Source organism: Hydrogenophaga sp. T2 (assembly GCF_049843535.1).
GTDB lineage: Bacteria > Pseudomonadota > Gammaproteobacteria > Burkholderiales > Burkholderiaceae_C > Hydrogenophaga > Hydrogenophaga crocea.
In genome coordinates this window covers 558758-657122 of record NZ_JBBHZJ010000003.1, presented here as the reverse complement: position 1 = coordinate 657122, position 98365 = coordinate 558758, and the positions used below count along the sequence as shown (strand labels likewise).

General features: G+C 65.9%; 104 protein-coding genes, 1 tRNA gene and 1 pseudogene (1 of these 106 only partly in view). 62 read left to right on the top strand and 44 right to left on the bottom strand.

Features of this window, described 5'->3' with window-relative positions; genetic code table 11:
• A partial coding sequence (locus WDZ95_RS10115; protein ID WP_425778050.1) for an RHS repeat domain-containing protein occupies positions 1 to 3254 on the top strand: 3254 nt, incomplete at its 5' end.
• Between the two features lie 13 nt (positions 3255 to 3267).
• Complete coding sequence (locus tag WDZ95_RS10110) at positions 3268 to 4008, top strand: hypothetical protein (protein ID WP_425778048.1); 741 nt, start codon at positions 3268 to 3270, stop codon at positions 4006 to 4008.
• A gap of 13 nt (positions 4009 to 4021) precedes the next feature.
• On the opposite strand, the gene WDZ95_RS10105 is transcribed toward WDZ95_RS10110, so the two are convergent.
• The 3 genes from WDZ95_RS10105 to purE are packed head-to-tail and all read right to left on the bottom strand — an operon-like array spanning position 4022 to position 6766.
• On the bottom strand, positions 4022 to 5020 hold the full coding sequence (locus tag WDZ95_RS10105; protein WP_425778046.1) for an L-threonylcarbamoyladenylate synthase: 999 nt from the start codon (positions 5018 to 5020) through the stop codon (positions 4022 to 4024).
• A 10-nt stretch (positions 5021 to 5030) separates the two neighbouring features.
• Positions 5031 to 6272, bottom strand: a complete 1242-nt coding sequence (locus WDZ95_RS10100; protein ID WP_425778044.1) for a 5-(carboxyamino)imidazole ribonucleotide synthase — start codon at positions 6270 to 6272, stop codon at positions 5031 to 5033.
• Positions 6269 to 6766 carry a 5-(carboxyamino)imidazole ribonucleotide mutase gene (gene purE, locus WDZ95_RS10095; RefSeq protein ID WP_425778042.1) on the bottom strand — a complete coding sequence of 166 codons (498 nt, stop codon included), beginning with the start codon at positions 6764 to 6766 and terminating at the stop codon, positions 6269 to 6271. Before purE ends, WDZ95_RS10100 begins: the two co-directional genes overlap by 4 nt.
• A gap of 87 nt (positions 6767 to 6853) precedes the next feature.
• Between purE and trxA the strand changes: the two genes are divergently transcribed.
• Positions 6854 to 7762, top strand: a complete 909-nt coding sequence (gene trxA / locus WDZ95_RS10090) for a thioredoxin (RefSeq protein ID WP_425778040.1) — start codon at positions 6854 to 6856, stop codon at positions 7760 to 7762.
• A 9-nt stretch (positions 7763 to 7771) separates the two neighbouring features.
• On the opposite strand, the gene WDZ95_RS10085 is transcribed toward trxA, so the two are convergent.
• From WDZ95_RS10085 to WDZ95_RS10075, 3 genes are all read right to left on the bottom strand, one after another.
• Positions 7772 to 8680: a phosphoribosylaminoimidazolesuccinocarboxamide synthase gene (locus WDZ95_RS10085; RefSeq protein WP_425778038.1), complete on the bottom strand. Its 909-nt coding sequence runs from the start codon at positions 8678 to 8680 to the stop codon at positions 7772 to 7774.
• A 127-nt stretch (positions 8681 to 8807) separates the two neighbouring features.
• The gene (locus tag WDZ95_RS10080; RefSeq protein ID WP_425778036.1) at positions 8808 to 9806 is read right to left on the bottom strand and encodes a tripartite tricarboxylate transporter substrate binding protein; all 999 of its coding nucleotides are present in this window, start codon (positions 9804 to 9806) and stop codon (positions 8808 to 8810) included.
• 46 nt (positions 9807 to 9852) lie between these two features.
• Complete coding sequence (locus WDZ95_RS10075) at positions 9853 to 11541, bottom strand: long-chain fatty acid--CoA ligase (RefSeq protein WP_425778034.1); 1689 nt, start codon at positions 11539 to 11541, stop codon at positions 9853 to 9855.
• Positions 11542 to 11734: 193 nt separating this feature from the next.
• Between WDZ95_RS10075 and WDZ95_RS10070 the strand changes: the two genes are divergently transcribed.
• Positions 11735 to 12562: an IclR family transcriptional regulator gene (locus WDZ95_RS10070; RefSeq protein ID WP_425778032.1), complete on the top strand. Its 828-nt coding sequence runs from the start codon at positions 11735 to 11737 to the stop codon at positions 12560 to 12562.
• A gap of 13 nt (positions 12563 to 12575) precedes the next feature.
• Here the strand turns inward: WDZ95_RS10070 and fba are convergent, their stop codons facing one another.
• Positions 12576 to 13640: a class II fructose-bisphosphate aldolase gene (gene fba, locus WDZ95_RS10065; protein ID WP_425778030.1), complete on the bottom strand. Its 1065-nt coding sequence runs from the start codon at positions 13638 to 13640 to the stop codon at positions 12576 to 12578.
• Between the two features lie 69 nt (positions 13641 to 13709).
• Positions 13710 to 14591, bottom strand: a complete 882-nt coding sequence (locus WDZ95_RS10060) for an alpha/beta hydrolase (protein WP_425778028.1) — start codon at positions 14589 to 14591, stop codon at positions 13710 to 13712.
• A 121-nt stretch (positions 14592 to 14712) separates the two neighbouring features.
• On the opposite strand from WDZ95_RS10060, the gene WDZ95_RS10055 reads away from it, so the two are divergent.
• Positions 14713 to 15480, top strand: a complete 768-nt coding sequence (locus tag WDZ95_RS10055; RefSeq protein ID WP_425778026.1) for a DUF481 domain-containing protein — start codon at positions 14713 to 14715, stop codon at positions 15478 to 15480.
• A gap of 6 nt (positions 15481 to 15486) precedes the next feature.
• Here the strand turns inward: WDZ95_RS10055 and pyk are convergent, their stop codons facing one another.
• Positions 15487 to 16914 (bottom strand): pyruvate kinase, encoded by a 1428-nt coding sequence (gene pyk, locus WDZ95_RS10050; RefSeq protein WP_166228157.1) that lies wholly within the window; start codon positions 16912 to 16914, stop codon positions 15487 to 15489.
• A 204-nt stretch (positions 16915 to 17118) separates the two neighbouring features.
• Here pyk and WDZ95_RS10045 point away from each other — a divergent pair, with 204 nt between their 5' ends.
• Entirely contained in the window at positions 17119 to 17325 is a 207-nt protein-coding gene (locus WDZ95_RS10045) for a hypothetical protein (RefSeq protein ID WP_425778024.1), read from the top strand.
• Here the strand turns inward: WDZ95_RS10045 and WDZ95_RS10040 are convergent, their stop codons facing one another.
• The 5 genes from WDZ95_RS10040 to WDZ95_RS10020 form a co-directional block, all read right to left on the bottom strand.
• Positions 17326 to 18675 carry a CHASE3 domain-containing protein gene (locus WDZ95_RS10040; RefSeq protein WP_425778022.1) on the bottom strand — a complete coding sequence of 450 codons (1350 nt, stop codon included), beginning with the start codon at positions 18673 to 18675 and terminating at the stop codon, positions 17326 to 17328.
• Between the two features lie 47 nt (positions 18676 to 18722).
• Positions 18723 to 19127 carry a response regulator transcription factor gene (locus WDZ95_RS10035; protein ID WP_425778020.1) on the bottom strand — a complete coding sequence of 135 codons (405 nt, stop codon included), beginning with the start codon at positions 19125 to 19127 and terminating at the stop codon, positions 18723 to 18725.
• Positions 19128 to 19287: 160 nt separating this feature from the next.
• Positions 19288 to 19599: a BON domain-containing protein gene (locus tag WDZ95_RS10030; RefSeq protein ID WP_166228151.1), complete on the bottom strand. Its 312-nt coding sequence runs from the start codon at positions 19597 to 19599 to the stop codon at positions 19288 to 19290.
• A 12-nt stretch (positions 19600 to 19611) separates the two neighbouring features.
• A complete protein-coding gene (locus tag WDZ95_RS10025; protein WP_166228149.1) occupies positions 19612 to 20052 on the bottom strand; it encodes a BON domain-containing protein in 441 nt (146 codons plus the stop codon).
• An 84-nt stretch (positions 20053 to 20136) separates the two neighbouring features.
• A complete protein-coding gene (locus WDZ95_RS10020) occupies positions 20137 to 20376 on the bottom strand; it encodes a CsbD family protein (RefSeq protein WP_166228147.1) in 240 nt (79 codons plus the stop codon).
• Positions 20377 to 20639: 263 nt separating this feature from the next.
• Here WDZ95_RS10020 and WDZ95_RS10015 point away from each other — a divergent pair, with 263 nt between their 5' ends.
• Positions 20640 to 21272 carry a response regulator gene (locus tag WDZ95_RS10015; RefSeq protein ID WP_166228145.1) on the top strand — a complete coding sequence of 211 codons (633 nt, stop codon included), beginning with the start codon at positions 20640 to 20642 and terminating at the stop codon, positions 21270 to 21272.
• A 14-nt stretch (positions 21273 to 21286) separates the two neighbouring features.
• Here the strand turns inward: WDZ95_RS10015 and WDZ95_RS10010 are convergent, their stop codons facing one another.
• Positions 21287 to 22732: a phospholipase D-like domain-containing protein gene (locus tag WDZ95_RS10010; RefSeq protein ID WP_425778017.1), complete on the bottom strand. Its 1446-nt coding sequence runs from the start codon at positions 22730 to 22732 to the stop codon at positions 21287 to 21289.
• Positions 22733 to 22957: 225 nt separating this feature from the next.
• Between WDZ95_RS10010 and WDZ95_RS10005 the strand changes: the two genes are divergently transcribed.
• Positions 22958 to 23119, top strand: coding sequence for a DUF1328 domain-containing protein (locus WDZ95_RS10005; RefSeq protein ID WP_166228141.1), 162 nt, complete (start codon positions 22958 to 22960; stop codon positions 23117 to 23119).
• Positions 23120 to 23145: 26 nt separating this feature from the next.
• Here WDZ95_RS10005 and WDZ95_RS10000 read toward each other — a convergent pair whose 3' ends face one another.
• Genes WDZ95_RS10000 through queA form a run of 3 tightly spaced genes read right to left on the bottom strand, consistent with a single transcriptional unit; the run spans position 23146 to position 26602 of the window.
• A complete protein-coding gene (locus WDZ95_RS10000) occupies positions 23146 to 24330 on the bottom strand; it encodes an MFS transporter (protein WP_425778015.1) in 1185 nt (394 codons plus the stop codon).
• A 54-nt stretch (positions 24331 to 24384) separates the two neighbouring features.
• A complete protein-coding gene (tgt, locus tag WDZ95_RS09995) occupies positions 24385 to 25557 on the bottom strand; it encodes a tRNA guanosine(34) transglycosylase Tgt (protein WP_425778012.1) in 1173 nt (390 codons plus the stop codon).
• Positions 25544 to 26602 (bottom strand): tRNA preQ1(34) S-adenosylmethionine ribosyltransferase-isomerase QueA, encoded by a 1059-nt coding sequence (queA, locus tag WDZ95_RS09990; protein ID WP_425778011.1) that lies wholly within the window; start codon positions 26600 to 26602, stop codon positions 25544 to 25546. The genes tgt and queA overlap by 14 nt, the downstream gene beginning before the upstream one ends.
• A gap of 66 nt (positions 26603 to 26668) precedes the next feature.
• Between queA and recG the strand changes: the two genes are divergently transcribed.
• From recG to ubiA, 3 genes are read left to right on the top strand one after another with little or no spacing between them, the layout of a single operon-like run.
• Complete coding sequence (gene recG / locus WDZ95_RS09985) at positions 26669 to 28765, top strand: ATP-dependent DNA helicase RecG (protein WP_287469691.1); 2097 nt, start codon at positions 26669 to 26671, stop codon at positions 28763 to 28765.
• A gap of 59 nt (positions 28766 to 28824) precedes the next feature.
• The gene (locus tag WDZ95_RS09980; RefSeq protein WP_166228129.1) at positions 28825 to 29784 is read left to right on the top strand and encodes a hydrogen peroxide-inducible genes activator; all 960 of its coding nucleotides are present in this window, start codon (positions 28825 to 28827) and stop codon (positions 29782 to 29784) included.
• The gene (gene ubiA / locus WDZ95_RS09975; RefSeq protein ID WP_425778008.1) at positions 29781 to 30659 is read left to right on the top strand and encodes a 4-hydroxybenzoate octaprenyltransferase; all 879 of its coding nucleotides are present in this window, start codon (positions 29781 to 29783) and stop codon (positions 30657 to 30659) included. Before WDZ95_RS09980 ends, ubiA begins: the two co-directional genes overlap by 4 nt.
• Here the strand turns inward: ubiA and proC are convergent, their stop codons facing one another.
• Positions 30660 to 31478 carry a pyrroline-5-carboxylate reductase gene (gene proC, locus WDZ95_RS09970; RefSeq protein WP_425778006.1) on the bottom strand — a complete coding sequence of 273 codons (819 nt, stop codon included), beginning with the start codon at positions 31476 to 31478 and terminating at the stop codon, positions 30660 to 30662.
• A 141-nt stretch (positions 31479 to 31619) separates the two neighbouring features.
• On the opposite strand from proC, the gene WDZ95_RS09965 reads away from it, so the two are divergent.
• The 20 genes from WDZ95_RS09965 (at position 31620) to WDZ95_RS09870 (ending at position 42446) form a co-directional block, all read left to right on the top strand.
• Positions 31620 to 33170: an FAD-dependent oxidoreductase gene (locus WDZ95_RS09965; protein WP_425778004.1), complete on the top strand. Its 1551-nt coding sequence runs from the start codon at positions 31620 to 31622 to the stop codon at positions 33168 to 33170.
• Positions 33171 to 33366: 196 nt separating this feature from the next.
• Positions 33367 to 33735, top strand: a complete 369-nt coding sequence (rplN, locus tag WDZ95_RS09960) for a 50S ribosomal protein L14 (protein ID WP_009514936.1) — start codon at positions 33367 to 33369, stop codon at positions 33733 to 33735.
• 10 nt (positions 33736 to 33745) lie between these two features.
• Entirely contained in the window at positions 33746 to 34066 is a 321-nt protein-coding gene (gene rplX, locus WDZ95_RS09955) for a 50S ribosomal protein L24 (RefSeq protein ID WP_166228121.1), read from the top strand.
• The gene (gene rplE / locus WDZ95_RS09950) at positions 34063 to 34608 is read left to right on the top strand and encodes a 50S ribosomal protein L5 (RefSeq protein WP_420810290.1); all 546 of its coding nucleotides are present in this window, start codon (positions 34063 to 34065) and stop codon (positions 34606 to 34608) included. Before rplX ends, rplE begins: the two co-directional genes overlap by 4 nt.
• A gap of 8 nt (positions 34609 to 34616) precedes the next feature.
• On the top strand, positions 34617 to 34922 hold the full coding sequence (rpsN, locus tag WDZ95_RS09945; protein ID WP_166228116.1) for a 30S ribosomal protein S14: 306 nt from the start codon (positions 34617 to 34619) through the stop codon (positions 34920 to 34922).
• Positions 34923 to 34940: 18 nt separating this feature from the next.
• Positions 34941 to 35336 (top strand): 30S ribosomal protein S8, encoded by a 396-nt coding sequence (gene rpsH / locus WDZ95_RS09940; RefSeq protein ID WP_166228114.1) that lies wholly within the window; start codon positions 34941 to 34943, stop codon positions 35334 to 35336.
• Positions 35337 to 35359: 23 nt separating this feature from the next.
• On the top strand, positions 35360 to 35893 hold the full coding sequence (gene rplF, locus WDZ95_RS09935) for a 50S ribosomal protein L6 (RefSeq protein WP_166228112.1): 534 nt from the start codon (positions 35360 to 35362) through the stop codon (positions 35891 to 35893).
• An 11-nt stretch (positions 35894 to 35904) separates the two neighbouring features.
• On the top strand, positions 35905 to 36273 hold the full coding sequence (rplR, locus tag WDZ95_RS09930) for a 50S ribosomal protein L18 (protein ID WP_166228110.1): 369 nt from the start codon (positions 35905 to 35907) through the stop codon (positions 36271 to 36273).
• 18 nt (positions 36274 to 36291) lie between these two features.
• On the top strand, positions 36292 to 36810 hold the full coding sequence (gene rpsE / locus WDZ95_RS09925; RefSeq protein ID WP_070399521.1) for a 30S ribosomal protein S5: 519 nt from the start codon (positions 36292 to 36294) through the stop codon (positions 36808 to 36810).
• A gap of 11 nt (positions 36811 to 36821) precedes the next feature.
• The gene (rpmD, locus tag WDZ95_RS09920; RefSeq protein WP_166228108.1) at positions 36822 to 37004 is read left to right on the top strand and encodes a 50S ribosomal protein L30; all 183 of its coding nucleotides are present in this window, start codon (positions 36822 to 36824) and stop codon (positions 37002 to 37004) included.
• Between the two features lie 15 nt (positions 37005 to 37019).
• Positions 37020 to 37460, top strand: coding sequence for a 50S ribosomal protein L15 (gene rplO, locus WDZ95_RS09915; RefSeq protein ID WP_166228107.1), 441 nt, complete (start codon positions 37020 to 37022; stop codon positions 37458 to 37460).
• Positions 37461 to 37483: 23 nt separating this feature from the next.
• Positions 37484 to 38803, top strand: a complete 1320-nt coding sequence (secY, locus tag WDZ95_RS09910; RefSeq protein ID WP_166228105.1) for a preprotein translocase subunit SecY — start codon at positions 37484 to 37486, stop codon at positions 38801 to 38803.
• A 3-nt stretch (positions 38804 to 38806) separates the two neighbouring features.
• Entirely contained in the window at positions 38807 to 39025 is a 219-nt protein-coding gene (infA, locus tag WDZ95_RS09905) for a translation initiation factor IF-1 (RefSeq protein WP_009514918.1), read from the top strand.
• Positions 39026 to 39067: 42 nt separating this feature from the next.
• Positions 39068 to 39181 (top strand): 50S ribosomal protein L36, encoded by a 114-nt coding sequence (gene rpmJ / locus WDZ95_RS09900; RefSeq protein WP_166228103.1) that lies wholly within the window; start codon positions 39068 to 39070, stop codon positions 39179 to 39181.
• Between the two features lie 21 nt (positions 39182 to 39202).
• Positions 39203 to 39568, top strand: coding sequence for a 30S ribosomal protein S13 (rpsM, locus tag WDZ95_RS09895; protein ID WP_166228101.1), 366 nt, complete (start codon positions 39203 to 39205; stop codon positions 39566 to 39568).
• An 18-nt stretch (positions 39569 to 39586) separates the two neighbouring features.
• The gene (gene rpsK / locus WDZ95_RS09890) at positions 39587 to 39994 is read left to right on the top strand and encodes a 30S ribosomal protein S11 (RefSeq protein WP_166228099.1); all 408 of its coding nucleotides are present in this window, start codon (positions 39587 to 39589) and stop codon (positions 39992 to 39994) included.
• A 161-nt stretch (positions 39995 to 40155) separates the two neighbouring features.
• Complete coding sequence (gene rpsD, locus WDZ95_RS09885; protein WP_166228097.1) at positions 40156 to 40779, top strand: 30S ribosomal protein S4; 624 nt, start codon at positions 40156 to 40158, stop codon at positions 40777 to 40779.
• Between the two features lie 103 nt (positions 40780 to 40882).
• Positions 40883 to 41866 carry a DNA-directed RNA polymerase subunit alpha gene (locus WDZ95_RS09880; protein ID WP_166228095.1) on the top strand — a complete coding sequence of 328 codons (984 nt, stop codon included), beginning with the start codon at positions 40883 to 40885 and terminating at the stop codon, positions 41864 to 41866.
• Positions 41867 to 41956: 90 nt separating this feature from the next.
• On the top strand, positions 41957 to 42352 hold the full coding sequence (gene rplQ, locus WDZ95_RS09875) for a 50S ribosomal protein L17 (protein WP_166228092.1): 396 nt from the start codon (positions 41957 to 41959) through the stop codon (positions 42350 to 42352).
• A 17-nt stretch (positions 42353 to 42369) separates the two neighbouring features.
• Positions 42370 to 42446: transfer RNA gene (locus WDZ95_RS09870), tRNA-Met, on the top strand.
• Between the two features lie 341 nt (positions 42447 to 42787).
• Here the strand turns inward: WDZ95_RS09870 and WDZ95_RS09865 are convergent.
• Positions 42788 to 43006, bottom strand: coding sequence for a SlyX family protein (locus WDZ95_RS09865; RefSeq protein ID WP_166228090.1), 219 nt, complete (start codon positions 43004 to 43006; stop codon positions 42788 to 42790).
• Between the two features lie 171 nt (positions 43007 to 43177).
• Positions 43178 to 43573 carry a hypothetical protein gene (locus WDZ95_RS09860; protein ID WP_425777997.1) on the bottom strand — a complete coding sequence of 132 codons (396 nt, stop codon included), beginning with the start codon at positions 43571 to 43573 and terminating at the stop codon, positions 43178 to 43180.
• Positions 43574 to 44305: 732 nt separating this feature from the next.
• On the opposite strand from WDZ95_RS09860, the gene WDZ95_RS09855 reads away from it, so the two are divergent.
• On the top strand, positions 44306 to 46540 hold the full coding sequence (locus WDZ95_RS09855; protein ID WP_166228080.1) for a hypothetical protein: 2235 nt from the start codon (positions 44306 to 44308) through the stop codon (positions 46538 to 46540).
• Between the two features lie 9 nt (positions 46541 to 46549).
• Positions 46550 to 46906, top strand: a complete 357-nt coding sequence (locus tag WDZ95_RS09850) for a hypothetical protein (protein WP_166228078.1) — start codon at positions 46550 to 46552, stop codon at positions 46904 to 46906.
• 326 nt (positions 46907 to 47232) lie between these two features.
• Here WDZ95_RS09850 and WDZ95_RS09845 read toward each other — a convergent pair whose 3' ends face one another.
• From WDZ95_RS09845 to WDZ95_RS09835, 3 genes are read right to left on the bottom strand one after another with little or no spacing between them, the layout of a single operon-like run.
• Entirely contained in the window at positions 47233 to 48003 is a 771-nt protein-coding gene (locus WDZ95_RS09845) for an ImmA/IrrE family metallo-endopeptidase (protein ID WP_240936396.1), read from the bottom strand.
• On the bottom strand, positions 47996 to 48400 hold the full coding sequence (locus WDZ95_RS09840; RefSeq protein WP_166228076.1) for a hypothetical protein: 405 nt from the start codon (positions 48398 to 48400) through the stop codon (positions 47996 to 47998). The genes WDZ95_RS09845 and WDZ95_RS09840 overlap by 8 nt, the downstream gene beginning before the upstream one ends.
• On the bottom strand, positions 48397 to 49014 hold the full coding sequence (locus WDZ95_RS09835) for a hypothetical protein (protein WP_166228074.1): 618 nt from the start codon (positions 49012 to 49014) through the stop codon (positions 48397 to 48399). The genes WDZ95_RS09840 and WDZ95_RS09835 overlap by 4 nt, the downstream gene beginning before the upstream one ends.
• A gap of 164 nt (positions 49015 to 49178) precedes the next feature.
• Here WDZ95_RS09835 and WDZ95_RS09830 point away from each other — a divergent pair, with 164 nt between their 5' ends.
• From WDZ95_RS09830 to WDZ95_RS09775, 12 genes are all read left to right on the top strand, one after another.
• Positions 49179 to 49403, top strand: a complete 225-nt coding sequence (locus tag WDZ95_RS09830) for a DUF2188 domain-containing protein (protein ID WP_166228072.1) — start codon at positions 49179 to 49181, stop codon at positions 49401 to 49403.
• A gap of 122 nt (positions 49404 to 49525) precedes the next feature.
• On the top strand, positions 49526 to 51079 hold the full coding sequence (locus WDZ95_RS09825) for a transcriptional regulator (protein ID WP_166228070.1): 1554 nt from the start codon (positions 49526 to 49528) through the stop codon (positions 51077 to 51079).
• Positions 51079 to 52788, top strand: coding sequence for a ThiF family adenylyltransferase (locus WDZ95_RS09820; RefSeq protein WP_166228068.1), 1710 nt, complete (start codon positions 51079 to 51081; stop codon positions 52786 to 52788). Before WDZ95_RS09825 ends, WDZ95_RS09820 begins: the two co-directional genes overlap by 1 nt.
• On the top strand, positions 52785 to 53339 hold the full coding sequence (locus WDZ95_RS09815; protein WP_166228066.1) for a Mov34/MPN/PAD-1 family protein: 555 nt from the start codon (positions 52785 to 52787) through the stop codon (positions 53337 to 53339). Before WDZ95_RS09820 ends, WDZ95_RS09815 begins: the two co-directional genes overlap by 4 nt.
• A gap of 25 nt (positions 53340 to 53364) precedes the next feature.
• A complete protein-coding gene (locus tag WDZ95_RS09810; RefSeq protein WP_166228065.1) occupies positions 53365 to 53520 on the top strand; it encodes an E2 domain-associated cysteine-rich protein in 156 nt (51 codons plus the stop codon).
• 20 nt (positions 53521 to 53540) lie between these two features.
• Entirely contained in the window at positions 53541 to 54443 is a 903-nt protein-coding gene (locus WDZ95_RS09805; protein ID WP_240936395.1) for a TIR domain-containing protein, read from the top strand.
• A 303-nt stretch (positions 54444 to 54746) separates the two neighbouring features.
• Entirely contained in the window at positions 54747 to 55184 is a 438-nt protein-coding gene (locus WDZ95_RS09800; protein WP_166228063.1) for an HU family DNA-binding protein, read from the top strand.
• A gap of 206 nt (positions 55185 to 55390) precedes the next feature.
• Positions 55391 to 55834, top strand: coding sequence for a helix-turn-helix domain-containing protein (locus WDZ95_RS09795; RefSeq protein ID WP_166228061.1), 444 nt, complete (start codon positions 55391 to 55393; stop codon positions 55832 to 55834).
• Positions 55835 to 55908: 74 nt separating this feature from the next.
• Positions 55909 to 56166, top strand: a complete 258-nt coding sequence (locus WDZ95_RS09790; protein WP_166228059.1) for an SWIB/MDM2 domain-containing protein — start codon at positions 55909 to 55911, stop codon at positions 56164 to 56166.
• A gap of 543 nt (positions 56167 to 56709) precedes the next feature.
• Complete coding sequence (locus tag WDZ95_RS09785) at positions 56710 to 58173, top strand: GNAT family N-acetyltransferase (RefSeq protein ID WP_166228057.1); 1464 nt, start codon at positions 56710 to 56712, stop codon at positions 58171 to 58173.
• Complete coding sequence (locus tag WDZ95_RS09780) at positions 58142 to 58600, top strand: ASCH domain-containing protein (RefSeq protein ID WP_166228055.1); 459 nt, start codon at positions 58142 to 58144, stop codon at positions 58598 to 58600. Before WDZ95_RS09785 ends, WDZ95_RS09780 begins: the two co-directional genes overlap by 32 nt.
• Positions 58597 to 59130, top strand: a complete 534-nt coding sequence (locus WDZ95_RS09775; protein WP_166228053.1) for an ATP-binding protein — start codon at positions 58597 to 58599, stop codon at positions 59128 to 59130. Before WDZ95_RS09780 ends, WDZ95_RS09775 begins: the two co-directional genes overlap by 4 nt.
• A gap of 356 nt (positions 59131 to 59486) precedes the next feature.
• On the opposite strand, the gene WDZ95_RS09770 is transcribed toward WDZ95_RS09775, so the two are convergent.
• Positions 59487 to 59738 carry a helix-turn-helix domain-containing protein gene (locus WDZ95_RS09770; RefSeq protein WP_166228051.1) on the bottom strand — a complete coding sequence of 84 codons (252 nt, stop codon included), beginning with the start codon at positions 59736 to 59738 and terminating at the stop codon, positions 59487 to 59489.
• Between the two features lie 129 nt (positions 59739 to 59867).
• Here WDZ95_RS09770 and WDZ95_RS09765 point away from each other — a divergent pair, with 129 nt between their 5' ends.
• From WDZ95_RS09765 to WDZ95_RS09740, 6 genes are all read left to right on the top strand, one after another.
• Positions 59868 to 60116 (top strand): hypothetical protein, encoded by a 249-nt coding sequence (locus WDZ95_RS09765; protein ID WP_166228049.1) that lies wholly within the window; start codon positions 59868 to 59870, stop codon positions 60114 to 60116.
• On the top strand, positions 60109 to 61686 hold the full coding sequence (locus WDZ95_RS09760; RefSeq protein WP_166228047.1) for a site-specific integrase: 1578 nt from the start codon (positions 60109 to 60111) through the stop codon (positions 61684 to 61686). The genes WDZ95_RS09765 and WDZ95_RS09760 overlap by 8 nt, the downstream gene beginning before the upstream one ends.
• Before the next feature lie 162 nt (positions 61687 to 61848).
• A complete protein-coding gene (locus tag WDZ95_RS09755) occupies positions 61849 to 63987 on the top strand; it encodes a hypothetical protein (protein ID WP_166228045.1) in 2139 nt (712 codons plus the stop codon).
• 8 nt (positions 63988 to 63995) lie between these two features.
• Positions 63996 to 65744, top strand: coding sequence for an AAA family ATPase (locus tag WDZ95_RS09750; RefSeq protein WP_166228043.1), 1749 nt, complete (start codon positions 63996 to 63998; stop codon positions 65742 to 65744).
• 186 nt (positions 65745 to 65930) lie between these two features.
• Positions 65931 to 66914, top strand: coding sequence for a tripartite tricarboxylate transporter substrate binding protein (locus WDZ95_RS09745; protein ID WP_166228041.1), 984 nt, complete (start codon positions 65931 to 65933; stop codon positions 66912 to 66914).
• Positions 66915 to 66989: 75 nt separating this feature from the next.
• Positions 66990 to 67916: an EamA family transporter gene (locus tag WDZ95_RS09740; RefSeq protein ID WP_166228039.1), complete on the top strand. Its 927-nt coding sequence runs from the start codon at positions 66990 to 66992 to the stop codon at positions 67914 to 67916.
• 24 nt (positions 67917 to 67940) lie between these two features.
• On the opposite strand, the gene WDZ95_RS09735 is transcribed toward WDZ95_RS09740, so the two are convergent.
• The 4 genes from WDZ95_RS09735 to WDZ95_RS09720 are packed head-to-tail and all read right to left on the bottom strand — an operon-like array spanning position 67941 to position 72468.
• Positions 67941 to 68873: an electron transfer flavoprotein subunit alpha/FixB family protein gene (locus WDZ95_RS09735; protein ID WP_166228037.1), complete on the bottom strand. Its 933-nt coding sequence runs from the start codon at positions 68871 to 68873 to the stop codon at positions 67941 to 67943.
• Positions 68874 to 68886: 13 nt separating this feature from the next.
• Positions 68887 to 69636: an electron transfer flavoprotein subunit beta/FixA family protein gene (locus tag WDZ95_RS09730; protein WP_166228035.1), complete on the bottom strand. Its 750-nt coding sequence runs from the start codon at positions 69634 to 69636 to the stop codon at positions 68887 to 68889.
• A 17-nt stretch (positions 69637 to 69653) separates the two neighbouring features.
• The gene (locus WDZ95_RS09725) at positions 69654 to 70451 is read right to left on the bottom strand and encodes an enoyl-CoA hydratase-related protein (protein ID WP_166228033.1); all 798 of its coding nucleotides are present in this window, start codon (positions 70449 to 70451) and stop codon (positions 69654 to 69656) included.
• Positions 70441 to 72468, bottom strand: a complete 2028-nt coding sequence (locus WDZ95_RS09720; RefSeq protein ID WP_166228031.1) for a CaiB/BaiF CoA-transferase family protein — start codon at positions 72466 to 72468, stop codon at positions 70441 to 70443. Before WDZ95_RS09720 ends, WDZ95_RS09725 begins: the two co-directional genes overlap by 11 nt.
• A gap of 133 nt (positions 72469 to 72601) precedes the next feature.
• On the opposite strand from WDZ95_RS09720, the gene WDZ95_RS09715 reads away from it, so the two are divergent.
• The 4 genes from WDZ95_RS09715 to WDZ95_RS09700 are packed head-to-tail and all read left to right on the top strand — an operon-like array spanning position 72602 to position 77075.
• Positions 72602 to 73405, top strand: coding sequence for an alpha/beta fold hydrolase (locus WDZ95_RS09715; protein WP_166228029.1), 804 nt, complete (start codon positions 72602 to 72604; stop codon positions 73403 to 73405).
• Positions 73406 to 73415: 10 nt separating this feature from the next.
• Positions 73416 to 74198: an enoyl-CoA hydratase/isomerase family protein gene (locus WDZ95_RS09710; protein WP_166228027.1), complete on the top strand. Its 783-nt coding sequence runs from the start codon at positions 73416 to 73418 to the stop codon at positions 74196 to 74198.
• 2 nt (positions 74199 to 74200) lie between these two features.
• The gene (locus WDZ95_RS09705; RefSeq protein WP_166228025.1) at positions 74201 to 76282 is read left to right on the top strand and encodes an acetate--CoA ligase family protein; all 2082 of its coding nucleotides are present in this window, start codon (positions 74201 to 74203) and stop codon (positions 76280 to 76282) included.
• Between the two features lie 49 nt (positions 76283 to 76331).
• Complete coding sequence (locus WDZ95_RS09700; RefSeq protein WP_166228023.1) at positions 76332 to 77075, top strand: IclR family transcriptional regulator; 744 nt, start codon at positions 76332 to 76334, stop codon at positions 77073 to 77075.
• Between the two features lie 6 nt (positions 77076 to 77081).
• Here the strand turns inward: WDZ95_RS09700 and WDZ95_RS09695 are convergent, their stop codons facing one another.
• Genes WDZ95_RS09695 through WDZ95_RS09680 form a run of 4 tightly spaced genes read right to left on the bottom strand, consistent with a single transcriptional unit; the run spans position 77082 to position 81550 of the window.
• On the bottom strand, positions 77082 to 78428 hold the full coding sequence (locus WDZ95_RS09695; RefSeq protein ID WP_166228021.1) for an MmgE/PrpD family protein: 1347 nt from the start codon (positions 78426 to 78428) through the stop codon (positions 77082 to 77084).
• 9 nt (positions 78429 to 78437) lie between these two features.
• Positions 78438 to 79583 carry an acyl-CoA dehydrogenase family protein gene (locus tag WDZ95_RS09690; RefSeq protein WP_166228020.1) on the bottom strand — a complete coding sequence of 382 codons (1146 nt, stop codon included), beginning with the start codon at positions 79581 to 79583 and terminating at the stop codon, positions 78438 to 78440.
• Positions 79584 to 79588: 5 nt separating this feature from the next.
• Positions 79589 to 80371 (bottom strand): SDR family NAD(P)-dependent oxidoreductase, encoded by a 783-nt coding sequence (locus WDZ95_RS09685; RefSeq protein WP_166228018.1) that lies wholly within the window; start codon positions 80369 to 80371, stop codon positions 79589 to 79591.
• A 21-nt stretch (positions 80372 to 80392) separates the two neighbouring features.
• On the bottom strand, positions 80393 to 81550 hold the full coding sequence (locus WDZ95_RS09680; RefSeq protein ID WP_166228016.1) for an acyl-CoA dehydrogenase family protein: 1158 nt from the start codon (positions 81548 to 81550) through the stop codon (positions 80393 to 80395).
• Positions 81551 to 81648: 98 nt separating this feature from the next.
• On the opposite strand from WDZ95_RS09680, the gene WDZ95_RS09675 reads away from it, so the two are divergent.
• Positions 81649 to 82134, top strand: a complete 486-nt coding sequence (locus WDZ95_RS09675) for an AAA family ATPase (protein ID WP_166228014.1) — start codon at positions 81649 to 81651, stop codon at positions 82132 to 82134.
• 357 nt (positions 82135 to 82491) lie between these two features.
• Here the strand turns inward: WDZ95_RS09675 and WDZ95_RS09670 are convergent, their stop codons facing one another.
• Positions 82492 to 83394, bottom strand: a complete 903-nt coding sequence (locus WDZ95_RS09670; RefSeq protein ID WP_166228012.1) for a LysR family transcriptional regulator — start codon at positions 83392 to 83394, stop codon at positions 82492 to 82494.
• 123 nt (positions 83395 to 83517) lie between these two features.
• Here WDZ95_RS09670 and WDZ95_RS09665 point away from each other — a divergent pair, with 123 nt between their 5' ends.
• The 5 genes and pseudogenes from WDZ95_RS09665 to WDZ95_RS09645 all read left to right on the top strand — a co-directional run.
• Positions 83518 to 84723, top strand: a complete 1206-nt coding sequence (locus WDZ95_RS09665; RefSeq protein ID WP_166228010.1) for a CaiB/BaiF CoA transferase family protein — start codon at positions 83518 to 83520, stop codon at positions 84721 to 84723.
• A complete protein-coding gene (locus WDZ95_RS09660) occupies positions 84720 to 85763 on the top strand; it encodes a hydroxymethylglutaryl-CoA lyase (protein ID WP_166228008.1) in 1044 nt (347 codons plus the stop codon). The genes WDZ95_RS09665 and WDZ95_RS09660 overlap by 4 nt, the downstream gene beginning before the upstream one ends.
• 92 nt (positions 85764 to 85855) lie before the next feature.
• Positions 85856 to 86926 carry an alpha/beta hydrolase gene (locus tag WDZ95_RS09655; protein ID WP_240936394.1) on the top strand — a complete coding sequence of 357 codons (1071 nt, stop codon included), beginning with the start codon at positions 85856 to 85858 and terminating at the stop codon, positions 86924 to 86926.
• Between the two features lie 30 nt (positions 86927 to 86956).
• Positions 86957 to 87940 carry a Bug family tripartite tricarboxylate transporter substrate binding protein gene (locus WDZ95_RS09650; protein ID WP_166228004.1) on the top strand — a complete coding sequence of 328 codons (984 nt, stop codon included), beginning with the start codon at positions 86957 to 86959 and terminating at the stop codon, positions 87938 to 87940.
• A gap of 294 nt (positions 87941 to 88234) precedes the next feature.
• Positions 88235 to 88423 (top strand): annotated as a pseudogene (locus tag WDZ95_RS09645) (electron transfer flavoprotein subunit alpha/FixB family protein); the annotation flags it as partial.
• Positions 88424 to 88451: 28 nt separating this feature from the next.
• Here the strand turns inward: WDZ95_RS09645 and WDZ95_RS09640 are convergent.
• The 4 genes from WDZ95_RS09640 to WDZ95_RS09625 are packed head-to-tail and all read right to left on the bottom strand — an operon-like array spanning position 88452 to position 92542.
• Positions 88452 to 89423, bottom strand: a complete 972-nt coding sequence (locus WDZ95_RS09640) for a PDR/VanB family oxidoreductase (RefSeq protein WP_166228002.1) — start codon at positions 89421 to 89423, stop codon at positions 88452 to 88454.
• 32 nt (positions 89424 to 89455) lie between these two features.
• The gene (locus tag WDZ95_RS09635; RefSeq protein ID WP_166228000.1) at positions 89456 to 90235 is read right to left on the bottom strand and encodes an SDR family NAD(P)-dependent oxidoreductase; all 780 of its coding nucleotides are present in this window, start codon (positions 90233 to 90235) and stop codon (positions 89456 to 89458) included.
• 8 nt (positions 90236 to 90243) lie between these two features.
• Positions 90244 to 91224 carry a Bug family tripartite tricarboxylate transporter substrate binding protein gene (locus WDZ95_RS09630; protein ID WP_166227998.1) on the bottom strand — a complete coding sequence of 327 codons (981 nt, stop codon included), beginning with the start codon at positions 91222 to 91224 and terminating at the stop codon, positions 90244 to 90246.
• A 43-nt stretch (positions 91225 to 91267) separates the two neighbouring features.
• Positions 91268 to 92542 carry an aromatic ring-hydroxylating dioxygenase subunit alpha gene (locus tag WDZ95_RS09625; protein ID WP_166227996.1) on the bottom strand — a complete coding sequence of 425 codons (1275 nt, stop codon included), beginning with the start codon at positions 92540 to 92542 and terminating at the stop codon, positions 91268 to 91270.
• A 140-nt stretch (positions 92543 to 92682) separates the two neighbouring features.
• Here WDZ95_RS09625 and WDZ95_RS09620 point away from each other — a divergent pair, with 140 nt between their 5' ends.
• Positions 92683 to 93462 carry an IclR family transcriptional regulator gene (locus tag WDZ95_RS09620; protein ID WP_166227994.1) on the top strand — a complete coding sequence of 260 codons (780 nt, stop codon included), beginning with the start codon at positions 92683 to 92685 and terminating at the stop codon, positions 93460 to 93462.
• A 37-nt stretch (positions 93463 to 93499) separates the two neighbouring features.
• Here the strand turns inward: WDZ95_RS09620 and WDZ95_RS09615 are convergent, their stop codons facing one another.
• The 6 genes from WDZ95_RS09615 to WDZ95_RS09590 form a co-directional block, all read right to left on the bottom strand.
• Positions 93500 to 94210, bottom strand: coding sequence for an ABC transporter ATP-binding protein (locus tag WDZ95_RS09615; protein WP_420810289.1), 711 nt, complete (start codon positions 94208 to 94210; stop codon positions 93500 to 93502).
• Positions 94210 to 94971: an ABC transporter ATP-binding protein gene (locus WDZ95_RS09610; protein ID WP_166227992.1), complete on the bottom strand. Its 762-nt coding sequence runs from the start codon at positions 94969 to 94971 to the stop codon at positions 94210 to 94212. The genes WDZ95_RS09615 and WDZ95_RS09610 overlap by 1 nt, the downstream gene beginning before the upstream one ends.
• A complete protein-coding gene (locus tag WDZ95_RS09605) occupies positions 94968 to 95951 on the bottom strand; it encodes a branched-chain amino acid ABC transporter permease (protein WP_166227990.1) in 984 nt (327 codons plus the stop codon). The genes WDZ95_RS09610 and WDZ95_RS09605 overlap by 4 nt, the downstream gene beginning before the upstream one ends.
• Positions 95948 to 96811, bottom strand: a complete 864-nt coding sequence (locus WDZ95_RS09600) for a branched-chain amino acid ABC transporter permease (RefSeq protein WP_166227988.1) — start codon at positions 96809 to 96811, stop codon at positions 95948 to 95950. The genes WDZ95_RS09605 and WDZ95_RS09600 overlap by 4 nt, the downstream gene beginning before the upstream one ends.
• A gap of 68 nt (positions 96812 to 96879) precedes the next feature.
• Positions 96880 to 98067 carry an ABC transporter substrate-binding protein gene (locus WDZ95_RS09595; protein ID WP_166227986.1) on the bottom strand — a complete coding sequence of 396 codons (1188 nt, stop codon included), beginning with the start codon at positions 98065 to 98067 and terminating at the stop codon, positions 96880 to 96882.
• A 34-nt stretch (positions 98068 to 98101) separates the two neighbouring features.
• A protein-coding gene (locus WDZ95_RS09590) for an aromatic ring-hydroxylating oxygenase subunit alpha (protein ID WP_166227985.1) crosses the window boundary here: on the bottom strand, positions 98102 to 98365 show its end. It continues 771 nt past the right edge of the window; the window shows 264 of its 1035 coding nt (coding positions 772–1035); the start codon falls outside the window, past its right edge; it ends in the stop codon at positions 98102 to 98104.

The window sequence follows — 98365 nt, the reverse complement described above, 5'->3', positions numbered from 1 at the left end:
GCGCGCCACTGCCGCCCGTCCAGGCGCCTGCGGCGCGGCCCGAGCCCCTTGCGGCCGATGACCGCCCGAACCCCGAGCGCGACGAACTCGGCCGCCCCGTGGCCTGGCGCAGCGCCGATGGCGCGCTCTTGCTGCAGGCCGCCTGGGGGCCCCCGGGCAGCGCCGCCGAACAGCAGGCCCTGGTGATCGGTCATGCCCACGCCCAGGCCCGCCGCCTGATCGACGACTTCGGCCGCGTGGTGGCCATTCGCAACCCCGGCCAGGGCTGGCGGTTCGCGCAGCACGACGCGGCCGGGCGCGTCGTGCACACCACCGACCCGCGCGGCGCGCGCCAGCGCCTGGCCTGGGACCTGGCGGGCCGGCTGGTCCGCATCGAACGCTTCGCGCCGGGCGCCACCGGGCCCGAGCAGGTGGTGGAGCGCCGCCACGTGCAGGGGCGGCTCACCGAAGAAAGCGTGAGCGACGCCGACGGCACGCGCCGGCTTCGCTACACGCACGCGGCGAGCGGCGCGCTGGCGAGCGAGACGCTGCGCATCGAGCCGGCGGGTGCGCTCCAGGCGGTCCTGGCCCAGCCGCTGGTGTTCACGCTCGCGCACCGGCGAGACGCGGCCGGCCGCGCGCTGGGCCGCGTGCTCACCGACACCACGGGCCAGGCACTGGCGCTGACCCAGGCCCTCGACGCGAGTGGTCGGGCGGTGCGCCTTGCGGTCCAGGGCCTGCTGCCCGGCGGGCTCGGCGGCGAGCGCGAGATCCTGGCCCGCATCGAATGGCAGGCGCCCGACGGCATGCCCTGGCGGCGCGCCCTCGCGCTCCACCACGGGGACGGCACGGTGGACCGCTACGACCCTGTGGTGCCGGGTGTGCCACGCGGGCCCGGCACGACGGCCGGCGAGGCGCTTGCCCATGCGCCTGCGCCAGCGGACCCGTCACCGCCCCTGCCGCCCCCCGGCCTGCACCACGACGCCGCCGGTCTGCCCGCGACCGTGCTGAGCGAACAGGGCCTGCAGCGGCTGCGCTGGAACGCGGCCGGGCAACTGGCGCACAGCGCACGCGACGACGGCGGCCACAGCCGCTACCTGTACGACCCGCGCGGCCGCCGCGTGCTCAAGCTGGTGACCGACGCCCGCGGCCACACGCACGCCACCGTGAGCGTCTACGACGGCAGCCGCCTCGCGGCCGAGGCCGATGCGCGCGGCCGCATGACCCACGCCTACGTGCACCTGGGCCAACGGCCGGTGGCGCAGATCGTGATGGGCCCCGAGAGCGGCTGGCAGGCCTTGCAGGCCCTGGTGTTCGGGCCGCGCGTGCGGCACCTGCACACCGATGGCGTGGGCCGCGTGCTGCGCGCCACCGAGGCCGGGCAGACCGTGTGGCGCGACGAAGCGCCTTCGGGCCTGCACCAGCCGCTGCGCGACGTGGGCCAGGTGCACGACGACGACAGCGGCCTGGAGCAGCACGGCGCGCGCTTTTTCGAGGCGCGCGAGGGGCGCTTCATCAGCCCCGACCCGTCGGGCATCGCCGATGCCCTCCACGGCGTGCGGCCGCCGCAACTGCTCGATCTGTACGCCTACGCGGGCGGCCAGCCCGAGGCCTATTTCGACCCCGATGGCGCGGCCCGCCTCACCTACTACCTGATCGACACCGAGCCCGAGGCCGTGGCCGCGAGCACCGTGGCCGGGCGCTGGGCGTTCTGGCTGCGCGACCTGCCGGGCGCGAACGCGCAGACGCAGGTGCTGTACGACCGCGGCGGCGGCTTCCTGGCGTCGGCGTCGAACCCGCTCGCGGGATCGGACACGGCCTTCGTGAGCGACACCTACGCGCGCTGGACACCGTCAGCACCGGGCAACGTGGACCCGGCCCTGGCCTTCGTTGCGTACTACGTCAACGACCTGATCTCGCCCGACAGCTTCACGCTCGACATCGAGGACGCCGCCGCGCTGCAACTGCTCGACGAACTGCAGACGCAGGGGGATGTGGTGCACAAGTACCTGGGTGGCGCCTGCCCGGGCAGCGACCGGCTGGTGCTGCCGCCCGTGCAACTGCGCGGCCTCGCCTTGTCGCCCGGCGGCGTTGCCGGCCAGAACGATGCCCCCGGCGGCCAGCGCGTGGACCAGGGCCAGGACAGCCTGAGCTGCCAGCAGGGCATGACGCCCGAGCGCGCCTTCCAGCGCCTCAAGCGCGCGGTGGAGCTCAAGGAATCGGGCGGCGCGGACTGCTCACAGACCGGCTGCCCCGCGGGCACGCAGAACCCCGCAGGCACACCCGCGAGCTACGGGCCGACGCAGTTCGTGGTGTCTACGTTCGTGGATCGCTTGCTGACGTTTTCGGGCACCCGGCCACCGAGCAAGAGCGCCAACCTGGCTTCGCGTGTCTTGTTCGACAGCCAGGCAAACATGACCGACGAAGAGCGGCGGCTATTGGGGTTTGTGGATGCGCAGGGGAGGGACAGTGGGCTGAGACAGCGGCTGGAGCGGGCGCGCATGCACAGCGTGTATGTGATGGGTGGACGCCTTGAATCCCGAGTCATCGTGGGTTGGAAGGATCGGTTGACACCCAGTACGCCCATCGAACCTGCGGATGACCACCAAGTGCAGCAGTTCGCCATTGAGACAGGCTTCGGGCACGTCCCGGGCAGCACGACCAGTGAGGCGTATGTGACCTACGTGAGGATGGTGAAGTGGGCACAGATGCATGCCTTGATGCAGGATTACTTGGCGAAGGGACATGGCAGCGCCGAAACTGCCTACTCCGTGCTTCACGAAGCAGCCATCCTGCAACTTCAAAAAGGTGTGCTCCCGACCGACGAACAGAGGTTCGAAATGCTTCTGAGCGATCTGGGCATGACCCGTCGCGGTTTCCGCCCGTATATGCGGCAAAAGATATGGAACGAAGGCTGGCAAGGCTTTGCCACTGCCGCTGTGTTCACCGATCTGGCCCTCAAGGCTGCAATGGTGGGAAACACCGACGCGATGTTCAAGAGCCGCCAGAAGTTTGACCTGATTTCGGACCGTGAGATTCGCTGGAAGTACGCGCAGTACCGCAGCCAGTTCCCCAACGAGTCGGAGCAGGACATCGCTACGCGTTTAGGCTACTTTCACAACGCTGGTTCTGACGTGAGCGATCTGTCAATCGCACGAGGCTTCGCGTATTCCCAGGGATTGATAGCGATCTGGAAAGACTTCGACAAGGTGCACTGCGTACGCCTGCATGTACCGCGCATGGCACTGGATCCAACCAAGAGAGCCTTCAAGTAGCAGGAGAGTGGAAATGAGTCGAACGCAGGCCTTAGCTTTCGTATGCGCATTGGCAGTATTCGGTGGTTATGCAGCCAAGGCATCCAGTGAATCTTCCAACAGTCCATCCACTCCTACGGTGGATTGGACGATCGACATGCCGGCGTGCAAGCGAGACATGCTCGGGTGGCAAACTTTCTCGCCTTGGAATCGGCTAAGACAGAAGGGAGATGCAGAGTCGACAATCACAAGACTGACCGCACAGTGGCGAAAAGACGATGCGGTGGATGTGACATGGGTCGATATTGATGGCGACGGATGGTGCGATGTCATCACGTCGGCTCATATGGAGATGTTCAAAAATCCCCATCGCATGCCTGTCTTGCTCAAGTTTCCACGTGGCATCTACCTCAGGACCGAACATGGTTTTGAGCCATTTAAAGTTGGCATGGATACCAGTGAATACGACGGCAGCTCCTTCACGATCTACTGGGACAACGTGTCAAAGAGCGCCGTCATCTACAAGCGCATCTGGCAAGGCAACCTGGTCGGTGGTGGGGGCGGCGACGGGGGCGATGAATTTCATGTGCGCCACATGCTGCGTGCCATGTTCGCGGCGCAGAAAGCGAACAGGGATCGAGAGGCATTCGACTACTTCACCGAGGTGGACCCGTTCTTCTACACCCACCAGATGCCCCATGAAGTGGCCAAGCGCATCTGGAATGAAGAGGCCGAGCGCGCCGGTGTCGACGAAGCGTTTCCCTACCTGAACTGAACAGCCTGGCCGCTCAAGCCGCCGCCCGCCCCAAGCGGTCCCGCACCCCATCCCATTCCGGCCCATCCGGCGGCGTTTCCACCCAGATCAATCGCACGCCCGTGGCGTCGAGTTCGCGCAGCACCGCGAACAGTTCTTGCGCCGCGGCCACCGCGTTGTCGGGCATGCGGCGTTGGGGCGTGCCGCGGGCGGCGTCGATCGCGCTGCGGGCGTAGAGCGCGATGTGCTTCGTGTCCTGGCCCAGCACCTGGAAGGCCGCACGCAGTTGCTTCGCGTCCATCAGCCGCACCTTGGCGCGCGGCGCGTAGTGCGATTCCAGCGTGCCCGAGGCGCGCGGCGCGGCGCCGTCGCGCGCGCGCAGCGGCTCGCCGGCGGCGGCTTCGAGTTGCGCCGCCGTGAGCACGCCGGGGCGCAGCAGCACCGGGTGGCCACGCGTGCAGTCGATGATGGTCGACTCGATGCCCACGGGGCAGGCGCCGCCGTCGAGGATCAGCAGCTCGCTCTCGCCGAGGTCGGCGAATTCTTCGGCCACGTGCGCAGCCGTGGTGGGGCTCACGCGGCCGAAGCGGTTGGCGCTGGGCGCGGCCAGGCCGCGCACGCCGTGGGCCGCCGCGGCGCGCAGCACGGCCTGCGCCACCGGGTGCGCAGGGCAGCGCAGGCCCACCGAATCCTGGCCGCCCGCGGCCACGGCGGCCACATCGGCGCGGCGCGGCAGGATCAGCGTGAGCGGGCCAGGCCAGAAGGCCGCGATCAGGCGTTCGGCGAAGGCGGGCACCTCGCGCGCGAAGGCGTCGATCGCGGTGCGCGGGGCGTCGGGGCCCACGTGCACGATCAGCGGGTGGTCGGCTGGCCGGCCTTTGGCCGCGAAGATGCCGCGCACCGCGCTGGCGTTCTCGGCATCGGCCGCGAGGCCGTAGACGGTTTCGGTGGGCAGGCCCACCAGCCCGCCTTGCGCCAGCCGCTGCGCCGCCTGCTCGATGGCGGCCGGGTCCTGGCCAAGCAGCAGGGGCATGGCGCGGCCCTCAGGCGTCCAGGGCGGGCAGGCCCAGCAGCGCGAGCGCGCGCGCCGCCGTGTCGCGCACTGCCGCCACGCTCGGGCCCGTGATGTTCAGGTGGCCCATCTTGCGGCCCACGCGCGCGCTGCGCTTGCCGTACAGGTGCAGGTGGGTCCCCGGCAAGGCCAGCAGTTCGTCCCAGGGCGGGCTCACCGCCTCGGTGCTGGCCTGGGCGCGCACGCCGTTCGGCGCGAACCACAGGTCGCCGAGCAGGTTCACCATGATCGCGGGGCTGTGCTGCACCGGTGTGCGCAGCGGCAGGCCCGCGAGCGCGCGCACCTGGGCCTCGAACTGCGACACGTCGCAGGCGTTCTGCGTGTAGTGGCCGCTGTTGTGCGGACGCGGCGCCATCTCGTTGACCACGAGGTCGAGGCCGCCCCGGCCGTCGTCGACGATGAAGTACTCGACGCAGAGCACGCCCACGTAGCCGATTTGCTGCGCGATGGCCTGCGTGGCGGCTTGCGCGCGTTGCGCAAGGGCCGGGTCGATCGCGCCTTCGTGCACCTCGGTGATGGCGAGGATGCCGTCGCGGTGCGTGTTCTTCTGCACCGGGAAGACCACGCACTGGCCGTCGGCGCCGCGCGCCACGATCACCGAGCACTCGGCGCGCAGCGGCATGAGCCGTTCGAGCACGCAGGCCACGCGGCCCAGGCGGTCCCAGGCGGCGGCGAGTTCGGCGCGGTCTTTCACGCGCACCTGGCCCTTGCCGTCGTAGCCCATGCGCGCGGTCTTGAGCACGCCGGGCAGCAGCGCGGCCGGCACGGCCGCGAGCTGTTCGGGCGTTTCGATGGCGGCATGCGGCGCGGGGCGCACCCCGCCGTGGGCGGCGCTGCGCTCGAAGTGGGTCTTCTCCTGCAGCCGGTCTTGTGCGATGGCGACGCAGGCCGCGGCCGGCGCCACCGGGCGCTGCTGCGCGAGCGTGGCCAGCGCGGGCGCGGGCACGTTCTCGAATTCGGTGGTGATGGCGTGGCTCAGGCGCGCGAGCTCGGCCAGGCCGGCCGGGTCGTCGTACGCGGCCTTCACGTGGTGGTGGCTCACCAGGCCCGCGGGGCTGTCGGCATCGGGGTCGAGCACGGCGGTGAAGTAGCCCATGGCCTGCGCGGCCTGCACGAACATGCGGCCGAGCTGGCCGCCGCCCATGACACCCAGCGTGATGGGACGGCCGTCGGCGCCGAGCGCGCCCGGGAGCAGGGGGGTGGGGGCGCTCATGACGCGGGCGGCGGGACGACCATGGCGCGCGCCACTTCGGTCTGCTCGGCGCGGAAGGCCTCGAGCTTTGCGCGCAGTGCCGGGTCGTGGTTGGCGAGCAGGGCCACCGCGAACAGCGCGGCGTTGGCCGCGCCCGCGGGGCCGATGGCGAAGGTGGCCACGGGCACGCCCTTGGGCATCTGCACGATGCTGTGCAGCGAATCCACGCCCTGCAGGTGGCGGCTGGCCACGGGCACGCCGAGTACGGGCACCACGGTCTTGGCGGCCAGCATGCCCGGCAGGTGGGCGGCGCCGCCCGCGCCCGCGATGATGGCCTGCAGGCCGCGGCCCGCAGCCGTTTCGGCGTAGGCGAACATGTCGTCGGGCATGCGGTGTGCCGACACCACGCGCGCCTCGTGCGCCACGCCGAACTGGGAAAGGATCTGCACGGCGTGCTGCATGGTGTCCCAGTCGCTGCTGGAACCCATGACCACGCCCACGGGGATGGGGTTCATGGCATTCGGCTTTCGGCCCGCGGGGCCTCCGGTAAAGTCGCGATTTTACGTTTCACCCCCGCGGCCCCCGGCCCGCGCGCGCCCGCCATGATCGACGTCACCATCGCCAACTTCGAAGCCGAGGTCATCGAAGCCTCCATGCAGACCCCTGTGCTGGTGGATTTCTGGGCCCCCTGGTGCGGGCCCTGCAAGGTCATCGGCCCCATCCTCGAGAAGCTCGAGGCCGAGTACGCGGGCCGCTTCAAGCTGGTCAAGATCGACTCCGACCAGGAGCAGCAGCTGGCCCAGGCCTTCGGCATCCGCAGCATTCCCACCTGCGTGCTGCTCAAGAACGGCCAGCCGGTCGACGGCTTCATGGGCGCGCTGCCCGAGGGCCAGATCAAGGCCTTCCTCGACAAGCACGTGCCCAGCGCGGGCGAGGTCGAGGCCGAGGCGGACGAGGCGGCCGCGCACGAGGCCCTGGCCGATGGCGACATGGAGGGCGCGATCGAGCGGCTGCGCCAGGCGGTGCAGGCCGCGCCCGACAACGACGACGCGCGCTTCGACCTCGTGAAGCTGCTGCTCGAACTCGGCGAGGATGACGAGGCCAAGGTGGCCTTCGCGCCCGTGATCGCCAAGGCCGGCGCGGTGCGCCGGCTCGACTCGCTCAAGCGCTGGATGGACGCGCGCGACGCTCAGGCGAACGTGGCCGATCCCGAGTCGCGCATGGCCGAGCTCGACGCCGCGATCGCGGCCAACAAGCGCAACTTCGACGCGCGCTTTGCGCGCGCGCAACTGCTCATGGCCTACAACCAGTGGACCGCCGCGATGGACGAGCTGCTGGAGATCCTGATGCGCGACAAGGCCTGGAGCGAGGACCTCGCGCGCAAGACCTACATCGCGATCCTCGACGTGATCGAGCCGCCCAAGCCCAAGGTGGCCGAAGGCCAGGTGCCGCCCGAAGACCCGGTGGTGGCGACCTACCGCCGCCGGCTCTCGTCGGTGGTGCTCAGCTGAGGGGCCCCATCACCCGATCAGGCGCGTGAGCGCCTCGCGGTACTTCTCGGCGGTTTTTTCGATCACCTCGCGCGGCAGGCGCGGCGCGGGCGGGGTCTTGTCCCAGGGCTTGCCGCTCACCTTGGCCTGTTCGAGCCAGTCGCGCAGGAACTGCTTGTCGTAGCTCGGCGGGTTGCTGCCCACCACGTACTGCTCGGCGGGCCAGTAGCGCGAGCTGTCGGGCGTGAGCACCTCGTCCATCAGCACCACGCGGCCCGCGGCATCGAGGCCGAACTCGAACTTGGTGTCGGCGATGATGATGCCCTTCTCGAGCGCGATCGCGGCCGCGGCCTTGTAGAGCGCGATCGCGGTGTCGCGCACCTGGGCCGCGATGTCCGCGCCCACCATTTCCACGGTGCGCTCGTAGGTGATGTTCTCGTCGTGCTCGCCCACCGCGGCCTTGGCGGCCGGCGTGTAGATGGGCTCGGGCAGCTTGGAGGCGTTCTGGAGGCCTTCGGGCAGCTTCACGCCGCAGACCGAGCGGCTGTCCTGGTACTCCTTCCAGCCGCTGCCCGCGAGGTAGCCGCGCACCACGGCCTCGACCGGGATGGGCTTGAGCCGCTGCACGAGCATGGAGCGGCCGCGCACCTGCGCGCGCTCCTCGGGCGTGACCACGCTCTCGGGGTCTTCGCCCGTGAGGTGGATGGGGCAGATGCCCAGGCCCTTGGGGCCCAGGCGGTCGAACCAGTACAGCGACAGCCGCGTGAGCAACTCGCCCTTGCCCGGGATGGGCTCGCCCATGATCACGTCGAAGGCGCTGATGCGGTCGCTGGCCACCATGAGGATGCGGTCGTCGCCCACGGCGTAGTTGTCGCGCACCTTGCCGCGCGCGAGCAGCGGCAGCGACGTGAGATTGGACGTGTGCAGGGCAGAGGTCATGGCACGGCAGGGGTGATCGAAGGGCAAGAAAAAGGCCCGTTGAACGCTCAACGGGCCTTGCGCAGTTCGGCGGGATTATCGCAAGTTGCCGCGCGGGCCGGTCAAGGCCCGGTCCGCGGCCCCGCGCTCACTTGGCCGCCAGCCCCAGCCGCTCGATCAGGGCCTTGTCCTTGGCGAAGGTTTCGCCGGCCCACTTGCGGTAGTCGTCGCCGTTGCGGTACCACACGGCCTGGTTGAGCTGGCCCAGCACTTCCATGTGCTTGGGGTCGTCCATGGCTTTCTTGAAGGCGTCGTGCAGGGTCTTCACCACGGCCGGGTCCATGCCCTTGGGGCCGGCCAGGCCGTAGGGCGAGGTGGACACCACGCCGTAGCCGAGCTCCTGCGCCGTGGGCACCTCGGGCCAGCGCTGGGTGCGCTGCTCGCCGAAGGTCACGAGCAGGCGCATCTGACCGCCGTCGACGTATTTGTCCCAGCCGCTGGCGTCGCTCTGGGCCATGATGTGCCCGCCCAGCAGCGCGGCCTGCAGGTCGGCGTTGCCCTTGAACGGGATGTGCGTGAGCTGCACCTTGGCGTTGCCGGCCAGTTCTTCCATCAGCAGGTGCGGGCTGCTGCCGGTGCCGGTCGAGCCGTAGTTGATCTGGCCCGGCTGCTTGCGCGCGGCCTCGATGTAGTCCTTGAAGGTCTTGTAGGGCGAGTCGGCCTTCACCGTGAGGCCGAAGGTGTAGCCCGAGACGCCGATGATGTAGGTGAAGTCGTTGAGCGGGTCCCAGGCGGTCTTCTGCATGTGCGGCATGCGCAGCATGCCGAGCGGGAACTGGGCGATGGTGTAGCCGTCGGGCCTGGCGGTCTGCGCCATGGTGGCCGGGCCCAGCGTGCCGCCCGCGCCGGGGCGGTTCTCGATCACGATGGACTGGCCCAGGTGCTTGCTCGCGATCTCGGCCAGCGTGCGCAGGTGGCGGTCGGTGGAGCCGCCCGCGGGCCAGGGCACGATGAGCGTGATGGGCCGGCTCGGGTAGCTCTGGGCCTGCGCGCCGATCCAGGGCGCGGCGGTGCCGGCCGCGAGGCCGGCGAGCAGCAGGCGCCGGCGGCCGATGGTGGGGGCGGTGGACGGGTCGGTGGGGGTCATCGCGGTGTCTCCTTGCGGTTGTTCTGCCGGGTGGCGGGGCGGGAAATCAGGGAATGGACGCGGCGTCGCGCGCGGCCTGCTGCGCCTGCAGTTCGCGCCACATCACCTTGCCGCTGCCCGAACGGGGCAGCGCGTCCACGAATTCGACGATGCGCGGGCTCTTGTAGGCCGCCATGTGGCCGTGCGCCCAGTCGATCAGCTCCTGTTCGGCGAGCCGGCCGCGGTGCTCGGGCCGCAGCACCACCAGCGCTTTCACGGTCTCGCCGCGGCGCGCGTCGCGCGCGCCGATCACGCAGGCCTCCTGGATCGCGGGGTGGTGGTAGAGCAGGGCCTCCACCTCGGCGGGCCAGACCTTGTAGCCGCTCGCGTTGATCATGCGCTTGAGCCGGTCGGTCATGAAGAAGTAGCCCTCGGCGTCGACGTGGCCGAGGTCGCCGGTGCGCAGGAAGCGATTGCCGTCGATGTCGATGAAGGCCTCCCGCGTGGCCTGCGGGTGGTTCCAGTAGCCCTGCATGAGCTGCGGGCCGTGCACCACGATCTCGCCGGTTTCGCCCGTGGGCCGCTCGGCCAGGGTCTCGGGGTCGATCACGCGCGCGTCCACGTCGAACACCGGCAGGCCCAGGCACTGGCGCTTGGGCCGGTGCAGCGGGTTGATGTGGGTCGCGGCCATGGTCTCGGTCATGCCGTAGCCCTCGATGTAGTCGCGGCCCGTGAGCGCTTTCAGGCGCGCGGCCAGCGCCTCGGGCATGGCTGCGCCGCCGCCGCGCACGCAGGTCAGGCTCGAGAGGTCGAAGCGTTCGAGGCCGGGCTGGGCCAGGAAGTCGATCACCATGGTGGAGATGGCCTGCCACATGGTGACGCGGTGGCGCTGCATGCACAGCGCGGCCACCTCGCGGTCCCAGCGGGCGAGCACCACCAGCGTGGCGCCCGCGTACAGTGGCCCGTTGAGGCTGCCCGCCAGGCCGGTGACGTGGAAGAAGGGCAGCACCGAGAGGCAGACCGCGTCGGCCGTGGTGCCGAACCAGCGCACGCCGCCCACCAGCGTGGCCATCACGCTGCGGTGCGTGTGCATGCAGCCCTTGGGCAGGCCGGTGGTGCCCGAGGTGTAGGGCAGGGCGCAGAGGTCGTCGGGGCCGGTGGTGACGGGGCCGGGCGCGGGCGCGTCGGCGAGCGCGTCGGCCCAGGCGGTGCAGCGCGGGTCGTCGAGCGGCGCGCGCGGCGCCAGCACGAAGTCGGGCACGCGCAGGTCGGTGGGCGTGTGCAGGTGGTCGCTGTAGGTGGCGACGAGGACGCGCTGCAGGCCGGCCTCGCCCGCGGGCGCGAGCAGCGGCTGCAGCTGGGGCAGCAGGTCTTGCGCCACGAAGGCCACGCGCGCGCCGCTGTCGGCGATGCAGTGGCGCAGCTCTTCGACGCGGTTCATGGGGTTCACCGGCACCACCACCGCGTTGGCGCGCAGGATGGCGTAGAAGGCCAGCGCCCACTGCGGGCTGTTCTGCAGGCACAGCAGCACGCGGTCGCCGGCGCGCACGCCGCAGCGCTGCTGCAGGTGGCCGGCCAGGCGCTCGGCCTCGCGCAGCGCCTGGCCGTAGGTGAGCACCGAGCCGTAGAAGACGATGAAGGGCTTGTCCGGGTGCCGCGCGGCCGAGGCCTCGAGGTTGTGAAAGACGTGCGTGGGCGGCAGCGCCAGGTGGTGCGGCAGCTCGGGGGGCCAGTGCGGGGCGGCGGCGGGCGTCATGGGGTGCGGTTATTCCGCTGATCGGAACACGGTGGGCAGCGAGTTCAATATGCGGCGCTGCGCCCGCTGCCGTCAATGCGGTTCAGGGAAAGCGAGCACCTGCCATCCGACGGACTGGCCCGAGAATTCCGATCCGCGGAATAAGCCGTCGCCGACGGCGGTGGGTATTCCGATCTGCAGAAAAGGAGCCGCCATGGGCCGACAGCGCCTGACCCCGCCCACCCCGGACGCCGGCGCCGACCCCGCCCAGGACCGCCGCTTCGTGACCGCGCTCGCGCGCGGCCTGGCGCTGCTGCGCTGCTTCGGCCCGGCGGACCGCTGGCTCGCGCACCAGGCGCTCGCCCGGCGCAGCGGCCTGCCGCAGGCCACGGTCTCGCGACTGACGTTCACGCTGTGCAGCCTGGGCTACCTGCGCCACCGCGCGGCCACCGGCGAGTACGCGCTCGGCCCCGCGGTGCTCACGCTGGGCTTCAGCATGCTGTCGAACTTCCAGATCGGGCGCATCGCGCGGCCTTTCATGGAAGCGCTGGCCGAGCACACGCAGGCCGCGATCTCGCTCGGGGTGCGGCACGACACCTCGGTGGTTTACGTGGCGCATTGCCGCAGCACGGCGCGGCTGCTGCTGGGCCTGGACGTGGGCACGCGGCTGCCGTTCGCCGAAACGGCCATGGGACGCGCGATGTGGTGTGCGTCGACGCCGGGCATGCGCGCGCTGATCGCGCGCCGGCTGCAGGCCGAAGACCCGGTGCGCTGGCCCGCGCGCGAGGCCGGCCTGCGGCGCGCCGAGGCCGACCACGCGCAGTGCGGCTACGTGGCCTCGGCCTCGGAATGGGAGCAGGAGATCGCCGCGATCGGTGTGGCGCTGGACCTGGGCGACGGCCGCGAGCCGCTGGCGCTCACCGTGGGCGGGCCGGCAGCGCGGCTGCGCGGTGCGCTGCTGCACGAGGATTTCGCGCCCGCGCTGGTGCGCACGGGACGCGAGATCGTGGCGGCCATCCAGGCCGCCGCGTGGGAAGACTGAAGCCGGCGCGGCCTCAGTTCACCACTTGCGCCAGTTCGCCCTTGGCGTACTTGGCGGCCACCACCTGCAGCGGCTCGCCCTTGATCTTGCCGGCCTGGCCTTCGCAGCCGAACTCGATGTAGCGCTGCTTGCAGACCTGCTTGGCGGCCTCGCGCGCGGGCTTGAGCCACTCGCGGGCGTCGAACTTGTCGGGGTTCTCGGTGAGGAACTTGCGCACCGCGCCGGTCATGGCCAGGCGGATGTCGGTGTCGATGTTGATCTTGCGCACGCCGAACTGGATGGCCTTCTGGATTTCCTCGACGGGCACGCCGTAGGTTTCCTTCATCTTGCCGCCGTACTGGTTGATCTGCGCCAGCAGCTCCTGCGGCACGCTGGACGAACCGTGCATCACCAGGTGGGTGTTGGGCAGGCGGCGGTGGATCTCGGCGATGCGGTCGATGGCCAGGATGTCGCCCGTGGGCTTGCGGGTGAACTTGTAGGCGCCGTGGCTGGTGCCGATGGCGATGGCGAGCGCGTCGAGCTGGGTCTTCTTGACGAAGTCGGCGGCCTGCTCGGGGTCGGTCAGCAGCTGCTCGCGCGTCATGGTGGCGTCGGTGCCGTGGCCGTCTTCCTTGTCGCCTTTCATGGTTTCCAGGCTGCCCAGGCAGCCCAGCTCGCCTTCGACCGTCACGCCCAGCTTGTGGGCCATGTCCACCACCTTGCGGGTCACCTCGACGTTGTAGTCGTAGCTGGCGATGGTCTTGCCGTCGGCCTCGAGGCTGCCGTCCATCATCACGGACGAGAAGCCGAGGTCGATCGCGCCGCGGCAGACGTCGGGGCTCTGGCCGTGGTCCTGGTGCATCACGAGCGGGATGTGCGGGTACATCTCGATCGCGGCCTGGATCAGGTGCTTGATGAAGGGCTCGCCCGCGTACTTGCGAGCGCCCGCGCTGGCCTGCAGGATCACCGGCGCGCCCACTTCGTCGGCCGCGGCCATCACGGCCTGCACCTGTTCGAGGTTGTTCACGTTGAACGCCGGGATGCCATAGCCGTTGGCGGCGGCATGGTCGAGCAGTTCGCGCATGGAGACGAGGGCCATGGGGGTTCCTTCGGGTGATCGGGTGGGCGGATCGACAGCCCGCGGGGGCTGTCAGGACAACCGGCGATTCTAGCTTTGGGCCTGTGGCGGGACGCCCATGAAGCCGGCGAGGCGTTCGAGTGTCGGGGCCAGGGGCCGCAGCGGCGGGGCCAGCGTGGCGACCAGCGTGGCGTGGTTCACGCGCGGCAGCAGCGCGTGTTGCACCGGCACACCGCGCGCCTGCAGCGCGGCGGCCAGCGCCTCCGTGTTGCGCCGCGGATCCACCAGCGGGTCTTTCTGCGGTGCCAGCAGCAGCGCGGGCGGGGCCGCGCCGCGCAGCCGCTGTGCGTGGAACAGCGGCTGCGAGTCGGGCGGGGTGTCGGGCCATTCGAAGGCCACGCGGGTTTCGGCCTGCACGATGGGCAGGAAATCGTAGGGGCCGGCCAGGCCGGCCCAGCCCGCGAGCTGCCCGGGCTGCAGGCCCACCTCGCCCAGCCAGCGCGGGTCGAGTGCGAGCATGGCCGCGTTGTAGGCGCCCGCGCTGTGGCCGGTCACGTAGAGCCGCTCAGGGTCGGCGCCGAATTCGCGCGCGTGCTCGCGGGCCCAGTGCAGCGCGAGCGCGCTGTCGCGCACGAAGCCGGGGTAGCGCACCGCGGGGCTGAGCCGGTAGTCGGGCACCACGGTGACGATGCCGCGCGAGGCCAGGGCCTCGCCCGCGAAGCGGTAGTCGGCGCGTTCGCCGGTGGTCCAGCTGCCGCCGTAGAAGAACACCGCGATGGGCGCCTGCGGCGAGGGTCGCGCGGGCAGGTACACGTCCAGGCGCTGGCGCGGATCGGGGCCATAGGCCTGGTCGGGCACGCGCGTGTGGGTGTCGGAGGGCACCAGCGCGTCGATGACGCGCAGCGGCGAGCAAGCCTGCAGCAGCGGCAGCAGGCCCAGGGCGGTGAGTCCGCGGCGGATGAGGTCGGGCATGGGGTGATTACGCCACCGATGCCGCAACGGATGCGGCCGGTGCGACAAATCGTCACAAACCGCGGGGAACCGCGGGGCGGCCGGGCCGACCCTTTCGGTTTTGTCTGTCGAAGGAGTTGCCATGTTTTCCCGCCGCCCCCGCCGCGTGCCCCTGGCCGCCGTGCTGCTGCTCGCCCCCGTGCTCGCACAGGCGCAGGTCACGCTCAAGCCCGATGGCCAGTGGCGCTACCTGTTCACCGCGGGCGCCAACGTCTCGTCGGGCAACAACAACGCGGGCTCGCTCAACCTCTCGGCCGAAGGGGCGCGGCAGACCGGCAACGACAAATGGACCTGGGACGCCAAGGCCGACCGCGCGCGCGCCGGCGGCAACGACACCATCGAGCGCTACGGCCTGCGCACCCAGTACAACCGTGACTTCGGCATCGACTGGTTCGGTTTCGGCGCCGGCGAGTTGCTGAGCGACCGGCTCGCCAACATCCAGGGCCGCAGCGCGGTGTCCACCGGCGTGGGCCGGCACGTGTGGCGCGACGGGCGCGGCTTCTTCGACGTTTCGGGCGGTGTCGGTTACGCCTACGACCGCTTCGTCAACCCGACGGTGGTGGCCGGCGAGGTGCGCGATCGCTACGGCCGCCTCGAGCTCGTGCTGGCCGAGGAGTCGAGCCACCGCCTCACCGACACCACGAGCTTTCGCCAGAAGTTCGCGCTCTACCCCGACCTGCGCGACCGCGGCAAGTACCGCGCGGTGTTCGACACCGGCCTGACCGTGGCCATGACCCAGACCGTCAACCTCTCGGCCGGCCTGAGCTACCGCTACGACAGCGACCCGGGCACCAACCTCAAGAAGGGCGACGCGATGTTCGTGACCGGGGTGTCGATGCGCTTCGACTGAACGCGCTCAGGCCGCGCGGCAGATCTTGAGCGTGTTGGTGCCGCCGGGCTGGCCCATGGGCTCGCCCACGGTGATGGCGTAGACGTCGCCGCTCTGCACGATGCCGCGCTTCTTGAGGTGGGCCTCGGCGTCGGCCAGCGCGTTGTCGCGGTCGACGTTGGTCTCCATCAGCAACGGGCGCACGTTGCGGTAGAGCGTCATGCGGCGCTGCGTGTTGAGGTTGGGCGTCATGGCATAGATGGGCGTGCGCACGATGTGCCGGCTCATCCACAGCGCGGTGGAGCCCGAGTCGGTCAGCGCCACGATGGCCTTGGCCCCCAGGTGGTGCGCGGTGAACAGCGCGCCCATGGCGATGCTGTGGTCGATGCGCGTGAAGGTCTTGCCCTGGAAGTCGGCGCCGAGTTCGTGCAGGTCGGCCTTCTCGGCCTCGAGGCAGATCGCGGCCATTTCCTTCACCGTCTCGAGCGGGAAGCGGCCCGCCGCGGTCTCGGCGCTGAGCATCACGGCGTCGGTGCCGTCGAGCACGGCGTTGGCCACGTCGCTCACCTCGGCGCGCGTGGGCACCGGGTTCACGATCATGCTTTCCATCATCTGCGTGGCGGTGATGACCACCTTGTCCATCTCGCGCGCGAGCCGGATCATGTGCTTTTGCAGCGCCGGCACGGCCGCGTTGCCCACCTCGACCGCGAGATCGCCGCGCGCGACCATGATGCCGTCGGAGGCCTTGAGGATGTTGGCGAGCTCGGGGATGGCCTCGGCGCGCTCGATCTTGGCGATCAGGCCGGGCTTGTGGCCGCCGCCGGCCACCGCGCAGAGCTGGCGCGCGAGCTCCATGTCGGTGGCGTTCTTGGGAAAGCTCACCGCCACGTAGTCGGCCTTGAGGCCCATGGCGGTCTTGATGTCGTCCATGTCCTTGGCGGTGAGCGCGGGCGCCGTGAGACCGCCGCCCTGCTTGTTGATGCCCTTGTTGTTGGACAGCTCGCCGCCGAGCTTCACCGTGGTGTGCACCGCCGCGCCCTGCACCGCGTCCACCGTGAGCACGATCAGGCCGTCGTTGAGCAGCAGGGTGTCGCCGGGCTTCACGTCGCGCGGCAGTTCCTTGTAGTCCAGGCCCACACCGGCCTGGTCGCCGGGCTCGGTGCGCGCGGCGTCGAGCACGAACTTCTCGCCCGGCACCAGCTGGATCTTGCCCTGCGCGAACTTGCCGACGCGGATCTTGGGACCCTGCAGGTCGGCCATGATGCCGACCTCGCGGCCCGCGCGCTGGGCCGCTTCGCGCACCAGCGCCGCGCGGTCGATGTGGTCCTGCGCCGTGCCGTGCGAGAAGTTCAGCCGCACCACGTTGACGCCGGCGCGGATCATGGCTTCGAGCAGGGCGGGGTCGCTGGACGCAGGGCCGAGCGTGGCGACGATCTTGGTGGCGCGGGTGGGCATGGGGGCGGTCTCCAGAAGCGGCCGGGCTGGCCGCGGATGTAATTTGATTTCAATTATCCACAAAGCAATCGGGCCGGGGTTACAAGCGGGGAACGGCCGCGCACATGGGCGCTTGTAGGACAGCGCCGACACGCCGAGCCGCCGCCGTCCGGTCGCGCCACCGAAGGCCTTTGCCTACAGTGGCTCCATCACCGGGAGCCCTCCATGCAACTGCCCATCTCTGCCGTGCTGGCCTATGCCGTCACCCTCGTGACCGCGGTGGGTGCGGCCCTCGTCCACCCCTGGTTCGACGACGCCGCGCACCGCTCCGAGCAGCAGTTCGTGAAGGCGGTGTCGGAGTTGAGCGAGGTGGCGATGAGCGCGGTGAGCTGGCCCAGCCACGACCTCGACGAGGGCGGCACGGCGCGCTGATCAGGCCTGGGCCAGGCCGGCGTCTTCGCGGTGATCGGCCGGTTTGGCCGGCAGGTCGGCCTCGACGCGTGTGCCCTCGCCGGGCGCGCTGATGAGGTCGAAATGGCCCGCGTGCGATTCGACGCGCACGCGCATGCCGAGCAGGCCGTGGTGACCCGGCGGCACCACGCTGGTGTCGAAGCCGCGGCCGTTGTCCTGCACCGTCACGCGCACCAGGTCGCCGTCCTGCAGCAGGCGCACGCGCACCTGTGTGGCCTGCGCGTACTTGCTCACGTTGGTGAGCGATTCCTGCACCAGCCGGTAAACCGTGAGCTCGCTGTCCTTGCACAGCGACACCGGCGACAGATCGGCCTGCACCGGAATGCCCAGCACGCCCGCGGCGTCGCTGCACAGCATTTCGAGCGCGGGGATCAGGCCAAGCTGGTCGAGCGACGAGGGCCGCAGGTTCTCGACGATGCGGCGCTTGACCGCGATGCCCTCGTTGAGCCGCTGCTCGATGCCCGCGAGGCGTTCAAGCGCCAGCGGCGGCACGTCGGGCACGCGGCGCAGGCGCGCGAGCTCGAGTTTCATCGCGGTGAGCAGGCCGCCCATTTCGTCGTGCAGCTCGCGCGCCACGCGGCCGCGCTCGTCCTCGCGCGCGGTGACGTGGTGGCCCGCGAGGTTGCGCAGGGCCGTGGTGCGCAGCGCCACCTGGCGCTCGAGCGAGTCGCGCTCTTCCTGCAGTTGGGTGGCGTGCGCCGCCTGGCTGGCCTGCAGGGCCGCGTTGTTGCGCAGGAAGAAGACATAACCGAGCAGGCTGAGCAGGGCCAGCAGGTGCACCGAGACACGGCCCACGCCCAGCGTGCGGTAGATGGCCACGCGCTCGGCCGCGATGCGGCGCTCTTCGGTCATGAGCAGCACGTCGGCCGCGCGGCGCACGGCTTCCATCTTCTCGCGCCCGATGTCGGTGAGCATCAGGCCCTGCCAGGCCTGGGTGGAGCCGGCCTTGTAGAGCGAGAGCGTTTCGGCCGTTTCCGAGACTTTTTCCTGGGCGCGCTGCTGCAGGGTGTCGACCAGGCGCGAGAGCTCGGGGTCGTGGCGGTAGTGTTCGCGCAGCCGGCGGATCGCCACGTCGAGTTCGGCGCCCGCGCTTTCATAGGGCGCGAGGTATTGCTGGCGGCCGGTGAGCAGGTAGCCGCGCTGGGCCGACTCGAGGTCGAGCAGGCTGCGGATGACGTTCTGCGCCGCGGTGCGCGCAATGCCGCGCCCGCCCAGGTTGACCAGCGAGTCGATCGCGCGCTGGTAGGTCCACTCGGTGCCTGCGAACACGCCGAGCGCCAGCACCACGGCCAGGGCCGCGGACCAGGGCATGCGCAAGGACCGGAGAAGGCCGGTGGGCGTCAGGCGCGAGGCGGGGCTCAATGCAGTTCGCCCGGTGAGGTGGCCGTGCCGTCGGCGATGCGCTCGCAGTAGCTGATCAACTCTTCCAGCTCGCAGGACTTGTCGAACACGCGGTCGGCGCCGAGCTGGGAGCAGCGCCGGCGCATGTCGGGCGTGGCGCGGTTGGTGAGCACGACGCGGCGGCCCCGCAGGCCGGCCTCTTGCGCCGCTTTCAGCACCCCCAGGCCCGAGCCCGAGAGCAGGTAGATGTCCACGATCATGAGGTCGAAGGGTTCGCGCTGCTGCATCCATTGCACCGCGTTCGCCTCGTCGCGGGCGTGCCCGATCACCTCGACACCGGCCAGTTCCTTCAGCGTGGAAACCAGGTTGTCGAAGATCAGCAGGTTGTCTTCAACGATGAAGGTGCGCAGGGGAGAGGACACGACGGTGCAGGGCAAGCAGTGGACACAGGGCGCGCCGAGGGCCGGCCAGGCGGGCCGGTGCGCGCGAACGCCGCCATGATGCCGTGTTCGCGCGCGCCGGCAATGCCGCCGCACCGATTCGCGTGTCGGACAAGTCCTACACGCGAAACGGCGCGGGGGCTCAGCGCACGACGATGTCGTTGCGCACCGACTTCACGCCCGAGACGCTGGAGGCCAGCTGGGCCGCGGCGCTTTTCTCGGCGTTGGTCTTGGCGAAGCCCGAGAGCTGCACCGTGCCGTTGAGCGTTTCGACGTTGATTGCCATCGCGCTCACGGTCTTGTCCTCGGCGAACTTGGCCTTCACACGGGTGGTGATGGTCGCGTCGTCGATGTAGGCGCCAACGGACTGCTGGTCGCGCGCGACGGCGCAGCCGGTGGTCTGGATCACGAGCACCGCCGCGCTGGCGGCGAGAAGGGCGTGGGTCAGTTTCATGGTGGTTCCTGGTTAGCCCTGGCCTTCGATGGTCAGGCGGTTGTCGACCTGGACCACGCCTTCGACGGCAGAGGCCAGGGTCGTGGCGCGGGCGCGCGCTTCGGCGTTGGGGGCCTTGCCCTCCAGCGACACGCGGCCGTTGGTGGTGTCGACGTCGATGCTCAGCGCCTTGAGCTGGTCGTCGGCGGCGAGCGCGGCGTTCACCTTGGCGGTGATCGCGGCGTCGGCAGCGCCGCGGGCGATGGTGTCCATGGCCTCGCTGCCGGCGGCCTTGAGTTCCTGGCCGGCCTGGCGGGCGTCCTGGCCCATCTGGTTGGCCGACTGCTGGACCTGCTCGCTCGCGTTGTCCACGCGTTGGCCGATGGTGGCGTCTTCGCGTTCACCGCAGGCCACGACCAGGGCGGACGCGGCGAGGGCGGCGGTGAGGGCGCTGAGGCGGAGGGTGCTGTTCATGGTGGTGTCCTTTCATGCGCCGGCCCCGGGGGGCCGGCAGAGGGATGCGGGGAGGGTGGGCGGGGGCGCCGGTCAGGGCGCCGGTCAGTGGCGCTTGTTGCGGGCCGGCGCGTCGAACCAGTCGTCGCTCGCGCTGCGCTCCCACTCGGCCACCTGGCTTTCGGCCACGTCCTTGGCCACGCCGTAGCGCTCCTGGATCTTGCCGGCGAGTTGTTCGCGCTTGCCCTTGATGACGTCGAAGTCGTCGTCGGTGAGCTTGCCCCACTTCTCAATCACCTTGCCCTTGACTTGCTTCCAGTTGCCTTCGATGCGGTCCCAGTTCATGTGGTGCTCCTTGGTTGGTTGAACGCCTACCGGGTGGTGGACGTCGGCCGGTGCGCTGCGCTTGCGGCAGGGCGTCTGGCCGTGGAATCAACTGTAGAAATCCGCGTTCGGCCGCGGTGTCGGCGGCGTCGCCGAGGTGCTGTAGGACAAGGCCGATGGCCCCGGCCGCCGCCGCGAAGCGCGTGTAGGAAGCGTCCGACGCCTGCGCGCGCAAGGCCCTGCCACAATGCGCGCTGCCCCCCATCAGCCCCCAGAAGGACACCATGATCAAGGTAGGCATCGTCGACGACCACGCCATCGTGCGAACGGGTTTGCGCCAGTTCCTCAGCGAGCACGTGGACCTGCGCGTGACGGGTGAAGCGAACAACGGCCGCGAAGCGCTCGAACTCGCGCGCGGCGGCGAGGTCGATGTGCTGCTGATGGACCTGTCCATGCCCGAGCACGGCGGGGTCGATGCGCTGCAGGCCATCAAGGCGCGCTTCCCCGATCTGGCCGTGCTCATCCTCAGCGGCTTTCCCGAGGCGCAGTACGCCACGCAGCTCATGCGCCATGGCGCCAGCGGCTACCTCAACAAGGAATGCTCGCCCGACGAGATCGTGAACGCCATCCGCGTGGTCGCGCGCGGGCGCCGCTACATCAGCCCCGCGGTGGCCGAGCTGCTGGCCGACAACGCGCTCGGCGAGGGCGACCAGGCGCCGCACGCGGCGCTGTCCGAGCGCGAGCTGCAGGTGTTCCTGCGGCTGGCCAAGGGCGAGAGCGTGGGCGGCATCGCCGAGGCCATGTTCCTGAGCGTGAAGACCGTGAGCACCTACCGCACGCGGGTGCTCGAAAAGCTCAAGCTCGGCAGCAACAGCGAACTCACCTACTACGCGCTCAAGAACGGCCTCATCCAGTGAGTCGGTGAGCGGGCTCAGAGCCAGCGCTCCATCAGCCGCCCCACGCCTTCCATGACGCGCTGACCGAGGCCGCGGCGCTGCCAGTCCTCGAGCGCGACGGGGCGCGACTCGCGGCGGTCCTTGTCGAACAGCGCGTTCATCTGGCTGCCGAATTCGTCGCCGAGCACGATCACGTTGAGCTCGTTGTTGGCCACGAAGCTCAGCCAGTCGAGGTTGCTCGACCCCACGGTGGAGAACACGCCGTCGATCACCGCGGTCTTGGCGTGCATCACGGCCTGGTCCATCTCGTAAATGCGCACGCCCGCCTGCAGCAACCGCGTGTAGTAGGAGCGCCCCGCGTGCAGCGCCAGGCGCGAATCGCTGCGCCCGGGCAGCACCAGCGCCACCGACACGCCGCGCTGCGCCGCGTCGCACAAGGCCTGTACGAAGGCCTCGCCCGGCGCGAAGTAGGCCATGGCGATGTGCACCTCCTGCTGCGCGGCGTCGATCGCCGCGAGCAGCGCGGTGTAGATGCGGTTGCCTTCGTCGCGCGGGTCGCTCGCGAGCACCTTGACCACGCGGTCGCCGGGCTCGGCCGCCGCAGGCCGGCCCTGGGCCGCGGGCAGTTCGCCCTTGCAGCCCTGTTCGCGCCAGGTGTCTTCGAACACCTGCGCGATCGCGGGCACCACCGGGCCGCGCAGCTCGATCTGCGTGTCGCGCCAGCCGTCGTCGGCGGCGTCCTTGGTGCGTGCGGGCGCGCTGCGCCGCAACGCGGCCGAGCCCGAGCCGTAGACGCGGCTGATGTTGATGCCGCCCGTGAAGGCCGCGTCCTGGTCGACCACCAGCAGCTTTCGGTGGTCGCGGTGCGTGATGCTCCAGTGGCCGGGCCGGCGCACCGGGTTGATGGGGTTGAACTCGCACACGCCCACGCCACCGTCGGTGAGGCGCTTGAAGAACTCGGTGGGCGTGGTGATCGAGCCCACGGCGTCGTAGATCACGCGCACCTGCACGCCCTGGGCGGCGCGCTGGAGCAGCAGCTCGGCCACGTCGGCCGCCACGCCCTGGTCTTCGAAGATGTAGCTCTGCAGCAGCACGCGGTGGCGCGCCTGGGCGATCGCGGCCTTCATGGCCGCAAAGGTGGCGGGGCCGTCCACCAGCAACCGGGTGCGGTTGCCTCGGTAGAGGTCGGCGTCGCCGCTGCGCGTGAGCGTGCGCAGGTGGTGTTCGAACAGCGCGTGCCGGCCCTCGGCGGCCACGTTGAGCAAGGTCGCGCGGCGCTGCTCGCGCGAGAGCTCGCCTTGCGCGCCCTGAACGTTCACGCGGCCGGGTGTGGCACCCGCGGCCTCGGGCGTGCGCGCCGGCAGCGCGCCGCAGCCGCCGAGCGCGAACAGCAGGGCGCAGCCGACCCAGGCCCAGACCCAGGCACGCCAACGGGCCAGACCGGGACCGGGGTTCGGATGGGCGAGAGGCAGTGGCGTCATGGCGATGCGTCCATGGATGGGCGGAGGGTTGGCGCAGTGTGGCCTTTGCCCTGGGCCCGCGCAGTAGGCCGCCGGGGGCGGCGCGTGTCGGCAGCGTCCTACGCGGGGCAGCGCGGCTTGCCGACACCGCACGCCCGGGCCCGTGCCTACAGTGAACCCATCGCGGCGGTGGTCGTCGCGAACCCCCGAAAGACCGGCCCATGCCGGTCAACCAAGGAGTCCGACATGCTGCACTACGCCGTGGTCTTTTTCGTCATCGCCCTCATCGCGGCCCTGCTGGGCTTCGGGGGCATCGCCGCCGGTGCCGCGGGCATCGCCAAGATCCTCTTCGTGGTCTTCCTGGTGTTCGCGCTGATCACCTTCGTGGCGGGGCTGTTGCGCCGCTGATGCACCCCAGCCCCTGGCGCTGCGCTTCAACGTGACGCGTCTGCGGCCGCCAGCAGCGGCCGCAGCGCCCACAGCCCCAGCGCCGGGCCGATCGCGAGCCAGGGCAGCAGTGCGCCCAGCGGCACCGATTCGGCCAGCCACACGAACAGCAGGATGCTCACGATGCTGATGCCGAAGCCGATGCTGTTGGTGAGCGTGAGCACGCTGCCCACGGCCTGCAGTGGCGCGTTGCGCGCGGTGAGTGCGCTGAATTGCGGCGAGTCGCCCGACACGGTGATGCCCCAGAGCACCAGCCAGGCGTAGAAGGCCGGATCGGGCGCGCCTAGCAGCAGCGGCGCGGCCAGACAGCAGGCGCCGCTGGTGGCGAGTTGGGCCCCGGCCACGCGCGCGCTGCCCAGGCGCTGCGCCAGCCAGCCCCCGCCCGCGCAGCCGATGGCGCCCGCGCCCAGCACACCAAACGCGGCCCACGACAGCGCCACCCCTTCGAGCCGCGTGGCCAGGATCAGGGGCACCATGACCCACACGGTGTAGAGCTCCCACATGTGGCCGAAGTAGCCGAGCACCGAACTGCGCACGCGCGCATCGGTCCACAGCGTGCCCAGCGCCTGCCACTGCAGGCGGCTCACGCGCGCCACCGCGCCCGGCGGATCGCCGAGCCCGAAGAACAGCAGCACACCGCCAAACGCCGCGAGCAGGGCCACGCCCAGCATCAGCGTGGGCCAGGGCAGGGCGTGGCCGATCGCGCGCAGCGCGTGCGCGCTGGCCGAGCCCAGCACCAGCGCCGCGATCAGCACCCCCAGCGCCGCGCCCAGGCCGCGGCTGTACCACTGCGCGGCGATCTTCATGCCCACGGGGTAGATGCCCGCGAGGAAGAAGCCCGTCGCCACACGCCAGGCCAGCAGTGCCGCGAAGTCGCGCACCGACCACCACGCGCCCACGGTGCAGGCCGCGCCCGCCAGCGCGCACACCAGGAACACCGTGCGTGGCGGGAACCGGTCGGCGATGGCCAGCAGCGCGAACACCAGCGTGCCCGCGATGAAGCCGAACTGCAGCCCCGAGGTGAGCGTGCCCACCGCCCCCGTGGCCCAGCCGAGCTCGCGCTGCAGGTCGGGCATGACGGCGTTGACCGCGAACCACAGCGAAGTGCCCGCGAACTGGGCCAGGACCAGCACCGGGAGGACGTGGCGGGGGACGGCGGGCGCGTGGCTCATCGCGCCCAGCTTAATCGCGCGCGATGGGCTTGCGCGGCGGCACAAACCCGCGGTTCAGACGCCGCGTGCGCGCTCTTCGCGGAAGCGTTCGCGGAAGGCGGCGAAGCGGCCCGCGTCCAGCGCCTCGCGCACCTCGCGCATGAGGTTCAGGTAGTAGTGCAGGTTGTGCACCGTGGCCAGCATGGGGCCGAGCATTTCGCCGCAGCGGTCGAGGTGGTGCAGGTAGGCCCGGCTGAAGCCTTCGCGGCCGCCATCGGCCCAGCTCACGCCGCCGGGGCCGGCGCAGGCGTGGCAGGTGCAGGTCTCGTCGAGCGGGCGGTGGTCGGCCTTGTGCCTGGCGTTGCGGATCTTCAGGTCGCCGTAGCGCGTGAACAGCGTGCCGTTGCGCGCGTTGCGCGTGGGCATCACGCAGTCGAACATGTCCACGCCACAGGCCACGCCTTCCACCAGGTCTTCGGGCGTGCCCACGCCCATGAGGTAGCGCGGCTTGTGCGCGGGCAGGCGGTGCGGCGTGTGCGCCATGATGCGGCGCATCTCATCCTTGGGTTCGCCCACGCTCACGCCGCCGATGGCGTAGCCCGGGAAGTCCATGGCCACGAGCGCGTCGAGCGAGGCCTGGCGCAGGTGCTCGAACATGCCGCCCTGCACGATGCCGAACAGCGCGTTGGGGTTGCCCAGGCGCGCGAACTCGTCTTGCGAACGTCTGGCCCAGCGCAGGCTCATTTCCATGCTCTTGAGCGCTTCGGCCTCGGTGGTGATGTGGCCGTTGGTCTCGTAGGGCGTGCACTCGTCGAGCTGCATCACGATGTCGCTGTTGAGCACGGTCTGGATCTGCATGCTCACCTCGGGCGACATGAAGAGCTTGTCGCCATTGACCGGGCTCGCGAAGTGCACGCCTTCTTCGGTGATCTTGCGCATGGCGCCGAGCGACCACACCTGGAAGCCGCCCGAGTCGGTGAGGATGGGCTTGTGCCATTGCTCGAAGCCGTGCAGGCCGCCGAAGCCCTTCATGATGTCCAGACCCGGGCGCATCCACAGGTGGAAGGTGTTGCCCAGAATGATCTGCGCGCCCATTTCGTGCAGGCTGCGCGGCATCACGCCCTTGACGGTGCCGTAGGTGCCCACGGGCATGAAGATGGGCGTCTGCACCACGCCGTGGTTGAGCGTGAGCGTGGCGCGGCGCGCGTGGCTGGCGGGGTCGGTCTTGAGGATCTCAAACTGCAGCATGGGTCGTCCTTGAGAGCAGCATGGCGTCGCCGTAGCTGAAGAAGCGGTAGCGCTGTTCGATGGCGTGGCGGTACAGCGCCATCACGCGCTCGTACCCGGCCAGCGCGCTCACCAGCATCATCAGCGTGCTCTTGGGCAGGTGGAAGTTGGTGATCAGCGCGTCGATCACCTGGAAGCGGAAGCCCGGCGTGATGAAGATCTGGGTGTCGCCCTCGGTGCGGCCGAAGGCGGCCCAGCTTTCGAGCGTGCGCACGGTGGTGGTGCCCACGGCCACCACGCGGCCGCCGCGCGCGCGGCAGGCCTCGATGGCGGCGATGGTCTCGGCCGGCACCCGGTACCACTCGGCGTGCATGGTGTGCTCGGCGATGTTTTCGGTCTTCACGGGCTGGAAGGTGCCCGCGCCCACGTGCAGCGTGACCTCGGCGGTCTCGATGCCCCGCGCGCGCAGCCCGGCCAGCACGCCATCGTCGAAATGCAGCGCCGCCGTGGGCGCGGCGACGGCGCCAGGGTGCTTGGCGAACACCGTCTGATAGCGACGTTCGTCCTCGGCGGAGTCGGCGTGCTCGATGTAGGGCGGCAGCGGCACGTGGCCGTGTGCGGCCATGAGCCTGTGCGGCTCGTCGCTGAAACGCAGGCGGAACAGCGCGCCGTGATCGTCGGGCCAGCGGCCCAGCAGCTCGGCCTCGAAGCCACCGTCCATGGACAGCACCGCGCCCACGGGCGGCTTCTTGCTCACCTTCATGTGGGCCACCACCTCGTGGCCGGGCAGCACGCGCTCCACCAGCAGTTCGAGCGCGCCGCCGCTGGCCTTGCGGCCGAAGAGGCGGGCCTTGATCACCTGGGTGTTGTTGAAGACCAGCAGGTCGCCGGGGTCGAGCAGGCCGGGCAGCTCGCGGAACACGCGGTCGGCGGGGGTGTCGGTGCGGCCGTCGAGCAGGCGTGAGGCGCTGCGTTCGGGTGCGGGGTGCTGGGCGATGAGTTCGGCGGGCAGGGCGAAGTCGAAATCGCTCAGCGTGAAGGCGCGCGGGCCGGGGGATGGGTTCATGTCGCTTGAGGGCCGGACGGGCCCGTTCCAAGGAAGAGGGGGAATGGCGGAAGGCAGAATTGTCCCATGGCCGAACCCGCCGCCCCCGCCACGTCCTCCGTCCCCAAGCCCTTGTCGGCGCCGCAGAAGGCCTTGCACAAGCTCGGCCTCAAGCGCGACATCGACCTGGCGTTGCACCTGCCGCTGCGCTACGAGGACGAAACCCGCATCGTGAAGCTGCGCGACGTGCGCAACGGCGAGCTGGTGCAGATCGAGGGCACGGTGACGCACAGCGAGGTGCAATACCGGGGCCGCCGCCAGCTGCTGGTCACGCTCGACGACGGCACCGACACCTGCACGCTGCGCTTTTTCAGCTTCTACCCCTCGCACCAGAAGACGCTCGCCGTGGGCGCGGTGGTGCGCGCGCGCGGCGAGATCCGCGGCGGCTTCGCGGGCTACACGCTGCTGCACCCCGCGTTCAAGCTGGCGGGCGGCGAACTGCCCACGGCGCTCACGCCCGTGTACCCCACGAGCGCGCAATTGCCGCAGGCCTACCTGCGCAAGGCCGTGGTGGGCGCGCTCAAACGCGCCGATCTGCATGAGACCCTGCCGCCGCCGCTGCTGGCGGGCCTGCAGCGCACGGCGCGTGTGAGCCCCACCCTGCGCGAGGCGCTTCAGGTGCTGCACCACCCCGGGCCCGAGGCCTCGCTGGCCGCGCTCGAGGACCGCAGCCACCCGGCCTGGCAGCGCCTGAAGGCCGAAGAACTGCTCGCGCAGCAGCTCTCGCAGGCCCTGGCCAAGCGCGAACGCGACGCGCTGAACGCGCCCCAGCTGCCCCTGCGCCGCGGCGGCCTGCACGAGCAGTTGCTTGCCACGCTGCCGTTCGCGCTCACGGCGGCGCAGCGCCGCGTGGGCGAAGAGATCGCGCTCGACCTCGCGCGCCGCGTGCCCATGCACCGGCTGCTGCAGGGCGACGTAGGCTCGGGCAAGACCGTGGTGGCCGCGCTCGCGGCCACCATTGCGATCGACGCCGGCTGGCAGTGCGCGCTCATGGCGCCCACCGAGATCCTGGCCGAGCAGCACTTCCGCAAACTCGTGGGCTGGCTCGAGCCGCTGCTCGAACCCCTGGGCAAGCGCGTGGCCTGGCTCACGGGCGGGCAGAAGAAGAAACAGCGTCAGGCCATGCTCGACCTGATCGCCAGCGGCGAGGCTGCGCTGGTGGTGGGCACGCACGCGGTCATTCAGGACCAGGTGGTGTTCCAGCGCCTGGCGCTCGCGCTGATCGACGAGCAGCACCGCTTCGGCGTGGCGCAACGCCTGGCGCTGCGCGGCAAGACCGGCGGCACGCTGGAGCCGCACCTGCTGATGATGACGGCCACGCCCATCCCGCGCACCCTGGCCATGAGCTACTACGCCGACCTCGATGTGTCGACCATCGACGAACTGCCACCTGGGCGCACGCCCATCGTGACCAAGGTCGTGAGCGACCAGCGACGCGCCGAGGTGGTCGAGCGCATCCGCAGCCAGCTCGACCAGGGCCGGCAGGTGTACTGGGTGTGCCCGCTGATCGAAGAGAGCGAGGCGCTCGACCTGTCGAACGCCACCGCCACGCACGCCGAACTCTCGCAGGCCCTGCCCGGGGTGCTGGTGGGCCTGCTGCATTCGCGCATGCCGCCGCCCGAGAAGAAGGCCGTGATGTCGCTCTTCGTGGGCGGGCAGATGGGCGTGCTGGTGTCGACCACGGTGATCGAAGTGGGGGTGGACGTGCCCAACGCCTCGCTGATGGTGATCGAGCACGCCGAGCGCTTCGGCCTGAGCCAGCTGCACCAGCTGCGCGGCCGCGTGGGGCGCGGGGCCGCGGCATCGGCCTGCGTGCTGCTCTACAGCGCGCCCGAGGGCGGGCGGCTCGGCGAGACCGCGCGCGAGCGCCTGCGCGCCATGGCCGAGACGCACGACGGCTTCGAGATCGCGCGCCGCGACCTGGAGATCCGCGGCCCGGGCGAGTTCCTGGGTGCGCGCCAGTCGGGCGCGCCGCTGCTGCGGTTTGCCGATCTCGCCACCGACACCCACCTGCTGGCCTGGGCGCGCGAGGCCGCGCCGCTGATGCTGGAGCGCCACCCCGCCCTGGCCGAGCAGCACATCGCGCGCTGGCTCGGCAGCAAGGCCGAGTACCTCAAGGCCTGAGCGGGGGCAAGCCCTGGCGGCTGGTGTGGCCGCACCCGAGAACGCACAATACGCGCCCTATGACGCTCACCGAACTCAAGTACATCGTCGCCGTGGCGCGCGAGCGGCACTTCGGCAAGGCCGCCGAGGCCTGCTTCGTGTCGCAGCCCACGCTGTCGGTGGCGATCAAGAAGCTCGAGGAAGAGCTCGAACTCAAGATCTTCGAACGCAACGCGGCCGAAATCGCCGTGACGCCGCTGGGCGAGGAGATCGTGCGCCAGGCCCAGACCGTGCTCGAACAGGCCGCGGCCATCAAGGAAATCGCCAAGCGCGGCAAAGACCCGCTGGCCGGCCCGCTCAAGCTCGGTGTGATCTACACCATCGGCCCCTACCTGCTGCCCGAGCTGGTGCGCCAGGTGATCGACCGCACGCCGCAGATGCCGCTGGTGCTGCAGGAGAACTTCACCACCAAGCTGCTCGAGCAGCTGCGACTGGGTGAGATCGACTGCGCCATCCTCGCCGAGCCGTTTCCCGACACCAACCTCGCGCTCGCGCCGCTCTACGACGAGCCCTTCATGGCCGCGGTGCCGCACACGCACCCGCTGGTGGCCAAGGGCCGCATCACGGCCGAGGAGCTCAAGCGCGAGACCATGCTGCTGCTGGGCACGGGCCATTGCTTCCGCGACCACGTGCTTGAGGTCTGCCCCGAGTTCGCGCGCTACTCCAACGACACCGAAGGCATCCGCAAGAGTTTCGAAGGTTCGTCGCTCGAGACCATCAAGCACATGGTGGCCGCGGGCATGGGCGTGACGCTGGTGCCGCGCTTGTCGGTGCCGCGTTCGGCGCTCGACGCGGCCATGAAACCCGGCGTCGACTTCGGCGATTCGCCTTACGTGCGCTACCTGCCGTTCGACGGCGACGCGCCCACGCGCCGCGTGGTGCTGGCCTGGCGGCGCAGCTTCCCGCGCTACGAGGCGATCGCCGAGCTGCGCAATTCGATCTACGCCTGCGAGCTGCCGGGCGTGAAGAGGCTCTCGTGAACGCCATCGCGCCCGCGCCCCACACGCCGTCGCGCCTGTCGCTCTGGCTCGACCTGATCCGCTGGAACCGCCCCGCGGGCTGGCTGCTGCTGCTGTGGCCCACGCTGTCGGCGCTGTGGGTGGCCGCGGACGGCTTCCCGGGCTGGCACCTGCTCGCGGTGTTCACGTTCGGCACCATCCTCATGCGCAGCGCGGGCTGCTGCGTCAACGACGTGGCCGACCGCGACTTCGACCGCCACGTCAAGCGCACCGCACAGCGCCCCGTCACCTCGGGCCGCGTGTCCACGAAAGAGGCGCTCGCCGTGGGCGCGGTGCTCGCGCTCGCGGCCTTCGGCCTGGTGCTCACCACCAATGCGGCCACCATCGCCTGGTCGTTTGCGGCGCTGGCCATCACGCTGGCCTACCCCTTTGCCAAGCGCGTTGTGTCCATGCCGCAGGCGGTGCTGGGCGTGGCCTTCAGCTTCGGCATTCCCATGGCCTTTGCGGCGGTGCAGGGCGCGGTGCCGCCGCTGGCCTGGGTGCTGTTGCTGGGCAACGCCTTCTGGGTGCTGGCCTACGACACCGAATACGCCATGGTCGACCGCGACGACGACCTGAAGATCGGCATGAAGACCTCGGCGATCACGCTGGGCCGCGCCGACGTGGCCGCGGTGACGGCCTTCTACCTGGTGCACCTCGCGGTGTGGACCTGGGCGCTGTGGGACCGTGTGGACCACGCGCTCTGGGCCGCGGCGCTGCTCGCGGCGCTGGCCCAGGTGGCGTGGCACTTCACGCTGATCCGCCACCGCACGCGCGAAGGCTGTTTCGCGGCGTTCCGTGCCAACCACTGGCTGGGCTTCACGCTGTTCGCCGGCGTGGTGCTGGCATTGGCCTGATCAGCGGCCGAACTCGCGACCCAGTTCCTCGGCGCGCTGCTGCGCGGCTCTCAGGGCCGCCTCGAACGAGGCCTTGATGCCCGCCGCGTCCATGGCGGTGAGCGCCGCGTACGTGGTGCCGCCCTTGGACGTGACGCGCTCGCGCAGCACCTGCGGCGGCTCGTTCGAACGCTGCGCCAGCGTGGACGCGCCCAGGAAGGTGCCGATCGCGAGCTGCAGCGCGGTGTCGGCCGGCAGGCCCATGCGTGCACCCGCGTCGCGCATGGCCTCGAGGAAATAGAACACGTAGGCCGGGCCCGAGCCCGAGAGCGCGGTGACGGCGTCGAGGTCGCGCTCGCTGGCCACCCACACGAGCTCGCCCGTGGTCTTCACCACCGATTCCACCAGCGCACGGTCGGCGGCGGATGCGCCTTCGCGCGCGAACAGGCCGGTCATGCCCAGGCCCACGAGCGCGGGCGTGTTGGGCATGGCGCGCACGATGCGCTGCGTGCCCAGCCAGCCGGCCATGCTCTCGCTGGTGATGCCCGCGGCCACGCTCAGGTGCAGCGCGCCGCCCAGGTGCGGGCCGGCGGCGAGCGCGGCGTCCTTGAAGGTCTGCGGCTTCACGGCCCAGACCACCAGGTCCGACGGCTGCAGACCGCCATCGGCCGCGGCGAACACCGCCACGCCGGGAAACTGCTGCGCGAGGCGGTCGCGTTGCTCGTCCCAGGGTTCGACGATCTGGATGCGTTCGGCCACATGGCCCTGGCGCAGCAGGCCGCCGACGATGGCGCTGGCCATGTTGCCGCCGCCGATGAAGGTGATGAGGGAAGGGGTCATGGGGTGAGGGAAAGCGCGCCCACGAGGTGTCGCGGGCCTGCGGTATCTTCGCAGAATGCCTGCAGACAAAGACGCATCGGTGTGGGCCCTGCACAAGGGCGCGATCGGGTCGGGCGCCGCGTGCGCGCCCGGGTGGACGGCATGAGCGCCTGGCGCGGGCCGGCCTGGGCGGCCGTCGATCGCACCCCTGTGTTCGATCTGCTGGTGGTGGGCGGCGGCGCGACCGGCCTGGGCGTGGCGCTCGACGCGGCGCTGCGGGGCTTCTCGGTGGCGCTGTTCGAGTCGCACGATTTCGCGGGCGGCACCTCGTCGCGCGCCACCAAGCTGCTGCACGGCGGTGTGCGCTACCTGGCCCAGGGCAATGTGGCCCTGGTGCGCGAGGCGCTGGCCGAGCGCACCGCCGTGATGGCGATCGCGCCGCACCTGGCGCAACCCCTGCCGTTCGTGATGCCGAGCCGGCACTGGTGGGAAACCCCGTTCTACGGCATCGGCCTCAAGCTCTACGACCTGCTCGCGGGCCGCGCCGGCCTGGGCGCCACCGAATTCCTCGACCGCGCCCGCACGCTCGCGGCCCTGCCGGGCGTGAACCCCGACGGCCTGCGTGGCGGCGTGCGCTACTGGGACGGCCAGTTCGACGACGCCCGGCTGGCGATCGCGCTGGCGCGCAGCGCCGAGGCGGCCGGGGCGCGTGTGCTCAACCACGCCCAGGTGACCGCGATCGCGCCCGACGGCGAGGGCCATTGCGTGACCGTGCGCGACCGCCTGCACGGTGCCGAGCACACCGTGCGCGCGCGCTGCGTGGTCAATGCCACAGGGGTGTGGGTCGATGCGCTGCGCGAGGCCGCCGGCACGCCCTCGCACATGGTGAGCCCGAGCCAGGGCGTGCACGTGGTGGTCGACCGCGCGTTCCTGGGCGGCGAGCACGCACTGCTGGTGCCCAAGACGCAGGACGGCCGCGTGCTGTTCGCGGTGCCCTGGCTGGGCAAGCTCATCCTCGGCACCACCGACACGCCGCGGCAGGATCTGGCGCGCGAGCCCGAGCCCTTTGCCGACGAACTGGCCTTCATCCTCGACGAGGCCTCGCGCGTGCTCAGCCGGCCGGTCCGCCGCGAGGACATCCGCAGCGTGTGGGTCGGCCTGCGCCCGCTCGTGGCGCCGCCCAGCGACGGCGGCGGCGCGACCAAGGGCCTGTCGCGCGAGCACACCGTGCTCGTCGACCCCAATGGCCTGGTCACGGTCACCGGGGGCAAATGGACCACCTATCGCGCCATGGCCGAAGACGTGCTGGACCGCTGCTTCGAGGCCGGGCGGCTGCCGGCTCGGCCCGGGGGGCAGAGCGCGCGCCACCGCCTGGTGGGCGCGCCGCCCTCCGCATCGGTGCCCATCCATGCGGCGCCGGGCTGGCATTTGTATGGGGCCGAGGCCGAGCGCGTGCGCGCCTTGCCCGGCGCCGACCGCCACCTGGGCATGGGGCTCTGCGTGGCCATGGTGCGCTTTGCTGCGCGACATGAGTACGCGCTTACTGTTGAAGATGTGCTGGCGCGCCGTTGGCGCGCCTTGTTCCTCGACGCCGCAGAAGCGGCCCGCATGGCGCCCGAGGTGGCTCAGGTGATGCGCGAGGAGGGCGTGGCCGAACCGCGGCTCGACGATTTCCTGGCACTCGCGCAACGCTACGCAGCCCCGGGCGTTTGACGTCATTTGGCCGGCATGCCATAATGCGCGGCTTCGCCCTCTGGGGTGAAGTGTCTGGCGCAAGCCTTCTGCCCACCGAAAGGGGGCATCCGCCGCGGCAGCAGCCGCATGCAGTGGATGTCACCGGACGACGGGCCCAAGACTGATCGCTGTCGGCCGCGGTGGCCTTCAGGATTCAAGTTGGGACTTAAATCAAATGATTCAAACGCAATCTCGACTCGATGTTGCTGACAACACGGGTGCCAAGTCCGTGATGTGCATCAAGGTGCTCGGTGGCTCCAAGCGTCGCTACGCCAGCGTGGGCGACGTCATCAAGGTCAGCATCAAGGAAGCAGCGCCGCGCGGCCGCGTCAAAAAGGGCGAGGTCTACAACGCTGTGGTGGTGCGCACCGCCAAGGGCATCCGCCGCCAGGATGGCGCGCTGATCAAATTCGACGGCAACGCCGCGGTGTTGCTCAACGCCAAGCTCGAACCCATTGGCACCCGTATCTTCGGCCCGGTCACGCGCGAACTGCGTACCGAGAAGTTCATGAAGATCGTGTCGCTGGCCCCCGAGGTCCTCTGAGGAAGCATCCATGAACAAGATCCGTACCGGTGACGAAGTCATCGTGATCGCCGGCCGCGACAAGGGCAAGCGCGGCAAGGTGCTCTCCCGCGCCGACGAGCAGCACGTCGTGGTCGAGGGCGTCAACACCGTCAAGAAGCACGCCAAGCCGAACCCCATGAAGGGTGTGACCGGCGGCATCGTCGAGAAGACCATGCCCATCGACCAGTCCAACGTGGCGATCTTCAATGCCACCAGCGGCAAGGCCGATCGCGTGGGCATCAAGGTCCTGGCCGATGGCAAGCGCGTGCGCGTGTACAAGTCCAGCGGCGAAGAAATCAAGGTGGCATGACCATGGCACGATTCAAGCAACACTACGCCGAGAAGGTGGTCCCCGAGCTGACCAAGAAGTTCGGCTACAAGTCCGTGATGGAGGTGCCCCGCATCACCAAGATCACGCTGAACATGGGCGTGAGCGAAGCCGTGGCCGACAAGAAGGTCATGGACAACGCCGTGGGCGACCTCACCAAGATCGCCGGCCAGAAGCCCGTCGTGACCAAGGCCCGCAAGGCCATCGCCGGCTTCAAGATCCGTGAACAGCAGGCCATCGGCTGCATGGTCACGCTGCGTGGCGCCCGCATGTACGAATTCCTCGACCGCTTCGTCACCGTGGCCCTGCCCCGCGTGCGCGACTTCCGCGGCATTTCGGGTCGCTCGTTCGATGGCCGTGGCAACTACAACGTCGGCGTCAAGGAACAGATCATCTTCCCCGAGATCGAGTACGACAAGGTCGATGCCCTGCGTGGTCTGAACATCAGCATCACCACGACCGCCAAGACCGACGAGGAGTGCAAGGCACTGCTGGCGGGTTTCCGTTTCCCCTTCAAGAACTGAGGTGGCGCATGGCCAAACAAGCACTGCTCCAACGTGAACTGAAACGCGAGAAGCTCGCCGCCAAGTTCGCCAAGAAATACAACGAACTGAAGTCCATCGCCGGCGACGCCCAGAAGAGCGACGAAGAGCGTGACGCCGCGCGCCTGGCGCTGCAGAAGCTGCCGCGCAACGCGAACCCGACCCGCCAGCGCAACCGCTGCGAGATCACCGGTCGTCCGCGTGGCACCTTCAACCACTTCGGTCTGGCTCGCGCCAAGGTGCGCGAGATGGCGTTCGCCGGTGAAATCCCCGGCATCACCAAAGCCAGCTGGTAAGCCTCAGGAGATCCCCACATGAGCATGAGTGATCCCATCGCCGACATGTTGACCCGCATCCGCAACGCGCAGATGGTCGAGAAGGCCACCGTGTCGATGCCGGCGTCGAAAGTGAAGACGGCGATCGCCCAGGTCCTGAAGGACGAGGGCTACATCGACGGTTTCAAGGTCGTCAACGAAGGCGGCAAGAGCGAACTCGAAATCGCCCTGAAGTACTACGCTGGTCGTCCTGTGATCGAGCGCATCGAGCGCGTCAGCCGCCCCGGCCTGCGCGTTTACCGCGGTCGCAACGCCATCCCTCAGGTGCAGAACGGCCTGGGTGTGGCGATCGTGACCACCCCGCGCGGCGTGATGACCGACCGCAAAGCCCGCGCCAACGGTGTTGGCGGCGAAGTGCTGTGCTACGTCGCCTGATGCGGGCTTCAAGGAGAATTTGAATGTCACGTATTGGAAAACTGCCGGTGACCGTCCCCAGCGGGGTCGAGGTGACCGTCAAGGACGGCTTGGTCAACGTCAAGGGCGCCAACGGTGCGCTCAGCCTGGCGCTGAACAGCCTCGTCAAGATCGATGTCAACGCGGGCAAGATCACGTTTGCCCCGGTGGACGAATCGCGCGACGCCAACGCCATGTCCGGCACCATGCGCCAGCTGGTGAACAACATGGTCACGGGCGTGAGCAAGGGCTTCGAGAAGAAGCTCAGCCTGGTGGGCGTGGGTTTCAAGGCCCAGGCTCAAGGTGCCAAGCTCAACCTCACGGTGGGCTTCTCGCACCCCGTGATCATGGACATGCCGGCCGGCATCAAGGTGGAAACGCCTGCCCCGACCGAGATCCTGATCAAGGGTGCCGACCGCCAGCGTGTCGGCCAGGTGGCCGCCGAAGTGCGCGCCGTGCGTCCGCCCGAGCCCTACAAGGGCAAGGGCATCCGCTACGCGGATGAGAAGGTCGTGATCAAGGAAACCAAGAAGAAATAAGGAGTCCGATCATGTCTCTGACCAAGAAAGAACAACGCCTGCGTCGCGCCCGCCAGACCCGCATCCGCATTGCCCAGCAGGGCGCGGTGCGCCTGACGGTCAACCGCACGAACCTGCACATCTACGCCAGCGTGATCTCCGCCGACGGCGCAAAGGTGCTCGCCTCCGCCTCGACCGCCGAGAAGGAAGTGCGCGCCCAGCTCGGCGCCGCGGGCAAAGGTGGCAACACCGCCGCTGCGTCCCTGATCGGCAAGCGCATTGCCGAGAAGGCCAAGGCCGCCGGTATCGAGAAAGTCGCGTTCGATCGCGCCGGTTTCGCCTACCACGGCCGCGTCAAGGCCCTTGCAGATGCCGCCCGCGAGGCCGGTCTGCAGTTCTGATGAAACGGGATACACGACATGGCTAAGTTTCAGGCAAACATCAAGAACGAAGCGAACGAGGACGGTCTTCGCGAGAAGATGATCGCGATCAACCGCGTGACCAAGGTGGTCAAGGGTGGTCGCATCCTCGGTTTCGCCGCGCTGACCGTGGTCGGCGATGGCGACGGCCGCGTGGGCATGGGCAAAGGCAAGGCACGTGAAGTGCCCGTGGCCGTGCAAAAGGCCATGGAGCAGGCCCGCCGCAACATGATCAAGGTGTCCCTCAAGGACGGCAGCCTGCACCACGCGGTGCACGGCGAGCATGGCGCCTCGAACGTCATGATGCTGCCGGCTGTCAAGGGTACCGGCATCATCGCGGGCGGCCCGATGCGCGCCGTCTTCGAAGTGCTGGGCGTGACCGACGTCGTGGCCAAGAGCCACGGCTCGAGCAACCCCTACAACCTGGTGCGCGCCACCCTGGACGCGCTCGAAAAGTCCACCACCCCGGCTGAAGTTGCTGCCAAGCGCGGCAAGACGGTCGAGGAAATCCTGGGCTGAGAGGAATCACCATGAGCAACACGAACACCGTCACGGTCAAGCTCGTGCGCAGCCCCATCGGCTGCAAAGAGGACCACCGTGCCACCGTGCGCGGCCTGGGCCTGCGCAAGCTCAACAGCACCAGCACGCTGCAGGACACGCCGGCCGTGCGCGGCATGATCAACAAGATCAGCTACCTGGTCCAAGTGCTCTGATCGGAGACCGACGACATGGAACTCAACAACATCAAACCGGCCGATGGCGCCAAGCACGCCAAGCGCCGCGTGGGCCGTGGCATCGGCTCCGGCCTGGGCAAAACCGCTGGCCGTGGTCACAAGGGCCAGAAGTCGCGCGCGGGTGGCTACCACAAGGTGGGCTTCGAAGGCGGCCAGATGCCGCTGCAACGTCGCCTGCCCAAGCGTGGCTTCAAGTCCGCGCTGCTGCAGTTCAACGCCGAAGTCACGCTGTCGGACCTCAATGGTCTGGAAGCCAAGGAAATCGACGTGCTGCTGCTCAAGCAGCAAGGCCTCGTGCACCAGCTGGCCAAGCGCGTGAAGGTCATCAAGTCCGGTGAGATCACCCGTGCGGTGACCCTCAAGGACGTGGTGCCCACCGCCGGCGCCAAAGCCGCGATCGAAGCCGCTGGCGGCCAGGTGGCCGCCGCCGCCTGATCACGCCCGTTCGAAAGGACTCCGTGGCAACCGCTTCCACGTCCCTGGCCAAGACCGGCAAGTACGGCGACCTGCGTCGCCGGCTGGTCTTCCTGCTGCTGGCACTGGTGGTGTACCGCATTGGCGCGCACATCCCGGTGCCGGGCATCAACCCCGAGCAGCTCCAGCAGCTGTTCCAGGGGCAGCAGGGTGGCATCCTGAGCCTGTTCAACATGTTCTCGGGCGGGGCGCTGTCGCGCTTCACCGTGTTCGCGTTGGGCATCATGCCGTACATCTCGGCATCCATCATCATGCAGCTCATGACCTACGTGGTTCCCACGTTCGAGCAGCTGAAGAAGGAAGGCGAGGCGGGTCGTCGCAAGATCACGCAGTACACGCGCTACGGCACGCTGGCGCTGGCGATCTTCCAGGCCACGGGCATTGCGCTCGCGCTCGAGGGGCAGGCCAACCTGGTGATCGATCCCGGTATGGGCTTTCGACTCACCGCGGTCGTCAGCCTGGTGGCCGGCACGATGTTCCTGATGTGGCTCGGCGAGCAGATCACCGAGCGTGGTCTGGGCAACGGCATTTCGCTGCTGATCTTCGCGGGCATCGTGGCCGGTCTGCCGAATGCCATTGGCGGTCTGCTGGAGCTGGTTCGCACCGGCGCCATGAACATCCTCGTGGCCCTGTTCATCATCGCCCTCGTGGTGCTGGTGACCTACTTCGTGGTGTTCGTGGAGCGCGGTCAGCGCAAGATCCTCGTGAACTATGCGCGCCGTCAGGTGGGCAACAAGGTGTACGGCGGTCAGTCGTCGCACCTGCCGCTCAAGCTGAACATGGCCGGCGTGATCCCGCCGATCTTCGCGTCGTCGATCATCCTGTTGCCCACCACGGTGGTGAGCTGGGTGAGCACGGGCGATTCCACCCGTTGGCTGCGCGACCTGGCGTCGGCGCTGTCGCCGGGGCAACCGATCTACGTGGCCTTGTACGCAGCGGCGATCATCTTCTTCTGCTTCTTCTACACGGCCCTGGTGTTCAACAGCCGGGAAACCGCCGACAACCTGAAGAAGAGTGGTGCGTTCATTCCGGGCATTCGCCCGGGCGACCAGACGGCGCGCCACATCGACAAGATCCTGCTGCGCCTGACCCTGGCCGGTGCGATCTACATCACCGCGGTGTGCCTGCTGCCGGAGTTCCTGATCCTCGAGTACAACGTGCCGTTCTATTTCGGCGGTACATCGCTCCTGATCATCGTGGTCGTGACCATGGACTTCATGACCCAGGTGCAAAACTACATGATGTCGCAGCAATACGAGTCGCTGCTGAAGAAGGCCAATTTCAAAACCTCCCTCGGCAACTGAACCATGGCCAAGGACGATGTGATCGAGATGCAAGGGGAGGTGGTCGAAAACCTGCCCAATGCAACTTTCCGGGTCAAGCTGGAGAACGGTCATGTCGTTCTCGGTCACATCTCCGGCAAGATGCGCATGCACTACATCCGCATCCTGCCTGGTGACAAGGTCAAGGTGGAGCTCACGCCCTACGACCTGACCCGCGCCCGCATCGTGTTCCGCGCCAAGTGAAGCGCACGACCTGAACGTTTACTGGATTTCTAGGAGAAGAAAATGAGAGTTTCGGCTTCTGTCAAGAAGATGTGCCGCAACTGCAAGATCATCAAGCGCGCCGGCATCGTGCGCGTGATCTGCACCGATCCCCGCCACAAGCAGCGTCAAGGCTGATCGTTTCGTAAGAGGACTCACATGGCCCGTATTGCAGGCATCAACATTCCGCCGCACAAGCACGCTGAGATCGGTCTGACCGCCATTTTCGGTATCGGCCGCACCCGCGCTCGCCAGATCTGCGACGCTTGCGGCATCGCATACAGCAAGAAGATCAAGGACCTGAGCGACGCCGAGCTCGAGAAGGTGCGCGACCAGGTGAACACCTTCACCATCGAAGGTGACCTGCGCCGTGAAACCACGATGAACATCAAGCGCCTGATGGACATCGGCTGCTACCGTGGCTTCCGTCACCGCCGTGGCCTGCCGATGCGTGGTCAGCGCACCAAGACCAACGCCCGCACCCGCAAGGGCCCGCGCAAGGCGGCTCAGTCCTTGAAGAAATAATCGGTTCGAAGGAAAACCATGGCCAAGCAGCAGTCCAGCAACAACGCCGCTGCGCGTGTTCGCAAAAAGGTTCGCAAGAACATTGCGGACGGCATCGCGCACGTGCACGCGTCGTTCAACAACACCATCATCACCATCACCGACCGTCAGGGCAACGCGCTGTCGTGGGCTTCTTCCGGTGGCCAGGGCTTCAAGGGTTCGCGCAAATCGACCCCCTTCGCCGCCCAGGTGGCTTCGGAAGTGGCTGGCCGTGCCGCCATGGAACAAGGCATCAAGGAACTCGACGTCGAGATCAAGGGCCCCGGTCCTGGTCGCGAGTCGTCGGTGCGCGCCCTGGGCGCCCTGGGCATCCGCATCAAGTCGATTGCCGACGTGACGCCCGTGCCGCACAACGGCTGCCGCCCCCAGAAGCGCCGCCGCATCTGACCCCCGAATCACCGGCTCTCCGCTTCGGCGGTAGAATGCGGGGTTTTTCGAGCGCCACCGCAGTTCCGCTGCGGTGGCATTTTTGCTAAGCCCACCGCCTCCGCCATCGCGGATGGCTCCCGCAACACGCCGGTTGCGGCAGACAACACAAGGAAACCAACGTGGCACGTTACCTCGGCCCCAAGGCCAAACTTTCCCGTCGCGAAGCCAGCGACCTGTTGCTCAAGAGCGCACGCCGCTCCATCAGCGACAAGGCCAAGTTCGACTCCAAGCCCGGCCAGCACGGCCGCACCTCGGGTCAACGCACCTCCGACTTCGGCGTGCAGCTGCGCGAGAAGCAGAAGGTCAAGCGCACCTACGGCGTGCTCGAGCGCCAGTTCCGCCGTTACTTTGCCGAGGCCGATCGCCGCCGTGGCAACACCGGCGCCAACCTGCTGTTCCTGCTGGAATCGCGCCTGGACAACGTGGTGTTCCGCATGGGCTTCGCCTCGACCCGCGCCGAAGCCCGCCAGATCGTGTCGCACAAGGCGATCACGGTGAACGGCCAGCCGGTCAACATCCCGTCGTACCTGGTGAAAGCTGGCGACGTGGTGGCCGTGCGCGAGAAGTCCAAGAAGCAGGCCCGTGTGATCGAGGCCCTCGAACTGGCCAAGCAGATCGGTTTCCCCGCCTGGGTGGAAGTGTCGATCGACAAGGTCGAAGGCGTCTTCAAGAAGACCCCCGACCGCGATGAATTCGGCTCGGACATCAACGAGTCGCTCATCGTCGAACTCTATTCGCGTTAATCCCCGTCCCCGGCCCTCGTGGCACGCGCCGCGCTGGCCGGGTCATTCCATGCTCCGTCTGCCTTATCGGTGTAACGAGCCGAGGGTCCTGAAGGAAGTCTGAATGCTCAACAACCTGCTCAAGCCCAAGTCCATCAACGTCGAGCAACTCTCGGCCAACCGCGCCAAGGTCACCCTCGAGCCCTTCGAGCGCGGCTATGGGCACACCCTGGGCAACGCGCTGCGCCGCGTGCTGCTGTCGTCCATGGTGGGCCACGCGCCGACCGAAGTGACGATCGCGGGCGTCGTGCACGAGTACTCCTCCATCGATGGCGTCCAGGAAGACGTCGTCAACCTGCTGCTGAACCTCAAGGGCGTGGTGTTCAAACTCCACAACCGCGATGAAGTCACGCTGAGCCTGCGCAAGGACGGCGAAGGCGTCGTGACCGCTGCCGACATCCAGACGCCACACGACGTCGAGATCGTCAACCCCGGTCACGTCATCGCGACGCTGTCGGCCGGTGCCAAACTCGACATGCAGATCAAGGTCGAGAAAGGCCGTGGCTACGTGCCGGGTACCCTGCGCCGCGGCGACGACGCTGCCCGTTCGATCGGCCGCATCGTGCTCGATGCCTCGTTCTCGCCGGTCAAGCGCGTGAGCTACACCGTCGAAAGCGCGCGCGTTGAACAGCGCACCGATCTCGACAAGCTGGTGCTCGAGATCGAGACCAATGGCTCCATCGGCCCCGAAGAAGCCGTGCGTGCCTCGGCCAAGATCCTCGTCGAGCAACTCGCCGTGTTCGCGCAACTCGAAGGCGCCGAACTGTTCAGCGAAGCGCCCCAGCAGCGCAGCTCGCAGCAGTTCGACCCGATCCTGCTGCGCCCGGTCGACGAGCTCGAACTCACCGTGCGTTCGGCCAACTGCCTCAAGGCCGAGAACATCTACTACATCGGTGACCTGATCCAGCGCACCGAGAACGAGCTGCTAAAGACCCCGAACCTGGGTCGCAAGTCGCTCAACGAAATCAAAGAAGTGCTGGCCTCGCGTGGTCTCACGCTGGGCATGAAGCTCGAGAACTGGCCGCCCGCCGGCCTCGACAAGCACTGATAGCTCCCCAACCCCTGAGCCTCACGGCCAGACCATGACGAACCGCCGGTACCTGACACGGCCGGCGGCAAAAGACGGAAAGGAAACACCATGCGTCACGGACACGGACTTCGCAAACTCAACCGCACCAGCGAGCACCGCCAGGCGATGCTGCGCAACATGATGAATTCGCTGCTCACGCACGAAGTCATCAAGACCACGGTCCCCAAGGCCAAGGAACTGCGCCGCGTCGTCGAGCCCATGATCACCCTGGCCAAAGAGCCCACGGTGGCGAATCGCCGCCTGGCCTTCGATCGCCTGCGCGACCGCGACGTGGTGGTCAAGCTCTTCAACGAACTGGGTCCGCGCTTCAAGGCGCGTCCGGGCGGCTACACCCGCATCCTGAAGATGGGCTTCCGCGTGGGCGACAACGCGCCCATGGCCCTGGTCGAGCTCGTCGATCGCGCCGAACCGGCTGCTGAAGCCGGTGAAGCCGACAAAGCGTGATATAATTTTTGGCTTGACGCGGAGTGGAGCAGCCTGGTAGCTCGTTGGGCTCATAACCCAAAGGTCGCAAGTTCAAATCTTGCCTCCGCAACCAACAAAATCAAGCACTTGCTTGTCATCAAGGCCCTCGGAAACGAGGGCCTTTTTGTTTGTGTCGAGGTTTGTGACGAGGTCTGTGCCGTCACAAACTCCCCGACAAGCCGTTGCGACCTTTGGGCGATTTGGCGAGGTTCTCGCCCTGTCCACTGACTTATCGAAGCCGATCACGAGCGACTCTTCTGCAGCGAGAGCTGTCAGAGGCGGCTGCTTCAGCCGCGACCGAACTCTGACATCAAGCGGTCGTTCAGCATGTGCAATGACGACTAACTTGATTGAACGGCCGAGAGCGCCCGCGGCTCGCCATCAAATGCGGTATTTGCGGGCGCCCGGGCTTGCTCAATAGTGCGGCGGCAGTTCGTCGCGCAGACTGCGAAAGATGGGGGCGCCGTCAGCCGTGGGCATCTGGTTGCGCAGCGTGGAGAGCTCAGTGGTGAGGCGGTCGATCTGGGCCTGCTGGCGCGCGACGATCTCGTTGAGCGTGTCCAGCAGGTCTTCAGCGAAGCTCGCCTTGATCTCGAGATCGGTGAGGCGGGCATCGGCATCGGTGGGTTCCATCGGTAGTATTGTCTCGCGTCACGCGGTTGACCAACTCCAATGAGGCCTGGGCGGCGCTTTAGCGAATGGCAGCCTCCGGGGTCGTTGCCCGGGCCTCTCCTGCTGGATTTGGGTCCCTCACCAGCCGCTTTGGGCCCGAAGCAGTCGGTCAGACTTTGGGCGCAGTGGCACCTACCGCACCAACCACCTGTCGACCAATTGGACGTCTTCTAAAACGTGCATCTCGACGTTTCGCGGTATCTGGAACTGGGGTCCAGGCGTGTAGGTCTGCAAGATGTCGACTAAGTATCGGTGGAGCGTTGTGCGCCACCAATCCGACAACGGCGCCTTCGCGAAGGTTCGGATGGCTGTCAGTTTGTAGGCCCAGGGCGGCTGCTTCGTCACCACTGCTATCTCATCCTTGACGGGAAAACACTCTTCGGCCACCAGCAGTGTCAGCTTCGCGAACGTCTCAGGGCCATGGACATACGACTGAGCAACGTAGAACACGTTGTCATCACTGTGCTTGTGCAGCCGGTAGAAGTACTGGTGCCTCTCGTCCAATTGCCGAGGCAGGCCCAGTTCCACGAGGAGTTCGGGTGTGCAGTCAACGAGAGTGAACGGCATGTGTGGGCAAGGAAGAGCAACCCTTTGGGCGGTCAGGACCGACCGATGGAATAGTCGCGGTATTCGCTATGGCGAGCTCGACATCAGTGCGATTCCATCCACAGCGACGACCGGCCGCTTCTGGCCGATTGCGGCAGTCTGCCATGGCTTCATGGGTCACATGCGACAGGCATGGAAGTCCGGCAATCGAATGACTGCAACGTGACGCGGATGCGACGTTCAGAACGGTAGCTCGTCCGACCGCACCCAGTCTTGAGCCAACCGCGACGCCAGGACTTCGGATTCGCAGCGATTGCTGCCGATGGGTGTTGCCAGGCGTACGCAGCTGATAACCACGAAGCGGCTGTTTGGCACAGCGACAGGCGCTGGCCTGAGAGGCGGCTGTTGCGGGTACTGCATTCATAGGGCTTCCGCGACCCTACTGGCGTAGCGCTACTGACCGCTTCCTCATTACCTAGACTGACGGTTTCGACCCCCTTGTCGTCCCTCGCTCAGGTGCCCAAAAACGGTCCCTTAGTGTTTACCCGTCAATCCATCAGCGGTGCCGGCCGCGCCACCGGCCTCGATCTATTGTCCTGGCCGGCTGGACACTTGCGAAACCCCTGAGGCGGCTGCGCTGCTGCGCGCGTTCCCCAGTATTCACAAGAAAGCCGGACTCCCTTAGGATGATTTTTCAAGCGGAGGGGACGACGCATGAAACACGTCATGAGGCGGGCAGTGCGGAGTGCGCTTGGGGCAGGGCTGCTGACGATCGCGGCCGCAGCACCCGCGCAGGCGATGAGAGTGTGGGGCGAAGGTGGCATAGCTACTGCGTACGTCGGCTCCGATCCGACGAAGGGCACGCCAGTTCACATGAAGCTGGTCTTGGTTGCGACCGGCCCGGATGCAGTTCCGCTGACGGTGCACGACCGTCTCGCGGCCTGCCTGCCGCGTTCGGTCGTGGCCGTGGTTAGTGCGCGTGAGTTCTGGGAATCGTTAGACGTCAAGGTAAAGCCGAATACAACCATTGTCCAGGACCTCGCGGTCGCCGGACTGGCGGTGAATGCGGAAAGCTTCAACAGTACCCGAGCTGCGCGCGCCAAGCAGGTGGGAGAGGTTTTCGATGCTGCTCGCACGAAGTTCATGGCCGAGGTGCGGAAGTGCGGCTTGCCGGCCAACGTTGCTGCTGAGGCGCGGCTGGCGATCGTTCCTTACATTTGTCTGGCAAGGGGACCGCGGGCGTGCGACGCCGGGGGCTACCTTGGCCGGCGCGCCCTCCCGAAAGGCGAGCGATTCGCCAAGGTGTACGAGTGGTACCTCACGGCGGGATTGCGTCGGGAGAACGAGTACCTCGAGATCGGGCCTGGCGGGTCACTGACCGCCATCCCTGCGCCGCAGGAGCTGTATGCATTTAAGAAGCAGTTTTGGCCTGCTCCCCGCAGCGCCGAACATGCGCAAGCCTCGTTCGAACGCGGTGTGGTGGAATTGCGTAAGCGCAAGCTCCAGTACGATTACATCGTGCCACGCGTGGCTGCGCTGAAGAAGGACACTGCAGTGCGGCTCACGGACGTGATCGCCAGCCCGTTGCTGAGTGTTCCTTTCCTGCCGGAAGCCGCAGCCGGTTCGCCGCCTTTCAAGCTGCTTCAGGACGAAGTGGCGCGCACCCGTCTCACCGAGTGCGTCCGCTTCAAGGGACAGCAGTTGCCCGAGAAGATCGCTGCATGCGCTGGCTACACCTTGGACAAGAAGGACTTGGCGGCGTGCCTAGGTGGCGGCAATTGCATGCCCCAGCTTGCAAGCACCGGCAATGCTGCGGTGCTAATGCGGCTTGCACCAGGCGATGGCGCCGAACTCCTGAGTTCACAGCTGCCCCGGCTCGCTGGCCAAGCTACGGCGGACGTCGACAAGTACAAGGCTGCCGGACAGGCCTGCGCCAAGCTTCCAGCGGCAGACGCGGCCGTGTGTCTGTCCAAGATCGGCTTGAACGACAAAGACCGGCAATCGCTGGAATGTGCGCAAGCCGTCGCCAAAGGAAAGGCAGGAGCGGGCGGAGCAATGCAATGTGCGACTGCGGCGCTGCCCGACGGCCCGGCTCGCCAGCTCGCCGAATGCATGGCTAAGAACGGCGCGAAGGACCCGAACGCGATCGCGTTGTGTGGTGTGAGCACGCAGCTGCCGCCGGGCGTTCGCGACAATCTGCCCTGCTTGGCAAAGTCATCGAAGGACCAGGTGATGGCCTGCCTCGCGAAGTCGGCGGGTGGGGATATCGGCAATGCAGCCGCATGCTGGGAGAAGTACCCTAACCAATACAACCGCGCTGGGATTTGCCTCGTCGAGGGGAGCTCCGCGTCGAACGACGTCAAGCAATTGGTGGCGTGTGCAGCGTCGCCGAGCGGCTTCGCTGGCTGCGCCTTGCAGAAGAATCTGCACATCCAAGGCGGGGGCGATGCAGGAAAGCTCGCGAATTGCGCGATCCAGTCAGGCGGTGATGGCATGGGCACGCTGGCCTGTATGACCGAGGGCCAACTTACGGCGGAGCAGCAGATCGCGATGCAGTGCGCGGCACAGTCGCCGGATTTCCTAAGCTTCGCCGCCTGCACGGGCGGCCAGCTGTCGATCCGCGAGTTCGGCAAGTGTCAAGGCAAGAAGTTCGGCGAGGAGCCGTGCTTCGGCAAGAACAACGAGATTCGAAAAGCACTAGCCGCGGTAGGTATCGATGTCGGCGACTCGACTGTGCTTGGCCAGGTGGCGAACTTCAACTTGGACGTGTTGAAGGCACAGGTAGCTTTCGCCGAGCAGGCGCTGGGAGCGGCAGGCCAATTTGTCGAAGGGCTGGGCAATGCAGTGGGCAATCTGGCGAGTGGCCTTGGCAACGCTGCGGGGGGCGTTTTGCAAGCGGGAGGCAATGCCATCCGCGACCTCGGCAACGCCTTGGGCATCAGCTTCTGAGAGTCTGCAATGAGCAAGATCTTGTGGGTGTGGCTTCCGCTGGTGGCCGGTTCCGTCGCAGCGGCTGACGTCAAGAGTGACGCCCTGGCCCTCGCAAAGAGCGAAGGTGGGGTTCGCGATGTGGTGAGGCAGTGCTGGGAGTCGGCGCCCAGCGAGCGAGCGAAACTAAAGAAAATGTCTGCCGACTACATGGGGCGACTGAGTTTAGCCACGGGCGTGGCCGCGGTCGAACTGAATGCTGCGCTCGAGGCGGGAGCGGCTGCGGCTGTCGCGAAGGGGAAGCTTAGCGCCGACCAATGCAAAAAAGCACGAGAGTTGATGCCGAAGATGCTGGAAGAGAGGGGGAAGAAGGTGGCTGGCGCGTGATGAGCAAAGACTACCTGCGCCATGCGCCAAGGTTCATCTCATGCACGAAAGATTTTCGAATCGCTATCTGAATAGGGAGAAAATCATGCGGGTAGGACAGGTGATCGACCGCAGCCAGTCTTGAACAGACTTCTAGGCATTGGCCGGCGGCGCTGCAGCGGTTGCAGTCGGTCGCCGGTGAACGCCAAGGTCACGGTTTCTAATCCAAGGCGGCCATTGAGCCACCATGACCTGTGGAAGCGCGATCGACGACAACGGGTCGAAAGCGAAAGTCGTCCTGGAGCGACTGGTCAGCGCCCTCTGTCCCCGCCATTACAAGACACACCTCAACGGCAAGAAGTGCTAAGCGCAATTGTGGTCAGAGCCGATCCGTCCGGAAGCCGCATCGATTGCGTCTCGACTTGCATGCGCCAAACGTCCGGACCGGTGAGCCACCAGTCGCCTTGCTCTTTCTTGGGCGTCGACATGCGATTGGTGGCCTTGAATGCGATGTCGAAGGCGGCCGTGTTGTGGTTGAGCTGACTGACCGGATACAGGTCGAAGGGCCAAGACTTGCTGCGCATGAACCAGCGTCTGCCCCGCATCTCGTGGCACGCCACGCACACGGGCGCGGTCGACCTCTTGGCCATCTTGATCGCCGAAGCGGTGACGCTTGCGTTGAATGCGTCGGCCAGCTCCGCGGCGACGTTGAGCGTCATCTTCCTGCCTTCGAGCCACGGAGTCACCATGTAGTCGGGCAATATGAGCTGGCTCGCATACACGTTCGCGCTTGCCTCGACCGACAGCGCCTCGGTGTTTTGCGGCCCGATCGAATCGCTGGAGCAATTGAACGACGCACGTTGGGCGTCGTTGATCCAGTGCGCCAACTCATGCCCGAGCGAGAAGCGTTGACGGCCCGGATTGTCGTTCGCCGCGATGCTGATCACCGCCTTGTCGCCGTCGGTGAGAAGCCTGGCGGCGCAGCCATCAAGGCGTCGATAGATGACGGTCGCCCCTCTTGAAAGGGCGACTCCCTCAAGATCTATGTGCTCGGGTTTGCGAAAGCCGTGATCCCAAAGAAGCTTTTCCGCCGGTGACAAGGAAGCGACGTCAATCATGTTGATTTGGATCTATCTTCCCAAGCAAAACAAGATCGTCATACGTTGAATTCCAGTCGTTCTCCGACTGCTTGGATCCGTTTCTGAATGCTGTGGCGAGGTTTGGCTCTCTCTGAAACGCGCTTTGCACCAGCTCTTTTATGCGTTCCAAAGCGGGCCTGCTCGTCGGGACTGGCACCTTGGTGGCCTTCTTCACAGCCTTGGTCGCGGCCACCCTGCTTCGTTGAAATTCGGAGACCGCGGCGTCGATCGCCTCGGCCATCTCCCGGGCCACGCGGTCGGGATTGAGGCCGTCCTCGACGAACTCGGCGCGGATCTGCTCGGCCGACGTCTCCACCAAGTCTTTGCTGATCAGCGCCTGGATGGCACTCAGCGTTTTGCGCGCGTCAGTAGTCATGCCTTCCTCCCGCCCGGGTAGTGTTTGTCGACGGTGCGGCGCAGCTTCTTGCGGCCGCTGGCGTAAGCGGTGGCGGTCATTCCGGTGGCCTGCCGGATCTCGTCGGGAGTCATGCCAATCTCCTCGCCGTCCATGATTTCGTGGACTACATCCCCTTGTGCGAAGAGTCCGCGGATCGCGGCCACGTCAGCTTCGGCCGCCGCCTGGCGCGCTTCCCGCTCCTGGCGTTCGATCAGCTCCTCCTCGACGCTGGGGTGGTGGCGCTCCGGCTCGGAGAGGTGGGGGTTGTCCACGCCGTCCTCCGTGGCCAGCGCCTCGGCGCGGCGGTCCACTTTCTGCTTGACGGAGTTCTGCGAGCCATTGGCGATGCTCCTCATGCACTCCATCAGGAAGGCCACGAGGTCGACCGTCTTCGGCCATGGCCGGCCCCGCTCCCCGTCCTCTCGCTCGCCCGAGGTGCCTATCAGGGCGCGCTTGACGGCCTCGCTGAACAGCTCCCGGCCGCTCGCGAACTCGCTGCCAAGCGCCATGACGTCGCCCTGGCGGTAAAGCCGGAGCCTCTCGTCCACGGTCAGCCGTCTGAGCGCCTCGATCAGCTCGTCGACGGTCGCCATTTCGTCTGGGGGTCTTTTGCTTGTCACTACGCCTCCAAGGGTCGCCATGGACGTGTGCGGTCGTTTTCGCGATCGCGGACATCCGCCCGGCGATGTCCGCGAATCGCCGAGTCACCGCACACATTACCAGCAGCAATCTCGCTGCGCTAACAGGGACTCAGACCATGAGCAAACGCAATCAGCACGTCGTCCCGCGCGACGATGGATGGGCGATCCGGGGAGCCGGCGCCAAGCGCGACACTGGCCACTTCGACCGCAAGCAGGACGCGGTCGACCGCGCCCGCGAGATCACCCAGAACCAGGGCACGGAACTGGTGATCCACGGCCGCGACGGGCAAATCCAGTCGAAGGACAGCCACGGCCACGACCCGTCCCCGCCCAAGGGTTGACGGAAACGGTATGCACTGGACAAAAGCACAGGTCTAATTAAGATGGGCGCTACATATTGGGCCTCGGTGCCTAACGGGCCCCATATTTAGTGTTTCGCCGGCAACGGCAAGGAAAGCGAAATATGGCGAAGCGCACGTGGAACAAGCAGACTGCCCAGGACCGCATCGACGCGCGGTTGGCGGAAGTGAAGACGGTGGAGATCCGCGACTACGGCCGCGACACCGACCTCAATGGGCTCGCCAACGGCGTGGCCTACCGCGTGGACGGGGTGCACGTCTACGTCGACATCCTGAACCTCGACGAGATGCTCGGCACCACCAACTTCGAGGGGGTTACGGTCCACAAGCGGACCTTGCGCTTCCTGAACCTGCATTTCCGCGCCGCGCGCAACATCCTGGTGGACGTCGACGCGATCGAGGTCGACTTCCACAACCAGCGGCTCCACGCGGTGTTCGCCAAGCCCTACGACGACGAGGCCAAGCGCATCCATCGCGCGGTGGCTACCGCGCAGCTCGTGATCGACGTGCTGGCGCGCACCGGTGAGGGCGGAGACGATCCGCTGCCGGCAGCGAAGGTCCGCGTCGGCATCGACTCGGGCGAGGCGCTGGCCGTCAACAACGGGCGCCGCGGGCACCGCGAGCCGCTGTTCCTGGGCTGCGCCGCGAACCTCGCGGCCAAGCGCGCCGGAGGCGGCACCAAAGCGGGGATCTTCATGACCAACAACGCGCGCTCCGCGGTGGGCTGGTCCGAGGTGTCCAACGTCGACACGATCCCGCTGACCACCGAGGAGATCGAGCAGTCAAAGGACCAGGCGAAGCTGGGCATCACGGTGGACTCAGTGGTCAAGACCTGGGAGGAGGACCTCGAGAAGCTCCCCATCGGGGCCTTCGAGTTCTCCGCGCACACGCCGCCGTTCGCCACGCTGGACCTCGAGCTGCTCACGCCGAAGAACTCGCGGCGCCAGGATAGCGTGTCGATCTACGCCGACATCGACGGTTTTACCAGCTACGTCGACGAGCGTATCGACGACGACGAGCCGGCCAAGGACGTCGTCAGGGCTCTGCATGTGCTGCGCGCGGAGCTCGACGCGACGCTCCACGCCGACTTCGCTGGCCGCAAGATCCGCTTCATCGGCGACTGCGTGCATGGAGTGCTGGTCGAGGGGACGGCGGCCACCACCGACGCCGAGGACAGCGCGAAGAACGCGCTGCTGTGCGCCGCCGCCCTGCGCAGCAGCTTCAAGCTGGCCCTCGAGCGGCTCGATGGCGCGGGCGTGGACGTCGGCAGCATGGGCCTGGCCGTGGGCTGCGACTACGGCACCCAGGCCATCACGCGCCTGGGCATGAAGGGCGAGATGCTGCGCTGCGTGGTCGGCCGGGCGGTCCTGCGCTCCGAGGAGGAGCAGCGCCGCTGCGACGGGCAGCAGACCGCGATGGGCGAGGCGCTGGCGAAGGCCGCGCCGGCCGCGTTCCGCGACCACTTCGGAACCTCGCGGCGCCGCTCTGGCTTCGATTACGACGCCGCCCTCGCGGTGCTGGCCAAGGCCGAGGAGGCCAAGAAGGCCGAGGCGAGCCGCGCCAGGGGGCTGCTGCGCCCGGCTACTGCGGCGGCGGCCGGCTTCTCGTTCCCGGCGCGCGCCGCCTCGCCCTCGAAGACGCCGGCGGGATTCGCCTGATGTGGTTCATCACGCGCGTCGGCCGATACAACCACGAGCGGGACGCCATTGGCGAGCTCGCCGCCGAGCCGTGGATCGAGAACATCAGGTGGCGGCTCGACCGGGGGTTGTTCGTGGACGCCGACATCGTGGTCGCGGAAGTCCGGCGTCCGGTCACGCTCGCGTATCCCGATATCTTCCCGTTCGCGCCGCCGTCCGTGCGGCCGCGCGAGGGCGGCGAGCGCTGGAGCATCCATCAATACGGCCCTGGCGGCGAGCTGTGCCTCGAGCACCGCTCGGATAACTGGCAGGAGCACGTGACCGGCGCCGACGTGCTGCGCAGCGCCCACCGGTTGCTGTCGACCGAAGCAGGCGCGACCGGCGGCCCCGACGCCTCGCGCGTTGTGCCCTCCGCGCATCGCGTCAGCTTAGGACAGCGCCTCCGCTCGGAACCCATGCGGCTTGTCGAGACCGAGGCGCTGGCGGCCGCGGTCGCGGCGGCCAGCGAGCCGCGCGCCATGACGGCGCGGATGCTGGTCACCGGCCGCAACTTCGTGCTGTTCGTCGTGAAAATCACCCAGCCTGGTGGCGCCGAGTGGCGCGACCCCACCCTCCCGGAGCCGATCGGCCGATACGAGTTCGAGACTGGCCACGTGATCGCCTTGCCCTCCGGCGACGCGCGGCTCGGGCAAGTCGCGGTCGCCGCGGCGCGCGGCGCGCGGGCGCTGCGTTCGCTCCTATTCCGCGCAGATCTCGCCTTCGAGTCCTCGGAGACGCTGGTGCTTTCGCTCCCCACGGGCGTGCGGGCGTTCCACGTCGATCCGAAGGACGACGCCGTGATTGAATACGCGATCGTGCCGCCCAACCCTGGGCAGAGGGCCGCTCCTGGCCGCGAGGCGTTCGGCGAGAAGCTCGTGGGCGTGCTCGGCGCGGGCTCCATGGGCAGCAAGGTGGCCGCGAGCCTCGCGCGCGCCGGTGTGACCAAGTTCCTGCTGATCGACGACGACGTGCTCGGCGCCGAGAACATCCCCCGCCATGAGCTCGACTGGCTCGCGGTCGGCGCTCACAAGGTCGACGCGCTCGCCGAGCGGCTGAAGCTGTTGCGGCCGGGGGCGACGATCGACTCGCGCAGGCTGAGCTTAGGAGGGCAAGAGAGCAGCGGGTCGCTGCACGGCGCGCTCGCGGCGCTCGCCAAGTGCGACTTGATCGTGGACGCCAGCGGCAGCGACGCCGCCTTCAACTACGCTGCCGGCGTCGCGGCCGAGAGCGAGCGGCCGATGATCTGGGGGCGCGTGTTCGGGGGCGGCTACGGCGGCATGGTGGCGCGCTCGCGCCCAGGCCTTGACCCCACTCCGCTCGACGCGCGAGCGTCCATTCACGCCTGGTGCGCCAATCCTCATTTTCCGAAGCCGCCCAAGGCGACGGTTGACTACGGCGCCGAGGGAGCCGACGGGGAGCCCATGGTCGCCGACGACGCCGACGTGGCGCAGATCGCGGCGAGCCTGGCCAGACTCGCGATCGACGCACTGTTGGCCGCGCCCGAGTCGTCGTTCGAGAGCTCTGCCTACATGATCGGGTTGCGAAAGGAGTGGATCTTCACCGGCGCATTCGATGTCTGGCCCGTCGACCTGGGCGCGCCATCGGCCCGTAGGGCGGAGCCGCCGAGCGAGGCCGAGGTGGAGCGGGCGGTGGAGGCCTTGACGGCGCTGCTTCCGAAGGAGTCCACGTGATCGAGGTCGTGCTGCCGGCTAACGTGGCCGTAAAGTTGCGCCGGGAGCTGCGGCGCGCGGGTGACCGCGAGATCGGCGGCGTACTCGCGGGCGAGGATCTCGGCGGCGGCCGCTTTCTGGTCGCGGACCTCTCGGTGCAGCGCTCAGGCGGCGGTGTGGCCCACTTTGTTCGCGATCCGGGCGCCCACCGCAGGTTCATGCGACGCTTCCTCGCGCGCACCGGCAACGACTACACGCGCTTCAACTACCTCGGCGAATGGCACTCGCACCCGAGCTTCCCGGCGCTGCCCAGCGGCACCGACTTGCGGCAAATGCAGGGGCTGATCGAAGAGCGAGGCCAGCCGGCCAACTTCCTCGTCCTGCTTGTCGTGAAGCTTGGCCGAGGTGGCGAGATCGAGGCCACGGGGCACGCGTTCCGCCGCGGCGCGCATGTTGTGCAGGCGCGCGTGGCGCGCGAAGAGGGCGGGGAGGTTCTTGCGCCCAAGACGCCGTTCGAGCGGCTCTCGGGAACGTGGATGGCATGGCGACGAGAGGGCGCGAAGTGGCTATGAGCCGACGAACAACGCAGCCGGCAGCGTGCAGCACCAATTCCGGCTGCGCAACTGCGGCGACGACGCCCTGGATGCGTACGAGCTTGCCACGTCGCTGCTGGCGGAAGAGCAGCTATGGGCCGCCTACAGGCGCGCCCATTGTTGCGCAACGGTGGACGAATGCCCGCTGCGGGCGGGCTGACAGATTCGAGGAACGATCAGATGGCTTTGATTGACAAGTACCTTGGTGAAGAAGGTAAGCGCCTCAGGCTGGATGCGCTGCTGGCCCAGAAGCTGGTTGGTGGCAAGGAAGACCTAGCAGGCGAGCTGGAAGCCGTCACCGAGTTCATGCCGACGAGTGCCGGCCAGATCCTCATCGAACAGGAGGGCGACGACACTGACATCTACTTTATCGTCGCTGGTGAATTCTCCGTCATCGTGAACGGGCGCGTACTAAATAAGCGTGTCGTAAACGACCACATCGGTGAGATGGCGGCCATCGAGCCATCTCAGGTTCGGGCCGCGACCATTCGGGCCGAGGCGGACGGCGTGGTGGCCAAAATCTCTGAGGCGAGCTTCGCGCAAATCGCCAGCCGTCACGCGGGGGTCTACCGCGCCATCGCTCGTGAGCTGTCACGCCGCCTGAAGCAGCGCAACTCTCTGGTCGCTGGCACCAATGACAAGGTGCGGGTCCTCATCGTCTCATCCGTCGAGGCGCTGCCAGTGGCCAGGGCCGTCAAGGAGGAGTTCGACCACGACAAGCTTTTTGTCGACATCTGGACGGACATCTTCCGCGCCACCTTCTACACGCTGGACGACCTGGAGCGCAAGCTGGCGGACAGCGACTTCGTCATCGCCATCGCGCAGGGTGACGACATCGTGGAGGTCAGGGACGACAAGTGGCCGGCGCCACGTGACAACGTCATCTTTGAGCTGGCACTGGCGATGGGTATGTTGGGACGGCACCGCGCCATCCTGATGGAGCCGCGCGAAGACAAGGTGAAGTTGCCCAGCGACATGGCGGGCGTGACGACTGTCACCTACAAGAAGGGCGCGGACGGCAGACCCGACATCGGCGCTGCCTGCAACAAGCTGCGCCGATTGTTTGAGGAAGGGCCCCGATGACCGTCAATAGCCGGTCGGGCGGCGCAAACTAACTGTCCGCCGCCAGTCGAGGCTGTGTGAAAACTCCGTCGAGCCGTGTTTTTTGGGGTCCTTCACCCCTTGGCCCATGCGAGAAAACGCATCCTGGACCCATCTGAGAGGTCGAGTTGTGGAGTGATGCTCACCGCATCGAGTTTTCACACAGCCTCAGTCTGCAGCGGCCCGTCGTTGATCTGTATGTCATTGCGGGCGCGTTGACCGGTAGACTCCAAGCGCCGCGCGGCACGCGCGGCGCTTGTCAACGAAAACTGGAGATCTCGAAACATGGCAACTGCAAAGAAGGCGGCGCCGAAGGCCGCCGCCAAGAAGACCGCGGTCAAATCCAAAGCCGTGAAGGCCGCCCCCAAGGCAGCGGTGAAGGCTGCGCCGAAGGGCACTGGCGCGATGAAGCCGATCAAGGAAACGTTCAACAAGACCAGTCTGGTCAACCACCTGGTGCAGGCCGCTGGCACCGACGCCAAGACCGTCAAGGCCGTGCTGGGTTCGCTCGAGGCCACGATCCACGCCTCTCTGTCCAAGAAGGGCGCTGGCGCTTTTACTTGGCCTGGCGTGCTCAAGATCACCGCGTTGCAGGTGCCGGCCAAGAAGGCCCGCAAGGGCATTGATCCTTTCACCAAGGTCGAGCGCATGTTCGCGGCCAAGCCTGCATCGGTGAAAGTCAAGGCGCGCTTCTTCAAGAAGGTGAAGGACGCCGCGCTGTAATCTGAAAGGCGGCCATGTGCGAAGGGCTCCCGCGGGAGCTCTTTCTTCTGTGCTCGTCGTCCTCCGTTCAAATGGTTGAAGCAAGTCCTCAACTCGCGGAGGAAACCTAGGGGCACATCCAAAGCAAGTGAAGTTCGAAAGTGCCTCAATCACCGAACAAACTTGCCGGCACGCCCAGATACATCGGCGGGAAGTACCATCAGCGAATGCCTAACCTCGCCCAAACCCTCAAGCAAGAGATCTCCCGCATCGCTCGCAAGGAGGTCCGTGAAGACATTTCCGGGCTTCGCAAGACCGTCACTGCTCACCGGTCTGAAATTGCCTCGTTGAAGCGGACGATCAAAGAACTCGGCGCGCAGCTGCGCCTTGCGCAGAAGGCAGTAAAGCGCGCCGCGCCCGCACCTGTTGAGCAAAAGGCTGCGGGACGTCCAGGGCGCAAGCCGGTTTTCAATGCTGATCGGCTGAAGGCGAAGCGCCAGGCGCTTGGGATGAGTCAGGCGCAGATGGCGCAACTGCTCGGCATCTCTTCCCTCAGCTTATGGAAATGGGAATCCGGTCAGGTCACCCCGCGCACCTCAATGCTTGAGCGCTACTTTGTGGCCATGAACTTGGGCAAACGCGAAGCGTGGAAGGTGATCGAGGCCAGCTGACTTCGAGGGCCGTATTCGTGTACTGCTATCAGGCAGTCCAATCCTAAAAATCCCGTTCACCAAAAGACACTGAGATGACCACTGCCAAGAAGGAAACTGCTTTCAACCGCGCTCTCAAGCCCAGCGCTGAACTCGCCGCGGTGATCGGCCCCAACGCCGTGCCTCGCACCGAGATCGTGAAGCTCGTGTGGGACTACATCAAGTCCAACAATCTGCAGAACCCGAAGAACAAGCGCAACATCCTGGCCGACACCAAGCTCAAGGCCGTCTTTGGCAAGGATGAGGTGACCATGTTCGAGATGACCGGACTGCTGGGCAAGCACCTCAGCTGACTTCAGAAGCCAGGGGGCTCAGATCCCCTGCTTCAGGCCCAGGCAAGCGTCGGGGTCAAGATTTGCACGTGGCTGCATCGCAGTTGCATTGAGGTCGTGAATCACGATCGTTGTACGCCAGGGATGGGTTTCGAGTCGGTTCCAGAATGGGAGCGGCCGGCGGAGTTAGCGCGTTGAATGTGTGACCTACGCAACTTTTAGTCATTCGAATATCGGCCTTTGATGTCGACGCGCTTGCGTACGACGATGCTACGGCTAGACTGCCGGAATTAATCTGAGGCACACAGCGCTGAGCACCGTGCAAACCGTGTTTTTGGATCTCCTTAAGTCGCACCGTCTCTCACAAAGATTCCGGTACGGCTGACTAGTGATAAGTACCCGGCGCTGCTGTCCGTCGGTGTGCTCGATGTTGAAAGTCTGAAGAATTTGGACATCGAGAAATGGCTTCGCTGCGTCGGGGCAGGTTCGGCCGCATTGATGTAGCCCGCGACAGACGAGAAGCTTGCCGGGTGATCGGGATCCTCACTGCAGATTGTCTGACGCATGCATTTTCTGCTTGATACCAATGTCTTGATCCCCCTTGAGGACTCGTCCATCCCGCTGCGAGACAGTCTGGCCAACTTCGTCAGGTTGGCCACGGCGAACAAACATGTGTTGGTCTACCACCCGGCGTCCATCGACGACATCGAGGAAGACAAGGACGAGGCCCGCCGCGCGCAAACTCTGCAGCGGCTTCGGCAGTACACGAAGCTGGAACACCGACCGGTGTGTCCATGGAACACGCCGGACACCAAGCGCAACGACGCCGCCGACAACGAAATCCTCTACGCGCTTTCGGTGCACGCAGCGTCCGCCCTCGTCACCGAGGACCGACAGATCCACGACAAGGCGAAGACCAGAGGGCTTCTCGACCGCGTCTTCACCATCCAGACGGCCGAGGACCTGCTGCTGCGGCTGCACGAGACGGTCGGTGTCAGGCTACCGAACATCGAGGAGGTCCCGCTCTACCAGCTGACACCTCTGCTGGCGTCCTCGTTCTTCGACAGTCTTCGTGACAGCTACGAGTTCGATGGATGGTTCCGGCGTAAGTCGGAGGAGGGCTGTCGCGCATGGGTGCACTGGGAAGCACGTGACCGGCTGGGAGGGATCTGCATCTTTCAGCGCCAGGATCACGAACGGATTGCGGAGGGCGTCTCGCTTGAGGGAGCGGCGCTCAAGCTCTCGACTTTCAAGGTGGACCCGGCCTGTCAAGGCCGCAAGGTCGGTGAACTCTTCCTGAAAGCCGCCTTCAAGTACGCGAGCGCGAATCGCCTGCAGAACATCTTCATCCACGGTGACGAGGAGCGTCACTACTTCCTCTTTGAGATGCTCGCCGACTTCGGTTTCGAGCATGTCGGCGACCATCCCGCAGGCGTACGCCGCGACGCGGTTTACCTAAAGCGCCATCCGGTGGACCCACCTGTGATCACGGTTTCACCCTTCGAATACCTCCGTTCGTATTTCCCGCACTTCAGCCGCGATCCGTGCGTTTCAACATATGTCGTCCCTATCCGGCCCGAGTACCACGACATCCTGTTCCCGGATTTCGACGGATCATCGACCCGGCAGCAACAACTTTTCCAGCAAGACAACTATGCCGGGAACGCCATCAAAATGGCCTACTTGTGCAGAGCACCGACAAAGGCAATGAACCCCGGCGACGTCTTGCTTTTCTACCGATCTGTGGATGAGCATGCCTTGACCAGCATCGGAGTCGTCGAAACCTACGAGACGCTGGCAGATGCCGAGGCGATCGTCGCCCGCGTAAAGCGGCGTACGGTCTATTCCCTCCCTGAGATCCAGAAAATGGCAAGCAAGCCTACAAGGGTGATTTTGTTCCGCTTCGTGCGACATCTGTCGCGCGCATTACCTCTCCAAGAACTGCTGTCACGCCGAATCCTCGGCAGCCACCCGCAGAGCATTACAAAGATTTCCCATGACAAGTTCGAAGACATCCTTCGCCTTTGAGGGTGATGTCGCGCTGATCTCGGTCCATCCCGTCTACGTCGAGAAGATCATGTCGGGCGAGAAGAACCTGGAATTTAGGCGGATATGGCCCAAGCGGGCGATCGACACACTCGTCGTGTACGCCACGCATCCGCAGCAGCGGCTGGCCGCCATAGTGCAGGTCGCCGGCGTGGTACGAGTCTCCAAGACGGCGCTCTGGCGGGTCGCGGCGGCCGAAGGGGGTGGCATCACACGGCAGGCACTGTTCGATTATTTCGAAGGAAAGGAGCTTGGCGTCGCGATCCGCCTAGGCAAACGAATCAAACTGGGCTCGGGCCTGCCCCCGAAGAAGGTGTTCGGCGCGTCCTTTCGACCGCCGCAGTCATTTCGCTACCTATCGGATACCGAAAAGTTGAAGGTGCGTGCCTTATTGGAGGCCGCACGGTGACGGTCATCTTTGTCGGTGGGGTGCATGGGGTCGGCAAGAGCACCTGCTGTGGTCAGGTCGCTCAGCTTGCTGGGTGTCTTCATTTCGCAGCCAGCGAGATTATTCGCAGAGAGCGCGCACAAGCAATTGCTTCGGCAGGAAAGCTCGTCGCCGATGTGGACGGCAACCAGAGACTGCTCATTCGCGGGTTCCGCACCTTGAGGCAGGAGGCGGGGACCACACCTATCCTGCTGGATGGCCACTTTGCGATGCGCGATGGACTCGGCGACATTCAGCCAGTGTCCGTCGACGTGTTCAGGTCGCTCGAGATTGATCGGGTCGTTTGCCTCGTGGACGATGCAAGTGCGATTGCGGTCAGAATTCGGCAGAGAGACGGGGCGGCACCGGCCCATCGCGAGATCGCGGACCTTCAAGATGCGGAGTTGCGCCATTCAAGGCTCGTCGCTGCCGCCCTTGCCGTTCCTTTCACGTTGCTGCAAGGCGGCGATGTGGAATCTTTCATCCGACATGTGCTTCCCCGAAAGGCCTGAAGAGTTCGGCACATGCGCTGCATGTTCTGCCAGACTGACTCTGGCCATAGCGTGTCCGTGGAACACATCATTGGCCTGCTGCTGGTCTCACTGACGCCAACGCAGGCTCACGCGTCCACTCTGGTCATGAGTGTCTCCTAAGCGTCCGCGAGGTGTAACTCGGACAGCCAGTACCTGCGGCGGCAATCGCTGCAATCGAGTGCTTCCCACGCCGACGACATCGCGTCCGCACAGCACGGGTTAGAAACTTGCAAACTGCATGTGGATGAAGAAGCCGGACGCGAGCGAGCGCGTCGGTTGTTCATTGACTGACTGAACGCCGAACTCGGCCGGAAAGGGATTGCTGGCTGGGAGGGTCAGGTATGTGATTCGGCGGGAGCCTCACCTTCATCAGGCAAGTGCTCCATGAGGTCCTCGACTTTGCAGTCGAAGTAGCTGCAGAGCCGATCGATCGTCTCGGTACCTGTCCCGTATCCCTTCTGGTTGAGGATCTTCGACAGGGTCATCCTGTTGAGTCCCGTTGCGGTCGCGATCTCGCTGATGCTGATCCGGCGGCCGTCAGCGAACTGCTTTTTCTCGATCATCTCGCCGAGCTTGAACCTGATCATGATGCGTTTTGGCGTCAAGCGATAAAAATTTTTATCAAACGACTTGCAAAACGAGCAGAGTCGCGTAAGATATGTGGCAAGTGATGAATATTTCTATCACTTGATCGTTCCATCTTACAGGAGAGACTCTTGGCTCAGCCCACTTACCTCACCACAGATGAGCTGTCCCAGCGCATCAAGTACGACGCCCGGACCATTCGGGAGCGGCTGAAGGACAGCGTGCTCATCGAGGGTACCCACTACTTTCGGCCGTTCGGTGGCCGAAAGATCCTGTTCCTGTGGGAGGCGATCGAGCGCGACATGCGCACACCGTCGCTTGACACCCCAGTCGGGATGTCCGCGATCCCGATGGCCAACGGAGCGATGGTCCATGGCTAAGGTGGTCGCTCGCAAAGAGACGGGCAAGCTCGTCATCGACTTCACGTACAAGGGCGTCCGCTGCCGCGAGCAAACCGCGCTCGACGACACCCCGCGAAATCGCAAGATGGTTCAGGCCGTGGTCGACCGCTTGTTGGCTGCAATCAAGAAGGGCACCTTTGTCTACGGGGAGTTCTTTCCCGGCAGCGCGAATGCGGCTCGCCTGACCGAGCGTCAATCCGTGGATGCTGAGCCAGTCACTGAGGTCAACGATGTGCCCGTAGGCCCCACCTTCAAGACCTTCACCGATCAATGGCTGCAAGAGCACAGCATCGAATGGCGCCGCAGCCACATCCGCTCGCTGCTGTCCACGATCGAAGGTCGGCTGTACCCCACCTTCGCAGAAAAGGTGGTCAGCAGTATCACCAAGTCCGATGTTCTTGCCTTTCGCGCCGCTCTCGCCAAAGAACCAGGTCGCGCAGGCAAGGCTGGTCTCTCAGCCAAGCGCATCAATGAAATCATGGGCACGCTCAAGCAGATCCTGGAGGAAGCCGCCGACCGATTCGACTTTACGTCGCCCGCGTTGAACGTGAAGCGCCTGCGCGTGCGCAAGAGCGACGTGCAGCCGTTCTCGCTCGCCGAGGTCCAGATCATCCTGGCCACCGTGCGCGCCGACTACCGCGACTACCTGCAGGTGCGCTTTCTTACTGGCATGCGCACGGGCGAGGTCAACGGTCTGAAGTGGAAATACATCGACTTCGAAAGCCGCCTGATCCTGGTGCGCGAGACCCACGTGCTCGGTGAGGACGACTACACCAAGACCGATGGCAGCCAGCGCGACATCAAGATGAGCCAGCCGGTGTTCGAGGCGCTGCTGCGCCAGCGCGAGATCACATTCGGCAACTCCGACTACGTGTTCTGCAACCTGCTCGGTGAGCCGCTGGACAACACGAATTTCACCAAGCGCATCTGGTACCCGTTGCTGCGCCACCTGGGTTATGAGCTGCGCCGGCCGTACCAGATGCGGCACACAGCGGCGACGCTCTGGTTGGCGTCAGGTGAAGCACCGGAGTTCGTGGCGCGCCAGCTCGGACACACCAGCACCGAGATGCTGTTTCGGACGTACAGCCGCTATGTGCCCAACATGACGCGCCAGGATGGCAGCGCCATGGAGCGACTGCTTGCGAACCAGTTCGCCAACGGTCCCCTCGTGAAATACGAGCCCGACGATGTGTCTCCGGCGCCGAAGCGCCTGGCCGCCCCCAAGGAGCCCATCCAGGCACAGACCGTCGTGCCGCGTCGCACGTCACCCGATCTGTACGTGCCAGCCAGTCAGGCGTCTGCCATGCCCGTGCCCAAACCACGCGGCACGGTGGGCGCCAAGCTGATCGGGGTCACCCAGGTTCCAACGACCACGCCTGCGGATACCGGCAGCGCCGCAGGTCGCTCGAATGGCCCGCGTGAGGCCAACGCCCAGCCGCCACCCGCAGATGGCGGGCTGAGGCCGCAGTGGCCCATGCGCATGGCGATGAGTTTCGCCTGCGCGGGCGCCGTGAGCAGCTTCAGGCCGCAGGCGGCGCTGACGCACTAGCCGGCAGCAGCCCCTTAACAGCAAGAAGAGTTTTCTCAGTCCGTTTGGGTTTTCGCGAACAGCGAAGGCGCAGGCGGGCGGGGCGGGCGGAGCTTTGCCTGCTCACCACCGACATCGCTTCAGACACCACAACCGAATCCACCAACTTTCAAGGAATCCAGCATGAACACGAACCACAAGACCAACGAACTGAACACCGCCCAGATCTCGAACCAGATGCTCGATCAGGCTAACAACGGCGCCGGCCACATCCAGCCGCACACCAACCCGGTTGCCCACGCCCTGGCCATGCCGACCATCCTGCATGAGCTCTCCAAGAACATGGGCGAGTTCGAGAAGAACGTGCGCAGCCAGCTGTCGGCGCGCCTGGGCAAGAAGGCGGCCAACGACGGTGCGGGCGCTGAAGGCGCGGATCGTTCTGGCCTCAGTGCCGGCATGGGCACCGGTGGCTTTGCCCCCTACGCCGTGTCTCCCGGCGAAGAGATGCCCAACGTACTGGGTGAACTCGCCGAGCCCGGCTCGGTGTTTCGGATGAACACGCTGCTGAGCGCTTCTTTCCCGCTTGGCCCCGTGGGCCCGTACACCAACCACCACGGCCAGATCTGCCAGCGCCGCGAAGGCAGTGTTTCCATTGCCCTGCTCGGCAGCGGCGACCAGACGCTCGTGCTGCCCACGCCCTCGGAGCAGACCGAGATCGCCCAGGCGGCCTCTCCCCGCGTGCGCTGGATCCGCGCCGCCAAGACCCGGGTGCCGGGTGTGCCTGGTGACGCCTTGCTGGTCACGGGCATCGATCAGCCGCGCTCGGGCCGTGGTTCTGGTCCCTGGATGCTCGATCACTTGGGGCTCTCGGATGGCATCACCGCCGACTTGCACCACGCCATCTTGAGTTTGAAACCCGCTCACCAGGCGTTCGTGATGTCCGCCATCGCCCGGGCCGACATCGAGCAGGCGCTCGTTTCCCTGCTGCCCGAGGTGCGTGCGCGCAGCGTGGTTCACCCGCTGGCCCTCGGTGTGGCCGCGGCCGAGCAGGTCAATTCCTCTGAGCTGACCCGCGACGAAGTTTCTCTGGTTCGCCTGGCCTGCCTGATCGCCGAGCTGGGGTCGCTGCACACGGCACCGGATCTGGTGTCGGGTAGCGGCTATTCCTCCAGCGAAGCCCTGGCCCGTGAGCGCGAGGCTGAGCGCGCCGCGCACCCGCTGACGCAGCTCACGCTGCGCGGCCTGCTCACGCGCTTCATCAACCTGGAGCCGATGAGCGCAGAGGCTGATGGCCAGGGTGGCATGAAGCAGGCTGTCAATGATGGGGTCTGGCTGCAATTGCTGCTCTCGGACGCGGTGCACCAGCAATACCGCATTGGCAGTAAATACGGTCCCCTGGGCAAGAACCCGGTGAACCCGCGCTTTGCGCTCATGGCGCAGACCTTCTGTGATGCCATGCAGCTGGCACGCCGCGAAGCCTATGCCAGGCTGCGCGATGCGCGTCCGGATCCTCAGCAGCCGCTGCCTCTGGAGCCTGTCCCCACGCTGGTGACCGCGGCCCTGGCCAGGGTCCCTGGGGACTCGGCTGAAGTGGGTGCGGGCGCCACGAAAGCCGGCCGCGAGTCGGTCGGCGAAGTCGACGATCGTGCGCAGGGCAATCTCGACCTGGCGTACGAGCCCGACGAAGGCCCGCTCACCGAGATGCCACAGATCGACGACAGCGAGGACGACGACGTTTCTCCCTTGCTGATGTCCTTGATGGCCTTCCCGCATGAGCCGGTGCAGCTGGATGAGACCCGCCAGGTTCGCTGGCCGACGTCTCGTCGAGATTCTGGGCGTGGGGCTGGACCGGATGCCGAGCCTGGACTGCGCACCTACGCCGACCGCAAGCTCCCCTGGCCGACCCCGAACCGGGCCTGGGCGGCCGGCATGCTCGATGGCGACGGCTGCATCAGCATCGTCAAGCAGCGCTACCCGAACCGCTCCGCCACCTACCGCCTGGTGGTGCAGATCACGCAGAACTGCCTCAAAACCCTGGAGCACTTCCGCGAGTGCGTGGGAGAAATCGGCCCGATCCACGAAGTGACCCGCCGGATCAGCCACAACAAGCAGGTCTACGCCTTGATGTACTCCGGCCCCGGAGCGGTTCGGGTGGTGCAACGTCTGGCACCCCACCTGGTCCGAAAACGCGCCGAGGCCGAGGTGGCCCTGTCCTTCATCGAGAACGGTCAAGTGGGCCGACGCTTCGGTGCGCGGGGCGTGCCGGTGGAGATCGAGCGCATCCGCATCAGCCACTACAACAAGCTGCGCGCGCTGAAGTGAGGTTGAACATGACTGACTTCAAGAAAGACGTCGATCCCAGTGGCCAGGAAGACATGTCGCATGAGCCATCAACGCAGGACGAACCGCAAGCCCAGGTCCCCCGAAAACTGACGGGCTCAGAGGTCGTGGACTTGCTGCGTCCGATGATCAATCCGAACTTCAAGTTCGTCCCCAAGCCGAGCACATCAGTGAACGCTGTGGGGAACACTGAAGCGATCAAGAAGCGCCGCCCGGCCAGCTTCACCGCCAGGCCCACGGAAGGCCGCGCGCGGCTGCACAACGAGAAGACCTTCGTTGTCTACCACCGCTTTGCCGACGACTACCGGCTGGATCTCATGCTGCCTCCGGGCGTGGGAGAGCAGTTCGATGCTCTGAAGGAGCGCCTGAAGAAGGAGGACAACGAGAAGAGGGCTTGGGAGGCGTCGAACCCCGAGCCGGCGGAAGACAGGGCGCGCCTGCGCAGGCTCGTGAAGCAGGAGGAAGAACGCCGCGAGCAGGAGCAAAAGAGGCTTGCCGCGGAGCGCGCCGAGCGCGACGCAAAAGAGAACAAGGAAAGGATCAAGGCGCGCCTCAGGAGCATGGGGGTCGATCCGGATCAGTCCGGGTTCAGGAACCAGGTCTCCAAGCTGCCGGCGTCCCAGCGGCTGCGCGTCTACCGAGAAGACAACGTGCAGCGCATGGCGAGTGCTGCGCAGAGCGTGGACTCGGACATCAAGAAGCGCAATGAGTCCATCGGCTTCATGCTCAACGCGAAGGGGCCCTGGCGGCGCCTGGGTGCGCCCGAGTCGGTGGATGCGATCCTGGCATTGGAGGGGGATCACCCGCACTTTGGTGAAGTGATCCAGTTCGTGGCAAACCACGTGGCGCTGCAGAAGATGCGCAGCCAGGCGCCAGGGCATGAAAGCGCAGAGAGCGCGAAGAGCGCGAACGATGCCCAAGCCAGCGGAACGGGAAAGAAGGCCCGAGCAGGGAAGGGCAAGTCCAAGGCGGCAATCGCGGACGCGGGCGTGCCAGGAGAAGAAGAGGGCAAGCCGCCGGTTCGCCTGCCGCCGTTGCTGCTCTTCGGGCCTCCTGGAGTGGGCAAGACCCACTTCTGCGAGTCCCTGGCCAAGGTGCTCGGCGTGCCGGTGCGCCGCCACCCGATGGATCAGGCCGAAACCTCATCAGCCTTGCTGGGCTCGGACATCACCTGGGGCAACTCGCGCTACGGGTTGATCTTCGATCTGCTGGGACTGGGTGAGTACGCCAACCCACTGGTGATCCTGGATGAGCTGGACAAGGCGCAGGTCATCAGCAAGACCTCAGGTGGGATCTCGTCGCCAACCGGCGTGCTGCACTCGCTGCTCGAGCCGGTGTCAGCAGCCAATGTGCGCGACATCAGCCTGGACCTGGAGCTCGATGCGAGCCAGATCACCTGGATCGCCACGGCCAACTACCCGTGGTGGGTGCCGGCGACGCTGCGCTCGCGCTTCAAGGAGTTCCTGATCACGCCACCGGATGCGGAGCAGGCGATTCAGCTTTCAAGGAGCGTGGTGAAGCACGCGCTCAAGGCGGCGGGGTTCGGAGTAGGGGAGCCGGATAAACGAATCGTAGTGGCGCTGGCGCACTTGAGTGCGCGGGAGATCTATCAAGTGACGTTGGCGGCGGCTGCGACGGCGGCGCGGCGCGGGGCACGAGAACTTCAAACGAAGGACTTGCCAAGGGAAATCGTTGCGGAGGAGGCAGGTGCGCAATGCAGGCTTTCTTGGACGCACTGAGGCCGATTGCACGTCCACTCTTAACAAGGTGTCGTTGAGACCGACGGCAGCCCACAGTAGGTGTTTACCTGTAGCCGGACCAGGGGTGCTTGTCGGTGCGAAACAATCTTGCTAGCATTTGTTCGAAACGAGTTTCAATGAATGAAACCTCAACGCATCGCTTCAAGCACATCACCAGGAGACTCCATGCGCATCCATCTGAAAACACTGCTGCTGGCCACTGTCACCCTTGCGCTGACCGGCACGGGCCACGCACAAGACGGCAACTATCCCAATCGCCCCATCAAGCTCATCGTCGGCCTCTCGCCTGGCGCTTCATCAGACACTGTGGCCCGCGAAGTGGCGCGCGGGCTGACAGAGAAACTGAAGGTTCCTGTCGTGGTGGAAAACCGTGCGGGCGCAAACACCATCATTGCCTCCAACCTGGTGGCCAAAGCGCCGGCCGATGGGTACACGCTACTGGTGTCGAGCAGCATGAACGCCACCAACCCCTGGGTCTACGAAAAGCTGCCCTACGACTACAACAAGGACCTCAAGAACATTGTTCTGCTGGGCATGGCCCCGAACCTGATGGTGTCGTCCACCAAGAGCGGCATCACCAGCTTCAATCAGTTCATTGATCACGCCAAAAAGAACCCCGGCAAGCTCGCCTACGGTTCGGCTGGCATCGGCTCGGTGCACCACCTGCTGATGGAAATCATTGCGCTGCGAAATGGCATTACGCTGAACCACATTCCCTACCGTGGAGGCGCGCCTGCCATTCAAGACGTGCTGGGTGGCAACCTCGATACCTATTTCGGCACCATCTCCTCCACCAAGTCCGCCGTGGATCGGGGGTCGATGAACGCATTGTTCGTGACCTCGCACCAACGCTCGAAGTACATGCCGAAGGCCGACACACTGGCCGAGCACGGCATCAAAGGACTGGAGTCTGGCTATTGGCTGGGCTTGGCAGCGCCGGCAGGCGTGCCTGACGCGATCGTCAAGCGGCTGAATGACGCCGTCAACGAAGTGCTCAAGGACCCTGCCGTGCTCACGCATCTGGACGGTCAAGCCATCGAACCTCGCGGCGGTACTGTGGCCGACATGGATGCATTCTTCCAACGCGAACTGGTGTTCTGGAAAGAGGCTGCGCAGGCCGCCAAGATCACACCGATGGAAGCCAAGTAATCCGTATCCACCCTCTCGACCGACAGGCTTTTGCGGCCTGTCTTTTATTGGGCCCACGGCAAGCGGTCCCTGTTTATGAATGCACTTCCCGAATGGGTGTGGATCGCAGCTGTTCTTGTGGCTGCGCTGACCCAGACCATTCGCAACACCGCACAACGATCGCTTGCCGACAGCGCCGGACCGGTGGGCGCATCGCTCGCCCGCTTCTTGTATGGTCTGCCGTTCGCGCTGCTGTGCGCGCTGGCCGTTCAGGCGTCCTTCGGCGCACGCAACCCGCTGCCCGACGTGAATGGCATGTTCTGGCTGTGGCTGGTGGTGGGTGCGATCGCGCACGCGCTGGGCAGCGTGTGCCTGATGTCGGCCATGCGTTCAGGCAGCTTCGTGGTGGCAGTGGCGTTGTCGAAGACCGAGGTGGTGCAGATTGCCGTCTTCGCCACCATCATCCTTGCAGAGGCCCCCAACGCCTATAGCGCGGCGGGCATGGTGTTCGCGCTGCTAGGAGCCTTGCTGCTCTCAACCCGCGGCAAGGGGCACCATGCGGCCGCTGCCAGCCGCAGGCAAATTTTGCTGAGCACGTTTTATGGCGTGGCCACCGGCGCGTGCTACGCCTTGGCAGCCGTGGGTTATCGCGCCGCAGGCCTTGAACTCACCAACCTCGGTCATTCGGCCATCCTCGTCGCCTGTTGGTGCGTGCTCCTGGCACAAGGGGTGCAGGTCGGAACGCTGGGTCTTTGGATGCTCGCACGCGAACGCGCCTCGGTACTTGCCATCTTCACCGACTGGAGGCTTTCGCTTGCCGCAGGCTTCGCGGGCACAGCTGCCTCGGTTGGCTGGTACATCGGCTATGTGCTGCGTCCCGCGGCCGACGTGCGCGTGCTGGGCATGGTCGAAGTCGTGTTCAGTTATCTCGTCTCACGCCACCTGCTGGGCGAACGGCCTCGACTGCGCGAAAACATCGCCATCACCCTGGTGGTGATTGGCGCGATCTTCGCGTGCCTTTGACGACAGGCGCGGAGGTCTAGGTAGTCAGGCCGCCTTGACCAGCGCCGGCACGGCCTCGAACAGATCGGCCTCCAGCCCGTAGTCGGCGACCGAGAAGATCGGCGCCTCCGGGTCCTTGTTGATCGCCACGATCACCTTCGAATCCTTCATGCCCGCCAGGTGCTGGATGGCGCCCGAGATGCCGGCCGCGATGTAGAGCTGCGGCGCCACGATCTTGCCGGTCTGGCCCACTTGCAGGTCGTTGGGCGCGTAGCCCGCGTCCACCGCCGCGCGGCTGGCGCCGATGGCCGCACCCAGCTTGTCGGCCAGCGGCGTGATGACCTCGTCGAACTTCTCGCTGCTGCCCAGCGCGCGGCCACCGCTGACGATGATCTTGGCGGCCGTGAGTTCGGGGCGGTCGCTCTTGGCAATCTCGGCACCCAGGAACTTGCTCTTGCCCGAGTCGGCAACAGCAGTTGCGCTTTCCACGGCGGCGGAGCCACCGGTTGCCGCAGCCGGGTCGAAGCCGGTGGTGCGCACGGTGACCACCTTCACCTTGTCGGCGCTCTGCACGGTGGCAATGGCGTTGCCCGCGTAGATCGGGCGCTCGAAGGTGTCGGCGCTGATCACCTTGGTGATGTCGCTGAGCTGCGCCACGTCGAGCAGCGCGGCCACGCGCGGCGCCACGTTCTTGCCCGCGGCGGTGGCGGGGAAGAGGATGTGACTGTAGCTGCCCGCGAGCGCGATCACCTGCGCGGCGACGTTCTCGGCCAGGCCGTGATTGAGGCCCTCGGCGTCGGCGTGGATGACCTTGGCAACGCCCGCGATCTGGCTGGCGGCTTTGGCCGCGCCGGCGGCGTTGTGGCCCGCGATCAGCACGTGCACGTCGCCACCGCAGGCAACGGCAGCGGTCACGGTGTTGAGGGTGGCGCCTTTGATGGACGCGTTGTCGTGTTCGGCAATAACCAGTGCAGTCATTTCAGTGCGCTCCTCAGATCACCTTGGCTTCGTTCTTGAGCTTCTCGACCAGCGCGGCCACGTCGGCCACTTTCACGCCAGCACCGCGCTTGGGCGGCTCGCTGACCTTGAGGGTCTTGATGCGCGGGGAAACGTCGACGCCGAGGTCCTCGGGCTTGACGGTTTCCAGCGGCTTCTTCTTGGCCTTCATGATGTTGGGCAGCGTCACGTAGCGCGGCTCGTTCAGGCGCAGGTCGGTGGTGATCACCGCCGGGGTGCTGATGGACAGGGTTTCGAGACCGCCATCCACTTCGCGCGTGACCTTGGCGGTGGCGCCTTCGATTTCCACTTTCGAAGCAAACGTGGCCTGCGGCAGGCCCGCGAGCGCGGCCAGCATCTGGCCGGTCTGGTTGCAGTCGTCGTCGATGGCCTGCTTGCCCAGGATCACGAGGCCGGGCTGTTCCTTGTCCACGAGCGCCTTCAAGAGCTTGGCAACCGCCAGCGGCTGAAGTTCCTCAGCGGTCTCCACCAGGATGGCGCGATCCGCGCCGATGGCCATGGCAGTGCGCAGGGTTTCCTGGCACTGCGCGACGCCGCAGGAGACGGCGATCACTTCGGTGGCCGCGCCTTTTTCTTTCAAGCGCACCGCTTCTTCCACCGCGATCTCGTCGAACGGGTTCATGGACATCTTCACGTTGGCGATGTCCACACCCGTGCCGTCGCTCTTGACGCGAACTTTCACGTTGTAGTCGACCACGCGTTTGACGGGGACGAGGATTTTCATTCTCGGACTCCTTTGACTCAGGCGCGGCTAACGCGGTACTTGCGGTAGTCGGGTTTGCGCTTTTGCAGAAAGGCGGTAATGCCTTCCGAGTTCTCTTCGTTTCCGTAGATCGATGCCAACAACTCGGCATTCGGGAAATAGGAGCCATAGAACTCCTGATCGGAGCCCGCGTTCAAGGCCAGCTTGGCGATGCGGATGCTCTGCGGGCTCTTGTCGAGAATGTCTTGGCACAGCGCATCGACGGTCGCATCGAGATCTTCGGCCTTCACCACCTCGTTGATGAGGCCCATCTCCAGCGCCTGTTGTGCGGTGTACTGCCGGCAGGTGTAGAGCATCTCGCGCGCCTTGCGCTCTCCCACGTAGCGCGCGAGCAATTGGCACGCTCCCCAGATCGGCACACTTCCTACGCGAGGACCAGTCTGGCCGAACTTCGCATCCTCGCTCGCAATGGTCATGTCGCAAAAGAGGTTGATCTCATTGCCGCTTCCCACGCAGAAACCACGCACTTTGGCGATGATGGGTTTGTCCATCATGCGCATCACTGACGAGAGCGCAAACAGGCGGCGCATGTGTTTGCGGCCCACCTCTGGCACGCGGGCCTGCTGGTCGCGGATGTCGCCACCAGAACAGAATGCCTTGTCACCTGCGCCTGTGAGCACCACCACGCCCACCGTGGGATCGTCAGCGGCCATATGCATGGCGGCCGTGAGCTCTTCGTAGGTGCGTGGACGCACGGCGTTTCGCACCTCGGCGCGATTGATGGTGAGGGTGGCCACGCCACCTTGCGCTGTGTACAGAATGTCTTCAAATTTCATCGTTCTCTCCATTGGCAACTGAATATGCTTGGCGCGTGTGCCAAGCGATGTGTTCGCGGCTGGGCGCGCCAATCAGCCCGCCGATTTGTGGTGGTGTGCGGGCCAGCCGCATGGGTGAGGCCAGTACCTCCCATTGCTGGCCTAGTGTGTCCCTGCACGTCACGATGAGGGAGCGGGACTGGGTCTGCGCGTGCATGCAGGCTTCGGCCACATTGGCCACCTGCGTTGGTACTTTCGAAGTGGGCGCGGCTGCTCGATTCCAACGATGCTGCGTGGCCCATGCGCCTACGTCTTGCATCGAGATATCGATCGCGCAACCACGACCGATCTCGTCGCGCCGCGCCAATGCCGCGACGATCGCCAGGAACCCCGCCTGACCGCCAAGAATGTCCGCCGACGAGATGCCGGTCTTGACGGGCATTCCCTCGCTCTGTGTTGCGTCCATCATGCCGGACATCGCCTGAATGACCGTGTCGACGGCCGCACGCCCGGGATAGACCGACTCCAGGCCGAAGCCCGAAATGCCGCAGTAGACGAGACGCGGATTGAGTTCGCGCAAGCGCTCATAACCCAGGCCCAGCTTGGCAAGGGCGCCGGGCTTCATGTTTTCGACCAGAACGTCGGCGTCTTTCAGCAGCTCGCACAGGTAGGAACGATCGGCTTCGCTGCGCAGATCGAGCGCTACGCTTCGCTTCTCACCATTGCTCGCAACAAAGAAGTGGCTCACCCCGCCGCGCAATGGCGCCCAGGCACGTGCGCTTTCTCCTTCTGGTGGTTCGACCTTGATCACGTCGGCACCGAAGGTGGCCAGGTGACGCGCGGCCAGCGGTGCGGTGGTGAGTTGGCCGATCTCTACCACGCGCAATCCTGGCAGCGCTTTCGACGGGATTTCACCGTGCTCACGTGTGCGTGGGATCCGCGGCACCAGCGTCGACAACTGAGTGCGCGCCGAATCGCGTTTTGGCACCGCGCTCGTCACCGGCGGCTCACCCAAGAATCGAAAAATCGCGTTCGACACCCACACGGCCTCATCGGTGAGGGGATTGGGCACCGAATAGAGCGACCGGCGCAGGCGCAGATTGGGTTCACTCGGCAGATCGTGTATGCACACGATGCGACCACAAGGAATGCCCTCTGCGCTCAAGCGTGCTTCCAACGCGTCGATCGGCTGCTTGGAAGTCCAATCACGCACCAGCGTGTCGATCTCCTCGCGGTGCGTCAAGCGCGAACGGAGTTCAACATAGCGCTCGACGCCTTCGACTGCCGGCCCAATACACCGCGCGATACGTCGCCATTGCGCGTCGTTGGTCGTGCAGATCAGAATCCAGCCATCGGAGGCTGGGTAGGCGTTCCATGGCACCGCCATACCGTGACCATTTCCCAGCCGTTGAGGTACCCTGCCCGAGTAGTGCGCGGTCATGAATGTGGTCAGCGTGCTGATCGCCACATCAAATAGTGCGATCTCTATGGACTGGCCCACGCCGTGGCGGCGATACACACTCAGGGCCACTGCTATCGCGCCCGCGGCATATAGCCCGGCCGACATGGCGATCACGGGCACACCTAGCGGCGTGGCCTCACCATCGGGCAACCCGGTCGTGTCCATGATGCCGCTCAGTGCCTGCAACTCGGCTTCATCCTTGCTTTGTCCCGCGAGCGGCCCGCTTCGACCAAACGACGTGATGTCGCAGACGATCGGGCATTCCGCAATCGCACCAAGCCAGGATTCCGGCCAGCCATCGCCATCGAGGTCCGAACTCAGGACCACAACCTCGCAGGCGCGGATCAGTTGCACCAGTGCTTGCACGTCACTGGCGTTCCCCGGGTCGGCCAGCAAGCTGTGCTTGCCCGCCGTGGCAGAAATTCGGTCGGCCCACTTGCCTTGAGTGTTCGCGGTGCGGGGCTCCACCACATACACCGTCGCACCCAGGTCAGCGAGGAGGCGACCACACGTCCCGGCGGCAACGCTGACGCCAAGCTCAACCACACGGATACCTGAATAGGGCTGTTGCGACATCTCGCTTCCTGCAGGCCAGCGGCGCCAGACGCCAGCGGCCGGTCGTTGTTCGGGCAGATGCCCATAAGTTTCACTAGTCAAAATTGATTTCAATGGATAGAATACACGAAATCACTTCGGAAGAGAACCCCTGATGCAGTCTTACGGCCCCCTCTTCTATTCGACCGGACTGGCGGTCCGATCGACCGGAACCGGCCCCGCACTCGTGCTGCTGCATGGAGGCTCGGGCTCGCGCACGCACTGGGCGCGCAATGTGCCGGAGCTGGCCAGCTCGTTCCAGGTGATCACTCTCGATCTGCCCGGTTTCGGTGAATCCGCCCGGCCGTCGCAAGAGATGCCTGTTTCCGATTACCTGGCCTGGGTCGCACACGCCGTCCGCCTGGCAGTGGGCGAGCGTGAGTTTCATCTCGTCGGATTCAGCTTCGGCGGCGCCGTGGCAGCGGGTGTGAGTGCCCTGCTAGCCTCGAATGGCCGTGCTCCCACGCGCCTGAGTCTGCTCAGCCCCGCAGGCTTTGGTCCACCGGCCGGGCGCTCCATCGCATTGGAGAAGGTAAAGGGCATTGACCCTGCCGACGCGCGCGTTCTGCGCGAGGCCACAGCTCGCAACCTGGGGCGCTGGATGTTGGCCCGTGAACCCGACCCCCAGGACCTCGCCATCGACATCCATCTGCGCAATGTGGACCTGGCCCGCTTCGACAGTCGCCAGGTGAGCCATCAGGCTTCGCTGGTCGACCACGTGCGCACCGCGAACGTGCCCACGCAGGTACTGCTGGGGCAGGAAGACCCGCTGATCTTTCCATCGCTGCAGGAACGAATTGATTTGCTAAGGCACGCGCTGCCGAGTGCGCGTGTCGAAGTCATCGAAGGCGCCGGTCACTGGCTCGCTTATGAGGCCAGCGACACCATCAACCAAACGATCCGCCAATTCCACCTTTGAGGAGAACACCATGAGCTATCAGACCATTAGTACCCGAAAGGAAGGCCCCGCTTTCGTCATCGAACTCAACCGACCCGAGCGACGCAACGCGGTGAGCGAGCAGATGATGGACGACATCATGGCGGCGTTCCTCGAGGTCGAGGCGCGCAAGGACGTGTCGGCCATCGTTATCAGCGGCGGCAAAGACTACTTCTCGGCTGGTGCCGATCTCAACGAAGCCTTTCAGGTGAAAACCGCTCAAGAGGGGCGTCGCTACTTCAGCCACTGGCACCGGCTCAACGACGCGCTGGAGCAGTCTTCCAAGCCTGTTATCGCGGCCATCGAAGGCTTCTGCATGACGGGGGGGCTGGAACTCGCACTCGCGGCCGACCTGCGCGTTGCGAGCGAGAACGCCACCTTCGCCATCACCAGCGCGCGCATCGGCACGGTGGCGGGGGCTGGTGGAACGCAACGCCTGCCGCGCGTGGTGGGCCTGGCAAACGCGCTCGACATGCTGTTCGCTGCCGAGCCTATCGAATCGGTCGAGGCGCTGCGAATCGGCCTGATCAACCGCCGCGTGGCCAACGGGAAAACGCTCGAAACCGCGCTTGCAATGGCCCGGCATTACGCCTCGCGCGCACCGCTGGCGCTCGCGTTTGTCAAACGCGCAGTGCACCGTGGCATGCAGATGGACCTGACCTCGGCGATCGAGTTCGAGACCATGCTCGTGACCACGGTCTATGGCACGGCCGACAAGGCGGAAGGTATCTCAGCCTTCCTGGACAAACGCACGGCACAGTTCAAAGGGGAATGAGGATGTCGACTCTGGCGGAGGCCGTATTCCGGCCCAAGACCATCGCACTCGTCGGAGCCTCTGCCGACCTCGCCAAACACGCTGCGCTTCCGCAGAAGCACCTGACGCAACACGGCTACACCGGAACAATCTTTCCGATCAACCCGCGTCGCAGTGACATCCAGGGCCTGCGTGCCTACCCGAAGGTGAGCGACGCGCCAAGCCCGGTGGACCACGCCTACATCATGCTGCCCACCGAGCACGTACTGCCCGCGGTCGAGGACTGCGTGGCCTCGGCGGTGCGCTGCGTCACCATCATGTCCAACGGGTTTTCGGAAGCGGGCGAAGAAGGCCAGGCTCGACAAGAGACGCTGCTGCAACTGCTCGCCGGGTCTCAGACCCGCCTGCTGGGACCGAATGCGCTGGGCATCGTCGACCTGCACGCACAGGTGGCCTTGTCAGCCAACGAGGTGCTGTCGCTGCCCGCGCTACCAAAAGGTGACGTGGGCTTGATCTCGCAGAGCGGCAGCATGCTGGGCGCCATCCTTTCGCGCGGTGCGGCGCGCGGCGCCGGCTTCTCCAAGCTCGTCTCCGTTGGCAACGAGGCAGACATCTCCATCGCCGAACTCATCGAGATGATGGTTGACGACCCGGACACGCGTGTCATCGAGTTGTTTATCGAGACCATTCGTTCACCCGAAGCACTGCGTGCTGCTGCGCTCAAGGCCCATGCTGCCAACAAGCCTATCCTGGCCTACCGGCTGGGCCGTTCCGCTATCGGCCAGCACCTGGCGGTCTCGCACACCGGGGCGCTCACTGGCAATGGCAAGGCCACTTCGGCCTTCCTGCACGACATCGGCATCGCAGAGCTCAACAACTTCGAAGCCCTGTTGGACGCACCAGCTCTGTTTCGCCGAGGCCGCGGGGCAGGCGCGCGCATCGGCGTCATGTCCACCACAGGCGGCGGCGGCGCGCTCATTGTCGACAACCTCGGCGAACGCAACATCAACGTGGCCCCGCCCACGCCACGAATGCAGGCTGCACTGGCCAACAAGGGCATCCACATCGGCGACGCGCCGCTGGTGGATCTGACCTTGGCGGGGACCAATGCGGCCACCTACGGCGCGGTGCTCGAGGAGTTTCTGCAGTCGTCGGAAATCGATGCGGTGGTCGCTGTGGTGGGCTCGTCCTCGCAGTTCCGGCCCGAACGAGCGGTTGCACCGATCCTGAGCGTGCAGTCCAGCAAGCCGGTGGCGGTTTTCCTCACACCCAATGCAGAGCGTTCGCGCCAGTTGCTGCGCGAAGCCGGTGTTGCGGTGTTCTCGCAACCCGAGGCCTGCACCGACGCCCTGTCAGCTTGGGCGCGTTGGCAGGTCCCACGCGTGCATCAAACCGCTGGCGCCAAGCCCGTATTGCCCGGTGATCACCAGGCGGGCCAGACTTTGAGCTCGGCCGATTCGCAACGCGCGTTCGCCGCACTTGGCATCCCCCAGGCGCAGGAGTGGACGCTGCCCCCCACGCCCGCGACTTGGGACGCCGCGTCGCTCGACAACGTTGCCTTTCCCTGCGTGCTCAAAATTTCTTCCGCCGACGTCCCGCACAAGACCGAGATGGGTGGCGTGCAACTCGATATCGCCAACGCGCACGAACTTCGATCGGCAGCCGAGGCCATGCTGCGGCGCGTCTGCGAGGCTGTACCGCGAGCCCGTATTGACGGCTTTCAGGTGCAGGAGATGGTCAAGGGACTGGCCGAAGTGCTGGTGGGCTATTCATACGATCCAGCGGTCGGACCTATCGTATCGGTCGGCCTGGGGGGGGTGCTGGCCGAGCTCTACCAGGATGTGAGTATTCGCCCCGCGCCGGTGTCGATCGATGTGGCGCGCCAGATGTTGAGTGAGGTCAAGGCGTTCGCGCAACTCTCTGGTTACCGCAACCTGCCGCTGGGCGACATCGACGCGCTGGCGCACGCCGTGGCGCGGGTTTCCGAACTCGCACGCTGCACGCAGCCACGCGTGGCCGAGGCCGAGATCAACCCTCTTGCGGTTCTGCCTGCAGGCCGTGGCGTGCGGGCGCTGGACGGCTTGGTGATGATCGGCGACTGCTAATATCCGGCGCCACCTTGGCGCCAGCCACACTCAAGAAAGCGTTCATACCGTGCGAGCCGTCGATCGAATCTTTTCGGTGCTAGACGCATTCACTCCGGACAGGCCCAAGCTTGCGCTGCAAGAGATCAGCGACCGCATCGAGTTGCCCAAAGCCACGGCCTTTCGTCTCGTCAACAGCCTGTGCGACGCTGGATACCTGGTGCGACTGGACGATCAGAAGTACTGCCTGTCGATGAAGCTGATCAAGCTGGCAGGCGTTGTCGCCAGTGGCTTGAACATTCGCGATGTCGCGCATCCCATCATGGTGGAGATCGGCAATGCAACAGGCGAGACGGTCAGTCTGAATACCGCGATTGGCATGGACCGCGTGTGCATTGACGTGATCGAGTCGAGTTCGAGGCTCGTGCATATCGTCAAGCTGGGTGAACACGCGCCGCTGTTCTATGGTGCTACAGGCAAGGTACTGCTGGCACACCTGTCGAAGGAAGAACAAACCGCGACCATCAAGCGGCTGCCGACAGATTTCCCCTCCAGCGCGAGCGAACTCAGGGCAGAGTTGGAAAAAATCCGGAGCCAGCGTTATGCCATCACGCGCAGCGAACGCGTGAAGGGTTCGTTGGCGATTTCGGTCGCCATCTTTGACATCAACGATCGCGGCCGCTACGCCGTCACGGTCACCGGTCCTGAGGATCGCATGCGCGGCGTTCTGGATCGCAACCTCACGCTCATGCTCGACGCGCAGAGTGACATTTCTTCGAAGATGGGCTCGGGGGTGTTTTCCGTAGTGAAATGAAGCGCGTCAAAGCAACTGCAATCGCAGCGAGCGCACGTCGCGCACCTGGTCGATATTCCAGAGTTGATCGAGCAGTTTCTTCGCACCGTCCGTAGAAATCACCGGCGACGCGAGCTCAAGAAACTTTTCACTCACCTGTTCGTCCGTGAGAGGCGCTTCTGGATCCCCGATCCGATGTGGCTGAAAGTGATTGAGCACTTGTCCACTCTTGAGCACCACTTGCACGTTTGCCGCGCGCATGCCGGGAAAGCGTCTCGTGAGTTCGGGGTCGGCCCGCAAATGGATGCGCGGCATCAGGTTCCGCACCGTGACGTCGAAGATGCGGTCGATATCAAAAGCCGCCATGCGCACCGAGCCGTGGTGTGCTGCGTGGGCCACCGCGTATGGGATGCTGAACTTGCATTCGAACGGCGACTTCGGCTCACGAATTCCCGCCACCTCCACCGCCGCACCGTAGGTCGAGATCTCGATGGACTCTATGTCGTTGACGCCGAAGCCGTGCTGCGCGCGCAATGCCAGCAAGCCGTCGATGGAGGCGAAGGTGTGGCCGCAGCAGCCGTGGTTCTTCACCGTCACGCTCTCGATGTTGAAACGCGAGCCGAGCCCTTCGGTGGCTTTGGACCAGTCGGGGCCATCTGCCAACGCCGCCCCGAATCCTGCCGAGCCCTCAAGGATGTCGAGCACACCGGTAACACCGCTTTCAGCGCCAAATGCAGACGTGACACCCACCCAAGCTGCATGCCCCGCATGCAGTGCCTTGGTCATCGCGTCGGAGCGGAAGGCCTGCTGCAGGCCCGAGGCAAACGTGGCCGAACTGGCCAGCGCATGTGCGGTGACTTCGGCCTTGGGTGAGAGCAGCACCGCGGCCGCGGCCGCGCCGCCAAAGCACCCCACCGTGCCGGTGGTGTGGAAGAACTTGTAGTGCGATGGTTGCACGGCCACGCCGATGCGGGTGGAAATCTCGTAACCCACCGTGATCGCCTCCAGCAAACGCGAGCCGGATGCGCAGAGGTGCTCGGCCACAGCCAGTGCCGCTGCCACGGTGGGACATCCAGGGTGATAGATCGCGTCGCGAAAGATGTCGTCGAATTCCACGGCGTGTGAGACGCTGCCATTGATCCAGGCGGCCGTCGCGGGAAACGAGGTGGTCTTCAGCCCGGGCAAACTGGCATTGCCGACGCCCAGTTCATGTCGGTGCGCGGCCATGAGGTTGGCCGCAGGCGCGATGCGTGTCCCGGGAAAAAGCGCGGAGAACCAGTCCACCAGCGCACGCTTGGCCGCGTGGCTCACTGTCGGTGGCAAGCCGTCAGCCACTTGTCTTGCCGCGAATTGCGCGAGTTCATCAATCACCATGGCTGAACCTCAGAGCGCGCTGTGGCCGGTGATGTCGCGCCCGGCGATCAGCGTCAGTACCTCGTAGGTTCCATCAGGAATGGTGAGCATCTTGATGTCGCGGGTGTGCTGCTCGACGCCGGTCTCGGTGGCCAGACCCATGGCGCCACACAACCTCATCGCTATGCTGGCCGCGCGCTCCGCCACCGCTACGCCCTGGCGTTTGGCCATGGCCGACAAGGCCTGCGTTGAGGCGCCGCGGTCGGCGGCGTCGAGCGCGCTGTAACACAGCAGCCGAGCGCTCTGGATCGAGGCGTCGATATCGACCAGTGCCTCCTGGATGAGTTGCTTGCTCGCCAGCAAAGCACCAAATTGCTCGCGCCCTTTGACATGCTCTATCGCCACGTCGCGTGCTCGTTCAGCGGCCCGCAGGCCCAACAAGCCCAGCAGCGGTCGATTGACGAGCCAAGCTTGAGTAAGCGTCTTCATGGTGCTGTTTTCGCTGCCGATCGCGTTGCTTCGAGGTACTGCGACTTGGTCGAAGGTCAGCTCGCTCAGGTGACCTTGCTGCAGCCCTACGCAGGGGATTTCGCTGGCATGGAACGGGGAGACCTCACGCTCCACGATGTAGCGACGAAACTCGCCATCTTTCTCGGATTTCCCCGTTACGAAGGCCACATCGGCGATCGTCCCGTTGGTGATCCACTGCTTGGTTCCGGTCAGAAAATGCATCGCACCGTCGTCTGACTCGCGTGCGCGCAACCGGATACTTCGCGGGTCCGACCCCGTGGTCGGCTCGGTGGACGCGGTGCAGGCGATCTTGCGGCCCGCGAGCAAGTCGGCGATGAGTTGCGGAAAATCCTTGGTTGCACCGCTTGCACACAGGCGTGAGGTGGTGCCATCGTGTGCTATCAATGCGAGCGCTATGACCGGCGGCAACTGCTCGAAGGCGAGACCGTACTCCAGCGTGCTCAGGCCGCTGCCACCTTCTTCTTCTGGCACGCGCGCGCCAGTGAGGCCGAATTCGGCCAGCACCTCGAAGATCTGCAGCATGACTGCCTTTGACAGTGGCTGGTTTTTCGGGTATTTGGCCAGCCACGGATAGAGCTTCTGCTCCGACAACCGGATGGCGGCGTCCTGGAGTTGGCGTTGATCAGAAGTGAGATCGAAGTTCATACCCGTTACACCATCGTAAAGCCGCCATTGATGCTGACCACCTGGCCCGTCATCCAGGCCGCGCGGTCACTGAGGAGAAACGCCACCATGGGCGCGATGTCGCCGGGTTCTCCGATGCGCCGCAACGGGTACATCTTCTGGACCGTCTGCACGCGGCGTTGATACTTCTCTTCACCCATTTGTGCACGCATCGCTTCCTCGCGCTTCATGCGAAGTGGTGTGTTGGTGGCGCCGGGCGAGACGATGTTGGCCGTTATGCCACTGGGCCCCATCTCCTGTGCAATCGACTTGATCAATGCCGTCACGCCAGCTTTGGCGGCCGCGTAGTACGACAGGCGCGCCTGTCCGCCGCGGGCCGAGTCAGACGAGAAGCACACGATGCGGCCTGACTGCTGGGTTTTCATGATCGGGAGCAGGGCGTGCAGACAGTACATGGGACCGAGAAGGCAGACGTCGAGCATGCGTTTCCAATCTGCAGGAGACGATTCCTCGAAGGTCTTGTCATCCAAGATCGCCGCACAATTGACGAATCCGTCGATGCGACCGTAGGTCTTCATCGTTGCCTCCACCATCGCTTGCACCGACTGGGGTTGCGTAAGGTCGACTTCCACGAATGAAACCTGGGTGCGTGCGCCCAGCTCGGCAACGGCGGCCTGGCCCGCGCTGACATTGACGTCAGCCAGCATCAGGCGCGCACCGGCATGCGCCAGCTCACGTGCCACCTCTAGGCCTATGCCCTGCACTCCGCCGGTGATAAGCACCGCCTTGTCCTGCATTCCAAGATCCATCGATGTCTCCTATGAAACCCTTTACCCGACCTTCGGCGCGCGTTGCGGAAAGCTGCGTTCGAACACGCCCTCGGCAATGCGATTCTTGAGCATTTCGATCGAACCACCTGCGATCATCCAGCCGCGAATGCGGCGCACGCAGTACTCGACGATCGATTCTTGGCTGAAGCCCATGCCGCCCATCACTTGCAGTGCTTCGTTGGCCACGAACCATCCGGCCTCGTTGCACGCGAGCTTGGCCATGGCCGTGCTCTGTGCACTCGGCAGGTCATGTTCTCCTTCCATCGCTGCCTTGTACAAAAGCAGTTGCGCCTGCTCCAACCGCATGTGCATGTCGGCGAACTTCCACTGCAGTCCCTGGAATTCGCACAAGGGTCGTCCAAACTGTTTGCGGTTTAGTGCGTGCTCGCGTGCAATGTTGAATGAGTGGCGGCCCAGGGCCAACGAGCGCGATGCATTGCCCAGGCGCTCCACATTGAAACCAGCAATCTGCTTCTTGAATCCCCCTGGGCCCAACAGCAGGTTGCTGGCTGGTACCCGTGCGTTCTCGAAGTACAACTGGCTCCACTGCTCGCCGTTCATGAAACTCGCAGGTTTGCCGACGGTGAAGCCCGGCGTGCCCTTCTCGATCAACACGGAACCGATGTTCTCCAGTCCCGGGCCAAATCGCACGTAGACCAGAAAGAGCTCAGCCTCGGGGCTGTGGGTCGAGAAGATCTTGCTGCCATTGATGAGGTAGCCATCGCCATCGGCTGTGGCACTGGTACGCAACTCGGTCACCGCAGAACCCGCATCGGGCTCAGTCATGCCCAGCGAGATGAGTTTTCGCCCTCCCAGCAAGTCAGGAAGGAAGCGTTGTTTTTGTTCGTTGGTGGCGTACTCCACCATGGTGCGGATCGGACCGAAGTTGCCGGCCTGCACGATGTCGGCGCTCTTGGGGCATACCAGCGCCACCTCCTGAATTGCCAACACCGCCTGCATCAGGGTGCCACCTTGGCCTCCGTCTGCTTGAGAAAAGGCGATGCCGAACAGGCCTTGCTCCGACAGCATGCGCGCGACCTCCCATGGGTAGCTTGGGGAGTGGGCACGCTCCAGCGCACCGCCGGCCAGCTTGGCACGAGCGAAGCGGGCGACGGCGTCGGCAAATGCTTGGTCATCCGGGCTGAGTTCGAAGTTCATGTGTAGCACCTTCATGGTTTCGTACAATAAAACCGGTTTCAATGGATAGCATACACGACTTTTGATCATTGAGGTGGTCATCACGGTGGCATGGCTTCATGCTCAACGCGAAAGGGCCTTGGCGGCGCCTGGGTGCGCCCGAGTCGGTGGAGGCCATCCTGGCGCTGCAAGACGATCACCCGCACTTCGGTGAAGTGATCCAGTTCGTGGCGAACCATGTGGCGCTGCAGAAGATGCGCAGTGCGGCGCCAGGACATGAAAGCGCGAAGCGTGAAAACGGCGCCCAAGCCAGCGGAACGGGAAAGAAGGCCCGAGCAGGGAAGGGCAAGTCCAAGGCGGCAATCGCGGACACGGGCGTGCCCGGTGAAGAAGAAGGAACGCCGCCCGTTCGCCTGCCGCCCTTGCTGCTCTTCGGGCCGCCGGGGGTGGGCAAGACCCACTTCTGCGAATCCCTGGCCAAGGTGCTCGGCGTGCCGGTGCGTCGCCACCCGATGGATCAGGCCGAATGGGCTGCTGCCGGTCTCGTTGACACCGACCTAAGCTTCTTGAGCTTGCTCGAACTGTGCGGGACTGAGATACCCTGACTCGACCGTGAAGGACATGGCGACGCTTACATTGGTCACTGACCATCTCTTCTGGCCGGGGATCCCCCAGATGCTGGGTTGGGTCGAGGGCCTGAAGCAGAAAACACCCTCTAACTATGTTCCTAAACCATCCGAAGCCATGACAGCGGAGTTCCTCGATCGATAGACGCGGGTCATACAGAGACCTGGCCACGCCTCCTCGCGATCCCGCAGTGCGAACGACCTTGTCCCAGCGAGTCGGCGACAGCGCAAACTGCTTGGCTCGGATGCGTCGGAGACAGCCTTTCCAGGCACGGCTACGGTCGGGCAGAGATCAACACGGGGGCGCCTCCTCGTGTGCAACAGCTCAAGGGGTATTCACGGTTTGGCCACCGGCGTGCTGGCGCGTAAGTGGTCCACCAGCAGACGGCCCACGCGAGACAATGAGTCGTCTGATCGTATGCACAGTGAGAGTTGCCGGTGCGCCCAAGGCTCAGCAAGGCGGACAGCACGAATTGCCAGTGTGCCGTGGTAGAGGCTTGCACTTTTGCGCGGAAGAACGCCTATGCCCAGGCCTGCGTGGACCATGAGACACAGCGCGTCAAAGCTCGTGACCTGGATGCGCAACCTCAGCGGCAAGCCCACAGCGGAGGCCGCCGTAGTAAGCAGGTTGTTGATGGCACTGCCGGGATGCGCACCCACAAAGTCATAGGCCAGCGCGTCGGCCAGCCGCACGCTTTTGCGCCGCGCCAGTGGGTGGTCCTTGGGCACCGCCAGTATCAGTTCGTCCAGGTGGTAAGGCAGCAATTCGATTCTCTCGCCGTAGTGGCCTGCATTGAGAATGCCCACGTCGGCCGCGTTCTCAGCCACTGAGCGCGCGATCACGGTGCTTATCTGCTCTTGCAAACGCACGTCCACCTGCGGGTACAGCGCCATAAAGCGCTGCAGCTCGGCGGGTAGAAACTGTGTGATGGCCGAGATGTTGGCCACGATGCGTACGTGACCGCGCACACCGCTGCCGTACTCTTGCATTTGACTGGCAATGCCGTCCATGTCGTTGAGGACACCTCGAGCCAGATTGAGCAACGCAAACGCGGCGGCGGTGGGTTCAGTGCCCTTGTTGCTACGGGTGAAAAGGCTCACACACAGTGAGGCCTCCAACTCAGCCATCCGGCGGCTAACGGCCGACGCGGCCAAATGCTCGCGCGCGGCCGCAGCAGCTATGGTGCTTTCCTTCATCACGGCAACGAACAGGCGCAGGGAAACAGGGTCGAGCTTCATCGCGAGTCGATGATAGCGTGCCATGCCGTATTGCGATGGCAGCCTCACGCATCAGCGTTTTGCAGAGCCCAACGTTGCGCGCATCATTCCCTTCACATGAGACAACATCGAATCAATTCTTCAATGGGAGGGGGCCTCGCCGCCGGTGCCCTGCAGGGCTTGCGCGTGATTGAAATGGGCCAACTCATTGCCGGCCCCTTCTGCGGCAAGACGCTGGGCGAGTTCGGCGCTGATGTCATCAAGATCGAGGCGCCCGATGGCGGCGACCCGCTGCGCTCCTGGCGCCTCGTCAAGGAAGGTACATCCGTTTGGTGGCAGGTGCAGTCGCGCAACAAGCGATCGTTGGCGCTGGACCTGCGTCAACCGCAGGGCCAGGAAATCGCTCGCCTCCTCATCGCTGAGGCTGACGTGCTGATCGAGAACTTCCGGCCCGGCACCCTTGAAAGTTGGGGGATGTCGCCCGATGAAATCCACGCGCTCAACCCAGGGTTGGTGATCCTGCGCATTTCGGGCTATGGCCAGACAGGGCCCTATCGGGACCTGCCGGGCTTCGGCGCCATCGGAGAGGCGATGGGAGGCTTGCGTCACCTGACGGGTGAGCCCGGGCGCGCGCCAGTGCGAGTGGGCGTTTCTCTCGGTGACACCCTGGCCGCGCTGCACGGCACCATCGGCGTTCTGATGGCGCTATATCACCGGAATGTGCATGGCGGCCCGGGGCAGGTGATCGACGTAGCTTTGCACGAAGCGGTGTTCAACGTGATGGAGAGCCTGATCCCCGAATACAGCGCCTTCGGCGCGGTGCGCGAAGCCGCTGGCAGCGCGCTGCCAGGTATCGCGCCCAGCAACGCGTATCCCTGTCAGGACGGGTGGGTGCTGGTGGCGGGCAATGGCGACAGCATCTTCAAGCGGCTCATGGGCGCCATTGGCCGGCAAGACCTGGGCGATGCGCCCGACCTGGTCGGCAACGCCGGCCGGGTGGCTCGGGTGGACGAGATCGACACCGCCATCGCGGCCTGGACCGTCGTGCACACCGTGCAGCAGGTGATGGACATCCTGGCGGCCGCCCGTGTGCCGGCTGGGAAGGTCTACACCGCCAAGGACATCGCCGAGGACCCGCACTACCGAGCTCGCGACATGATGCTGCCCCAGGTCACCCGAGATGGCTATACGGTGGAAGTGCCCGGCATCGTGCCCAAGCTCTCCGCAACGCCCGGCAGCATCCGCAGCAGTGCGCCACACCTTGGTGACGACACCGACACCGTGCTCGCTGAGGCCGGCCTCACGACGGAGCAGATCGGGTTGCTGCGCACCAAGGGGGTGATCCGATGAACGCCAGTGTCTGGAACGGCTCGGGCCGGCGCATCCGCATACAGGAGGTAGGCCCACGCGACGGCCTGCAAATGGAAGCCCGGTTCGTGCCGACCAAAGAGAAGATTGCGCTGATCAATGCGCTCTCCTCCTGCGGGCTGGAGAAAATCGAGGTCACTTCCTTCACATCGCCTGCCGCTGTCCCGGCGCTGCGAGACGCTGAAGTTGTGATGCGTGAGATCGAACGGCGCCCAGGTGTCATGTACACCGCCCTGGTGCCGAACGTGCGCGGCACGGAACGGGCCATTGAGGCCCGAGCCGACGAGGTCAATCTCGTGATGTCGGTGAGCGAGACACACAACCGCTGCAATCTGCGCATGTCGCGCAGTCAATCGCTTTCGGCGCTGACAGAGGCAATCTCCCTGGCACGCTCATCCGATGTGCCAACGAATGTCTCGCTCTCCTGCGTTTTTGGATGCCCCATGGAAGGAGACGTTTCCAAGGAAGAAGTGTCTGACTGGATACAGCGGTTCGTCGACATGGGGGTGCAGGGCATCACGCTGTGCGACACCACCGGCATGGCTTTCCCGCTGCAGGTGGTCGAGTTGGCGACGCATGCCCGTTTGGCCCAGTACACGGGAGTGGACTTCACGCTGCACTTTCACAACACGCGCGGCATGGGTCTGGCGAACTTGCTGGCGGCCATAAGTACTGGCCTCGACCGGTTCGATGCAGCCTTGGGCGGGCTGGGAGGTTGCCCGTATGCGCCTGGCGCCTCAGGGAACGTTTGCACAGAAGAAATCGTGCACGCCCTCGATCTCATGGGCTACGACACCGGCATAGATTTATCCCAACTCGTAGAGGCGGCCGCCCGCTTGCCCAGTCTGGTCGGACACGATGTCCCAAGCCAGATCGTCAGAGCCGGGCTCCGCCTGGATTTGCACCCCATACCGAACGATGCGGGCATCAAGTCCAAACCTGGAATGGTTGCAGCAGGTGCCAAGCGCCAGACAGTGGACGCCCATGCTCCAAGCCCACTTCTACTGACTAAGCACAGATGATGTCTCAGCAAGTTCGACGCCAATGGGTACATATCCAGTACCCCGAGCCCGCCCAAGCAACGGAAACCTATGGGTTCTCTGGAAGCCAGGGAATGATCAATCTGGAAGGCCTACTGATCCGCCCCGCGCACGGAGAGGGCAGCACTGTGTTCCTCATGATGCACCCCAGTTCAACCCTGCAACTGATGCCGCTTCCCTCAGCGTTGGCATGTGCAGGCCATGCGGTCTTGTGCATGGGAAGTCGCTACGCAAGGAACGACACAGCGCTGGTCTACGAGAAGGTCCTCCTGGATCTTGGTGCTTGTGTCAGATACGCCAAGGAGCAATTGGGCTATCGCCAAGTCGTCCTGCTGGGATGGTCCGGTGGCGGCTCGCTGGCGCTGTACTACCAATCCCAAGCGGAGAATCCGACGGTCACAGCAACTCCGGCTGGCGACCCGATCAACCTGAAGGCTGCGGCTCTCTGGCCCGTTGACGGCATTGTCTTGGAGGCCGCGCATCGCTCTCGTGCCCGGTGTCTGTTGGACTGGATCGACCCCTCGGTGATCGACGAGAACGCACCTGATCGGCGCAATCCAGAATTGGATCTGTACAGTCCCTCACTGCCAGTGCGGCCGCCATATCCGCCCGACTGGTTGGCGGCGTATCGCGAGGCGCAACGTGCACGGCTTCAACGCATCACCGCGTACGTTCAGGAAACCCTCGCGATGCTGCGCCAATGCGGAGGGGCTGAAATGGAGCGCGGACTCCTCACCCATCGCACGATGGCCGATCCACGATTCCTGGACGGCAGCATCGAACCCAATGACCGCCTTATAGGGCGCTGCTACCTGGGGATTCCAGAAACGGTCAACAGCGGGCCCGTGGGATTGGGACGATTCTCCACGCTGCGCTCCTGGCTCTCCCAATGGTCTCTGGAGTTTTCCTTGGCCGATGGAGAGACATGCGCGCGCGGTGTAACGGCGCCCCTGCTTGCCATCGAACACAGTGCCGACGATGCCGTGCCCCAGCCCGATGTCCGTCGAATGCACGACGCGTGTGCGAGCCCAGACAAGCAGTTTCGCGTGATACCACGTGCCAATCACTATTTTCAAGGACAGCCGGAGCAACTGGCCCAGGGCGTCGAGCTCATCCGAACCTGGACGCTGCAGCACGACTGGTGACAGTCTTTCAACCACCCCACAGGAGTTTCTATGGATCGTCGAGTGTTCAATTTGTCTCGTCGCAACCTGATCGCAGCCGCAGCAGGAAGCTTCGTCATTCCCGTTGCCGCACAGGGATTTCCATCGCGCGCGATTCGAATCGTCGTTCCGTACCCGGCCGGAGGCACGACTGATATCTTGGCCCGCCTGATTGGCCCCAAACTGCAAGAAGCCCTCGGGCAGACCGTGATCGTGGAAAACAAGGCGGGGGCGGCCACCAATTTGGGTGCGGAGTTCGTCGCGCGAGCCCCGGCAGACGGACACACCATCCTGCTTGGCACCAATGTGACCTTTTCCGTCAATCCGCACCTCTATCGCGGTCTCAGCTTTAACGCCCAACGGGACTTCACACCGTTGGTTCCCATCGCCTTGACTCAGACGGTTCTGCTCGTTCATCCATCGGTGCGCGCCCACAGCGTTCGAGATCTGATCGCCTTGGCCAAGGAGCAGCCCGGAAAGCTGAGCTACGGTTCGTATGGAAGTGGCTCACTCGCACACCTGGCTGCGGCTCAATTCGCGACCATGGCGGGCATCGAAATGAATCATGTGCCTTACAAGGGCTCGGCACCAGCGATGACCGATCTGATTGGCGGCCACATACAACTCATGTTCGACAACATCGTTACGGCACTGCCCAATGCAAAGGCCGGCTCCGTCAGGGCGCTGGCCGTATCCGGTGCCCGCCGCTCCCTTGCAGCTCCCGAGCTACCGACAGTCGCAGAATCAGCGCTCAAAGGATACGAGGTCGCTGGGTGGTTCGGATTTGCAGCGCCCGCGGCCACGTCTTCCGTTGTTGCCGAGAGAATCAGCGAGGAGATCAACAAGATTCTCGCGCTAAAAGAGATTCGGGACCGCATCATCGCCTCTGGTGCAGAGCCGATGATCTACTCGCCGCAGGAATTCGTGCGCTTCATTCAGTCAGACTATCTGAGGGCCGGAGAGCTCGTGCGGGTTTCAGGTGCCAAAGCCGAGTAGCCGCTTCTCTTGAACCCGCGGCGAAGCGCGAACGGCACGGACTGAGGCCATTGCGCGCGGCAATGCGTACCAGGAAGCACTTGGACACTGGTCTCACGCTGCTTGTTCGCTTCCACGTCCGCTACAAGGCAGGTCCGCACTTCGAGCTTCGGCTTGCGCGTGATCCACATCTCTGCCGTCATATCCGACAAGGCCATTGCGCTGAAGTGAGTACACAACACACGCCAGCGCCGCTTGGCGCACTGGATGGCCTCAATGAACCCGACGTACTCGGCTCTCCTGCCTCGACTGCCGATCGTGGCACCGCAGCTTTACATCGCGGCCGGCATCTCGGGGGTCATCCAGCGCTTAGCGGGCATGAAGGACTCCAATGTGATCATGGCGATCAAAAAGGACCCGATGGCGCCGAACTTCTCGGTCGCCGACTACGGCCTGGGAGCCGATTTCTTCGAGACCCTGCCCAAGCTGGACAAAGCCCGCTGATGGAGCCACCCGCTGCCCCGCCGGGCGCTCACATATCCAGCACCAGGGAGTCGGAGCGGCAGCCCGACACGCAGATCATCATCGACTGATTGGCGGCGCGCTCTTCCTTGGTGAGGATGCTGTCCCGGTGGTCTACCTCGCCCGCCAGAACCTTGGTCTCGCAAGCCCCGCAGATGCCTTCCCTGCAGCTGTAGCTGGGGATGATGCCCGCCTCCATGATGGCGTCGAGCAGGGTGGTGCCAGGCGGTACCTGGAGGATCCGGGCGCTGCGGCGCAACTCCACGGTGCAGCCCTTGGCGTTGACAGGGACCTCCCCCTCCTGCTTCACGGCAGCGAAACGCTCCAGGTGCACGTGGCTGTAGCCCAGGTCATCGCAGGCCTGCTGATAGGCGTTCAGCATGGGGCCGGGGCCGCAGCCATAGAAGTGGGTCTCGCCCGGGTGGCCGGCCAGCAGCCTGCGCAGGTCGGGCGGCGCGGCGGCTTCGTCATCAAAATGCAAGCGCAGCCGGAACAGGTCCGAGGTCCTGGATTCCAGTTCCTGCACGAAGGCCGCTTCCCGGCGGGAGCGTGCGCAATAGAGCAGTTCCGCGGGGCGGCCCAGGGCGGCCAGCCGATCCAGCATGCACAACATGGGCGTGATGCCGATGCCTCCAGCCACCAGCACCGACTTCGGCGCGCTTTCTTCGAGCGGGAAATTGTTGCGCGGCGGCGAGATCTCCAGGACATCGCCCACGCGCAGCTTCTCGTGTACGTGCTTCGATCCCCCGCGGCTCTGGCGGTCCTTGAGCACACCCAGCACGTAACGCTGCCCGTCGGTGACCGGGTTCATCAGCGAGTAGCTTCGAATCAGCCCCTGGCCCAGGTGAAGGTCGATGTGGGCGCCGGCGGTGTGCGCGGGGAAGACCGTGTCTGGCGTGGCCGGTCGCAACTCGACGCTGACGATGCCAGGGGCTTCGTACCTCAGGTTGTAGACGAGGGCTGAGAGCAGGGCGGTGGACATGGGTTCGCAGCAGAGGCGGCACAAGCCGGGAGTTACATGATGTGCAGGCCGCCGTCCACCATCAGCGTGGTGCCGGTGATGAAGGAGGCCTCGCCCGAGGCCAGCCAGAGGATCGGCGCGGCGATTTCTTCGGGGCGGGCCCAGCGGCCGATGAGAGAGGTGTCCTTGCGCTCGGTGCTGAGTTGCTCCACGCTCTTGCCCGCCGCCGAGGCGCGGCCCACGTGGAAGTCGGTCAGCGTGGAGCCCGGACACACCGCGTTGGCGCGCACGCCGTGCGTCGATTCCTCGAACGCCAGCGTGCGCGTGAAGGCAAGTTGCGCGGCCTTGGTGGCGTCGTACAGCGCCATGCCCCGGCGGCCGGTGACGGCGTAGCACGAGGAGACGTTGACAATGGCGCCCGCGCCCGAGCGGCGCAGCGCCGGCAGCGCGGCCTGGCAGTAGTTGGACATGCCCGCCAGGTTCACCGCCACGATGGCCTGCCAGTCGGCGGGCGACACTTCTGCCGCCGGCAGGTAGTTGCGCATGGCGGCGTTGTTCACCAGCGCGTCGAGCCCGCCCCACTCGTTCACGCACCGCGCCACGGCGGCCTGCGCGCCGGCCGGGTCCGACACGTCGGCCGCGATGCCCATCACGCGCGCCTCGGGCTGCGCCTCAAGGATCGCCGCGCGCGTGCGCTCCAGCGCCTGCGGATCGGCGTCCACCATCGCCACCGCCGCGCCTTCGCGGCAGAACAGGGCGGTCGCGGCCGCGCCGATGCCGGCGCCCCCGCCCGTGATCAAGGCCACCTTGCCGGCCAATCGAAACGATGCCATGTCCGCTCTCAATCCAGCTTGATGCCGTTGTCCTTGATGACCTTGCCCCAGAGTTTGATCTCCGAGGCGATCCAGGCGCTGAACTGCTGCGGCGTGCTGGCGATCACCTCGAACTCCATCTCGTGCAGGCGGGCCTGGATGTCGGGCGACTTCAGGATCTTCACCATCTCGTCGTTGTAGCGCTTGATGATGTGCGGCGGCGTGCCCGCCGGCGCGAGGAAACCGATCCACGAGGTGGCCTCGAAGCCCTTCAGGCCCGACTCGTCCAGTGTGGGCACGTCGGGCGTGCTGGGGAATCGCTTGAGGCCGGTGCTGGCCAGCAGGCGCAGCTTGCCTTCCTTGACGAAGCCCTGCACGTTGCCCGGCACGAAGAATCCGGTCTGCACCATGCCGGCCACCAAGTCGGACACCGCGGGCGCGGCACCCCGGTAGGGGATGTGCGTGATGTTGAAGCCGGCCTCCGACTTCATCATCTCCATCGTCAGGTGCGAGGCGCTGCCCACCGAGACCGAGCCGTAGTTCAGCTTCTCGGGGTTCGACTTGGCGGTGGCGATGAAGTCCTTGACATTGGTGATGCCCGTAGCCGGGTTCACCACCAGGTACTGCGGCGCCTTCACCGCCAGCGTGATGGGCGCCAGGTCCTTCACCGGGTCGTAGGGCATCTTGCTGAGAAGGGTCACGTTGATGGCGAGTGGCCCGTTGTAGCCCACCAGCAGGTTGTGTCCGTCGGGCGCGGACTTCACGACGTCCAGTGACCCGATGGTGCCGCCCGCGCCGCCCTTGTTCTCCACCACGAAGGGCTGGCCGAACACCTCCTGCAGCTTGGGTGCCACAAGGCGCGCGAGCACGTCGTTGGTACTGCCCACGATGGGCACCATGATGCGCACCGGCTTGGTGGGCTTCCAGTCGGCCGCGCTCTGCGCCCACGAAGGGCTGGCGGTGGCCACGCCCAGCAGGGCGGCGGCGAGAAGGGATCGGCGTGGAAACATGCCTTGTCTCCTGTAGTTGGTGTGGTCGAACCAGCTCAGGCCTTCACAGGCTGAACACCGGCTTGTGAATGCTGTTGGCCAGGTGCTCCCTGGCCCACTCGACGGGGTTCTGCTCCTTGGGCAGCAGCACGCCGGCGGGCCGCACCCGCTGTTGGCTGGCGTCCAGCGCGGGCGGGGTGGTGCCCTGTTCGATGCCCATCGCGGCTTCCGACAACATGCGCCGCGCCATCACGATGGCCTTGTCGGTGGGCAGCAGTTGCTCGGCCTCGTGGTTCTGGATGGAGCCCATGCTTTCCTGCAGCGAGTAGTCCTGCGCAGAGAAACCGAAGATGCCGCTGTACGAACGCTTCTCGCGCTGCGCGACGCGGTCCATGCCGTAGTCGTTGTCGCGGTTGGCCTTGGGGACGAAGCTGCCCGGCGCCTCGTACTCCACGTGGATGCCCTGGCCGGCTTCCATCGCCGCACGCTCCTCGGCCGTCAGCGGGTGGAAGGGCTGCCAGTTGATGCTCCAGGCCCAGCAGTGGTGGTCATCGATGGGCACCCAGACGTGGCCACCCAGCGCGTGCTCGCCGAAGGGCGCGATCAGCGTGAACCAGGGGAACAGCCACTGCGTGACGCGCCAGTAGTACGAGTCGGGCTCGCCATTGCGGCGGCCGAACAGGCCCAGGCCGTAGGGCGTCTTCTCGATCTCGAATACCACGTTGCCGTCGGCCTTGATGTAGTCCAGCGCCTTCACGCCCTGGTGCATCGGGTCGGTGTCCACCTCGTAGCGGTGCACGTAGGACACGTGGGCTGTGTCGATACCGCCTTCCATGGCCTGCAGCCAGTTGCTGTACTGCAGCCGCTTGGACACGAACACGTGGCTGTCGGGAAGCGTGCACCACTCGATCTCGGGCGGCGCGGGCTGGTGTTCGGCCGGGCCCATGTAGGTCCAGACGATGCCGCCGCGCTCCACGCAGGGGTAGCCCTTGATGTGCATGCGCGCGCAGGACTGGGGCGAGGACGGCACGTCCACGCACTTGCCGTCGCCGTCGAACTTGACGCCGTGGTACGCGCAGCGGATGCCGTTTTCCTCATTGCGGCCGAAGTACAGCGAAACGCCGCGGTGCGAACAGAACTCGCTGATCAGGCAGGCCTTGCCGTCCGTGTTGCGAAAGGCCAGCAGCTTCTCGCCCAGCAGCTGCACGCGCACCTGCGGGCCGTCGGCCTCGGGGATTTCGCTCGACGCCAGCGCCGGCACCCAGTAGCGGCGCAGCAGCTCACCCATGCGGGTGCCGGGGCCTACGCGGGTCAGCGTTTCGGACATTTCCTTGTTCATCGGGGTATCTCCATTTGTCCACAAGATGATTCTTGAGTCCATTTTACGGACAAGTGATGCCTTGTCAAGTATTTGATTTATGTGTTCGCTCTGCGGACAATGCTGAGCTACCATCGTGGGAACACAACCGTCAGCAGACTATGAACAGCATCGAAGAAAGCGAAAAAAGCGAAAAAGCTGAAAAACTGGGGGACAGTGTCCGAGCCGTGGACAGGGCGCTGGAGATCCTGATGGCCTTCACGGCCACCGACCATCGCCTGACGGCGGGCGAACTGGTCAAGCGCGTGGACCTGAGCCGCCCCACGCTGTACCGCCTGCTGCGCACGCTGGAGCACAAGGGTTTCATCGTGTCCTCGGGCGAGCCGCAGCGCTTCGAGCTGGGCCCGTCGGTGGCAAACCTGGCGCACGTATGGAGCGCGGGCCTGGACATCGCCACTGTGGCGCAGCCCATGATGCGCCGCCTGTGGGAGGCCACGGGCGAGACCGTGTCGCTGCTGGTCCACCAGGGCGCCATGCGCACCTGCGTGGCCGAGCTGCCCAGCGCGCAGCCGCTGAGTTTCAAGCGCGGCGTGGGCTACAGCACCGACGTGACCCTGGGCGCCAGCGGCCGCGTGATCCTGGCGCACGTGGCCTCACCCGAGGCCTACCTTGGCGGCGAGGGCGCGCGCGACGCCGATCTCGTGGCCTACCTCGACCGCTTGCGGACCATCCGCGAGCAGGGCTACGAGATCAGCCGCGACGAACTCATCAAGGGCGCCGTGGCCATGGCCGTGCCCTACTTTGGCGGCGACGGCCAGGTGAAGGGGTCGCTGGCGGTGTTCGGCCCCGGCGTGCGCGTGGACGAGGAGCGCGTGCGCGCCATCGTGTTCGTGCTCAAGGAAGAGGCCCGCAAACTCTCGCAGGCCTTGGGGCAGCGTTAGCGCCTGGGCGCCGGCCGAGGCGGCGCCAGCTCTGGGGTCAGACCCCCAGGTGCTGCTCCAGCAGGCCTGGCTGCGCGAGCAGTTCCTTTGTGGCCCCCTCGAACACCACCTCACCCTTCACCAGAATCACGTTGCGATCGGTGATCTGCGTGACGTGCTTCCAGTTCTTGTCCACGATCACGCTGCTGATGCCGCTCTCGCGGATCAGGCCGCAGATGCGCCAGATCTCGCGCGCGATCAGCGGGGCCAGGCCTTCGGTGGCCTCGTCGAGGATCAACAGGTCGGGGTTGGTCATCAGCGCACGGCCGATGGTGAGCATCTGCTGCTCGCCGCCGCTCAACTGCTGGCCGCCGTGGCCCAGGCGTTCGGCCAGGCGCGGGAAGGTGTCGAGCACGCGCTCATAAGTCCATTCGCGCTGGCCTTGGGTGCCGGGCCGCGCGGCCATCACCAGGTTTTCCTTCACGCTCAGGTTGCCAAAGATGCCGCGGCCTTCGGGCACGTAGGCAATGCCCTGGCGCGCCACGTTGTAAGGCGAGGCGCCGGTCATGTTGCGGCCCTTCACCTGCACCGTGCCGCCGCTGGGTTTGACCAGGCCCATGAGCGACTTGAGCAGCGTGGTCTTGCCCATGCCGTTGCGGCCCATGAGGCCGATGGTCTGCGCCGGGCCGACAGTGAAATCGACACCGCGCAGGATGTGGCTCTGGCCGTAGTGCGTGTGCAGGCCGCTGGCTTCGATGATGGCGCTCATCAGTGTTCCTCGCCCAGGTAGGCGGCCTGCACGCCTTCGTCGTTTCGGATCTGTTGCGGCGTGCCGCTGGCGATCACCTGGCCGTTGACCATCACGGTCAGCACGTCGGCCAGCGCGAACACGGCGTCCATGTCGTGCTCCACCAGCATCACGGCGTGTTCGGCCTTCAGGCGCTGCAGCAATGCCACCATCGATTCGGCTTCCGCCGCGCCCATGCCGGCCAACGGCTCGTCGAGCAGCAGCACCGTGGGTTCGGTGGCCAGCGTCATGGCGATTTCGAGTTGGCGTTGTTCGCCGTGGCTGGTGGCGGCGGCCACGGTGTGGGCGCGTGCGGTGAGGCCCGCGAGTTCCAGCGCGCGTTCGCAGCGGCGGTTCACGTCGGCCAGCTTCGACGCCGCGCTGAACCAGTGCAGCGGGTTGAAGGGCGCGTGGCGCTCGCGCGATTGCGCGGCCAGGCGCACGTTGTCCCACACGGTGAAGGGCAGGAAGATGTTGGTCTTCTGGTAGCTGCGGCCCAGGCCCTGGCGCGAGATGCGCTCGGGCGATTTGCCGTGGATGCCCTGCCCGTTGAGCGCGATCTGCCCGCTGGTGGGCGGCAGGTCGCCCGAGAGCAGGTTGGTCAGCGTGGACTTGCCCGCACCGTTGGGGCCGATGACCGCGTGGATGCGGCCGCGGTGCAGATCGACCGACACATCGTTGACGGCGGCGAGGCCGCCGAAGCGCTTGACCAGGTTCTTCGCGGAAAGCTGCAGGTCGCTCATGCCTTGCCTCCGCGCTTGCTGTAGCGGTCGATCAATCCAAGCAGACCGCGCGGCGCAACGATGACCACCAGCACGATGAAGCCACCCATGAGCAGTTGCCAGTGCTTGGTCATGTCCTTGAACAGGTGCATGACGTACTCGAACGCGAACGCGCCGACGATGGCGCCGGCGAAGTTGCCCATGCCGCCGAGGATGACCATCATGATCGCGTGCGCGCTCATGTGGAAACCCATGAGCTCGGGGTTCACGAAGCCGGTCTGCGCGGCCCACAGGTAGCCGGCCACGCCCGCCAGTGCGCCCGCCAGCGTGAAGGCCGTGAGCTTGTAGCCGAAGGTGCCATAGCCCACGGCGCGCATGCGGTGCTCGTTCACGCGGATGCCCGCGAGCACACGGCCGAAGGGCGAGAACAGCAGGCGGCGCAGCGCGAAGTACAGGCCGATCAGCACCACGAGCGTGAAGTAATAGAAGACGGTCTTGCTCTCGAGGTCGATGCCGAGCGCCGTGGCGTCGGGGCGGAAGTTCACGTAGATGCCGTCGGAGCCGCCGAGCGCCTTGTTGTCGAAGAACAGGAAGAACACCATCTGCGCGAAGGCCATGGTGACCATGATGAAGTAGATGCCGTGCGTGCGGACGACGAAGAAGCCGATGATCAGCGCGGCCAGACCCGCGGCCAGCGCGGCCGCCGGAAGCGACCACCACAGTGCGATCGGTGCATCGGCCGGCGTCATGAAAGCCAGCGCGTAGCCCGCCAGGCCGAAGAAGGCCGCGTGCCCCAGCGACACGAGTCCGCTCACACCTTGCAGCAGATCGAGGCTCATCGCAAAGATGGCCAGGATCATCATCTGCGACAGCATGCCGAGGTAGAAGTCGCTGCCCGCAATGGGCAGCAGCGGAAAGGCCGCGAGCGCGATGGCGCCCAGCGCGAGCACGAACTGGATGCTGCGCGGCAGTTTTTCGAGTTGGGCTTTGGCGGTGCTCATTGTTTGAACAGGCCTTCGGGTTTGTAGAGCAGCACGAGCGCCATCAGCATGTAGACCGCCATGCCCGCAATCTGCGGCACGAGCACCTTGCCGAAGGTGTCCACCAGCCCCACCAGCAGGGCGGCCACGAGCGCACCGCGCACCGAGCCGATGCCGCCAATGACCACGACCACGAAGCACATGATGAGCACCGAGCTGCCCATGCCCGGGTACACGCTGGCGATGGGCGAGGCGATCACGCCAGCGATGGCGGCCAGGCCCACGCCGAGCGCGAACACCACGCCGTGGATCAGGCGGATGTTCACGCCGAGCGATTCGGTCATGTCGCGGTTGAAGGCGCCGGCGCGGATCTTCATGCCCAGGCGCGTCTTGCTGATGAGCAGGTACAGGCCGATGGCGAGCACGATGCACACGGCCGACATGACCAGCCGGTAGACCGGGTAGGACAGCGTGTCGGTGAGCGGGATCGACCAGTTCAGCAGCTCGGGCACTTGCACGGCGTGCACGTCGTCGCCCCAGAAGATGGAGCGCATCTCTTCGAAGATGTAGATCAGGCCGAAGGTGAGCAGCACCTGGTCGAGGTGGTCGCGGTGGTAGAAGTGGCGAAACAGCAACCACTCCAGCAACCAGCCGAAGGCCACCGCGAGCAGCGTACCGAGCACGATGGCCAGCGTGAGGCTGCCGAGCAGCGACGTGAAGTACCACGCGAGGTAGGCACCGATCATGTAGAAGCTGCCGTGCGCGAGGTTGACCACGCCCATGATCCCGAAGATCAGCGTGAGGCCGGCGGCCAGCATGAACAACAGCAGGCCGTACTGGACGCTGTTGAGCAGCTGGATGAGGAAATTGGCGAAGTCCATCGTTTCAGCAAGCCGACGTCAAGCCGGCGCCGCTAGGGCGCCGGCTTGCAGAAAGCATGGCGCAAGGATCAGGCCATGCGGCAACCGGTGGCCGGGTCGGCGATGGCCTTGCCGGCGATGCCGATCACCTTGTTCTCGCGGTTTTCCACGCGGCGCAGGTAGATGTCCTGGATCGGGTTGTGCGACGGGCTCATCTTCCACTTGCCGCGCGGGCTGTCGATCTCCGCACTGCGCAGGGCGGCGTACAGTGCCTGCTTGTTGTTGATGTCGCCCTTGACCGCGTTGGCGCCCTTGACCAGCAGCAGGCCGGCGTCGTAGCCCTGCACGGCGTACACGTCGGGCTGCAGCTTGAAGGCCTTGGCGTATTCCAGGCGGAACTGTTTGTTGCGCGGCGTGTCCAGGGAGTCGCTGTAGTGGAGCGTGGTGAGTACGCCATTGGCCGCGTCACCGGCGGCGTCGAGCACGCCTTCGGTGAGGAAGCCCGAACCATAGAGCGGGATGCTCTTGCTCAAGCCCGCGGCGTGGTAGTCGCGCAGGAATTTGGCGGCGCCGCCGCCGGCGAAGAAGCAGGCCACGGCGTCGGGCTTGATGGACGCGATCTCGGTGAGCAGGGCCTGGAATTCCACGTTGGGGAAGGGAAGGGCCAGCTTCTTGACGATCTCGCCGCCAGCGGCCTTGTAGCTCTGCTCGAAGCCTTCGAAGGCCTCGTCGCCCGCGGCATAGCTCCAGGTGATCCACACCGCCTTCTTGTGGCCCTTCTCCACCATGGCTTTGCCCAGGGCCAGGGTGGGTTGGGCGTTCGTGAAGGAGGTGCGGAACACGTTGGGCGCACATTGCGCGCGCGTGGCGATGTGCACGCCGGCGTTGGGGATCAGGTTGAGCACGCCCGATTCGCGCGCCACTTTGTGAATGCCCATCTGCACACCCGAGTGCACGGTGCCGACCAGCACGTCGACCTTGTCGCGCTGCACCAGGCGGGTGGCGTTCTCGACGCCCTTGGCGGGGTTGGACTCGTCGTCCACCTTGAAGAACTCGATCTCGCGACCACCGAGCTTGTCGCCGTTTTGCGCCAAGGCCAGTCGGAAGCCGTTTTCGATGGCGATGCCGGGTTGGGCAAAGGTGCCCGTGAACGGCAGCATCAGGCCCACCCTCAGCTTGCTGCCTTGTGCTTGCGCCCAAGAGGGCAGCACCAGACCCGTGGAAGCGGCGCCGATCAGGGCAGCACCTCGCGTCAGAACCAGCCGGCGTGTGTTCATCGGTTTGTCTCCTGTATCCGTGGTTTCTGGGGCCTCAGGCCGCGGCCTTTTCAGCGGCCAGCATCTGATCGATGATGCGGCGGGCTTGCACGCCGCCGCCATCGATGTTCAGACTCAAGAGCTTGCGTCCTTCGTTGCGCTCCAGGTTCTGCTGTTGCATCTCCAGCATCTGGAGGTCTTCGGAGAACACCTTGCTCAGGCTGGAGCGGATTTGCTCGCTCAGGGCCTGATCCTGCGCGTTGAAGTTCCTTGCCATGCCCCAGAAGTACCAGGTCGAGGACTCGGTTTCCGGCGTAAT

Coding starts and splice junctions, on each gene's coding strand:
- WDZ95_RS10110 (WP_425778048.1), top strand. CDS start 3,268: ATGAGTCGAACGCAGGCCTTAGCTTTCGTATGCGCATTGGCAGTATTC.
- WDZ95_RS10105 (WP_425778046.1), bottom strand. CDS start 5,020: ATGCCCCTGCTGCTTGGCCAGGACCCGGCCGCCATCGAGCAGGCGGCG.
- WDZ95_RS10100 (WP_425778044.1), bottom strand. CDS start 6,272: ATGAGCGCCCCCACCCCCCTGCTCCCGGGCGCGCTCGGCGCCGACGGC.
- purE (WP_425778042.1), bottom strand. CDS start 6,766: ATGAACCCCATCCCCGTGGGCGTGGTCATGGGTTCCAGCAGCGACTGG.
- trxA (WP_425778040.1), top strand. CDS start 6,854: ATGATCGACGTCACCATCGCCAACTTCGAAGCCGAGGTCATCGAAGCC.
- WDZ95_RS10085 (WP_425778038.1), bottom strand. CDS start 8,680: ATGACCTCTGCCCTGCACACGTCCAATCTCACGTCGCTGCCGCTGCTC.
- WDZ95_RS10080 (WP_425778036.1), bottom strand. CDS start 9,806: ATGACCCCCACCGACCCGTCCACCGCCCCCACCATCGGCCGCCGGCGC.
- WDZ95_RS10075 (WP_425778034.1), bottom strand. CDS start 11,541: ATGACGCCCGCCGCCGCCCCGCACTGGCCCCCCGAGCTGCCGCACCAC.
- WDZ95_RS10070 (WP_425778032.1), top strand. CDS start 11,735: ATGGGCCGACAGCGCCTGACCCCGCCCACCCCGGACGCCGGCGCCGAC.
- fba (WP_425778030.1), bottom strand. CDS start 13,640: ATGGCCCTCGTCTCCATGCGCGAACTGCTCGACCATGCCGCCGCCAAC.
- WDZ95_RS10060 (WP_425778028.1), bottom strand. CDS start 14,591: ATGCCCGACCTCATCCGCCGCGGACTCACCGCCCTGGGCCTGCTGCCG.
- WDZ95_RS10055 (WP_425778026.1), top strand. CDS start 14,713: ATGTTTTCCCGCCGCCCCCGCCGCGTGCCCCTGGCCGCCGTGCTGCTG.
- pyk (WP_166228157.1), bottom strand. CDS start 16,914: ATGCCCACCCGCGCCACCAAGATCGTCGCCACGCTCGGCCCTGCGTCC.
- WDZ95_RS10045 (WP_425778024.1), top strand. CDS start 17,119: ATGCAACTGCCCATCTCTGCCGTGCTGGCCTATGCCGTCACCCTCGTG.
- WDZ95_RS10040 (WP_425778022.1), bottom strand. CDS start 18,675: ATGCCCTGGTCCGCGGCCCTGGCCGTGGTGCTGGCGCTCGGCGTGTTC.
- WDZ95_RS10030 (WP_166228151.1), bottom strand. CDS start 19,599: ATGAAACTGACCCACGCCCTTCTCGCCGCCAGCGCGGCGGTGCTCGTG.
- WDZ95_RS10025 (WP_166228149.1), bottom strand. CDS start 20,052: ATGAACAGCACCCTCCGCCTCAGCGCCCTCACCGCCGCCCTCGCCGCG.
- WDZ95_RS10020 (WP_166228147.1), bottom strand. CDS start 20,376: ATGAACTGGGACCGCATCGAAGGCAACTGGAAGCAAGTCAAGGGCAAG.
- WDZ95_RS10015 (WP_166228145.1), top strand. CDS start 20,640: ATGATCAAGGTAGGCATCGTCGACGACCACGCCATCGTGCGAACGGGT.
- WDZ95_RS10010 (WP_425778017.1), bottom strand. CDS start 22,732: ATGACGCCACTGCCTCTCGCCCATCCGAACCCCGGTCCCGGTCTGGCC.
- WDZ95_RS10005 (WP_166228141.1), top strand. CDS start 22,958: ATGCTGCACTACGCCGTGGTCTTTTTCGTCATCGCCCTCATCGCGGCC.
- WDZ95_RS10000 (WP_425778015.1), bottom strand. CDS start 24,330: ATGAGCCACGCGCCCGCCGTCCCCCGCCACGTCCTCCCGGTGCTGGTC.
- tgt (WP_425778012.1), bottom strand. CDS start 25,557: ATGCTGCAGTTTGAGATCCTCAAGACCGACCCCGCCAGCCACGCGCGC.
- queA (WP_425778011.1), bottom strand. CDS start 26,602: ATGAACCCATCCCCCGGCCCGCGCGCCTTCACGCTGAGCGATTTCGAC.
- recG (WP_287469691.1), top strand. CDS start 26,669: ATGGCCGAACCCGCCGCCCCCGCCACGTCCTCCGTCCCCAAGCCCTTG.
- WDZ95_RS09980 (WP_166228129.1), top strand. CDS start 28,825: ATGACGCTCACCGAACTCAAGTACATCGTCGCCGTGGCGCGCGAGCGG.
- proC (WP_425778006.1), bottom strand. CDS start 31,478: ATGACCCCTTCCCTCATCACCTTCATCGGCGGCGGCAACATGGCCAGC.
- WDZ95_RS09965 (WP_425778004.1), top strand. CDS start 31,620: ATGAGCGCCTGGCGCGGGCCGGCCTGGGCGGCCGTCGATCGCACCCCT.
- rplN (WP_009514936.1), top strand. CDS start 33,367: ATGATTCAAACGCAATCTCGACTCGATGTTGCTGACAACACGGGTGCC.
- rplX (WP_166228121.1), top strand. CDS start 33,746: ATGAACAAGATCCGTACCGGTGACGAAGTCATCGTGATCGCCGGCCGC.
- rplE (WP_420810290.1), top strand. CDS start 34,063: ATGACCATGGCACGATTCAAGCAACACTACGCCGAGAAGGTGGTCCCC.
- rpsN (WP_166228116.1), top strand. CDS start 34,617: ATGGCCAAACAAGCACTGCTCCAACGTGAACTGAAACGCGAGAAGCTC.
- rpsH (WP_166228114.1), top strand. CDS start 34,941: ATGAGCATGAGTGATCCCATCGCCGACATGTTGACCCGCATCCGCAAC.
- rplF (WP_166228112.1), top strand. CDS start 35,360: ATGTCACGTATTGGAAAACTGCCGGTGACCGTCCCCAGCGGGGTCGAG.
- rplR (WP_166228110.1), top strand. CDS start 35,905: ATGTCTCTGACCAAGAAAGAACAACGCCTGCGTCGCGCCCGCCAGACC.
- rpsE (WP_070399521.1), top strand. CDS start 36,292: ATGGCTAAGTTTCAGGCAAACATCAAGAACGAAGCGAACGAGGACGGT.
- rpmD (WP_166228108.1), top strand. CDS start 36,822: ATGAGCAACACGAACACCGTCACGGTCAAGCTCGTGCGCAGCCCCATC.
- rplO (WP_166228107.1), top strand. CDS start 37,020: ATGGAACTCAACAACATCAAACCGGCCGATGGCGCCAAGCACGCCAAG.
- infA (WP_009514918.1), top strand. CDS start 38,807: ATGGCCAAGGACGATGTGATCGAGATGCAAGGGGAGGTGGTCGAAAAC.
- rpmJ (WP_166228103.1), top strand. CDS start 39,068: ATGAGAGTTTCGGCTTCTGTCAAGAAGATGTGCCGCAACTGCAAGATC.
- rpsM (WP_166228101.1), top strand. CDS start 39,203: ATGGCCCGTATTGCAGGCATCAACATTCCGCCGCACAAGCACGCTGAG.
- rpsK (WP_166228099.1), top strand. CDS start 39,587: ATGGCCAAGCAGCAGTCCAGCAACAACGCCGCTGCGCGTGTTCGCAAA.
- WDZ95_RS09880 (WP_166228095.1), top strand. CDS start 40,883: ATGCTCAACAACCTGCTCAAGCCCAAGTCCATCAACGTCGAGCAACTC.
- rplQ (WP_166228092.1), top strand. CDS start 41,957: ATGCGTCACGGACACGGACTTCGCAAACTCAACCGCACCAGCGAGCAC.
- WDZ95_RS09865 (WP_166228090.1), bottom strand. CDS start 43,006: ATGGAACCCACCGATGCCGATGCCCGCCTCACCGATCTCGAGATCAAG.
- WDZ95_RS09855 (WP_166228080.1), top strand. CDS start 44,306: ATGAAACACGTCATGAGGCGGGCAGTGCGGAGTGCGCTTGGGGCAGGG.
- WDZ95_RS09850 (WP_166228078.1), top strand. CDS start 46,550: ATGAGCAAGATCTTGTGGGTGTGGCTTCCGCTGGTGGCCGGTTCCGTC.
- WDZ95_RS09845 (WP_240936396.1), bottom strand. CDS start 48,003: ATGATTGACGTCGCTTCCTTGTCACCGGCGGAAAAGCTTCTTTGGGAT.
- WDZ95_RS09840 (WP_166228076.1), bottom strand. CDS start 48,400: ATGACTACTGACGCGCGCAAAACGCTGAGTGCCATCCAGGCGCTGATC.
- WDZ95_RS09835 (WP_166228074.1), bottom strand. CDS start 49,014: ATGGCGACCGTCGACGAGCTGATCGAGGCGCTCAGACGGCTGACCGTG.
- WDZ95_RS09830 (WP_166228072.1), top strand. CDS start 49,179: ATGAGCAAACGCAATCAGCACGTCGTCCCGCGCGACGATGGATGGGCG.
- WDZ95_RS09825 (WP_166228070.1), top strand. CDS start 49,526: ATGGCGAAGCGCACGTGGAACAAGCAGACTGCCCAGGACCGCATCGAC.
- WDZ95_RS09820 (WP_166228068.1), top strand. CDS start 51,079: ATGTGGTTCATCACGCGCGTCGGCCGATACAACCACGAGCGGGACGCC.
- WDZ95_RS09805 (WP_240936395.1), top strand. CDS start 53,541: ATGGCTTTGATTGACAAGTACCTTGGTGAAGAAGGTAAGCGCCTCAGG.
- WDZ95_RS09800 (WP_166228063.1), top strand. CDS start 54,747: ATGGCAACTGCAAAGAAGGCGGCGCCGAAGGCCGCCGCCAAGAAGACC.
- WDZ95_RS09795 (WP_166228061.1), top strand. CDS start 55,391: ATGCCTAACCTCGCCCAAACCCTCAAGCAAGAGATCTCCCGCATCGCT.
- WDZ95_RS09790 (WP_166228059.1), top strand. CDS start 55,909: ATGACCACTGCCAAGAAGGAAACTGCTTTCAACCGCGCTCTCAAGCCC.
- WDZ95_RS09785 (WP_166228057.1), top strand. CDS start 56,710: ATGCATTTTCTGCTTGATACCAATGTCTTGATCCCCCTTGAGGACTCG.
- WDZ95_RS09780 (WP_166228055.1), top strand. CDS start 58,142: ATGACAAGTTCGAAGACATCCTTCGCCTTTGAGGGTGATGTCGCGCTG.
- WDZ95_RS09770 (WP_166228051.1), bottom strand. CDS start 59,738: ATGATCAGGTTCAAGCTCGGCGAGATGATCGAGAAAAAGCAGTTCGCT.
- WDZ95_RS09760 (WP_166228047.1), top strand. CDS start 60,109: ATGGCTAAGGTGGTCGCTCGCAAAGAGACGGGCAAGCTCGTCATCGAC.
- WDZ95_RS09755 (WP_166228045.1), top strand. CDS start 61,849: ATGAACACGAACCACAAGACCAACGAACTGAACACCGCCCAGATCTCG.
- WDZ95_RS09750 (WP_166228043.1), top strand. CDS start 63,996: ATGACTGACTTCAAGAAAGACGTCGATCCCAGTGGCCAGGAAGACATG.
- WDZ95_RS09745 (WP_166228041.1), top strand. CDS start 65,931: ATGCGCATCCATCTGAAAACACTGCTGCTGGCCACTGTCACCCTTGCG.
- WDZ95_RS09740 (WP_166228039.1), top strand. CDS start 66,990: ATGAATGCACTTCCCGAATGGGTGTGGATCGCAGCTGTTCTTGTGGCT.
- WDZ95_RS09735 (WP_166228037.1), bottom strand. CDS start 68,873: ATGACTGCACTGGTTATTGCCGAACACGACAACGCGTCCATCAAAGGC.
- WDZ95_RS09730 (WP_166228035.1), bottom strand. CDS start 69,636: ATGAAAATCCTCGTCCCCGTCAAACGCGTGGTCGACTACAACGTGAAA.
- WDZ95_RS09725 (WP_166228033.1), bottom strand. CDS start 70,451: ATGAAATTTGAAGACATTCTGTACACAGCGCAAGGTGGCGTGGCCACC.
- WDZ95_RS09720 (WP_166228031.1), bottom strand. CDS start 72,468: ATGTCGCAACAGCCCTATTCAGGTATCCGTGTGGTTGAGCTTGGCGTC.
- WDZ95_RS09715 (WP_166228029.1), top strand. CDS start 72,602: ATGCAGTCTTACGGCCCCCTCTTCTATTCGACCGGACTGGCGGTCCGA.
- WDZ95_RS09710 (WP_166228027.1), top strand. CDS start 73,416: ATGAGCTATCAGACCATTAGTACCCGAAAGGAAGGCCCCGCTTTCGTC.
- WDZ95_RS09705 (WP_166228025.1), top strand. CDS start 74,201: ATGTCGACTCTGGCGGAGGCCGTATTCCGGCCCAAGACCATCGCACTC.
- WDZ95_RS09695 (WP_166228021.1), bottom strand. CDS start 78,428: ATGGTGATTGATGAACTCGCGCAATTCGCGGCAAGACAAGTGGCTGAC.
- WDZ95_RS09690 (WP_166228020.1), bottom strand. CDS start 79,583: ATGAACTTCGATCTCACTTCTGATCAACGCCAACTCCAGGACGCCGCC.
- WDZ95_RS09685 (WP_166228018.1), bottom strand. CDS start 80,371: ATGGATCTTGGAATGCAGGACAAGGCGGTGCTTATCACCGGCGGAGTG.
- WDZ95_RS09680 (WP_166228016.1), bottom strand. CDS start 81,550: ATGAACTTCGAACTCAGCCCGGATGACCAAGCATTTGCCGACGCCGTC.
- WDZ95_RS09675 (WP_166228014.1), top strand. CDS start 81,649: ATGCTCAACGCGAAAGGGCCTTGGCGGCGCCTGGGTGCGCCCGAGTCG.
- WDZ95_RS09670 (WP_166228012.1), bottom strand. CDS start 83,394: ATGAAGCTCGACCCTGTTTCCCTGCGCCTGTTCGTTGCCGTGATGAAG.
- WDZ95_RS09665 (WP_166228010.1), top strand. CDS start 83,518: ATGGGAGGGGGCCTCGCCGCCGGTGCCCTGCAGGGCTTGCGCGTGATT.
- WDZ95_RS09660 (WP_166228008.1), top strand. CDS start 84,720: ATGAACGCCAGTGTCTGGAACGGCTCGGGCCGGCGCATCCGCATACAG.
- WDZ95_RS09655 (WP_240936394.1), top strand. CDS start 85,856: ATGATCAATCTGGAAGGCCTACTGATCCGCCCCGCGCACGGAGAGGGC.
- WDZ95_RS09650 (WP_166228004.1), top strand. CDS start 86,957: ATGGATCGTCGAGTGTTCAATTTGTCTCGTCGCAACCTGATCGCAGCC.
- WDZ95_RS09640 (WP_166228002.1), bottom strand. CDS start 89,423: ATGTCCACCGCCCTGCTCTCAGCCCTCGTCTACAACCTGAGGTACGAA.
- WDZ95_RS09635 (WP_166228000.1), bottom strand. CDS start 90,235: ATGGCATCGTTTCGATTGGCCGGCAAGGTGGCCTTGATCACGGGCGGG.
- WDZ95_RS09630 (WP_166227998.1), bottom strand. CDS start 91,224: ATGTTTCCACGCCGATCCCTTCTCGCCGCCGCCCTGCTGGGCGTGGCC.
- WDZ95_RS09625 (WP_166227996.1), bottom strand. CDS start 92,542: ATGAACAAGGAAATGTCCGAAACGCTGACCCGCGTAGGCCCCGGCACC.
- WDZ95_RS09620 (WP_166227994.1), top strand. CDS start 92,683: ATGAACAGCATCGAAGAAAGCGAAAAAAGCGAAAAAGCTGAAAAACTG.
- WDZ95_RS09615 (WP_420810289.1), bottom strand. CDS start 94,210: ATGAGCGCCATCATCGAAGCCAGCGGCCTGCACACGCACTACGGCCAG.
- WDZ95_RS09610 (WP_166227992.1), bottom strand. CDS start 94,971: ATGAGCGACCTGCAGCTTTCCGCGAAGAACCTGGTCAAGCGCTTCGGC.
- WDZ95_RS09605 (WP_166227990.1), bottom strand. CDS start 95,951: ATGAGCACCGCCAAAGCCCAACTCGAAAAACTGCCGCGCAGCATCCAG.
- WDZ95_RS09600 (WP_166227988.1), bottom strand. CDS start 96,811: ATGGACTTCGCCAATTTCCTCATCCAGCTGCTCAACAGCGTCCAGTAC.
- WDZ95_RS09595 (WP_166227986.1), bottom strand. CDS start 98,067: ATGAACACACGCCGGCTGGTTCTGACGCGAGGTGCTGCCCTGATCGGC.